A 115343-nucleotide genomic window follows, 5' to 3' on the forward strand; every position below is an offset into this window, starting at 1 on the left:
CTTGGCTGAACTAGTCGGACTTTTATATTTGAGAAACTGGTAGGATTGTTATGGAGCTTTAATAAACCGTAGGAAGTTATTAGAGAGATTATTATCAATGAATTTGCTAATAATATTTTTAATAGATTATATTGTTTAGTAAAGATATGATAAAAACTAGTTGATATATATATTACAATAAAACTTAACCCATATATTCCTATGATACTAGAAGACTGAATTAGAATATCAGAAAATGAAAAAGCATATCCAAGCAAATTCCATGGTAACCCGGTAAATATCCATGATCTTACCCATTCAAAAAATACCCAATAAAGGCAAAAGATAAACTGATAAAAATTATGACTCTTGGCTAGGAATCCGAAGCCACAGGTTGTAGCAATGAAACAAGCCAAAATAATTGGTAGGCCAAATAATGCCAGTGGCACTGCCCACCAAAATTCATCAATATAAACAGTAACCCCTATACTAATCCAGTACATGCTGACTAAAAAATGCCCATAGCCAAATATAAAACCTAATATAGAGGCTTCTTTCCAGCTATTAGCAATTTGTACTTGATAACATAGCAGTGCCAAGGCAAATAATCCAGGTATAAAGAAAATTGGAGCAAAAACTAAAGCACTAATCACACCTGAAATCAGGGTGAATATTTTGGATGAGAACATTAATGTTACTTTGATAAAAATTGTTTACAAAAATATACATCATGCTATTGTTTGGGCAAGGTTTTAATAAAAATAAGGAATATATATGCAAGTTAAAGTCACTGCTTTGCTTGATGGTAAGAAAGGATTAATTACAGGTGTCGCTAATAATTTATCAATATCTTGGGCTATTGCTCAAATTGCCAAAGAACATGGTGCAAACTTAGCCCTTACCTATCAAGGAGAAGTGCTTGAGAAACGCGTTATACCACTTGCTGAAGAAATTAAGTGTGATTTCGTTGTTCCATGTGATGTAACAGATGAAGAATCACTTGATAATTTGTTTAAAATTATTGAGCAGAAGTGGGGCAAACTCGATTTTTTGGTTCATTCTATAGGTTTCTCTGACAGGAATGAATTAAAAGGCAGATATATAGATACCTCATTGTCTAACTTTCTTAATACCATGAATATATCATGTTATTCTCTAATTGCCTTGGCAAAACGTGCAGAACCTTTGATGAAAGACGGTGGTAGTATCCTTACCCTAACTTATTATGGCTCACAAAAAGTAGTTCCTAATTATAATGTCATGGGACCTGCTAAAGCTGCGTTAGAATCTAGTGTAAAATATCTTGCAACTGATATGGGATCAAATAACATCCGAGTAAATGCCATATCAGCTGGTCCTATAAAAACTCTAGCATCTAGTGGTATTAGTGATTTCAAAACTATGTTAGCTCTCCATGAAGCTGCATCGCCGTTACGCAGAAACACTTCTCAGCGTGATGTTGCAGGGGCTACATTATATTTGCTGAGTAACTTAGCAGAAGGAGTTACTGGTGAAATACATTATGTAGATTGTGGCTATAACACTACAGTAGGGATGGGTAAAGGTTCTAGTAATTGCCATTAACTATACTGAATTTGATATTTAGACCATAGTACTCTACATTTTTATTTCACTACTGTTAAGGAATCTTCCGAGCGTCATTGCGAGAAGCCGCTGAAAGCGGCGACGCGGCAATCCAAGATACGGGAAGCGTTACTCTAAAAAAACAGCTTCGCTGTTTACCTAGATCGCCACGGCATCTAACGAGCCTTGCTATGACGGTTTTTTAACTTTTAACAGTTATGACCTTACGCTCTCCTCGCTAATAGACGTGTAGAGATGGTGTATTCGGTTTCCTAAATCACTTTGATAAAGTTATCATCAGGAATCAATGGCTCTCCTCTGAAATTTACTGCATTGTTGAACTTATTGCAACAAGTTGTAAATTTTTTATCACAACCTACAGTAAGTAAAACAGTTTTATTATGCTTCATACTATCGGGAATTGTTTTATCCAATGTAATTAAATTCTCAGAATGACTAAGGATTTTACTATAAAATTGAACATCAGCTTGACTATTAGCTAAAATAGCATCCCCGTAATTGAAATAACCATTTTCTTTATCAAGGTTTGAGATAACCATAGTTCTACCAAACATTTCCTTAATATTATATATCTGACTATAAACTGTTTTATCTATTTTGCATTTCAAATCACCAAAATTAGCACGACAATTCTTACTAAAAGATTGCAGTAACGACTGATTATATACATCTATATTTGGCTCTAAACGTAAAGTAAAATCCAAATCTCTTTTAGTATAAGTGATGCAGCGATAAGTAACAAAATGCCTACAAGAGTTAGCAAAACAAACATATATCTTGACCATAGCCTGGGCTAAATCATAATGTTGCTTTACTCCCTCATTCTCAAAAACTCCTTCTAAGATAATGTAATTCTGAGCAGAATCATTAAATCCTCCTTCCTTTAAAGTCACTCCAGAATTCGGAACAAATATTACATCATCAATTGATAAAGATCTATCAGACTCGGTAAGATACAGATCAAGACTATCTTGTAGTTTTATATGGAAACAATAAGTAAACCCCTGTAATTCAGCTATGGGATTATCAATATTTTCTGCTAAAGCTACTGTCATATAACCTCTAATAATTCTATGGGAGATAATTCTATTGACCCATCAGAAGAATAAAAATACTCAAAACTATCACTAGCAAATCGCACAGCTACATCAAAAATAAAATTACCTGTCAAAATTTGATCTTTATCTAATGGTTTTGGCAAGGTTACTACTCCAGTATTATAATCAACTTGCACCTCTGTATTGATATCATTAACATAGAATGCTCCACTACCAAATACCGGTTTGCTAATTGTCCTAGCATAGGGCAAGATTGGGTCTTCATATAGTTTAACCAGTTGGAATTGGGTTAATTCCCCATCACCTTTGCCAATAATTTGCCTTGATACTTGATAATCGACATTATCTCTAAAGCGGAAGGCAAAATTCCCTCCCCTTCTTGCTCTAAAGAAAGAACTAAACTGTTCAAATTCGAGACTACTCAAACGACAATTTTTTATCAAATATTTTTGTTTAGCATATTCTCTATCTAAATTTCTTACTTCTCTGCCCGATAATGTCATAGCACAAGAAGTAGCAAATTCTGGTCTGCCAACAGCAAAAGTTTCAATAAATTTTGGCATACGTATATCATGAAAATTCATAATTTCTCCTATAAATACGCGAATTCGGGATAAGAATTGACAAATTCTTATCCCAAATTCGGTAAAATTATAGATTGCTTCGTCGACCTACGGTCTCCTCGCTAATAGACGTTTTATAGACGTATATGTCTATTAGCGAGCGAACGTACGTGAGCGTGGCAATCCATGAAGCTTGTCATATCGAAACAATCAAATTTGAGACGGCTCTGCATCTGATTGTTAAATTAATATTTTGCTAAAAACATGATTTTAATCTTTTAAAATCATGTTTTTAGCTTTAGAAAGGTTTAAGTATACAAAGCTTATTTCTTTAGCTGTTCTATTTCTTCTATTGATAGTTCTGTATATTTAACTATTTTTTCTATCGACTCATTATTAGCTAGCATTTTTTTTGCCATTGCTATTTTTTCTTCAGCTTTACCTTTATTAAAATTTTCTTCTAGAGCAATTTCTTCTGCATCTTCCTGCAATTTAGTCCTAATATATAAGTCGTATTCTGCTGGGGTAAGCTTATACCGTTCAATCATATGGTAAGCATCTAATACCTTACTGCTCTTAATATCTTTAGGTGGTTCTGTCTCTTGTGTTGCACATTTGAATAGATGTAACCACTCATCAGCAACACTGGTTAATTGTGTTTTTTTAAATTTTCCAAGCTCTATAAATATATAAGAGAGGTCAAATAAATATTGTTTATTAGTAGTAGTCTCAACATTTTTATGAATACTTATATAAGGCACTTCTTTGTCAAATATTCTAGTTTTTACCAATGAAATCACTATTACTGGCAATAAATCCAAGTGAGTTAAACCTTCTATAAGTTGCTGGGCATATGAATGGGCAGAATAATATTGTACTCTTTTTAAATAATTGGTTTCATTTCTTTTTTGCATTTCGATAATGTACCAGTTTCCTGATTCATCTTTAACTTTTAAATCAAATACACTTCTCCTACCCTTATGAATCCCCGCTAATTCTTCTACTGGAATAAATTCAATTTCCTTAATTCTGTACATTTCAGATAAATCAAGAACACTATTAAGAAATTCTTTTAAATTCTCCTTATCACGGAAGATTTTCTTAAACAGACTATCATTTGTTGGGTCTAAATATTTTTCCATATCAATTACTCCCTTTTCCTTCAATATTATCAACTCTATCATCTTCTAATCTTTGAGTATATGGAATAGTTGATTTTCATTAACTATTCCCCTTCAATAAAGCTTTATAATCTATCGTAAGCTTAGTAGTTATAAGGTCAGAACTACGCTGAAAATTTATATTACATGCTTTCATACTAGCAACCATATAATCTTGAAGAATACATGCATTAGCTGTTAATTTATTAGTAATTTTTTCAGCAAGTAAAGTCAACAGACCTTGGTTTTTATCCCTAGCAAAAGCACTTATCTCAAATTCCACTTGGTAAATATTTTGATTTAATCTTGATATATTTTCAACTTTCAAAATATTTATTAGTAAGAACGGATATTTTGCATCTTGGACTACCGATATATAAATTCGGTCAACACTAAGTCTAATATCTTGGTCATTAGATAATAATTTATATATTGTCATGTGAAAATCATGAATAAAATTAACAGACATATATCTCTAGCCCTACGATATTCAAAAATTTACTTTGTTCTGCCACGTTAATAATCCGCTTAATCTCAAATTGCCTATCTCTAAATGATATACGCATCTTGGTGGTAACGCCTTTGATAAATCTTATTTTAAACAGATAAAACCCTTCCGTCATAATATGACCAAAATTCACAGGTTCTATCGATATAAATCGATTATCACAAATAGGTTTTATTTCAGCATAAACAGATAATTTCTCTTGCCATTTTTCTTGCTCTATTTCACTTGTAGAAAAATTTTCTAAAATTTTTACCTGATGCTACAAACTACGTGCTACTGATTTTTTCATTTTTAACTATATTTTTAATTGTCTATATGCTAAATATAAATTTTTAACTTCCGTTGACAAAGAAGTAGCATTTTGCCTTTCTCTGTCATACATTTTTGCTATATGCATTAATATGCCATGTCTGATTGATGCTGGAATACTAATTCTATCATAACCAGCAAAATATTCAACCATTAGCTGACAATTTTCTAATTTTTTATTTAAATATAATAATGATCTAGCCATATCTAGGTGATATTGCCTAGGTTGCAACTCAATCGCTGATCCATCACTATTTGTTAGAATAATTTTTATTAGCTCCTTTATCGGTTGATATTTTAACTGAAAATTTTGCTGATTTTTAATATTGCAAACAAATTCTATCCTCCTTGTTATTATCGTAAGTTTAGTAAAATTCTCAGCGGCCATAATTGCCGCATTTATTAGACTATTAATTAAATCATCATCATAATTACCTTCTATCCTCATATAGTTTTTAACTTCTACTAAAGTCCAAATAGTCTGAGGAATTAATTCAATAACTTTAAATATATTTTCTTTATGCATATAATACCTAGTAAAAACTGTTGAAAGTTAGTAAATACACCTTCTCTACACGTCATTGCGCATAGGTGTCAACTTAAGAGCGTAGCTTCATGGATTGCCATGCTCACATACGTTCGCTCGCTAATAGACGGTTTAAGCCTTACAGCAGCACTTCGCTAATAGACCTTTTATTTCTGATTCAGCCAAACATCACCAATTTAATAGCACTCTGATTTACTACATCGCCCCCTACTCTTTTGACTGCATAAAATTTTACAAATGGCTTATCGGTATAAGGGTCTCTCATGATATTAATACCACCACGATCTATAATTTTATATGCTGATTTAAAATCACCTATGGCAATTGCAATATTATCTTTCTTTATCGAGGGCATTTCAGAACAACAAACCACAGGCACTCCAAAAATTGTTTGCTTTAAAGAGTCCGAGAGCGACTGCTGCCAAATAAAACGACCATTATTATCTTGCAGTTTTTGAATGAATGACAAGGTAGTACGGTTCATTAAAAAACTAGCATTTGCCAAATATTCTTCATCAAGCAAATTGATAAAATCCAGTAATTTTTCTGCGGTAACTTGCTCACCCATATCAAAATGTTCTATTTTATCATGATATCCAGATAAAATACCTTTCGGTCTCGTCTTACCATCTCCATTAATAAACGCATCATTTTCGGCTTTTACAAAACTATCTCTTAAACGTTCTATCAGCCAGTTCTCTATCCTAATAGCTGAATCATCTATCAAAGTTTGGCTGGCTTTTGGCTGAGCGTAAAGCTCATGTACAAAAATTCTCTGTTGCTTTAATTTAGGAGCAGTTGTTTCATCTCTTGCCTCTAGATCGCCAACCCAACCACTAGCAAAATTGCCATCTTCAATTACTATATCAAGGGCATTACTAGAAATTATTTCAATTGATGCTAATTGCCTCATAGGTGATCTAGCGTTAATCTCAGTGATTATACTATTATATAAAGCTGGTACTAATAATACCCCACCTTCCTGCTCCCCACTATTTAAAGATTTTTGGATTAATTCACTTTGGCTACCTTTACGAATATAATTATTAAAAGCTGTTTTATACTCAATATCTTGCATCCCCCCTATTTCTGGACGAGACAAAAAATTTTCTAGATTATATATTTTCTCCTGTAACTCATTGATTTTCATCTCATTATTGTTTTGTTTGGTCATTAATTCTGTATCCATGTTATTCTCCATTAAAATTGTATCATTTGAATATATTTGTTTTGTGATATGCGAAATCTTAGCACAATAATTGGCTGGAAAAGTTACTATACTAACTTCAATTAACTCAGCTTCAGTGATAACTCTTTGGTTTAAACTGTTGTAGTTTGCTATTTTTATATTAAAACCAACAGAAAGACTATCAACTGCCCCTTGACGGACAAGTTCTATAGCCTCTTTGCCTTTTTCAATTTTATTATTAATTACAGCTTCAACTTTTAAGCCGTAATCATCCTCTATCAAAGACTTAATTACACCTATTGGTTTTTGCCAATCATGTTGCCAAAGAAACTTGATATGCGAATGATTAGCTGAGGCAAAAGCTCCTTTAACAATTAGGTCATTATGCTGGTCAGAAATATTATAAACACTAGCATAACCTGAAATAACTACGCCATTGTCTGTACTAGATTTTATGATTAAATTTTGAATCACTTGATTCTGCTGTAAGTTTTGAGTATACATATTACCTTATAATTGCAACGACTAATGGTAATATATATTATAAATCTCTAGCACTAAGTGTTTTATGAAAAAATTTATAAAAAAATAAAATGAGACAAACTACCATGTTGGCGGTACGGAGTATATATTAATTCATTACTTTTGGTTATAAACAAAACCACCTTGATTTTTACGACAAAATAGTAATAATTGGTGCAAGTTAATATTAATGGCATAAAATTAAAGAAACGTTGATTAATTACACGCTATAAAACTTGGGATGGGAAGATAAGTGAAAGTATGAGTAAGAATAATCTTAGGTTTATCGATCTGTTTGCTGGCATTGGTGGTACTAGAATTGGCTTTGAACAAGCCTGCAGCCAACAAGGATTCTCTGCTTTATGTGTATTCAGTAGTGAAATTAAAGCACATGCAATACAAGCGTATAAAACAAATTTTCATGATAAAGAAATAGCAGGCGATATTCAAAAAATTGCAGAATATAAGATACCAAATTTTGATTACCTACTAGCTGGTTTTCCTTGTCAACCATTTAGCAGTGCAGGTAAAAGAAAAGGGTTTTTAGATGATAGAGGTAGTTTATTCTTTGATATAATTAGAATCTTAAAGGCAAAAAAACCAATTGGTTTTTTATTAGAAAATGTTGATGGTCTAGTTAATCATGACAATGGCAAAACATTTGACGAAATTATAAATACACTTAAAAATCTAGGTTACAATATTAGTTGGAGTATTTTAAATGCTGCTGATTTTGGTGTGCCTCAAAACAGGAAAAGAGTATATATTGTTGGACATTTAAAGAAAAAAATACAACTCACAAATTTTGATAAAAAATCACGTTGTATACAAGACATATTAGAAGAAAATATACCTTTATATGATACTAAATTTAGCAAACTGCTCTTAGAAAATTATACAATAGAGCAGCTTACTGGTAAAGCAATTAAGGATAAAAGAGGCGGAAATGATAATATTCACAGCTGGGATATAAACCTTAAGGGGCAAATAAGTAAAGAACAAAAAGATATAATGAACATTCTTTTAAAGAAGCGTAGAATGAAGAAATGGGCAACATTAAAAGGCATTGTGTGGATGGATGGAATGCCTTTAACGATCTCAGAAATTGAAACTTTTTATCAACATCCAAAATTACAAGGATTACTTGATGACCTAACAAAAAAAGGTTATTTAAAATTAGAACATCCTAAAAATATTTTTATTAAAAATGGAGGAATCAGAGTTCGTGAATACGATACCACTAAAGAAAAAGGCTATAATATTGTAGCTGGCAAACTTTCATTTCCAATCTCAAAGATTATTGATCCAAAAGGTTATGTCCCAACTATTGTTGCAACTGAAATTGGTAAGTTAGCAATTCCGGTAGGAAAGGGAATTAGAGGTTTTACTGTTCGTGAAGGCTTAAGACTTTCAGGATATCCTGAAACTTACAGTTTAGACGAATTAGATTATTATAAAGCATTTGATTTAATAGGAAATACTGTAATGCCACCAGTAATAAAAGAAATCGTTGTAAGAATATTATCATGAGTGCAAAATTACTATTTGATACCTTACAAAATACTGGAATCTGTGGAGCAAAAGGTAATGTATATTTTGAATTACATAATATTAAAACTATTGTTAGAGATAATAATATTGTTGGCAATGTAATACAAGAATGGTTAAAATCCTTTATGAATGAACATAATATCACTTATCGTCTACCTAATAATAGCCAAGAGTTCCCTGATTTTTATATGGACGAGCATAGAAATGATATAAATCTATTGGAAGTTAAATGTTTTACAAAATCGCCAAATTTTGATGTCGCAAACTTTGCTGCATATTGTAGATCAATTGCATTCTACCCATATAGACTTAATGCTGATTATTTGATTTTTGAATATGCAGTATTAAAGTCAGGTATTATGATAAAGAATATTTGGTTAAAGAAAGTATGGGAAATTTGTTGCCCATCAGCAAGATCAGCTTTAAGAATCCAATGGAAACAAAATCAAACATTTAATATCAGACCAGCAACTTGGTATGCAAAAAATCCATCATATAAACATTTTAATAGTTGTCTTGAATTTGTAACTGCACTAAAAAAAGTTCTTGATACTCACCCGGTAGGAGGTGAGTGGCGTAATAAATGGTTTCAGAATATTTGTAATTTATACAAAAAGCAAACAGGGGATGACTTATAAATGTAACCAACTAAAACCCTCGTATCCTTACTGTTGCTTTGTTAGATTGTTTCTTTATAAAATTCAAAAATTGACTAACTGAATCAACTATGTCATCATTTTTGCAATGTGGAAAACTTAACAATTCGTTAAGTAGCGTAGTATTAAAAGCCGATTGTTTTGGTAAAGCTACGGCTGAAGATTGGAATAAAGTTAACACTGAGGAAAATCTAGTGATTTTATCAAGTTTTGGTTTTATGGCAACTATGTTAACAACCCCATCTAATCTTAGATCTTGTATAACTTGCTGACCACTTGCTTTATCTTCAATTAATATATATCTAGGACAATATTTCTTGGCTAATTTCTCTACTTGACTCTTTAACTCTGGATAAGTAAGTTTTTGCCTGAACATTGATACAAGATAATATCTCTTATCTAAAATGCCCCAAGAGGTACAAACACTATAATCAGCATTGTCTGAAATTTTAATGGCAGTATCCCAGCTTTGCACGAAATAATCAAATTTTTCCGGCAAGCTCTCATAAAAGCTAATATCCTCCATATTCAATAATATGCAATTATTAGCTATTGGTTCTTGCAAATATTGGGCAGCATAATTATGTATACCAATTTCCTGTTCTAATTTTATAAGATATTCAGGATTATCTCGAAATCCATGTAAGATATCGCCTTTAACATATTGATATTTATAATTATTAATAGAATATACTTGATCTCGTTTAGCCATAGCTGGAATTTTTAAGTGATGCCAAGAATTGGAATTAAGAAGCAAATGCCCACTTAAATCTTCTTCGTGTAATCTCTGCATAACTAATACTATTGCTCCTGTATTCTTATTGTTAAGTCTAGTGACAAAAGTTTGTTCAAACCATTCAACTACTCGCTTTCGCATTTTTGGTGAGTTGATTTGACTCGGGTTATGAGGATCATCTATAATAAGTATATCACCCCCCTCACCTGTTGCTGAACCTCCAACTGACGTAGCAAATCTAAAACCATTATCCTTTGTCATAAACTTACTTTTTTGATTATGTTTTTTACTTAAAACCGTCTTCGGAAAAACTTGGCTGTACCAGTCGGAAGTAAGTACAAAACGACAATCTAAAGAGTGTTTTACACTTAACACTTGAGAATAGCTGGCAGACATGATCCTTTTTGTTGGATCATGTCCTAATATCCAAGCTGGCCATGCCACTCCAATACACACAGATTTTAGAGACCTAGGCGGCATATTGATTATTAACCTTTTAATATCGCCCTTTTGTACTGCTTGTAAATATTCAGCAATAAGCTCAATATGCCAATTGGCTTGATATTCTATCCCAGGATTAATTGTATTAAACACTTTATTTATGAAACTATTAAAGTCTTGTCTCAATATTGCATGTAATAACTTCTTTGGATAAGTCATTGATATTTACTCAAAAACTCGGATATGATTGCTTCATCCTCTTCTTTCACTATAGTGTTTTCATTTAAATTCTCATCTTTGCTGAGCTTATTTAGCTGAATAATTAAATTGACTAATTTATTCAGCGTTTCTGTAATATTTTTCTTAATTATTATCTCGCCCTTGGATTTTTTTGATCCTAGCTCGTCTAGTTCATCTTCAAGGAGGGAAACAATTCTAGCAATAAAACTATATAACGTAGTAATTGTGTCTTTTGTCATAATCTATCCCCACCATCTATTGGTTTAAGACCGACAAGAGACCTTTTCTCGTTCAAAGTCATAAAACTAGCATTCGAGATTTTAGCCCATAAATTTTCGCGTTTTTCTGTTAATGCTGAAATACTATCACGATCAAAATCGATAATAATTTCCTCTTGATACCAGTGTGACAACCAGTTACTTAAGGCATCTGATAATTTATCAAGTAAAGGAATTAACGTCTCTTCCCAAAGAGCTAATCTAGCTTCTTGCATATTACTATAGGTATTATCGCCATTAATACCTAGCAATTGAGGAGGAATACCAAAAGCTAAAGCTATTTCCCTAGCTGCCGAATTTTTTGCTTCAATAAAATCCATATCTTTTGGATTAATGCTCATTTCTTGCCAATCAAGCCCCCCTTCCAAAAGAAGAGGCTTACCAGAATTATTACTACTGGTAAATTTCTCCGTAAGCTGCTCGTGTAGCCTATCAAACTGTTCGTCACTAAGATAACCATTACTCTCTTTGACTATCAACGCTCCGCTTGGACGGGCTCCATTCCTTAGTAAAGAGCTATTCCAACTAGTAGCTTGTGAATGCAAATCAATTGGTAAAGAAGCAGCATCAAGGCAAGATAATCCATAACACGAATTAGTAGGATGATAATTTTTTAAATGTAACACCTTACTCATTCGATTAATTGCTGAGATAGGATAAATTTTCTCTCCACTACTACTCATATATCTATACGCTACTGGATAGTTCTTATCTAATACTAACTCAGTTGCATTGCTAGGCAGTAAGTAAATCTCCCGGGGGCGATTATTCATTAATGTAGCTAAAATATAGGCATTACCATATAACAGCTTACTTGCTATCACTTCACCGAAAAAATCTGCCCCTGCTTTCTCTGGATTAGGTCTTTTCAATAAATTATAAACAGGATGATTTGCTATTCTTGTAAAAGATCCTCGATTATTTTTACTAACTATCCAAGGCACATGGCTTGCTGACTGTGCTATTAAATTCACACATCGATAAACTATAACATTTTTACGATATGCCTCTATACCAACTTTTACATCCCTAAATTCCGAATTCCCTAAAGCAGTAAAATCAATAAATGTATGTGATTTACAGGACTTAGCTTTAAAGATTTTTTTAAAATATTTTGTTATCATATTCACCTAAAATAAATAATAAATATCACTTATAACATATTTTGTATTTGCACTAAGTGTTTTGGTGCATAAATAACTTCCAAATCTTTAAATTTTACAATAGAATACTATTACCATGAAATGTCATCCTGAATTTATTTCAGAATCTGTTGAAACTGGTGTAATTAGGATCACAACTGTTGAAAGTTAAAAAATCGTCATCGCGAGGCGTCGACAGACGCCGTGGCGATCCAGATAAACAGCGAAGCTGTTTTTTTAGAGTAACGCTTCGCGTATCTTGGATTGCCGCGTCGCCGCTTTTTCGCGGCTTCCTCGCAATGACGCCACAACTGTTGAATAGTATAAAGAATTCAAACTAATAGAGTTATATTAATGTCTGCTCAAATAATAGAGTTGTTAATTTTTGCTGGAGTCGCTTTTTTTATTATAAATAGGCTAATTGCTACTCTTGGCTCTACATCAGAGGATGATCCAGCTAAACGCAAATCTTCCTTTTTCGGGGAAACAGGAATCAAAGACGTTACTTATACAGCAAACACTGCTGCTGGCAATATTTTAAAGAATAATTTGCCTCATAGCATGGTAAAAACCCCTCCTATTAACCCTATGGAGCTTGATGGCTTAATAGTTGAAGAGAATTCCACTGCTATAATAGCTGGTCTTGAAGCTATATCGGCTAAACTTCCATCATTTAAAGCAAGAAAATTTTTACATAGTGCAAAAGCAGCCTTGGAACTGATCATTGAAGCCTCTAATGATGATGATATTGAAGATTTACTTACATTGGTGGATAAAAGATATATACAAGAATTTCATATTTTTTCTGAAACCTATGGAGAATTTGTCAATGGCAGCGTACTAGATGCTAAAATTTCTGAAGCTTATACATTCGCTAATAATATTTTCATAAAAGTATTATTCACAGGTGAAAAAATAACTAGTAGTATAAAATATATGCAAGAAGAATGGACATTTTCTAGAAGCCTTATCTCTAAAAATACAGATTGGTTCTTAACTAAGGTTGATCGCCTAGAAGAAGAGAAACAGCCAGTTTCCTAGCTTCTATTGATTCACCCCCAAATTTGAAGATCCAATGAAGTTTCAACAAGAGTCTATTATTTTAAACAATGAACAAGACTCTATATCGTTTGCACAAACTATTGCTAAAAATTTAGAATCTAGTAAAATTATAACTTTTTCCGGTGATTTAGGCTGCGGAAAAACATTTATATGTCGAGAGATTATAAAGTATTTTTGTGGCCCTGCTACTCATATCATCAGCCCTACTTTTAATTTGCTGCAAATTTATACGACATCAAAATTCACGATTTATCATTTTGATCTTTATCGTTTAAACTACTTAGAAGAAATTTATGAACTAGGTATAGAAGAAGCCTTTCAGGGTAATCTTTGTTTAATTGAATGGCCAGAACTAATTGAAAAAATATTACCTAGACCTATAACCAAAATTCACTTACAAATACTCGAAGGTAACAAACGATCTTGTAGTATTTCTTATTTCTGACATCCCTTGACAAAGTGATGTAAAAGTGTTACATTGCACTTATGCTAAACATTAATAAAGCTATACATCATGGCAACAAAAAACCCAAGAATCAATGTAACTTTTGAAGAAACAACTGCTGGCTTACTTTCACATTTAGCCCATCAGGAGCATAAGTCTGTTGCGAGTTTAGTGCGTGAATTAGCTCTTGAAGCTTTAGAAATGTGAGAGGACTTCTATTTATCTAAAGTAGCGGAGAAACTTGATAAGGACGATGTTAAAACTTATAGCCATGATGATGCATGGAAGTAAAATATCAAGTATACTCTTCTGCTTTGAAGAATTGTTTTTTGAAAATATCAGGAACTCGCGTACTCATGTACTAAATGTACACTCCGTTCGCTCGCCCTTCATTTTCAAATCCAATTCTCCAAATCATTCGAGTATATGTTATTTAGAAGAAGTAATAAACAAACACATTCCTTCTCTCTCTACAAAAGCTAAGGCACTTATTAAAAAAGTTATTGAAGAGCGTTTGATGATCGACCCTATTGGTTTTGGAAAACCTTTACGTTACAGCCTGAAAGGTCATAGACGCCTCCGGGTTAGCGATTATCGTATTGTCTATAGAATTGAGCCGAAAATTAAAACAATTTTCATAGTCGCTATAAAACATAGAAAAGATATATATAAAGATGATTGCAGTTAGCGTAGTTTAAGTAATACAAAAAAGTTTTTTTATATTATACTCTGCCACTTTCAATAAAAATAATTAGAATGACCCTTGATAATATTATTGTATTGGTATACTTGCTATCAATACTTGTTGTTGGTACATACTACAGATCTAGACTTATAAGTTTTACAGATTATGCTACCGTTCAAGGCAAGACTAGCAATAGTAAACTATTGTTGGTTGCAACTATTTTTGCTTCATCTGTTGGTGGAGGTGCTACTTTTGGTATTGCTGAAAAAGCCTTTTCCGGTGATTTATCGTATAGCTACGGACTAATACTCACTCTACCAATCGATATACTCATAGCTATTTATCTTGTACCCCAAATAACTAAACATTATGGAGCAGAAAGTGTCGGCGATATAATGGTAAAATATTATAGTATATCAGGTCGTTTTATTGCTGGCACTGCGTCTGTTATGGTATCTATAGGCTTTGTTGCTGCCCAAATTAGTGTTAGTGGTTATATTTTTCAATATATTTTAAAGATTAATTATTTAGAAGGAGTAATATTAAGTTATGGAATTGTTATCATCTACACAACTATTGGAGGATTACAATCGATTATGTTTACTAATTTATTACAATTTTTTGCAATGATAATGGCTATTCCAGTTATTGCCATATGTGGTCTCAATAAAGTTGGCATCAGTGAATTTATCCAACAACTACCTAGTGAAAAAGTGTATTTTATCTATAATAATAATTTTGCCAGTGAGATATTTATTAATACGATAACTGTCATGCTAAGTTTTTGTGTAATGAACTTATATCCTAATTTTATTCAGAGGGCTCTAATTAATAATAATGCAAAAAAGACTAGTACCGCTATATATATAAAATCAGTTATATATGCTATATTCTTAATATTTATCACCTTAAATGGTCTGATTGCCTATAATCTTTATCCCAACTATTCTTCTAATCTTGCATTACCACACCTAATTGATCAAATAGTATCCTCAGGGTTACAAGGCTTTGTGATAGTTGGTTTACTTGCAGCAGTTATGTCTACCGCTGATTCTGATTTAAATCTTACCTCAATAGCCTTAGTGAAGGACTTATTAAATCCTATTTTTAAAATACAAAATCAAAAGAAATTATTGTTAATTGCTAGAATTACTAATGTCATAATCGGCAGTTTTGCAATAATTGTTGCCTTAAAATTTAATAATGTAATTGATTTAGTAATGTTTATTACTGGATTTTGGGGACCACTAATATTAGTCCCTTTAGTATTTGCTCTTTTCAACATTACTATAACACAAAGCATGATGGTTTTATGTGGATTAAGCGGGATCACATCTTTTCTCATTTGGTCATATTTTTTCACTCATAATTCTCGTCTAAAGGGAGTATTTGTTGGTACTATGTGCAGTTTGTTAGTCTTCTGCATAGGATTAATTACCAAAAAGCTGGGTAATTTGAAAGTTGAGCTATAAGCCTTGATAAATAAGGAGTACAGTCGTACGTACAGTTAATGTTATGTCGAACTCTGTTGTTTGGTAAATTATGTTACAAAAATCTAAACTTATAGGTAGTGAATTAATAAAATCTCATCTAGAGAATGCTCCTAATCTTCCTGGGGTTTATAAAATGCTTGGTGCTGATCAGCAAGTTATCTATGTGGGGAAAGCTAAGAATCTAAAAAAACGCCTTACTAACTATATTAAAACTGATCTTGACAATAAAACAATACGCATGGTATCTCTAACACATCATTTAGAATATAATGTTACTAACTCCGAAATTGAAGCTTTATTACTTGAAGCACAATTAATCAAAAAGTTTCAGCCAAAATTTAACATATTACTTAAAGATGACAAATCTTTTCCCTATGTCAAATTACGTTTGGATACTGATTACCCACAATTAATTAAATATAGAGGAAAAAATTTATCTAGTGGTGAATTCTTTGGTCCATTTGTTTCTTCAGAGCAAGTAGATACTACCCTAAAAGAATTACAAAAAATTTTTAAACTACGTTCTTGTAGTGATAATTATTTTAAAAACCGCAAGCGTCCTTGTTTACAATACCAAATTGGTAGATGCTCTGCCCCATGCGTTGGCAAAATTAGTAAAGCAGATTATAGTGAACTGGTTAGCCAAGTAAGAGATTTCTTAACTGGCAAAACTAAGGAACTACAAAAAACTCTGTCTGACAAAATGGAACAATTAAGTCTACAATTACGTTTTGAAGCTGCTGCCGAAATACGAGACCGGATAAAGGCACTGAGTTATATCCAACTAAAATCAACCTTATCTAGTAGTTCTATAAAAAATGCTGACATTATAGCCATTGTTGAAAAGAATAATTGTTATTGTATTCAACTGTTTGTATACAGGTTTGGTCAATCTTATGGAAATATAGCATATTTTCCGTTTCAAACGGATGAAAGCAATAAAGCTGAAATTCTAACACAATTTATCAATCAGTTTTATCAAACTAATCCAGTTCCAGATGAGATAATTATAAATCATCCAATCATTGATCTAGAATTAGTAACTAAAGCTATTAAACAACTTAGTGGTAATAATAAATTGTCTATAATACACCCTATCCGTGGTAATAAAGTAAAATTATTAGAAAATGCTGAATTGAATGGCCAGCTAGCACTTGATCAGCATTTAAAACAATTTGCTAAAAATCAAATGATCTTCCAACAAATACAACAATTATTCAACCTACCACTACTACCAGATAGAATCGAAGTTTACGATAATAGTCACATTATGGGAACATTTGCTGTAGGTAGTATGATCGTTGCGACTAAATCCGGATTCGATAAAAAAGAATATAGGATATTTAATATACCTGTTGCCAAGGGAGATGCCAAAGGAGGTGATGATTACGAAATGCTAAGAACAGTCCTAACAAGAAGATTTACAAGATTAAAAAAAGAACATCCAAAAAGTATATACTCAAATGATTTGGAGAATGGGGACAATAAACAAGGGGTGAGCGAACTAGGCGTACATGAAGTACGTGAGTACGCGAATACCCCGCAAGTATTTGCAAAAACCAATTCTTCAAAGCAGAAGAGTATAGTTAGTTTAATGATTATTGATGGAGGTAAAGGACATCTATCAGTAGTACAAAAAATAATGGCAGAATTCGGTCTTGCAATTCCATTTGTTTGTATGTCAAAAGGACCTGACAGGAATGCTGGATGCGAACAATTTCATATGCTTGGTAAAGAAGCTTTTACCATCAACAAAAACCTGCCAGTCATGAAATATTTACAGATTCTGCGTGATGAAGCACATAATTTTGCTATAAAAAATCATAGGCTACGTCGTTCTAAAGCTATTAAAGTCTCTAGTTTAGATGACATAAATTCAGTTGGTCTTATCCGGAAAAAAGCCTTGTTACATTATTTTGGCTCATATAAAACAATATGCGATGCTACTATTGAGGAATTATCTAAGGTAAAAGGTATAAGCAAAACTCTTGCAAAGCATATTTTTACATCATTACATAACAAATAACCTAATTTGATTATAACTCTTCTATGTAGTTTTTATAAAATTCATTAACAAAAATCATCTTTGGATCATATTTATTCTTTATTGTTTTAAATCGATGAAATTTTGGGTAAGATTGCATAAACTGCAACCTTGTTTGATAAGGTCTATAAGGAAGATAATAACTGCCGTTTAACTGTAAAGCTTTATTAGTTATCTTAATTGCCACTCTGCCTATATCTTGATCAAATTTCTCAGTTTTAGGACCGCGTAATAACATCACAAAGCATAACATATCTTCTTTTGCATAATTTAGCAAAGTTTCAGAATCTCCCTCAATATGTCTCAAGGTAAGATTCATAAGATAAGGGCTAATATCCTTTTGAAGAGTCTGCAAGAAACTGACGAATTCATTAAAACGGTTTATAGGAATAAAATATTCTTGTAACAGATCTATTTTTTTTGGATCTTTAGTAGTATAGACTTTTGTAGACTGGTATAATAATTGATTACGTGATGCTGTTTTAAAAACTTTGTTAACCGCTTTACTTGTCTCAATATACCAACGAATCTTCTTAAAAAATTGGTTATTATAAGTGGAGGCAAATAATAAGCTAACAAATTCATCACTTCCGTTTAAAACGGAGAGAGAAGAATTAGCAATTGGTAAATCATAATCTTCATATATCTTTACAATAAGCCTCTTTAAAAAGTATCTTTTACTAATAGAAAACCTACCGAAGAACATATTGGCTTTTGAATTATCTTTAACCTCTCTCTGAAAATAGCTAGGAAATTCACCTATATTAAAAACTTCTTGTTTCAACCGATATAATCTATTTGGAACTATTTTAAGATCAACATCTATGATAACTCCAAACATTCCATAACCACCTATTGCAGCTTTAAATAAATCATAATTCTCGTTTCGATTACAGTAAATTACCTTCCCTTCAGAAGTTAAAATATGAAAACCATGAATGGTAGAAACCATTGGCGGTTTATTAGCTTGCCAACCATGAACATTAGTTGAGACTGTACCCCCTACGCTAAAATCATAATCTGATTGCATAACAGCAATAGATAAACCTAGAGGATTTAGGAATTCAATCACTTGTTGCCATGTTGCTCCAGCTTGTATCCTCACTAAGTTCTTTCCTAAAAGTTCTATATTATTAAGATTAGATAAGTCTAGAACTATACCACCCCGGCTATAGCTGTGTCCTCCTTGGCTATGCTGCGTTCCTTTCACAGTAATATGAATCTTTTTATCCTGTGCTTTGTTAATTATTTTTTTTATATACTCAATACTATCCTCTCTAGGAATAACTTCGTACCCAAAGATTTCAGTATCATGTAAGCTACCTGTATCACGAGTAACAGGTAAAGCTTGTACTTTATAGTCAATTGATGAGAAGTTGGTGACGTCGTCTTCGATCGCTCGCCTATTATATATAGGCGTCGCTCCATCGCTCCTGCTACCCAATCCTCCTGAATTGACTATAACTACAAAAAAACATGTTAAAACTAAGATGATTGGTAAGATGATTCGAATAATCATTATTGTCTCATAGCATATTTTTAGCCAGTTTTTCTTTTAACTACGTTAGACGTGAATTCGGGATAAGAATTGACAAATTCTTATCCCAAATTCGGAGAAGTTAGGTAAAATAATATAAACTTTAATCTATTTTTTACCTTTTTTTGCATTACTTAGATCTAACTTTAATTTTATAATAATATTAGCCTGACATTTCTTAGTCTGACATCTCTCTTGCATTATATCCTTTTAATTTTATGATTATTATAATCTCAATTTGGTATAAGATATTTAACTCACCTCCTTACGCATAACCCCCACAACTGTTGAAAGTTTACAAATACCTATACCATAGCGTCTATTAGCGAGCGTAAGCGAAGCAATCTAGGAAACAATCTATAGATAATATTACTGGATTGCTTAGTCGGCTTTACAGCCTCCGTAGCTCATGACGTATAAAGAAGCTGTATTTACTAACTTTTAACAGTTGTGGGATGACATTGTTTTGACGCTAGTACTACAACTATAGTAGTATAAAAGATAAATTTTATAAATTGATATCAATTTGCAACTTAATTTTGTTTTTATAATCTTTCTCAAAACATTTTGCCATAAAATATGCTAATATTGCAAATAACATAAGATATATGATTGGCAATAATTGAAAATTTAGGTATCTCATTAATATTAAACAAACAGAACTAGCACTGCCAGACATCAACATTGACCCAATATTATGACCAAGACTTACTGCACGATAACGATCATTGACAGCAAAAGCTTTTGTCATGATACCATGAGAAAGAGCATTGAAAGGAGCAACAAAACATGCTAACATTAAACAAGAACCCAAAGCTAAATTAACCATCTGATAGTTAACGGATATAATAAATAATAGACTAGATACAATAGTACCAAATAAGCTAAACTTAAATACTAACATTTGACTAAGCCGATCTGCTAACAAGCCAGCAATAGGCATAGGAATGGCAAAACATATGGTTATTAAAACTGAAAATGTACTAATAATGAAACTAGTTTGCGGTAGGATCATAGGCAAATATTGTTTCATAAACATAACGGATATTTGATAAGTCGCACCAAATCCACCAGCAAGAAAGACTGCCATCAAAATAACTCGCCACTGCTTCTTAATTAAACTAGCCAAGCTTTGCGTCTTCGCTTTACTGTCTTGATTCTTTTTAAATTCAGGTGTTTCATCAAATGTTCGGCGAAAATATAAAACGATTAAAGCTAAAGGTAAACTAAAGAAAAAAGGAATACGCCAACTCCAATCTGGAAAAATATGGGCATTAAAAAAATTGGTCGCTCCATTCCCTAGTAATAAACCTACAACCCCAGTACAACGAGTTATTGCTGAAGCTGTATATCGGTATTTCTCCCCTAAATGTTCGATAACATAAATAGCCGCTCCATCATATTCTCCACCTATAAAAAAACCTTGCATAAAGCGACACAAAGCCAAAATTATTGCACCCCACACACCAATAGATGAGTATTCTGGTAGGAAGCCTATAACCATCGTAGGTATTCCAATACCTATGATGGTTATACTTAATGCAGTTTTACGCCCATACAAGTCTCCGATACGACCAAAAATTACTGACCCCATAGGTTTTGATAAATATGCTATCGCATAAATAGCAAAAACATTTATTAGATTAGTTAGATAATCAGTGTTTGGAAAGAATTTTGCTGCCATAATACCAGCAGAAAAACCATACAAACCATAATCATAATATTCAACTATTGTACCTAGAAATGCTCCGATAATTTTATTTCTTGTTTTTTTTTTCACTATATACTGCTCATAATTTAGTACTCTATTTAGGCTCTATAAAGGTTTCTATCTAATGAGTAGATTTATAGGCATTTTCGTTCTCGAATCCTCACGTACAGTTAGTACGCTGCGGTTCTGCGAGCGAAAATGCCTATAAATCTACTCATTAGATAGAAACCTTTATAGAGCCTAAGAACCTTCAGTTAACAATTTATTTCTGACTGAAGGTGCTAAGTTAATATTAAGCTCTTTTAAAGCTTTTTCATCAATATAATCAGGAGCATTCATCAATAAATCTTCCGCTTGCTGATTTAGTGGGAAAGCTATTACCTCTCTAACATTAGTTGAATCAGTTAATAACATAACCATCCTATCTATTCCAGGGGCTATCCCGCCATGTGGAGGGGCTCCAAATTTAAAAGCCCTGATCATACCACCAAATTTTTTATCGACAACTTCTGGGGAGTATCCAGCAATCTCAAAAGCTTTATACATTATTTCCGGTTTATGATTTCTAATTGCACCACTAGATAACTCGATACCATTACAAACAATATCATATTGATAAGCTTTAATGGCTAGTAGATCATCTACTGTTTTGGCTGATTCTAAGCTTGCCATACCACCTTGTGGCATAGAAAATGGGTTATGGCTAAAATCTATTTTTTTGGTTTGTTCATTTAATTCATAAAATGGGAAATCTGTTATCCAACAAAACTCAAAACAATCTTTTTTAAGTATATCTAATTCTTCCCCTAATTTAGTTCGTAGCTTGCCGGCAAGTTTAGATGCTTTATCAACTTTATCACTAGAGAAGAAGACAGCATCACCATTTTGTAGATTCGCTAAAGACTTTAAATTCAATAATTGCTCATCTGTTAGAAATTTAACAATAGGTCCTTTAGCTTGCCCATCTTCTAGGAACTGGATGTAACCAAGCCCACTTGCCCCCTCGTAAGTCGCAAACTCTGCCATTTTGTCAAAGAAGCTTCTAGGTAAAGCAGAAGCTTTAGGAGCTGGCACGGCTCTAACAACAGAACCATTTTTTATATTTTCTTTAAAAATAGCAAAGTTAGAATCTCTAAATAATTCTGTAACATCTGCAATGATCAGTGGATTCCTAAGATCCGGCTTATCAGAACCATATTTTAACATTGCTTGTTCATATGGAATTTGTATAAAAGGTGTATTTGATACTTCTTTATCAGAAAATTTGCTGAATATCTCATACATTACCGGCTCAATGGTATTAAATACCTCTTCCTGCGTAACAAAAGACATCTCCACATCCAACTGATAAAACTCACCTGGTGACCTATCAGCCCTAGCATCTTCATCTCTAAAACAAGGGGCTATTTGAAAATAACGATCAAATCCTGACACCATAAGCAATTGTTTAAATTGCTGCGGGGCTTGTGGTAGTGCATAAAATTTACCAGGATGCAATCTACTTGGCACCAAAAAGTCCCTAGCTCCTTCTGGTGAACTAGCCGTTAGAATCGGTGTTTGAAACTCCGTAAACCCTTTTTGCGTCATAAGATGCCGCACGTGAGCAATAACTTGCGATCTTAACATAATGTTATTATGTAATTTCTCGCGTCTAAGATCTAAGAACCGATATTTCAGTCTAGTGTCTTCAGGGGCAGGTTGATCAGAATTGATTAACAATGGTAAACTTTCAGCATTAGACTCAATTATAAACTCACTTACCAATATTTCAATTTTACCAGTCATTAACGAGTCGTTTATTGTTTCATCACTCCTTGCTACCACTCTACCGACAACAGTTATAACTGATTCATACCTTAACCGACTAGCATCATCCATTAAACTTGGATTTTGATCAGTAAACACCAACTGGCTTATACCAAAATGATCTCTAAGATCAATAAAGACTAAATTACCGTGATCCCTTCTTCTATGTACCCAGCCGGATAATTTTACCCTTTGCCCAGCATCCTTTAATCGCAATTCATTACAATTATGCGTCCTATATTTATGCATTCTATATCTCTTAAAATGAAAAGATTATATAAAAATATCTCTATTAAGCAAGCAATTATCTTTTACCTAAAGGACAGCATATCATAAAAATTAACTACACTAATACCATTTATGAAATAATTTTATAAAGATTAAAAAGAAACTTTGTGTTTTGTACCTAAATAATTAAGTTGTTTAGTTGAAGAAGTTCTAACACAAACATTATCTGGTATTTCTCCAAGAAACCTAGAAGGAGAGGATCTTATTATTTCATAAAACATAAAACGACTTTCTGCATAAGTAATATATAGGTCTTTCTTAGCTCTAGTAATACCCACATAGGCGATTCTCCTCTCTTCTTCTAGACCTTTCTCACCCTCTTTTAGTGATCGCTGATGTGGAAACACCCCCTCTTCCCAACCTGGTAGAAAAACTAGATCAAATTCAAGACCTTTAGCAGCATGGAGCGTCATAATGCTAACAGAACCACCAAAATTTGATTCTAATTCCTCATTTTCCATTACCAAACTAGAATGTTCTATAAAATCTTGAATATTATCAAATTCTGCGATTGCTCTAAGCATTTCGTTAATATTTTCAATTCTGCCAGTTGCTTCATCTGTTTTTTCTTCTTGTAGCATCTCAAGATAACCTGATTCTTCTAGTAAAGATTTAGTGACATTAACAGCCGGGTCATTTTTATATCGAAAACTCCAATTATCGATATTACTAATAAATTTGTTTAGACTATCTTTGACTTTATTTTTAAAAGTTTCTGCTTGTAACATCTGACGAATGGCAGCAATAATAGGTATATTATGTTCAACCGCATAATCTTTTATTTGTTTTAATGTGGTATTACCAATAGCTCTCCTTGGAACATTTATTATGCGTTCAAGAGCAAGATTGTCACTATGATTTAAAGTGATACGTATATAGGCAAGTAAGTCACGTATCTCCATTCGTTCATAAAACTTAAGACCACCAATAATTTTGTATGGTAATGCATTACTAATAAACACTTCTTCAAATGCTCTAGTTTGGAAACCTGCTCTAACTAATATCGCAACTAATCCTGCATTATACTTTCCCTCTGTAACTAACTTGCTAATTTCAGATACAACGAATCTTGCTTCTTCTTTATCATTCCAACAAGATATAATTTTAATTTTTTCTCCATCATTTTTATCAGTCCATAATGTTTTACCGTGACGATTCTTATTATGGTCAATTACACTTGATGCAGCTAATAAGATTTTTGAGCTAGATCTATAATTTTGTTCTAATTTTATTATTGTAGCATTTGGAAAATCCTTTTCAAAACGTAATATATTACCAACTTCTGCACCCCGCCAACTATATATAGATTGATCATCATCACCAACACAGCAGATATTTTTTGAGCTACTTGCCAACATCCTCGCCCAAAGATACTGAACAGCGTTAGTATCTTGATACTCATCAATCAGAATATATTTATATTGTTCCTGATAATACTTTAATATTATAGGGTTTTTTATAAACAATTCATTATTGTAAAGTAGTAAATCCCCAAAATCTACTACATTAGATGCTAGTAAATTTTGCTGATATTCGTCATAGACAAATTGAGCCACTTTATGAATTGGTAGCTTAATATCAGATTCAGAAAGTTTATACGGCAATAACCCCTGATCTTTCCAACACGAAATAATAATATGTAAAAGTTTGGGAACATATTTTTTGGTATCTATATTTTTCTGCTTAACTATATCTTTAACCAATTTAAGCTGATCATCAGGGCTAATAATAGTAAACCTACTATTCAAGCTAAAATTCAAATGTTCTGCTTGCTGACGCAAAATTCTTGCTGCTATAGAATGAAATGTACCTATATTTAGCCCATAACAATCAATCATTTTGTTGATTCGATCTTGCATTTCTCTAGCAGCTTTATTAGTAAAAGTAACTGCTAGAATATTTTGAGGTAGAGTTAACCCTTGCTGGATTATGTTGGCTATTCTAGTCGTTAACACTTTAGTTTTACCAGTCCCTGCTCCAGCAAGCACAAGAATAGGACCATGTACATGGGACGCTGCTAGCAGTTGTTGAGGATTTAATGAGTTTAGGAAACTTTGTTGTGTCATGATCTAGTACTACAATTGTAGATTAGTGGAGTTATAGTCAGATAGTTTGATATTTTATTTATAATGATGCCGGAAACATCAAAAACTTATCATGCCAATTCTCAATTTTTTAAAATTTCCATAAGCTAAACTTGAGGTTCATTAGCTACAAGAGTTAATTTTTGGATTTCCTCTATACTCAAACCAGTAGACTCAGCAATGACGTCAATTGATAATCCAGCTTGAAGTAAGTTTTTAGCTATAACAATTTTTTCTCTAGCTGCACCTCTAGCTTCTCCTCTAGCTGCACCTCTAGCTTCAGCAGCTTGCAATTCATCTCTATCGTTATAAAGTTTTTTTTGGTAATAGGAGTAGTTTGCCCTCTCTTCTTTGGTCATTTTGAGAATGTTAAGCTTATCCGCTACTTGGCTCATATAAGGCGAATGATAGTTTGGTGGTACTTTATCATATTTCATGACATGTAGCCAGTCATCAATCTCTTTCTCTAAACGATCATTAAACAAAGGCACTGATATATAAAAATACTCTGGTAGGATGTCAGTAGCATCAAAAACCTCAAAAGTCTCCATATTCTTAATATGCACATTTAATCTTTCATTAGTTTCTATCTCATGAATAATAGTTTTACCATGGTAAATAACTCCATTACCATTTCCTATAGGAAAATAGAGTAGGGATATATGAAATATCTTTATTATTTGGGTATAATCTTCTCTTTGAGCAAGGTTATCAACGATGAGTCTTGAGGTGTTAAAGCAGGCCTTATGAATAAAAGAATCTTTAACATTACGCTCGATTTCAATAATGTATTTATGATGATCTTCGTCTTCTACAATTACATCAGCTAGACTTCTTTTGCTTTTATTATCTTCTTTGTTACTCTCGGCCTCAAGTAAGGCTACTATTTTAACGTCCTTATAACCCTTGGTCTTAAGAAGAGCTGAGATAAAACCTTCTACTATAGCATAATCGCCTTTATCTTTCAGAAGGTACTTAATAGCATAGTCAAAGGAAATTAACGGTTTATCGTTACTCATAATAATTATTTATGTTATTAGTAGTACTCAGTTATACTAAAATGATCCTACGAATTGGATTTGAAAATGAATAGTGAAAAGGCGTAGCGTACATATAGTATAGTTGCGAATCCATGATATTTTCAAAAAACTTCGTAGGAGCAGAAGAGTATATTAATATTAAAGATAATATAGCATAAAATCAATAGTACTACTAGCTTCATTATTAAATTAACCAGTGTGATTGAAGTTAAGTATAGTAAATTCAGGAAAATTTGATGCTAGGAACGATGGAGCGAAGCCTATAGATAATAGGCGAGCGATCGAAGACGACATCACCAAATTCTCATCAATTGACTATAGTAAGATCTATAAATCTACACTGTAGTATTGTGATTATCTTTTATAACTGTCAGCAAAGAGTTTTTTAAAACAAGAGCTTTTTCATTATATTTTTTAATGAAGTCAGGTAGCTTAGAACAAATTATATCAATATTTTGTTGAACCTTTTCTACGGCATTAAATATAGTTAACGGACAGTCAACACGGTTAACCGTTAACATATCACGTAAAAATTCATCATCATAAACATCCGCTGTAGGACCAACTAAGCAAGGCACTCCTAAACCTAGGCTTTCTAAAACTATCATAGGGGAACATTCCGAATTAGTAATGTATAAAGTTAAATTAGTATTTGCTATCAATTTTATTAATTCTTTATGTGGTAAATTCTCAGGAAAAACTTTAAGTTCTACATCTTCCATCATCCAAGAAGCATATTTATTGTTATCAAAAGAGAAATTAGTATAACAACAAACTCGATCTTTAAACATACTTATCGCCGCAAATTGAGGGTAGAGATTCTTGATCCATATGTTTGATGTACTCCATATACCAATTTTAAATTTACCAGGTAAATTTAAAGTTTCTCGGGAAATTATCTTTTTGTCTAGCAGCAATGGTATGAAGTTTTGTAATAGATAAGATTGTACACCATTGGCTATAAGAAATTGTTCTAGACCACTTTTCAGAGTGATAATGGCTTTAATTTTATGCTGCTTATATAAATTCAACCATCTATAAAAAATTTGGCAATGACCAATATTTACCCATTGGGCAGGAGAACCATGCCATAAATAGTAGATATTTAAACAATTATCCCCTTTCATTTCATGTAGCTTCTCTACTAATTGAATATGAACATCAAGCCCTCCAGATATAATTAAGTTTTTAATACCTGTCTTTATAAGTAATTTTGCTATTTGAGTAATAACTTTGTCAGGTAAATATGAGTTAATATAACTTATCAAAACGTTGAGTTTCCCCATAGGAAAAGGAATTGTTTTATCAAATAATCCTTTAGTGGAATTAGCAACTCCAAGAAAAATGCTAGGATAAATTACATAAATATCATCAATATCTTTTTGTCCTAGAGGCAGCGGATCTAGATTTCCACCGTTGCTGGAATGACATCGATCTTGATTTTGTCCTTGATATTTGATTATAAAATTTTTAAAATTATCATAGTCATTTTTTGAAAAAAAAGAATAGAACATAGTAATTATTCGTCTAACAGACAACTTAACCCAAGAATATTTTAGAAGAAATCGTGCTATTTCTTTAAGAAAGGGGGGAAAAAGGATTTTTGAGAGCAGTCTATACGTTACAAAGGAAGAATCTTTATTATTAACAAGCTCTATATTTCTTAAAATTTGTTGTTTTGTTTGTAATATCTGTTTTTTGGTATGATTGTTTACTGAGTCTTCTATAAATGAATACCATAAGTTTTGCATTTGAGTTTTATTTGCAAAGATTTCCTGATAAGATAAACAGTTTTGTTGTTTAATCTTTGCTAATAGTTCCCTTTCAACATTTAATTTTTTTATTGCATTTATAAATCCTGTATGATTCCTGTTAATTATAAATTCATGCTGCACCTCAGGTAACACCTCCCTAGCAATACCTACATCCGTAGTGATAATTGCACAACCAAATGCCATAGCTTCAATGATGGTTAGCGGCGTTCCTTCTTGCACAGATGCTATTAGCAAAATGTCTGTTTTTTTTAAAATCTCCCAAATTTCTTGTTTAGAACGTATTCGCTCATTTTTATCCACTATACATCTTTTGATATGAATTCCATCTTTATCAAGCTGTTCTAGTGCCGGTATAATTACTGTTTTTAGACCTTTATAATCAGGAGTACTACTATGCCAACTTCCCCAAGAACTATTACCAATCCATGTTACAACTAAACTTGCATGATCTTCATCATGACTTGATTCCGCATTATGAATTAGTACATTATCATAAATTACTTGCCAAGGCTTTGGATAATCTATGATATTTGCATAAATATCATATAATCTTTTAGAAGTAGTGTAGTAGTTATCAATAAATTGGAAAGTTGGTAAATTTTTTAATATTTCACTTTCACTTTCAATAAATAGATGATCAGGTATGCTAGTGGTAATGGTAGTATTTAATAATATTTCTCCTGTAGCCTTACTATTACTAGAATTATCTGCTATACTTGTTAGTAATTCTGTCAGATAGCCACGATAGAAAAAATGTATTAATTTAATAGAAGTATATTGGTTTAATTTGATTAAAAAATCCTTATATGTTTTGTAATCACAGCTGTAAATAATATGACAATCATATTGGTCACTTAGTAAAGATTGAACATATTGAGCGACGTTATCAAAAGCCCATCCCCTAACATCAGATACTAAAATCAGGGTTTCTTTTGAATTCATAAATTTACACTAAATAACTCTAATAATCCAGCTTCTAACCCATATACTGGCATATAATTTAAAAGTTGCTGAGCCAATTCTGTGCTGCCAACAGAAATATTTATATTCCCAGCCTGACTTGGTAGATATTTTATCCCTTTGACAATAGCAATCTTATTAATTAGTTGAATAAGTTCGTTTATAGAGTAGGTACGTCCCGTGCAAACATTTAGTACAGGGGCTGAGGTACTCGCAATAGACAAGGCTCTAACACACATATTGGTAACATCTGAAACATGTATAAAATCACGACTTTGATTACCATCACCAAAAACAACCAGCTCCTTACCCTCTTCTACTTTCTGTTTAAATATTGATATTACACCAGAGTAATCAGAACCTCTAAGTTGCCCTTTACCATAAACATTAAAAAGGCGTAAGCCACAGGTTTTAAGAGATTTAAGCTCACCAAAAACCTTAGCTTGCAGCTCACAGGCTAATTTATCCACTGCATAAGGAGAAAGCGGGTTTACCTTACCATTCTCTTGTAAAGGAAAGTCACTTACTGTACCATAAACAGCAGCAGATGATGCATATATAACTGGTATATTCTGTTTACTTGCCTGAAGGAATATATTAATAGTTCCCGTTAAATTCACTTGATGATTGTGATACCAATTATCAATTGATTCCTGTACATTTGCTATCGCTGCAAGATGGAAGCAACCATCAATATTTCTAAATAGTTTTTCTAAAATATCTTGATCTAAGATATTCCCTTGAACAAATTCAACATTTTTATTAAACGAATAATTGAAATTACCTGTTGAAAGATCATCTAATATTACAACCTGATTGCCTTCTTTTACTAGTAAGTTAACAAGATGTGAACCGATAAAACCAGCACCTCCAGTGACTAAATAATTTGACATATGGTATTAGTGCAGTTAATTTTTATGATATAATTAAGTGGGTATTTGCTCTATGGTATTATTTATAGAATTATTATTAAGAAAAGCAAATGAAAAAAATTATCATTTTCACAAATACAGATTGGCACTTTTATGCCCATCTTCTGCCAATTGCTTTAACCGCTAAAATGCAAGGCTATGAAGTTAAAGTGTTAACAGATATTAGTGAATTTAAAGATAAGATAGAACAGCATGGTTTACGAGTAATTCCAATTTCAATAAAGCGTGGAAGTATCAACCCTTTTACTGATTTAGTATTATTAAGCAAGTTAATTAGCATATTAAATAAAGAGAAACCGGATATATTGCATAATTTTACTATAAAACCAATTTTTTATGGGAGTATAACTGCCTTCTTGTGTAGCATATGCTCAAAACAGAAGAGTTTACCGCAAGTTATTAACACTTTTGTTGGTATGGGTTTAATTTTTATAAGTAGTAATTTTTTGCTAAGATTAGTTAGAAGCATTATAGTTAGAATAATATCCATAATAGGATATTATAGAAGCATGCTATTTGTCGTACAAAACGATGATGATTTAGCTTTACTGGTAAAATTAGCTATAGCACCCAAAAATTTAATTGTTAAACAATGCAGCGTTGGTATAGAAACTGAAAAGTTTCCTTTTCTTCTAGAACCACTAGGTAGTAAAATAGTGGTGGCATTGGTAGCTAGAATGATTGTTGATAAAGGTATATATGAATTTATATATGCTGCAAAAATATTAAAACAAAAAGGTATAGATGCTGAGTTTTGGTTAGTTGGCGAACCTGACAAAGATAATAAGCAATCAATAGCACAATCAATATTAGAAGACTATCAAAATCTAGGATATATCAAATATCTTGGTTATCAGAAAAATATAGAAAAAATATGGAAAAAAGCACATATTGCAGCATTACCTTCCTACCGTGAAGGGCTAAGCCGTAGTCTTTTAGAGGCTGGGGCATATGGTAGAGCCATTATTACTACTGATGTCCCAGGTGGTAGAGAATTAATACAAGACCAAATAAACGGATTATTAGTTAAACCGCAAAATACAGAAGATTTAGCAAGAGCTATGGAGCTATTAATCACTATGCCTCTACTTAGAAAACACCTAGGTAAAAAAATTCGACAAGATATTTTAGAAAAATATGATTGCCAATTAATATCCGAGAAGATGACTAATTTTTATATAAACTAATTTTTAGATTTGGTATACTCGGTGAACTCCAAGAATTGGCGTTCCCGCGACCAAAGATCTGCGCTGCTCCGTTACTCATGTACGCTACGCCGCTCGACTTTGCTACTGCCTAGCTCTTCTTGAAGTTATACTATCGTCTACCAACTCTTCATTTACGAGCAGTATATCACAATTTAACAATAAACCAAGTAGTAGCATAAATGGCAGTTTTAATGGATGGCAAGAAACTAAGGCAGGTTTTTAAAAACTTATGGGTAAAACCCCAATTCGGGATAAGAATTAGTTAATTCTTATCCCGAATTGGCTTTAATACAAGGAAAAATGCATTCTTAAAGCGGTTTTGCGAATGCATTTTAAACCTTTCTAAAGCTAAAAACATGATTTTAATCTTTTAAAATCATGTTTTTAGCAAAATATTAATTTAACAATCAGATGCAGAGCCGTCTCAAATCTGATTGTTTCAATAATTTTACCGAATTTGGGATAAGAATTGACAAATTCTTATCCCGAATTCGCGTGTAAAGATATGATGTGTACAATGATGACTATATTATAAAAAATCTTCAGACACTGTATCAATTTCACCTGCAATAGGAAGCGATTCAGCTTGCTGTGGGTCACAATTGTTATAAACTGTATCTGAATTTTCATCTGAAGTAATGGATTTTGATTCAGTGTCCTTTGTTACATTTTTTGAAAAAATTGAATATCCTGCTACACTATTACGCTCAACAAGATACTTGGTCTCACTGCGAATATTCTTAAATTTTTTTTCTAGGACTTCTAATAAAGGGTTACACTCAGGCAGGCTATCATAGCTGCTTGCAGAGAGATACAACCATGCTCCAGTATTAATATTTGGATCATCTATAGCTTTCCCTAAAGTTTGAAGAAATCCTACACTATTGAATCCCGCAGTTTTAATTAACTCACTGAAAATATAGCTAAACACATATACGTCACAATCTCTAACATGATGAGTGCTAAGAACATAAAGAGAACTAATATCATAATGACTCTTAAAAAGCGTTTCACACTTCTCAACATTACCTGTCTTTATTGCATCTAACAAATCTTTCTTAGAGCTAAAACTTGAAAATAAATTACTTGTATCAGTGGGTTCTTCAATTCTAAAATTTTCTAAGTCCGCTATTTTTAACATTGTATTAGCAGCAATATCTGAATTTTCATCTGAAGTAATGGATTTTGATTCAGTGTCCTTTGTTGCATTTTTTGAAAAAATTGAATATCCTGCTACACTATTACGCTCAACAAGATACTTGGTCTCACTGCGAATATTCTTAAATTTTTTTTCTAGGACTTCTAGGACATTTAATAAAGGGTTACACTCAGGCAGGCTATCATAGCTGCTTACAGAGAGATACAACCATGCTCCAGTATTAATATTTGGATCATCTATAGCTTTCCCTAAAGTTTGAAGAAATCCTACACTATTGAATCCCGCAGTTTTAATTAACTCACTGAGAATATAGCTAAACACATATACGTCACAATCTCTAACATGATGAGTGCTAAGAACATAAAGAGAACTAATATCATAATGACTCTTAAAAAGCGTTTCACACTTCTCAACATTACCTGTCTTTATTGCATCTAACAAATCTTTCTTAGAGCTAAAACTTGAAAATAAATTACTTGTATCAGTGGGTTCTTCAATTCTAAAATTTTCTAAGTCCGCTTTAAACTCGTTTATATTTACTACTTCCAACATAATATACCTTTATTAATTTCATTTAAATGCTCATCTCCCAAATCTACATATTCTAGTTCTTTCTCTATCCACTTTAGCATCTTCTTTTATCAACCTATTATTTGTTTACTTGGTTGATATTTATACACTATTCTTCTACTACTTACAACTTATGGGTAAAGATATGACTATATGTACACCTAGCATGCTCACCATTCATTTTCAAGTCCAATTCGTAGGATCATTTGAGTATATCATCCCCCCTTAGTCTGCCCTACTCCCTTTCCTCCACTACTAACTCGAAATGCCTCACTTTTATTTTTACCTAGAAAATCTTTAAAATCTTCTTTTGTAAACTTAAATTCAGTAATATTCTTTGCTGGACTTTTACTTGTATCAAATCTCTGATCTTGTTTTTTATCAATAGCTAATAATTCTACAAAATCATTTTTAATTTTACTCGGTGTTGTTGGATTATTTAAGGTCTTAATCAGTGATTCTATAGACTTGGTATCATTTCTAAGTTCATTATTGCGTGCAGTTGCTGCAACTATTACATACTCTTTTAATACAGCCTTGTTATCTTTTCCCTTCCAGCGTTCTTCCGTACAAAAAGATAACAATGTGTCAGCTTTGTCTTGATGATTTCGCATAACATCACGATCTTGCCAAGAGTTCTTTTTTTTAGTTTCTTCCGCTGGAGCTATATGATCTAATAGCTTATTAAAAAAAGTTTTATTCAAATTTTCATTATCATAAACTTCATAAACATTTAGGAAAAATTTTTGTTGTTCAAATGCTTTATCTACCCCTTTACCAAGTTCAAAATTATCTAAATACTCCAAAGTCTGAAAACGACCTTTAATATGTAAATAACCTGCATATTTTTCAGCATCATCAAAGCTGAGAGTAGATATACCTTGAGTATCTAATGTAACCGTATTTAATGCATTTTCACGTAAATCATCAAAAGTCTTTTCATTAGTTTTTGTGTATATAAAATTTCCACCAACTTTAGCTAGCATTTTATATACTACATCAAGTAAAAATTTCACTAGGACATTTGGACCTTCAAAATTCTTGGCACTATATATAGCAATATTTGCTGAATCATCCATACCACTACCGAAGGCAAGAGCTAAAACCCTACCTTGCTTTTTTGCTAGGGTAACATTCTCAAAACCATCCAACTCTTCCGCAACATCGACTTTACTGTCATTTTCAGGGAAATAGCCTATAGGAGTATTGTCTCTATACCCCCCATCGACATACTCGACACCATCAATTTTTACAGGTTGAAAAACTAAAGGAAGAGAAGCGGAAGCATGGCAAGCTCTAGCAATTGGAACATCAGGAGTATTTTCAGCACTAAAAATTTGTAAAGTACTATCATCTCGCCTTACTGCAGTAATTAATAAGTCTTTAAATTGCACTGGATCAAGAAGTCTTAAAAGAGCTAAATCCTTAAAAAGGAGTTCACCACCCTTTTGACATTTGTTTATTAATTCAATGAATTCTTTACCATTAGATTCTATTATAGCTTGAATTTTCTTGGATTGTTTTTTAAAATCTTGTTCCTGAAAATCTAAACCTCGAATATTTTCATTTATATCAGCAATCTGCTGACTATTATTATCATCTTGTTGTTTTAATGTTTCAATCTTATTTAAAAGATCTTGCCTTTTTTTGTCTAACTCTCTCAGTTCTTCTGAAATCCTTTCATGTCTCACTGTAGCAAGTTCCACAAAATTCTTGCCCTTTAAAAAGTTATAAGCACCTTTTCTTATAGTCTTATCTACAAGCTCGTATAATGGAGTACCATCTTTACTAAGCGGCACCGGACCAATTGAAAATCCTTGAGTCCCAAGTAAATCTTTGAAGTTTGTATTTTTTGAAATAGCTTCATATTCTTTAGGTGGTATACCAAATGCAGTCACTGCAGCAGCTATTGCCCCTGCCGATGATCCTGCAACTGCTTCTACTCCTTCAATTACTTTAGATTCATTCAAGCCCTCATAAACACCAGAATATCCAGCCCCCTTAGCTCCACCACCACTAAAAACCACATATTTAAAAGGACTTTGCTGCCTTTCTTGCATTTCTTTTTGTAATTTACTCATAATCTTTACTCAATTATTATAAAATTCTTATATAATTTCACCTTCTAGTATAGTCTTTCCGCTTAGTAAATTTAGCAGAAGACAAGAATACTCCAGTTCCTATGCCTAACAATACTGAAACAGTGAAAATACTGGCAATCATAAAATGCCCCAACACAGCCAAAACTACAGTAGTAATACAGACCATTATCATGAATATAATACTACTTATTCTACCTTTTTTTGTTACGCTTTCATAAACCTCAATACTTTTAATATCCATCTGATGTCTATGTACTTGCTCTTTTTCTGCCATGGCAATTAGCTTTATCAATGTTCCTGGATAAATATTTTCATATTCTGCCATTAAATCTACAGGTGGCAAAACATGTGCAAACTTCTTACTATAGAAGCTATTATCAGACTCCTTAGGATTACTAACTTTTAAATATCCTTTGTTCAACCTATTGTTATTAGCAAAAAAACTTTTACTATCTTTCATATTCTTTTCTTATTTCTTGAAATGTTGAATTAATATCTTTTTCTACCCTAATAAAGTATTCAAGTAAATCTATCTCTGGCTTTTTTCTTACTGTCGTTTGAGATATTTTAAATACACTAAAAAAGCCTATTAGGAAATGTCTTACAAATTCTTTATTCATTTATTCTCATATTAAATTTATTAACTTATTACTATCAAATTCAGGTTAACTAGGTGATTATAACAAAGCTTTAAGAAAAAAGGGAGAAATAATCTTTAGTTTTGATAAAAATTATTTTTTAACCTCAAGTATCGATGTAATAAATTATATAGTAGGCTCAATTAATCATCGCCATTAGGGGGGATGTCACCGCCATTATGTCATCCCAGCGAAAGCTGGGATGACATCAACCCACAACTACTTGAAAGTTAAAAAATCGTCTATTAGCGAGGAGACCGTAGGTTGACGAAGTAATCTATATGACAAGCTTCATGGATTGCCACGCTCACGTACATTCGCTCGCTAATAGACGTATAGGGAAACTGTATTTACTAACTTTTGACAGTTATGACCAAAGTGACTCCTCGCTAATAGCTCTAGGCTATTCTCCCTATAACTTTTAAATGTTATACGTAAGGTGAATTACTCATTAAATTGCTCTTTAATAATTCGATTTTCAAGGCTATTTTTTTTATCAAATAATAACTTTATTTTCTTGTTTTTTACAGATTTAATTAATACTGACTTAATATTATCAAACTCTTGAAAATCTGCAGCTGCATTTACTGGTCTTTTATTACTTTCTAAGATTTCAAACTTTATAGTAGTAGAAAATGGTAGTAACGCACCATGCCAGCGTCTTGGACGGAAAGGACAAATTGGTGTGAGGCATAATACGTTTGACTCAAGTGGCAAAATAGGACCTCCAGCAGATAAGTTGTACGCACTACTGCCAGCTGGGGTTGCAACCATTGCCCCATCGGCTACTAATTCACTCATACGCTCAACTTGATCAATTTCGATCTTGAATTTAGCAGCTTGGTTGGTTTTACGAAATATTGATACTTCATTAATAGCTAGGGCAGTATAGGTTTTATTGTCTATGCTTTCTGCTTGCATTTTTAAAGGGTATAAATGAGAAATTATAGATTCTTGTAAATTATCCATTAACTTTTCAACAATAACTGGATTCATTAAAAACCCAATGTTACCAGAATTAATTCCATAAAAAGAAACATCAAGATGCATATAACGATGTATCGCATGTAGTAATTCCCCGTCCCCTCCAACTACAACAATTATTTCTGCTTCTTCTACCTTACAAAACTTATAAACTAGTTCAAGCTGTCTAACTAGTCCTAATGATTTTGTAGAACTATTATAAACAATCGCAATTTTATTTAAATTAATTTTAGTTTTTGCCAACATAAATACAATAAATGATTAATTGTTAATATAACAACACAAGAAGCCAGTACATCACTTAAAAAATGCCCTCCCATTAATATACGACTTAGTCCAACTAATGTACCAAAAATCAATGTAATACTGTAAATTCTTGAGAAAAATATCAAAGGAGCAACATAAGCAAGATTAGTTAAGCTATACGCCATAGCTGCATGGCCTGATGAAAATGAGCAATTATGTAAACATTCATTAGAGATTGAGAAGGCTCTAGTAAAATTTTTTGTACCATTAAACTCTTTAATCTGCAGCGGACGAGCCCTACCAAAATTTTCTTTAAATATATAATTTACTAGTAGCCCAGGACCTATTGCTGTAGATAAAATTATATAAATGCTTCCTGAAATAATAAGCCTATTAAAAGTTTTGTACTTAACAATTAAGTAAAGTAGGTATAATAATATTACTATAGTCAGTAGTTTAGTTAATATGGGAATAACTTCAAATAATAATTGTATAATATTATTGTTACGATAGATAAATCCATTATTGCTGTCGTAGAATAATTTTGAGAAATCTATATCCAAATTAGGAAATAGTATAGTTAATAATGAAACTATACCAAAGGTGAATATACTAGTATAAACTAAATTAGTATTAATCATAGACTACAAGCCAAAAATAAGTTATAAAAGTATACTCAAACCCTACATAATATAGAAGTTAATATGTCATTCAACATTAAAAACCATAAAAATGATTTACTATTTTTACCACTTGGTGGTGCAAATGAAATAGGCATAAATGTCAATCTATATCATTATCAAGGAAAATGGTTGATGGTTGATTGCGGTAGCGGTTTTGCCGATGATTATTTACCAGGTGTTGACATGATAATTGCTGATATTAGCTTTATTGAACGCTATAAAAAAGATCTAGTAGGTTTAGTTCTAACTCACGCACATGAAGACCATTTGGGAGCAATCCAATATTTGTGGAGTAGCCTAGAATGTCCAATATATGCCACTACCTTTACAGCAAATTTTCTAAAACTTAGATTAGCAGAATATGATTTTGCTAAAACTATAAAAATTCATGAAGTAAAGCCTTCGGCAAAAATAAATCTTGATCCATTCCAACTAGAGATGATACCGCTAACCCACTCAGCTCCAGAAATGCAGGCGATTATGATACGTACACAAGCTGGCAATATTCTCCATACAGGAGACTGGAAATTTGATAATGATCCGGTACTTGGTAAGAAAGCTGATGAAGCTCTACTAAAATCTTATGGTGATGAAGGGGTTCTAGCTTTAGTCTGTGACTCAACTAATGTATTTAATGAAGGAACTTCTGGCTCGGAAGGAGACGTACGTAAAAGTTTAGTAGATATTATCGCAGGTTGTCCTCAGATGGTTGTGGTAACAACTTTTGCCTCAAATTTGGCTCGTCTTGAGACCCTAATTCACGCAGGTCAGATGGCAAAAAGAAAAGTTGTCCTATCGGGAAGAAGTTTGCATAGAATTTTGCTTGCAGCACAGGAAAGTGGTTATATGAAAGATATTGCCCCTTTGATCGATGAACGAGATATAGCAAGATTTAAAAGGCAAGAACTTTTAGTTATTGCTACTGGTTGCCAAGGTGAGCCTCTAGCAGCTACTGCAAAAATGGCAAATAATAGTCACCATAGTATAAAGTTAGCTCCTAAAGATACAATTATATTTTCTTCAAAAATTATTCCCGGCAATGAAAAGAAAATTTTCCGTATGTTTAATATTTTTGTAAGGTCAGGAGTTGAAGTGATAACTGAACGAGATCACTTTGTCCATGTTTCTGGGCATCCAGCAATTGACGAACTCAAACACATGTACTCTCTAATTAGACCTCAGATTTGTGTACCAGTGCATGGTGAGCCGGTACATATACATGAGCAAGCAAAATTAGCTCGTAAAAATGGTATAAAACACGCTATTGAGGTAGAAAATGGTAGCTTATTATTACTTGATCCTCATAATCCTCGTATTTTATCCAAGGTAACAACAGGTTATTTAGCCGTTGACGGCAATTATCTTTTACCAGCAGAATCATCAATTTTTAGAACTCGTAGACGTATGCGTGATTCTGGTATAGTAGTGGCAAGTTTGGTAATAAATAAAAATGGTAACCTTAATTGCAGACCTATTTTATCTATGCCGGGGCTTCTTGACTCTGACGATGATGCACAGCTAATTAATATGATTAAAGATGATATTACTGAAACGATAGAAATTCAGAGAAAATCAAAAGGTAGCATTCTCAATGAACAGATTGAGAATGCTGTAAGGTCAGCTATTCGTAAAACATTGAAACATGAGATAAATAAATCACCTATTATCATAGTCAATGTGGAAAAAGCTTATTGAAAACTAGTTTATTAATCTAGTTTATTGCATGCAAGTTAACTAAGGAGATATTATATTATGAAATCACATAGTTTTACATCTGATGATGCTGCACAAAATATAGATAAAGACTTACAATATATAGCAGAGTCCTTTGATCCTAAACATGACAAAGATTATCAAAAAAATCCTAGGTCTAGTGAAAAACAGGTTAACAAGGATATAGAACGTGGTGTCTTTTATCTTGAAACCCAAGATGGACAGCTAGTAGACTTACTAGCTAAGTGTAAGTCAGCCAAAGGTCAGGACCATAAGGTAACTTATCAAGATATGCATGATATATTAACAAAGGATTATCATTTATCAAAAACACAAACAGAATATATTTTAGCTGCAAATCACCAAGGTAGTATAGCTGGTGCTATAGTTGGATTCTCTAAGTTGCAACTAAAAGCATTTGATAACTATGGATATGATCCTGGAAGTGAATGGCTAAGAAATGGCAGTATGTCCAAGATCACTATAGATAAAGATCATAACGTATCATATATCGGTGGACAAAATATCATGTTTGATTGTAGTATGGATGCTTTCTTGCCAGATAGTGACCTTAGGAAGATGATGGGTACGGAATTTAATAGCCAAGATTATATGGCTGTAAATATTACCGCTACGTTAGGAAAAGCAGGAGATTATGAATTAACACCGCAAGTAGTAATTGATGTAGCCGGCACTGGTAAGATTGCTGATCGATTTATTAGTGATATACAAGCAATCCAAACAAATTGTAAGAAAAAAGACTCTCAAGCAATTATTGATAGTAATAAGGGTTTATCGAGAGAGTTATTAACTGTTCCTCTTAATGAGCAACAATATAAAACAGATATGAAAGAAAGAGTTGCAAAAATCATATCAGATGAAGAAGTAAAGCCGCAAACAATAAGCACATTTAAAAAAGCAAATGGTGCTACAGAGGCTTTATCTGACATATTGATAGAGCGAATTGATCAAGCAATCAAAACTCAAAAAGATACAAAGACAGGGAAATTAAGTTCACAGTCCATTAATGACATTGCTAAAAAAGCTGCGGAACAGTTAAATAAGTTTATCGATAATCCAAATAAATATACAGTAAAGAAATTTACTAAGCAATTAGTAAACGATCGAGCTGAATCATCGAATACGATAATACCAAGGAAAAATTTTATTAAAAGAATTTGTGAATATTTAAAAGACAAATGGCATGGATATTCTGATGACAAGAGCAAACTACCATTGGCTGAACAATTGAAGAATGAAGCAAAATTTGTTGGGCAAAAAGCAAAATCACATATGTCATCTAAAGCACCAACGTCACCACCTCCACATAATGAAAAGACGGAAGGTAAAGGAAGAGGTTAAGAAATTTTTAATAGACTTCTTGCAACCTCAATTTCGGATTAATTTCATTAATCCGAAATTGGAATGAGAAAGTAAACAATCAGGCTTAAAGCGGTTTGACGCCTGATTGTTAAATATTTCATTTGCTAATAATCTTATTTTTATTGATATAAAAATAAGATTATTAGCGATAATAGATTAAAATGCATTCGTACCAGCCGCTTCAAGAATGCATTTTTCTGATGTTATAGCCAGTTTTGGATTAAAATTAAAAATTTTAATCCAAAACTGAGGTTTGTAGTAGTAGAATTATGTAAGAACTCTAATCTTTGCATCAGCTGGTCTAATATATAACGGCTCTATGGAGTTAGAGAAATTGTGCTTCCTTATTTTATCGGCTATATATTTACATATATGCAGTGCCTTAACTCTAGTAAAACGAGGTAAAATTGTTAAATTTTTTATATCCCTAATCTTGTCGTATATCATCTCTACCCCGCTACCTGCACAGACATTAATAGTAGCATCTTCTGTATTTAATAACTCCACAGCTTGGTCATAATTTATCAGTGATGGAATAGAAGCTTGTTCATTTTGGTCAAAAACTTGGCTATATAATTGCCCTCTATATGCATTGAGAAAAATAAAAATTTTATTATAATTTTTTACTTGCCTGCTAGCCATCCACCAAGAAAACTCAAAATTAGATATAGTAGTGCCTATTATATCTGTACTTAGCAAAATGCCTTTTGCCACTGATAGCCCTATTCTAATGCCTGTAAAACTGCCAGGGCCGTTTGTAACGGTCAAATAATTTAAGTCATGATAAGAAAGCTTTGCTATTTTCAATGCTTCTTCAATCATTGGCACTATAGTTTCAGCTTGCATAGAAGACCTTAATTCCTCAATATAGGCTAGAATAACCTGATCTTCAGAGATTGCAACAGATGCACTATTATTTGCCGTATCAAATGCTAAAATTTTCATTTATAATATAATCAATATTTCAAGTTTTGTAAGTATACTCAATTATAATAACAATGGAAATAAATAGAACAATTTTTAGACTGTACGACATTCGTGGCAGCAGTCTAATAGATATTAATCCAACTATTGCTTATAAAATTGGCTTTTGTTTTACCAAAATGCATATATCCAAGCAAGGGAACGAAATATTTATAGGACGTGATGGTAGATTAAGCTCCCCTGCCCTTTACCATGCTTTGGTTAATGGCATTATTTCAGCTAAGGGGAAGGTTAGCTCAATAGGTATTGTCCCCTCCCCTGTTTTATATTTTGCTGATAAAATATTTAAGCCACAAGCTAGCATAATGATAACAGGATCCCATAACCACAAAGATGATAATGGCTTTAAGTTGTTATCACAAGGCAAGCCTTTTTTCGACCAACAAATACAAGATTTACTGAATAATATTCTAAGCCAAGATTGGTCCACCAATCTTATTATACCAAAAAAATTTCTAGCACTAAGTAATATACGCAATTTAAATGTTACCGATAAATATCTAGATAGGATTTTGCAAGGAATAACTATAGCTCCTCAAATAAAAGTCGCATGGGATTCTGCCAATGGTGCGGCTGGAAATATTATTGACTTATTAGCATTAAGATTACCTAACAAAAATATCGTTATAAATTCACAAATTGATGGTAATTTTCCTAATCACCACCCAGATCCAACTATTCCCAAGAATCTAGAACAACTAATAGAGATAGTTAAGACTCAGGATTGCGATATTGGTATTGCATTCGATGGGGATGGAGATCGTATAGGCATTGTAAGTAAGAAAGGACGAATAATTTTAGGCGACCAAATCCTTGGTATATTAGCAAAGGATGTAATTGATCAAAATCCAAATGCAACTATTATAATGGATATCAAATCAAGCAGTAGCATATTTAATCAGATTAAGTCATATGGCGGAAACGTGATAATGTGGAAAACAGGTCATTCATTTATCAAAGATAAGATGCAAACAACTAAGGCGTTACTTGGCGGTGAAACTAGTGGTCATATATTTTTTGCTGATAAATATTACGGATATGATGATGCAATTTATGCCGCCCTACGGTTTGTTGATTTATTATCAAGGTCAAAAAAAACTTTGGACGATATGATAGATGAGTTACCTAAATGTTATAGTACCCCTGAAATTAAGATTTCTGTACCAGATAACCTTAAATTTGATATTATTCAGCAAATAAAAGAGGATTTAAACAGCAGAAATATTAGTTTCAACGATATTGATGGTATAAGGGTTGACTCACATAATATGCCCAATGAATTTCAAGCCAGTAAATTTCAAAGGTATGCATGGTGGTTACTAAGAGCTTCGAATACTGAAGCTAAAATTATTGCTAGATATGAATCAGATAGTTTGGAAGAACTAAATAGTATAAAATTAGAGCTTTCATCTTTACTAGCCAAATATGGTTTGAAGCTATAGCTAACCCAAAAAAATTTGGGCATATACCCCCATTCGGGATAAGAATTAGTTAATTCTTATCCCGAATTCGCGTTAAGCACATATTTTAGTTACTCAATAACACTATGCACTTCATACTTTACGCAAGTTGTCTTGATAAATACGATAAAGATTTATAATTGTTTGCTCATAATCAATAAGTTCTTGTATAGTCCAATTAAAATGGGTAAAGATGTCGTACGCTTTATTTAGCTCAGTATTAATATCAGCTACATTCAATATACCAGTAGGCAGTAACTCTCTTATCTTTGCTGCCTGCGTCTTTTTATATTCATCGTGATTTGCTGTACCAAATTCTGCCATATCATGCATCTCATTGGTTCGTACCTGCATTTCCACATCACGTTTAGGGTTGCCGACACTCGTAACAATATGCAAGGAACGATAACCATTATCTTTAGGATAATCAATATAGTTCTTTTTCTCTGTTGTTTTAACAGAATAGATGCCACAGATAATGTCCAACACTTTATAACAATATTCTAGCTTATCAACTATAAATCTAAAAGCCACTAGATCCGTTAATTCGTTAGTCTTTAGTATCATCTTATTTAAGGCAGAACAAGGGTCTTTTAATCTATAATATGTTGTTGCTGCTATATCATTTTCACTTAGCTTAGTACTAATAATATCAGCTATTTTACGTAAATCGTTAGTATCTTGAGATTGCATATTTGATATTCTAGTTGTAGTGAATTTGTTTTTAAAATAATATTATGGTAGTCTTTGATGCTAACAAATAAAAATAAGCTTGTCAATTGCTAGAAAATCATTTATTGAACAAGTATATAGGCAATTATACCTACTAAGAGTAAACATATACAACCTAATGTGTTTGGTACTCAAGCCTAGCAAACAAAAAAACTCATAATAAATTATTACAATGGCTACAAAGAAGCCGAAGCATGATGAAGTTGTTAAAGCAGCCACAGAATCTCGACCTGCAGCGGACGATGATGTACGTGAGGAGCAGAGTACCGGAAGCATGAATAAATTACCAGCAGAAGTATAGTTTTGCAAGATATCTAATAGACTTCTTTCGAAACTCGCTTATGCTGAGGGATTTGAAGGAGACGCGGAACGCAGAACCGCAGCGTACTCTAATGTACGTGAGGATTCGAGTACCGCATCGACGTACAAATCACCAGCAGAAGTAGAGTTTCGAAAGAAGTCTAATGAACTAACCTTAATTACGGGACTTATACCATTTCCGAAAACTAATCATCACGTCGTCGTACTTTATGATCTCCACTCCTCACGTACTAATGTACGCTGTGCTCCTCGGCTTGAACACTCCTAGCACTTGTTGATTTTGATTCTATCGTCTACCAACTCTTCATTTACAAGCAGTATAATACAACAAGCTTTACCATATATAAATAATTTTATAAGTTGAATTTTAGGTAAACTTATTTATTTTAAATTATAGTTTTTACTCAAAATATTCTTAATTTATGATTCCAAAAACATGACCATAGATGAAAAAATTTATATTACTATATGCGTATTATTTGCAATTCTCATTGTAATAGGTAATTTAATATATCAAAAGTTTGTTTTCTTACCAATATTACCTTTTTATACTTTTGAACTTTCTGTAGGCGCGATAACATACCCATTAACATTTTTACTTACTGATTTAATTGTTGAATTTTATGGGAAAACCAAAGCTAATTTCTGTGTTAAACTTGCACTAGCTATGAATATAATTGTTGTATTAATTATAGCAATAATGGATAGGTTAAATGCCACAGAATGGTCTAAAATCGATAATATAACTTTTCATAAGGTTTTTGGGTTATATAGTATTGCTTTCATAGGCTCAATTATTGCCTGTTACACTGCTCAACTTATTGATATTACAATTTATTTATGGATACGTAAAGTCACTCATGGTAGATGGCTATGGCTTAGGAACAATGGCAGTACAGCAATTTCGCTATTTATAGATACTTGTATTGTTATTAGCTTCATGAGTATATTTGGAGTGCTACCAATAGATCGTATGTGGTCACTTATAGTGAACAGCTATTCATTTAAACTTTTCTTCACAATATGTAGCACTCCTTTATTTTACATAGGAGTTAGCATAATAAAATATGTTACTAAATATAAAAGTTAATTTTTTTATTCCCCTATAAATTGTTCTCGTATCTCACACAAGTCATTTTTTACTTACATCTATCAATAACATTCTAAAATGACCAATATTTATAACATAACCTTGTATGGATCTCCCGTAAAATGCAAGAAAAAACGCATATTCCTAGTTAGAATTTCTTGCATATTCTTTGTTTACCTAAAGAAATAACATACAGAGATCGAAAGCAAGCTAGATTCATTAATTGATTTAAGACTTGGTGGTGAAGTTAGTAAAGAAGAACCTCAAACTAAACGGTCAGAAGCTAGACTATACCTTGCGTCCACCGTTTGATATGTTCACAAAATGCACTGAAATCAGAGAATGGCTGGGGCGGATGGATTCGAACCACCGAATGACGATACCAAAAACCGTTGCCTTACCACTTGGCTACGCCCCATCATTAAATACTAGTGTATAAGTGTACACTTAGTATACACAGAGCTTATAACAACAAACATTTCTTGAGTCAAATACTCTTTTTAATTTGACTATTCTTAATACGATTTTTATTGGTATTGTAGACACAAAATTAGCTTTTTGCACAGGCTAAAAGAATAATTTTTATAAAAAATTATAACATCTTTTCTAATATGTGTTAGAATCCGATATAGGTAAGCAATTATTTTAAAGCTAATGGATAAGGTGTTAAGTTCTGTTCAAGAATATATTAAGTCTGGTGAATATTTTGTTGATGCTAAAAGATGGTATAATTTTAAATATATATATCCACTTGTACACAGAACATTTTTGTTGATATTTAGTGTAGTTCTTTTTGTATTATTTCTAAGTGTGGTGATTAATTTTGAGACTTTATTACCAGTAAAGCGTCAGGTGAGATACGCAATTAGTGCTAAATCCCTTAAAAGTGCAACAATAACTAACGCTAATCATATTAAGCATAATGCAATTAATTCTATTGCAGATATTATGATTAGAAATTACGTTATACATAGAGAATCATATGACTATGATTTACTTCGTCCTCAGTATATATTTATGCAGAATAACTCTACGCGTATAATATTTAGACAATTTGCCAATTTTATGAATATTGACAATCCATTGTCTCCAGTTATGCGTTACCAAAAGTCCTTAAAGCGTTCTGTTAATATATCATCAGTGGTTTATCATAAAAATAATAAGGCTGAAGTTACATTTACATCTTTGGCAAAAAACGCTTCTAATGATATTTTAGAAAATATGGTGTGGCAAGCTACAATAAATTTTGAAATAGATGCAATTAATATACATCTACCGCCTAACTCAAGATTTAATTTTGCTGTCACTGGTTACAAACTTAAGTTAATAGAAGATAAAAGTAAAAAAATAAGATGAAGCAACTAATAATATTTTTTGTAGTAGTATTTTTTGTAAATACTGCGTTAGCCGTTAGGGAATCTAGACCAATGCCGATTGATAGTAGAATTAGGGTAATGGTTTATAGTCCTGATGATGTATTTAAGTTTACTGGATATTATGGTTATCAGGCTAGTATAGAGCTAGCAAAAGATGAAGAAATAGTTAGTATTTCCATGGGAGACACCACTTCTTGGCAAATAGTACCAGCGGGTCATAGGATCTTCATTAAACCGATGGAACAAGATGCTACAACTAATATGACGCTTATTACTAATAAGCGAACTTACTTTTTTGAACTATATGCTACAGAAGCCTTAGATATGAGGGATCCAGATATGGTTTTTAATTTAAGGTTTATTTATCCTGATGATGAGAATTCTGGAGATCACTTACAAAATTACGTTACATCTTCAGCTAACCTTGATTTATCGCATCCTGAAAAATATAATTTTAATTATTCCATAAGTGGTAATGAATCGATTGCACCAATTAAAATTTTTGATGATGGAGTGTATACTTACCTACAATTCAGAGATAAAAATGCTGAGTTACCAGCTATTTTTGCAGTTGATGAAGCTCTTAGAGAGTCGATGGTAAATTATAGACTCTCACAAGATAACGCTAATATGGTGATTATTGAACAAGTATTTCACAAGCTGTCAATACGTCATGGTAAAAAAATAGTATGTGTGTTTAATGAAGCATTTAAGCCGTATTAAACTTATAGCTAAATAGTTAACCTGATTAACATTTAGCCATAGTGAACCGGTGTCATTGCGAAGAAACGTGAGTCGACGAAGCAATCCATTTTTGGTTACTTTTATGGATTGCTTCGTCGCTACTAAACTAGCTTCTCGCAATGACGTTTGTGAATTTGGTGTAATGTTATTCGGGTTAACTATATGCAGGAAGTCTATTAATTAAGTTAAGCAATAATGTTTTTAGAAACTATATATATCTCAAAAATTTTATATTTTTTTACACTGTTAGTGTTAGTTAGTGGTTTATTTATAATGTTAACTAGTGATAATTATGTTCGTAAAATTATTGGGCTTAGTGTAATGCAAAGTTCGGTGCTAATTTTTTACCTTATGCTTGGTAAGGTAAATGGAGGTATTGTACCAATTGAACGTACAATACTACATAGCTATTCAAGTCCACTCCCTCAGGTGTTAATGCTCACGGCTATTGTTGTTGGGTTTGCTACTTTATCATTAGGTCTTAGCTTGATTTACCGTATTTCTAAGCAATTTAATACTATATCAGAAGGTGAGATTAATTTTAGCGAAACGACTAATGATCGAAGTGAATGACATTAATTAAACATTTTCCCGCTCTGCAAGTATTGCTACCATTTTTTGGAGCGTTATTCTCAATACTCACTTTTCGCTATAGGCTAGCTACTCGAATTATAGCAGTTATATCGATTGCACTAAGTTTATTTTTAAGTATTTACGGTTTATCTGTAATTAATAAAGAGGGCGTATCATATAATTTTGGTGATTGGCATGCCCCTATAGGTATTGAATATCGGCTAGACTATCTGAACCAACCTATAATTATCTATATTAATTGCGTATTATTATTTTTTCTAATCTTTTGTAACAAATTGGTTACAAATACCATACTTAGATTTCTTGATAGAAAAAGACAATCGTTATTTTATGCAGTTTTATTATTTGCCCATAGCGGCTATCTTGGTATTGTAAGTACTAATGACCTCTTTAATCTTTATGTATTCATTGAAATATCTTCATTAAGTAGCTATGTATTAATGGCACAGGGCAATAATCCTAGGGCTGTTATCGGTGCTTTCGATTATCTTATGCTTGGTACTGTCGGGGCTACTTTGATATTAATAGGCATTGGATTTTTATTAAGCAGCACAGGCAGCCTTAATATGTTAGATGTTTCAGATATCTTGCAAAATTCTACTTCTGCTGGTAATTTGGATGTCGCTCCGGTTCTGCGTTCCGTGGCTCCTTTAAATTCCTCAGCAGAAGCGAATTTTGCAAGATATCTAACGCTTCTTAAGACGCATTATGACTCCAAAATAGTGATGCTAGGCATTAGTTTTTTTCTCATTGGCTCTATACTAAAAACAGCTTTTTTTCCTATGCATTTTTGGATGATCAGGACCTATAGTTCAGCTGCTCCTGTTATTCTGACATATCTTGCTAGTATATCCAGTATAATTGGTATTTATATAATCTTGAGGTTCATTCATTTTACTATTGATTACAATGTGATCATTAAGTATCTATCAAATTTTATCAGCTTAATAGCTTTGGCAACTATTATTTTATGTACATATTTTGCTTGCAGAAGCCAAAGAGTCAGAAATATTGTTATATATTCTTCTGCGGTGCAAATTGGTTATATGTTTTTGCTTTTAGTTATTCCTAGAGGTGAATCACTGTTATTTCCCTTTTTGTTTGCTGATAGCCTTAACAAGATTGCTTTATTTCTGCTCATTGCTTATTCTGATATTTCGAAACCATTTAGTATGTTATGGCGTATTTTGGTAGTTTTTAGTCTAATTTACAGCTGTGGTTTACCAATAAGTAGTATGTTTTTCATTAAGATTAGTATTTTCGAGTTGTTGATTGTTGAAAATATGTGGTTAGAGTTTGTTATTGTTGTCATAAGTTCTGCTATGTCGTTACTTTATCATTATAAAATTGCCAAAAAACTATGTTGGGATCACTACGATTATACACAATTAAAATCGAACACTAAGTATTGTGGACTAATTTTTATTAGTATAATGCAATTTTTTCTACCAATATTCTTACCTTTTTTAGGAGTCATGAAAACGATATGAGATATAGTGCTTCCATCGCTTGCAGACACAACATCGGGAAAAGTTCAAATACCCCTGAGTTACAGCCACTCGGAGAGCAGTAATGTATTCTGCTATTACCCCTAGTTTTTTGATTTCATCGACTTTACTGCTAGCTATCCTAAATTTAGTAGCTCCCCTTATCAGTAATAGTAATAATAACACCCGTAACTCTTTATTAATTACCATTAGCAGCTTCTTTTTTGTCAATATTTTAATTATTGACTGGTTGTTTCTGAAAGGCGTAAAAGCAAATCTGTCAATAAACATATATGGTAATTTTTCTATAGGGCTGCATTTAGAAGCACTCAGTCTCATTTTTTTAACTTTGCTGAGCTTTTTATGGATTTGTGCTTTAATTTATACAACCAAATATTTGGCAATCAATAATATCGATAATTCAAGTCGTTTTCTATTCTTCCTTAATCTAAGTGTGTTATTTGGCGGGATGGCAGCATTATCTTCGAATCTTTTTACTATGTTTATTTTTTATGAACTATTAACATTATCAACTGCTTCACTAATTGGTCACAGTGGTGGAGATAAAGTTATGGCAGGGGTTTATAAATATTTAAAAATATTAATGATTTCAGGGACATTACTATTCTTGCCAGCACTAATAATTATTTATGCTAAAGCAGGTCATGGAGATTTTACATCGCAAGGTTTTATCAAATATTATTTCTCCAAGAATCAAACAATAATTTTGTTATTAATGTTTATTTTTGGTATATCAAAAGCAGCTTTATTTCCTGTACATCAATGGTTACCAGCCGCGATGGTAGCACATTACCCAGTAAGTGCCTTACTACATGCTGTGGTAGTTGTTAAAACTGGACTTTTTTGCATTTATAAAATTCTGATGTATATTTTTGGTCTTAAATATTTACAATCTCTTTTTGTAGAACTTAACTGGGTTATTTTCTTACCAATTATAACTATAATTTATAGTTCTTTCAAAGCATTAAAGAGCGATAATATTAAGAAGATCTTAGCCTATTCTACCATTAACCAATTATCTATAGCTTTACTTAGTAGCTTCATGTTTACATCAAAATCTATGGGAGCTGCTATCCTACATTTATGTTCACATTCATTTACTAAAATCTGTTTATTTTATGGGATGGGAAGTATTTATAGCTTAAAGAATACCAATCAAGTCTCTGATCTTATAGGTACTGCTAAAGAAATGCCCAAAACTAGCTTTATGGTACTCATTGCCAGTTTATCCTTAATAGGCATTCCTCCTTTTGGTGGTTTTATTAGTAAATTTTATATTATGTTAGCTGCTGCAGAACAAAATCAAATATTAGTTATGGTAGTACTAGCTTTAAGTACGCTATTCTCTGCACTGTATTTAGCAAAGCTGATAATATTTATTTATAAGCCTATTGATAATAATTCTAAAATATTTTCTATAGAAAATAAATTGCCTAATTCTATGCTATTGAGTTTAGTTATATGCTCGTGCATGGTGGTATTATTTTATTTTATACAAATTTTTATTAAGAAGTTTTTTGTATTTATAACTTGAATTCGATGGAGCAAAGCCTATAGATAAAATGAAACCACAAACCAAGCTTAAATGCCATAGTACCCTAAATTTTTCTATAATCGTCATAGCAAGGCTCTTTAGATGCCGTGGCGATCTAGGTAAACAGCGAAACTGTTTTTTTAGAGTAACGCTTCGCGTATCCTAGATTGCCGCGTCGCCGCTTTGCGGCTCCTCGCAATGACATTACTAAATTACAGAAATAAATAGTTGTCATCGCGAGCCACAAAGTGGCGTGGCGATCCAAATAAATAGCTTGCTGTTTTATTTTTTGCCACTGCAACTTTATTGCGAAGCACAGTTAGGCACTGTGGCAATCTTCATTAAGCAAGGCCTCCTTCACAAGATTGCCACGTCGCCGCTTTTTCGCGACTCTCGCAATGACGGTTAATTCTTAAACTGACGTCTATGCACTTTCACAGGGATGGCATCAAAAGTGAAAAATGACTTTTAAATTCCCTCTTCCCCTAATAAATTTATTGTATAATCATCGTGATCGTAATAATAACCTGCATTATGACCTACATCTTCGTTTAAATAGCCTGCATTACCGTTGTGATCATATCTTTCTTTATATGAAATAGTAGCAGTAAATATTTTATTTACAAGATTGAACTCATCATCCGAGTAATTTAATACTAATGCTGTTGATAATTCTGCGTTAAAAGTTCCTTTATCACTGTTTGGATTGCTAAGAAACTCACTTATCTTTTTTATAACTCTATTGATCTGTGAGTAACCTAGATTTAACTCTTGCAGTTTATTGAATACTGGTTTTGTATTAGGGTAATTTTCCAACAATTGTTGAATTTTTACTTTTTCGGCAACTTGAACTGCCTGTAGTTTGTTTGTTTCTACCCTTGCCGCTATATTTGTTGTTGTTTCATTTGCATGTTGCCATGCTTTATAATCCATAGTGTACTCTCTTGCTTTTCCTGTATTTTTTAGTGCTTGGTATTTACTGAGTTCTTGCTCTATAAATATCTGTACCAGTGGCTCTTCGTTTATGCTAGACCAATTTAATGACTTTCCTACACTTATGAATTGCATAATAGCATTTTCTGTACTACTAGAAACTTTTAGCCCATTTTTGTCAAGTTCTGAAAGAAATTTCTCACGTACACTCGATTCACCTGTGATAAGACTAATCAATTTCTGTCTGTCTTGTCCAAAAAGTGACTGTTGAACACAGATATTTCCCAAATAATCTTTTTGTGAAGGATCTTGATAATATTTCTTTAAAAGTATTGTACTGTAACTACTCAATGTTGGTAGTTTGTTGTCTTCAAGCCATTTGTTTATTTTTTTTACCTCTTCATCTGAATTACGTGGTTGAGTTATTGCAGATTCTTGAGGCTTACTTTGTGCTAGGCTTGTTCTAGCTTTTGGTACGGGCGATTGTTGCAATTGTATACCAGCCATACCTGAAATCAATGGGGTTTCCTCTACAACAGGCTTTTGCTCCGGATGATGAAAAGATTGATCATTAAAATAAGATTTTCTTAAGGAAATAATCTGTTGTGTAATCTTTACTCTTTCTTCTAGCATGCATTCACTGTCTATTATACTCTGAATACTACTAATATTACCATATGTATAATATTCTAAAAACTTAGATTCACAATGTTTTTTGAACCGATGTAAGTGAGCAGGTATTGGTCTAAATAAAAGTTTCACTCGTGTTAGAAAATCATTCGCTTGGGTGTGATCTAAACTATTAAAAGCATTGCCCTGTTCAACATTGAAATTGTCAAACTGATGATTTCCTGCACGAGCATCATTAAAATCACCACCAAATCCACCTTGCTCAACCCCACGCTTATAGATTGCCATAGTTCCAAACTCATCCTGTTCATTGAAATCATTATGTATTGGTCTTTGGAGTCGAGCATTGGATAAACTATATAAGGCGTCTTCATCTTCATCATCTCTATCTACATAATTATACGCTGGTGCTTGGGCTTGAGCATTAGGTAAACTATTAAATGGTGGTAACACTAAATCATCTGCTTCATAACCTAAACCTTCTAAGACTTCATTTAACGCATTCTCACTATATATTTTTGGAGCATGACTCTTGTCTTGCTCAAATTTCTGCCATAAACTATTTATCAGTTCTTTTTTAATTTCTATAGCTTGTACGCTCCGTTCAACTTCTGTTTTTATTTGTTTTGCTGCATCTTTTGTTAGTGTAACTGATTTGCCAAATACATTTTGAAATGTTACTGTTATTTCATTATTATTTTCCATCAATTCTAAAGCACGTTCAGTATCATAGTATCGTTGTGCATTCTTATACAATTCTTCGCTCTTCTGCCCAAACATTTGATTTCGTATTTCTCCTATCAACTTACTTAATACGTTAAAATCATTATCATTGTACTCCTGCCCTCTTAGACCATTAGTAAGTTTTAGGTATTGTTCAATATTGAAGTTTTTATTTTTTGCCATAATTTATAATATTTTAAAGTTATTTTTTTTATTTTGATAAACTAATATTACCGGTACAAACGGTTTTTATTAAAAATCCAGCACATTATATGAAGTATTTTAGAAATTGCAAGTATTTTTATTGAAATGTTGAACCAAGGCAGTTTAAAAGTTATAACTAATGATAGAAAATACTAAATTACAGAAACAAATAATTGTCATCGCAAGCCACAAAGTGGTACAACTGTTGAAAGTTTACAAATACCTATACCACAGAGTCTATTAGCGAGCGTAAGCGAAGCAATTGTAAGTTAAAAGTATGATATAATAGATATTGAAGTCAATAGACTTCTTTCGAAACTCGCTTATGCTGAGGGATTTGAAGGAGACGCTTCACCTCGAACCGCAGCGTACTCTAATGTACGTGAGGATTCGAGTACCGCATCGACGTACAAATCACCAGCAGAAGTAGAGTTTCGAAAGAAGTCTACTGTATACCATGCAAACAATTTGAGCTAAATCACCAAAAAAAGCTAAAAAGGTAGTGTACTAGAGATGTCTGTCCTTTTGCATTCATCCTTGAAGCAATCTTTTTAGCAATTATAGAATTCATGCTATTTCTGCATTATATTACTTAGTGCTTTATAGTTTATGTGCTATACTTTATCGTATAACATGATTGATATAATTTTGATTATCTAGTATGGCTATTTCCCATTTTCTCAATCCAAAAAGATTGAACAAGCTGCAGAAACTAGCGGAGAGGAAAAGAAAAAATTGCTATAGCTAAAAATTTACTTAAAAAAATATGACATCTGAGCATATAGCTCTGATTACTAGTTGAAATATTAAAGAAATCAACAAACTACTAAAATATCAAGTAATATGATTAACAAACTTTCTGATATCAAGACAAATCTCAAGAACATTAATATTATTGAGAGTAGCAAGCCCCCTAGAATGAGGGTAGGTACTGATGACTTTAAAACATTATTGTTAAATAGCGATGTATTTATTGACAAAAGTCTAATGATCAAAGAATTCCTAGAAGATAGTGGAGATGTTATATTAATCACTCGACCAAGACGTTGGGGTAAAAGCCTTAATATGGACATGCTCAAGAAGTTTTTTGAAATAGAAGTGGATCAGGACGGCAAGCCTTTAGCACAAGAAAAGAGAGTAAATCATAAACTCTTTACTGGAGGCATAGTAGATTTAGGTATTAAAGGTAAAAGGACTCTAAAACCTTTAAAGATTAATAGTAATGAATACGCTATGGTTCAACAAGGTAATTATCCGGTTATTTCTATAAGTTTTAAGGATGTTAAGGGCAGCAGTTACCAAGAAATTGAAAACGGTATACGGAATCAGGTTATAAGATTGTTCTCTAACCATCGCTATTTAAAACACTATATAGCAGACAATAAGAATTTACTAGATGATGTACAAAAGGAAAAATTAAACCAATATTTTACAGGAAATCTTGATAAAGAAGACCTTAAGGATAGTTTAAGGTTTTTAAGTGAAATACTTTACAAACATTTTAACCAAAAAGCTTATATATTAATCGATGAATATGATACACCAATTAATAGTTCATACATTGAATTTGGCAATAAATCAAAAGAGTTTGATGATGTACTAAAGATATTCCGTGGGATGTTTGGCAGCAGCCTAAAAGGTAATACTTGTGTAGAAAGAGGAGTAATAACTGGCATATTAAGAATTGCTAAAGCTAATTTATTTTCTGATTTAAATAATGTTAGTGAATATACCTTACTTGATGATGATTTTTCTAAGTCTTATGGCTTTACCCAAATAGAAGTTGATGATTTATTGACTAAAGTACCTACCAAAACCAGTCATGAAGAGATTAAAGACTGGTATAATGGTTATACATTTGGTGGAGAGGTAATTTATAATCCATGGTCAATCATGCAATGTTTAGCACACAAAGGTAAGCTCGATCATTATTGGCTTGATAGTGGGGGAACAGCTTTAATAGATAAAATACTGCTATCCGATGAAATGCAAGAAGATTTACAGAGCTTAGCTGCCGGGAGAAGTATTATCTCACCTATTACCAAACAAATAAGTTTTGCTGATATCAATGAACCAATAGGATTACTCAGTTTATTACTGTTCAGCGGTTATTTAAACCCTACTGCCAAAATACCGGAAAAGAATGTTTATGAGCTATCTATCCCTAATTATGAAGTAAAATATATTTATGAAACAAGAGTTCTACAATGGGTAACTGATCAGCTAAAAATTGATAGTTCTAGATATTACTCTTTTATCAGTTTATTGCCAGCAGGTAAAGTAGAGGAATTTAAAGAGCGTTTACAAGAGTTGTTGGTAAATTCTACCAGTTTTTACCAAACAGGGGAGAAAAAGGCAGAATTATTTTATAGTGGCTTTATGCTAGGGCTTGTTAACATGTTAGCCCCTAGTTACATAATAGCAAGCGAACAAGAGTCAGGTCGTGGTAGAGCTGATATTATCATGATCCCCAAAGCTGGTAGAGAAGATAAAGCAATTATTATTGAGTATAAGATTGCTAAAAATGCAGAAGATTTGCTTTCAGTAGCCAAAATGGGCTTAAAGCAAATTATAGATAAACAATATGACACTAAGATAAGAGAACACAAACATGTCAAAAAGATCATTAAAATCTCTATGACCTTTTGTGGCAAAAAAGTAGTACTAGAATACCAAATTGATTAAGAAAAATATTACATACATAAATTCCTTACCCCTATTATTAAAATTTACTCTTTAGTTAGGTTATTTGGGGCTAACTATAAAAGCCCTGTTAAAGGCAGAGTTTTGTTATAATTAGCCTTTAAAGGGATTTGCAAAAATTCTAACCTAAACTGGTAAAAAGTTCGCAACGTACACCATGTGGCATCCTGCTGTAAAATTGCCCCCATGAGAATTGAAAATTAAAACTCTAAAAGCTTATATCTTAACTAGGTTTTAGTATGACTAGGTTAGGGCTTTAGTCACATTACAATTTTTTTTCAAAAGGGATCAAATCTACACTTTAAAATTATTCAGGCAAGATACTCCCAAAGATTAATTAAATTGATACATCTATACAAATGTACGATAAGGATGCTGGTTTATCACATTTCTTACTTCGGTTTGGGTTCTAAAATCATCCACTACGCCCCACCATTCTTCGATTTTAGTGCATTTTACGAATGCATTAAAACTGGCTATAATATCAGAAAAATGCATTCTTGAAGCGCTTCTACGAATGCATTTTAATCTATTATCGCTAATAATCTTAGCTAATGAAAATGGCAGCTCATCGCAGCTACATTAACACTGGTCTAGATAATGCTTTAAATATTGTCCAGTATAACTCTCACTACAAGCAGCGATATCCTTTGGAGTGCCGGTAGCTACTATTCTACCGCCTTTATCTCCACCTTCAGGTCCAACATCTATAATATAATCCGCTGTTTTGATAACATCTAGGTTATGCTCAATAACTATAACAGTATTACCCATATCAACTAACTTATGCAGCACTTTAAGCAATTTATTAATATCATCTATGTGCAACCCTGTTGTTGGTTCATCAAGTATATATAAAGTTTTACCGGTTGAGCGTTTTGATAACTCTTTAGCTAACTTTATTCTTTGTGCTTCGCCTCCAGACAAAGTGGTAGCAGATTGTCCAATTTTTATATAACCAAGTCCTACCTCATTTAAAGTAACAAGTTTTTCGTAAATTAGTGGTACTTTAGCAAAGAAACTCATTGCATCCTCAACTGTCATCCTAAGAACGTCAGCTATAGATTTATCCTTATATTTAACTTCAAGGGTTTCTCTATTATATCTGTCTCCATTACAAACATCACATTTTACATAAATATCAGGTAAAAAATGCATTTCTATTTTAATCAGACCATCACCTTGACATAATTCACATCTTCCACCTTTAACATTGAATGAAAACCTACCAACTTTATAACCCCGTGCTTTTGCAGTTGGTAGTTCAGCAAACCAGTCTCTAATATGGGTAAACGCACCAGTATAAGTTGCTGGATTTGATCTTGGTGTGCGACCTATTGGTGATTGGTTTATATCAATAACCTTATCAATATATTCAAGACCTTTAATTGACTTATATTCTCCTGGAAAATTTTTTGAAGAGGGTTCTAAAAATTTTAAAGCGGCTTTATATAAAGTATGAATTATTAAACTTGATTTACCGCTACCTGATACCCCCGTTATTGCTGTAAAACTGCTCAGAGGAATTGTAATATTAACATCCTGTAAATTATTAGAAATAGCCCCAGTTAATGCTATTACCTTACCCGCAGGTGATACTCTAGTATTTGTTGGCACTTCAATAGATTGTTTACCGCTTAAATAGCTACCCGTTATACTATTGGGACATTGTTTAATTTCCTCAATTGTTCCTTGTGCTATTATATGTCCACCGTGAATACCAGCACCTGGTCCGACATCTATAATGTGATCCGATTCGTACATTGTTTCTTCATCATGCTCAACAACAAGCACTGTATTACCAAGGTCTCGAAGACTCTTGAGAGTTTCTATTAATCTAGCATTATCACGTTGATGTAAACCAATTGAGGGTTCATCAAGTACATACAACACACCACTAAGCCCTGAACCAATTTGTGATGCCAAGCGAATACGCTGACTTTCTCCACCAGACAGAGTTCCTGATTCTCTAGACAAAGCAAGATAATCAAGACCAACATTCATAAGAAATTGTAATCTTTCCTTGATTTCCTTTAATATGCGTTCGGCAATAGTCATTTGTCTTTTATTGAGCTGTTTGTCTAATTGATTAAACCATTTCTGTAGTTGCAAAATACTCATGGTAGATACTTGTCCAATATGCATATCAGCGATTTTAATACAAAGAGACTCCATTTTTAGTCTATAACCTTCACAAGATGTGCATTTGTACTCTGCTTTGTATTTTAATAATTCTTCTTTTACTAAAGAAGAATCAGCCTTACGCTCCTTTTCTTGTAAGCTAGGTATTATTCCAGCAAAAGGTTGCTGTACCACCTGAGATTTAGAACCATCATGATACTGAAATTTTATAACATCGTCACCTGATCCATGGAATAATACTTGCTGTACAGTATTTGGTAGTTCTATAAAAGGAGTGTCTAATGAAAACTCGTAATGACTTGCTAAAGCTTTTAATGTTTCTAAAAAAAACTTTGAGGATATTTTCCCCCAAGGTGCTATAGCTCCATCTTTAATACTAATTCTGCTATTTGGAACAATTAATTCTTTATCAAGACACAATTCTGTGCCGATACCCTCACATTTAGGACAAGCACCAAATGGGCTATTAAAGGAAAAAATTCTTGGTTCTATTTCAGTAATTTGAAAACCAGAAACTGGACAAGAATATTTTTCTGAGAAAATGATTTTCGAGCCTTTAGTAAGGTTGGTTTCTAATCCGTTTGGTAGGTCAACAATTTCAACATATACTATACCATCTGCTAACTTAAGAGAGATTTCTAAACTATCTGCAAGCCTGTTACCTAAATCATCTTCTAGAGAAATCCTATCAACAATTACTTCAATATTATGTTTTTTATTCTTATCAAATTTTGGAAGATTATCGATCTCATAAATTTCATTGTTAATGAATAATCGCCCAAAACCCTGTTTTTTAAGATCAAGCATTTCACGTCTGAATTCACCTTTTTGTCCTCTGATAATTGGAGCTAATATGTATAATTTAGTACCCTTAGGAAAATTATGAATGGCATCTATCATCTCTGATATGGTCTGATTCTTGATTGGTAGACCTGTTGCTGGAGAGTAAGGTACTCCTACCCTTGCATATAATAATCTTAAATAATCATAAATTTCAGTTATAGTACCCACTGTAGAACGAGGATTTTTAGATGTGGTTTTTTGATCAATAGCTATTGCAGGTGACAAACCAGAGACCGATTCAACATTAGGCTTATCCTGAAGGTGTAAGAATTGCCTAGCATATGAAGATAAACTTTCAACATATCTACGTTGTCCTTCTGCATAAATAGTATCAAAAGCTAGTGAAGATTTTCCAGAACCACTAAGCCCTGTAATTACTACAAAATTATTTCTTGGAATATCAACATTTACATTTTTTAAATTATGCTCCTTAGCACCACGAACTTTAATATATTCTTGTATCATAATTTGTTATAAATTTTTAAGGAACTTATCAAAAAACTTGTAGCATTATAGGTTGTTTTGAATTACTATTGCAATAGTAATTTTTAAATAGGTAATGATCTGTGGCTGGTAGTTTAAATAAGGCAGTATTAATAGGTAATTTAGGGCGTGATCCAGAAATTAGGCACACGTCTGATGGTAAAGAGATAGCAAATTTCAGTATCGCTACTTCTGAAACTTGGAAAGACCGTGTTACTGGAGAGAAGAAAGAAAAAACTGAATGGCATAGAATAGTAGTATTTAACGAAGGTTTGGTGTCTGTTGTAAAGAATTATGCCAAGAAAGGCACTAAAGTTTATTTAGAAGGTAATTTACAAACTAGAAAATGGGTGGATAACCTTGGTCAAGAAAAATATACAACAGAAATAGTACTACAAAATTTTAACTCACAATTTATATTATTAGATTCTAAAGGTAGTGGGACTAACTCCCTAGATTCTATTGTACCAAAAAGCACAGTTGGTAATAGTAACTTTGACCATAGTGATCTAGATGATGAGATACCTTTTTAAAATTGTTCTACTTTCTATATCCCTGTTATTTTCTGCGTGTGTTTCATCTATAGATACTAGGATTAAGGAGGCAGATAAGGTAGCCTCAATAAACAACTTTGAGAAAAAACTAGTTAAGGCTGGCGATTTTGTTATTACAACTTACCAACGTGTTTCAGATAAAGATAGCCCTTACGTATTTTATATTGAAGGTGATGGTAGCATTAGTATAGGGCGTTACGCAGTTTCTAGCAATCCAACCCCTTCCAAGGTTATGTTGCTTAAGCTTGCAGCTCTTGATACTAGACCTAATATAGTTTATATAGCTCGTCCGTGCCAATATACGCCAGTAGAACTTAACCCCAATTGCAGTCAAATCTATTGGACAGACAAAAGACTTGCCAAGGAGGTTATAGAATCAACAAATATAGTAATAAATAGTATAAGTAATGGTAAACCAGTTAGTTTGGTTGGTTTTTCCGGAGGTGGTGGAGTTACTGTCTTGGTTGCAGCAAGAAATAAGCATATTAAAGATATAATAACTATAGCTGGTAATCTTGATATTGAGAATTTCAGTAAACATCATGGGATATATGCGTTAAAGGAGTCATTAAATCCCATAGATTATGCCATAAAAATTAGCAATATTCCACAATTACATCTTTCGGGAGCTAAGGATGCAATAGTACCAAGTAAAATTATGCAGGGCTATATAAAAGCTAGTTCTTCAGATTGTATACAGCAAAAGATTTTCCCTAATATTACTCATACCAAAGGTTGGGATAAGATGTGGCAGGATGTGCTAAAAATTAATCTTACCTGTGGTATAACAAACCCCAATTCGGGATAATAATTAACTAATTCTTATCCCGAATTAGCTTTAATATAAGGAAAAATGCATTCTTAAATCGGTTTTGCGAATGCATTTTAAACCTTTCTAAAGCTAAAAACATGATTTTAATCTTTTAAAATCATGTTTTTAGCAAAATGGATTGCCACGCTCACGTACGTTCGCTCGCTAATAGACATATACGCCTATAAAACGTCATTGCGAGGAGACCATAGGTCGACGAAGCAATCTATAATTTCACCGAATTTGGGATAAGAATTGACTAATTCTTATATCGAATTAATGGTTAATCATGGGAGATTTTTATGCAGAAGGCAGTAGCTTTAGTTAGTGGCGGTGCAGATTCAGCCACAGTACTAGCAATGATAGAAAAAATGAATTACGAAATTCATGCCATAAGTTTTAACTATTCTCAACATAATAATATTGAACTTGAGAAAGTTAAAGAGTTAGTTAAGAACTATAATATCAAACAACATAAAATTGTAAATATTGATTTACGTAGCTTTGGCGGATCAGCTCTTACTGATGATGCTATAGAAGTACCAAAATATAAAGATCATAGTGATTTAGGGGATAATATACCAATCACTTATGTACCAGCACGTAATACTATATTTTTAAGCTATGCTTTGGGATTTAGTGAAATAATAGGAGCCTTTGATATTTTTATGGGGGTACACGCAACTGATTATGCTAATTACCCAGATTGCCGTCCAGAGTACCTAGACGCTTTTGAAAAGCTTGCTAATCTTGCAACTGCGGTAGGAGTATTGGGTACACGAATTACCATTCATGCTCCCTTAATAAATATGACAAAAGGGCAAATTATCAAAACCGGTCTAGAATTAGGAGTAGATTACTCCAAAACAATTTCTTGTTATGACCCATTTAATGGGTTATCTTGTGGGACATGTCATGCCTGCTTACTTAGACTTAGGGCCTTTGAAGAAAATAATACAATTGACCCAATTAATTATAAAATCGCTTCTACACATGCTTAATCATTCTATATATCACCAATTTCCTATGTTAGACCTAGACAACATAGTGCTGAGAGAATTAACTAGTGATGATTCAGAAGACTATTTTGGTTATATGAGTAAATTAGAGATGCGTCCTTTCTTGACAGATAACAACATTCCATCAACTATCCCACAAGCTGCTGATGAACTAAAATATTGGTCTAGCTTATTTCATCACCAAAGAGGATTTTACTGGGGTATTTCCCTTAAAGATAATAATAAACTTATAGGTACGGCTGGGTTTAATACTGTTTCTACAATGCACCTCAAAGCAGAAATAAGCTACGATCTTGATCCTGCATTTTGGGGTAAAGGAATTATGCTAAAATCTATCAAAGCTATTTTAAGATTTATAGAATATGCTGGTATTGTTCGAACCCAAGCTACTGTAATAAATGACAATATACGTTCAATTAATGTTTTAGAACGATGTAATTTTGTCAAAGAGGGTTTGCTTAAGAAATATGAAATTGTTCAAGGAGTACATAGGGATTATTATATTTACGCTAGAGTGCTTTAGGTTTCTGTAAAAATTTTCAACCTAAAACAAATCAGTTTGATGTAAGACATCGGTTTAATAGCCTATGGTGTCGTCCTTGCAGGCGTTATGTCATTCCTGTGTAGGGAGGAATCTAGAAAAATGACCAAGATAGCTTGTGTTGAGTTATTTTAGACCCCTGCCTACGTAGGGGTAACATCACCCCTAATGGCGATAATTACTTGAGTCTACTATTAATTTATTATATCAATATTTGAGGTTATAAATCAATATCAAAACGAAGTAAAGATAGGGAAATATCGACTATAAGCATAGAAATGAGGATTTTGGAAGTTCTTCTTTTGATAAACTAATTCATTTCCATCTATATCTACAATATTTCCACCACTAGCTTTAATTAACGCATGTCCCGCTGCAATATCCCATTCCATAGTTGGACCAAACTTGGGATAAATATCCGCCTTCCCTTCTGCTACTAAACATAATTTAATTGAACTTGGTATAGTAACTATTTCAGTAATTAGATGTTTCTTTAGGAATTTCTTGATATCTGAATTTGACGAATGTGAGCTAACAACAGCCCTATAATGAGTTTTAGGTAGGGCATCAAAGCTTGTTTCTACGCCATTTTGTTCAATTCTTAAAGCATTATTAGCATCTGTATAATGTAATTTTTGCACGGATGGTTGATAGATAAAACCAATAATAGGCATACCATTTTTTATCAATGCAATATTTACTGTATACGTATCCTCACCTTTGATATAACTTTTTGTACCATCAATCGGATCAATCAACCAAAATTGATTGCTATTCAAAGCAATTATATCTCTTTCTTCACAAACTACAGGAATATTAGGTGCTAGGTCCTTTAAACCATCATATATAAAGCTACTAATTTCCTTATCAGCATTTGTCACGGGAGAATTATCATCTTTATAAGAAACTATTAACCCTAAATCTCTTCTAATTAGAGCAATCCCACCAGCTTCAGTAATTAAACTTTTTAAAGACTTAATTAAATTAAGCATCATTTATTATTCATTATTTGCTATTTGTTATAAATTGTTTAGCCTCATCATCTTCTAACCACTTTCCTGTTTTTAATAATATTTCCTGTTGAAATTTCACTATATCCTCCTGTGGAGTACCTTGTAATTCTGTAACGGCTAAATATTCTACCCCATAACAATCTAGATCAATTGTTCTTAAAAAATTATCTATGTTATCTAATTCACTTTTTTTATTCTCAAAGAGAATAATGTTATTAGGTAAAATATTTGTGATACTCATAAACTCACGTAATGCCTGAGCTTTATTTAGATAGTCGGTAAATATTATACCCTTATGAAAAATTGGTGACCTTTTATCAGTTTCATCAAATTTTAATATTTCTTTATTATTAACTTTATCAGTAAATTTAATACCGAGTCTACTTAGCTGCTCATATTGCCATTCCTCATAATTTTTAATCAGTTTACATGCTGGGTTAATTTTAGTAAACCCAAAAACCAAAGCCCCTGAACTTTTCAGTTTATCGATAAATTTTGGCCAACTAGCTTCTACTAACATAACTTGTCTTTGCAATAGCAACTTAGCAATTATCTCATCCATATTAGGATGATATTTTGCCAAACTTGCCAGCTCTTCAACAAACCCTCTATAAGGATTAGCATAACGAAACATCTTAGACTTAGGCGTAACTATTGTATCATCAATATTGATTAGCACTAAGCTAGATGCATCAATTTTTTCAAGTAAATTTTTTACCGTAACAGAATCTATAGAATAAGTGGGAATAATTATTGCATAACTTGTATATGGTAACATGATAAAAATTAACAATAATTTTAATAAAAAGTTATTTTTTATTATCATATGGATTTACACTCTCTTGATTCTTAACTTTGATTTTGTCATTGCTTCTCTTTACTGCATTTACCTTATTAACCAATTCATTAAGTGATTTTTTTAAATCACGAGAATTGAATATTGATTCTTTTTGGTCAGATAATTTATAATTATAGCCAATAAACATCACATTATCGTCATAATTTCTTAGTTGACTTTCCATTGCAGTCAACTCACTGGAATTCCCATCGACCATTATTAAAACTTTTGGCATAAACTTCACTTCTATTAAAAAATTTAATATCAACTGAAATGAGGCATTATTATTACTACTCAATATACCCTGATAAAATGTTGGATAAGTATTATCAAAAGGCTTCATATTATTAAAAATAAGATAATTATGTTGTGGGAAACTATTGGACAAATCAATATTAAATTTCTTTAAATACTCAGCTTCCCATATTTCTAGTTTCTTTATATTGTTAAAGTTACCAGTTAAACCATGATCACTCACAATTACTGGACTACCTTTATCCATTATATTTTTTATAAAATTAGGCAAATTGACATCTAATAACTCATTTTTGTATTCTGTAAGCAGTATTGTATCAAAATAAGTATCCTTTGAGGGTTTAACTGATTTGAATATTTCCTGTAGCTTAGATAATTCATTTTTATTCAATTGGATAATTGGGGGGAAAAATGATTTGAATATAACTTTTTCTCTACCCAAAACCATTAAGATATCTTTAGGGGAATAATTATTGCATAATTCTTCATAGTCCTTATTTATTTGGTCTAAACTACTAGTATCAACAATCTTACTATTTGCCATTAAAGGTAATAGTAATATTATGTAAGAGATGAGTTTATATGTTTTAAATGTAATTCTTCTAATTAGCATAGAAATTGCTCTTATTTTTTGTTTATAACAAAAGTAGTTGTCCTACATCTTTTATATCATACGCAGGTCATCTAACTCAATGTCATTCCCGCGTAGGTAGAGGAATCCATATTATCTAACGACCTTTGCAGGTTATTTTTTGGATTGTATCTTGAATATTAGCTCTTTATGGAGTTAATATGGTCAGGAAGGAGTGACACCGTTTAAATTAGATAGGTCTTTAAAGACCGAAGGGATATTGATGCCCTCCTCCCTTGAATCACAAAGTATGATATACTCTTCTACTTTGAAGAATTGGTTTCGCAAATACTTGCGGGGTATTCGCGTACTCACGTACTTCATGTACGCCTAGTCCGCTCACCCCTTGTTTGTTGTCCCCATTCTCCAAATCATTTGAGTATACGAACGGTAGCAGAATCCTTTAGAGATCGAATTTATAATCATGTATCAAAACTTTGCAAAACAACCACTAATTATAGGTAAAGCAAATGACTGAAAAAAGCAAGATATTTATGGGAATAGATGTTTCAAAAAATACGCTTGATATATCTATGAATAATAGATATCTTTGGCAAACTTGCTTATGCTGAGGAATTTAAAGAAACCACAAAACCTCGACCCGCAGCGGACTATGATGTACGTGAGAAGCAGAGTACCGGTAGCACGAATAAATTACCAGCAGAAGTAGAATTTCGAAAGATATCTATTGAATATATTTGTAATATTGTGGTTAATTGCATTATAATGAGGTTTATGTATAATAACTTTACTTTTATTGACTTATTCGCTGGAATTGGTGGTGTAAGAAGATCATTTGAGTCTGTTGGTGGTAACTGCGTTTACACTAGCGAGATTGATACATCGGCATTAAAAACATATAGAGCTAATTTTAGCTGTGATCATAAAATTGATGGTGATATAACACAAGTACACGAACAAAATGTACCCCCTCACGATATTTTATGTGCAGGATTCCCGTGTCAACCATTTAGTATAGCTGGGGTTTCAAAGCGTTGCTCTTTAGGAATTCCACACGGGTTTTTATGCAATACTCAGGGAACTCTCTTCTTTGATGTTACAAGAATTATCAGCTACCATAAACCAAAAATCGTCTTTTTAGAGAATGTAAAAAATTTATTATCACACGATAAAGGTAAGACATTTGCAATTATTAAAAAAACACTCAGAGATTTAGGTTATACTGTTTCTGAAAGGGTTATTGATGCACGATATTACGTACCACAGCACAGGGAAAGGCTTTTTATAGTAGCAAATAGGATAGATGCAAAAATAAATTTACATAAAATAGATTTGCCCAATACAAAACATATAATTAAAACAATATTTCATTGCCAAAATAATTCAAATAAAGATGACATTACTAATGGCTATGTCGAAAAAAATGGTAAAATTAATAAGAAATATACCCTTACGGACAAACTGTGGCAATATCTACAAGATTACGCAAAGAAACACCGTGCAAAGGGCAATGGTTTTGGTTTTAGTCTTTGCATGGATGATGACATTAGCAGAACTCTGTCAGCAAGATATTATAAAGATGGGGCTGAAATATTAATACATCAAGAAAACTCAAATCCTAGAAGATTAACTCCTAGGGAATGTGCAAGATTGATGGGGTTTCCGGATGATTTTAAAATTGTTGTTAGTGACACGCAAGCATACAAACAGTTTGGTAATTCTGTGGTAATTCCAGTTGTTAGGGAAGTTGCAGAATATATAACAAAATTTCTATAATTCATGAGAACTAACGTGCTATATTCTGGATTATTATCAGACTATTTTGAAATAGTAGCATTTAAAACATTAAGTAAAGTTGATACGATACTCGGTTCTAATCAACATGAATTTAATGGTGACCGTGCATTAAAAGAACTGTTTCGTTTGTGCAATAATAATACACTCGAAAAGAAGCAAATATACTCTACTTTTATTTACTTAAACGAAGATGAATCACAAAATATCTTGCAAGATGCTTTCCTGACTTGGTACGATGCTAGAGCAAAGAGTCATGATAAAACTGGGAGGAGTGAGTATCGACTATATTACCAAACAAATGATGCTACAAAACGAATGAAGAAAGGTGATTTCTTGGCTATTGCAAGAAAAAATGATGTGTTTCATGTAATTATAGCACAGCATAACAGCACTGCAGAAAAACAAATTATGTGGCTCTTTGGAGTTGAAAAAATAGAAGATAATAATAAATTTCAGATTAAGAAAATTCAAAATACAAATAATAAAGTTACCTTTGCATCACGATTTATTTTGGATATTTTAGGCATAAAAGTCCAAGAATTGAATGAAAATTACTTAGAGATAATGCAGAAAAGATTTGACAATAAAATACCAAGTACGAGTGAACTTTCGCAATTCACACTAGAGTTAATGCAAAAAGAAATTGACCCAATTGAAGAGCCGGATGTTGCAATTGTGAGATTATTTGAAAAGGAAGAGGTTCTATACAAAACTCTTGAGAGGATCAAGATAGTTCATAAATTACAAAATGGCTTTATTGAAAATAACAATGTTGATGTTGACAGCTTCTTACAATTTTCATTATCTATACAAAATGCAAGAAAATCTCGTGCTGGTAAAGCTCTTGAGAATCATTTATCTTTTATTTTTAATGCAAACAAGGTGATGTATACACACAGCGGAATAACAGAAAATAAGTCAAAACCAGATTTTATTTTTCCAAATATTGCCAAATATCATGATATACATTTTGCAGATACTGGTTTATCAATGCTGGCAAGTAAAACAACTTGTAAAGATAGATGGAGGCAAATCTTGTCTGAAGCAAAACGAATCAAGAAGAAGCATTTATTTACTTTAGAGCCAAGTATTTCAGAAAATCAAACTCAAGAAATGAAGTCAAATGATTTAACGTTAGTTTTACCGAATGAAATAAAGGCAACTTATACGATAAATCAACAACAAGATATTATAAATTTAAAAGATTTCCTACTGCTTGTTAAAACAAGACAAAATAAATATATTAACCTCAAGTATCGATGTAATAAATTAATAGTAGGCTCAAGTAATCATTGCCATTAAGGGTGATGTCAACCCCTTAACTGTTGAAAGTTAAAAAATCGCCTATTAGCAAAATGCCGTTAGGTGCTGTGGCAATCTTCATGATAGTCAAGACCTCCTTCACAAAATTACCATAACTCTTCTATTAATGCTATGGTATTAGCCCTTAGATCTAGGTCATAATCTATGGTGTTATTTATTATTCGCTTGATATTTGCAAATTTTGTTATCAAATAATCAGGGGAATTAGAACGCAATTGATTAAATATTTTATTCTCTAATTCATTGAATTCAATATTGATATTGAGAGATTTTTTAGTAATTCTATTAACTAGATATAGCATGCTACAAGCAAAATCTCCCCATAATTCCTTGTTTTTACTGGTAAACTCTTCGATAAGATCTAACCTCACTTTAGGATTTGCATAGTTAGCAATATACGTCGTAATTTTAACATATATATCACTTCCCACTAAGCGATTTTGTGATTTTATGTTAATTTTAGCACATCTAGATCTTATAGTACTTATTATTCCGGCAGCCCTTGAGGTAATCAAGAAAATAAAACTATCCTTTGGCGTATCTTCTAAAAGTTTAAGACAGGAATTTGCTGCATTAAGATTCATTAGATCTGCTTGATAAATAACAGCTACTCTATATTTAGAGATTGATGATGTTCTATAAAAAAATTGCTGTAAATCTCTAATTTGGTCAATATATATGTCTTTGACACTGCTCGTCACAGAATTATCCCTAGCTACTAAACGATAATCTGGATGATTTGTTAATTGAATTTTATCTACAATCAAACTGCTTTCTATAAATATAAGCAAATCTTCTAAAGCTTTTGCGGTATCATCAACATCAATCAGCCAACTATTATAAAGCCTAGCCTGTTTGAATCTACATTCAAGATATTCTTTGATCATTCTACTAATGGCATAATAAAAAATAGGTTTCTAGGCTTTGCCAACATACGCGAACTCGGGATAAGAATTAACTAACTCTTATCCCTAACATGGGTCAGAAATGCCAACGTAAGTAATGATACTTGTATGGCAAAAGCAATGTCAACCCCTACGTAGGCAGGGATGACACTAGTTTTGTTGTATTGAACTCAGGTTACTTATTATTACAGGCTTCCTTCATTTTCTTACCGGCTCTAAAGACTGGTTGTTTATAGGCAGCAATATGCATTTTCTCACCAGTTTTTGGATTACGACCTTCACGTGCAGCTCTACTTTGTATATGGAAAGAACCAAACCCCACTAGGTTAACGTCCTCACCACGACTAAGTGCTTTAAGTACACTATCTACAACCCAAGTAAGGGCTTTTTCTGCATCACTTTTTGAATGACCTGCTTCAGCCATTAATGCTACTAATTCTCCTTTATTCATATGATCAACTCTCCAAATAAATTGTTAACATTTCAGACATTAATGTATTTAGTATACTCAAATGATTTAGAGAATGGGATTTAAAAATGAAGAACAAGCGGGGCGTACATAAGGTACGTTGTTACGTTTGTCCTTGATATTTTAAAAAACAATTCTTCAAAGCATTCGAGTATATACTAACATACCAGCAAGATTTGTTATATCTCGTTGGCTAGATTATAGCAAACACTAAATTGACTGCAACTGAGACTTCTTTAGAACTTTTGAATATATTATTTTATAATCTAATTTCAATAAAATTGTATCTATTTTACATCAAGTTAGTTTCTTATCCTGTAGTTAGGAGGATAGTATATTATTTTTGCTTAAATGAAATAATTAGTTGAAAATCATGATAATTTATATATTATAATTTTCTTATTTAATATATAAAAAGGTAACTTTTATGATCACTAGACTATTCTACATATTATTTATTTCAATTTTTAGTTTAAATACTAGTGCTAATCCAGCTCCATTGGGTTTTGAATTAAATAAAGCAAGTATAGCGGATGTAGAGCAAGTATATCAGATTACCAAAAAAGAGAGGAATCATTGGGATGGATATAATTATTATGTTAATGTTAGAGATGTCAAATTAGAAGGGCTGACTGAGTTATTAGTAATATGTAATGATGATAATATTATCCAAGCAATCATCTTAACGATAAATAACGATAAATTTACAGAGTTTTATGAGTTACTTTCAGAAAAATACAAACTCACCCATAGCCAAAACCCTAATTTAGGTAATAAGGAGATTAGATTTGCCGATGGTAGTTGTACTATTATATTAGATGCTCCATTCCTTAGCTTTAGTATGAGTCTTATATACATAACAGATGAGTTTCTAACAAAATTTAAAGGTAAGCAAAAAGAAGAAGAAAAAGTGAAAAAAGCAAAAGGTAAAGAATTGCTATAATTCAATTATGGGAGTTTTTGAAGTATAAGCCCAACAAACATAAGCCACTGCAAGGGCATCTGCTTCATCAAAGTTACTGATTGCAATTGCTCCTGGTAGTAAAAGTTTAATCATTTGCAGAACCTGATTTTTTTCAGCATGACCATAACCCACTACAGATTTTTTGATAACATTAGGTTTAAATTCTTGAAAAGCAATATCATATCCTCCTATAAGTGACATGACTGCTCCTCTAGCATATCCCAATTTTAAAGATGAAACATTATTTATATTAACAAATGTCTCCTCCATAGCAACAATAGCAGGTTTATATTGTACTATTATCTTTTGCAAGGACGAGCTAATGAAAGCTAACCTTTTATGCATTGCTTCGCTTGATTTAGTCTTTATGACCCCACTATCTAAATATTTCAGAGGCTTGGTATCAATTACCCCCCATCCCATACCAGCTAAAGATGGGTCAATTCCTAGTATAATCAAAATTATTCCCCCACTAATAGATTTTTGTAAAAAATTATCTAATTCTTCAATTCATTTATTTGAATATATTCCCTTTTAAAACTTTGATATAAAACTGGAATAACGAATATAGTGAAAAGAGTTCCTATACTCATTCCACCAACTATTACTAAACCAATAGAATTTTGTGCGGCTGCTCCTGCTCCAGAACTAATCACTAATGACATTGCCCCAAAAATAGTTGCTAGAGTAGTCATTAGAATAGGTCTAAGTCTTAAGCTAGAGGCCCTAGTTACAGCTTCTCTAACAGTTAGTCCTTGGTCTCTTAAGTTATTAGCAAATTCTACTATCATAATAGAATTTTTTGTTATCAAACCAATTAAAGTGATCAAACCAATATTACTATACATATTAAGCGTATTACCACATATTAAGAGCATTAATACCCCTCCAGTAATTGAGAATGGTACAGCAATAAGTATTAATATAGGATCAGTAAAACTTTCAAATTGAGCCGAAAGCACTAAATAAATAAACAACAAAGCAAATAAGAAAGTAACAATAAGATTACTTTGTGATTCTGTCATTCTTTTAATCTCTCCAATATATTCTAATGTAGTTGTGCTACTATCCAATAATTCATCAGCTATAGTATTTATCGAATTTATGGCATCGGTAATTTTTTGCTTTGGAGCTAAACCTGACGAAATCGTTACAGATCTAGAATTATTATAGTGGTTATAAGACTCAATAGACACTTTCTCAACCATATTAGCAACTACACTTAATGGCAGCAAATTATTAGTTGGTTTATTGGTTGGTATCAGTATCTTACTAAAATGATCGGTACTATTACGGTATTTTAGGTTATATTGCATAGTTATATCATAGAGATTATTGCCCATTCTGAAATCACCAATTTTTCTTGCTGCCAGCAAATATTGCAATGTTATTCCTATATTTTCTAAACTCACACCAAGCAGATAAGCTTTATCTCGGTTAACAATTACGTCAATTGTCGGCATAGAAGAATTTAAATCACTACCCACATTGATAAAAACTGGATCTTTCTTCATTTTATTAACGAATTTCTGTGATATTTGATCTAACTCGTCATATTCAAGTGAGGTCTGTAAAGTAAATTCGACAGCATTTCTAGCATTACCACTAACCAACGAAGGTGGATTTTGAGCAAAAATCGACATTCCCGCTATTTGTTGAAATTGCTTATTAAGCATATTTTTTATATCTTCTTGTGACATTAACCTTTCCTTCCAATCTTTAAGAGGTACGAAAGCAAAAGCACTGTTACTACCTCCAGAGCCAATTATTGTCAAATAACCTGCTATATCTTTATGAGGACTAAGTATTTTCTCAGCTTCTGCTACTATTTTTTCTGATTGTTTAATACTAGAACCTTGAGGACCAGTGAAGAAAATTTGTAAGAAACCATCATCTTCCTGAGGAATAAAAACTTTTTTGACAAAAATAAAACTAACAACTAGTACAACTAAAGATAGTGCAATAATAAGTGAGAATTTCTTTTTATGATCAAGAGCAAGATCTAAATAGTACAAATACTTGCCTTGTACTAATTTAATGAACTGATCAAATTTAACTAAAAACCCTAAAGGAGGTTGAACATTTTTGTTAATCATTCGACTTGCCATCATTGGCGTTAAAGTAATCGCCACAAAACCGGAAAATAAAACGCAGAATGCTAAGGTCCAAGCAAATTCAATGAATAACTTACCAATAAATCCATCTATAAAACCTATTGGTAAAAATACTGAAACAAGTGTTATAGTCATCGCTACAATGGCAAAACCAATTTCCTTAGATGCAAGAAAGGCAGCTTCTATAGGAGAATGCCCCATTTCATTGTACCTAAAAATGTTTTCTAACATTACTATTGCATCATCTACTACCAAACCAATAGCTAATATCATTGCTAAAAGGGTAAATATATTGATAGAAAATCCTAAATAATACATAACAATAAACGTACCAATTAATGATATCGGAACAGTTACAAATGGTATGAGGGTGATTTTTACTGATGCCAAGAACAGGTATATTACTACCATAACCAAAACTAGTGCTTCCATGATAGTGAAGAATACTGATCTGATTGAAGCCCTAACTGGAATTGATGAATCATGGGCTATATCAATTGTTATACCCTTAGGTAGATTTTTTTTTATTTTATCTAGTGAATATCTAACCTCTTTGGATAAATCAAGTATGTTTGCCTTCGATTGTTTTATAAGACCAAGTGCTATCGAGTTTTTTCCGTTATATCTAAAAATTACCTCAGTATCTGGAGGGGCTAAATATATTTTAGCAATATCCCGTAACTTTAATATATTAGCATCTTTCACTTTTAGTATAATTTTTTCAAACTCTTCCAGTTTACTTAAAGAGCCATCTAATCTTACAGTAAAATCACGTGCAGTTGTTTTAATAGTTCCTGCTGGATAATAAATATTTTGTTTTTTTATAGCACTCTCAATTTCTAACACTGACATTTTATGCTGATATAATTTTACCGGGTCTGGTTCTATACGCATAGAGTAATCTTTAGCACCATATATCTCAACCTGACCTATTGTTTCAAGTTTTTCTAAAATGGTTTTTACGCTATCTTGAACAATTTGGGTTAATTGTAAATCATCATATACATCACTACTGATACTTAAATACAAACTAGGGAAATTATCTGCATCCATCTTAGCAACATAAGGCATGCTCATACCTTGGGGGAATATGTAACTTATATCAGATATTTTAGACCGAACATCGTTTAAGGCTGTTTCTATATCAACCGATGATAGAAATCTTAAAACTATATGACTGCTACTTGTAGTACTTTGTGAAGTGATAGTATCAAGGTTCTTGACAGTTTTTAGTGCTTTTTCAATACGAGTTGTTATCTCTTTCTCCATATAAAGAGCATCTGCCCCAGGGTAATTTGCATATACTGTTATTACAGGAAAAGAAATATCGGGAATACCCCTAATTTGTAGTTTAGTAAAAAATACCGCCCCTAAAATAACAACCACTAGACTCAACACTGTTGCAAATACCGGACGTTTTATACATATTTCACTTAAGTACATATTATCAATAAATCCTACTCAGCTCCAATTACTAGTCTTTTCTCAATAATTTTAGCTAATTTACTGATAATTATTACCATAACATAGTAACAAAGTCCTGCTATTAACATAGGGGTAAAATAAGTATAACTTTCAAGCGATACTAATTGAGCTCTACGCATTAAATCCATTTCACCGATCATTGATATAATCGATGATTCTTTGATTAAATTAATAAGCTCATTAACCAGTGAAGGTAAGATATTTCTTATGGCTTGAGGCAAGATAATATCTTTCATCATTAATCTCTCGGGTATAGCTAATGCTTTAGCTGCCTCAATCTGTCCTTTATCAACACTATTAATTCCAGCTCTAATTATTTCCGAAACATATGCCCCGGAGTTTAATGAGAAAGCTATGCTACCAGCAACGAAGACACCAAGCTTAATGCCAATTACACTAGGTAAACCAAAATAAATTATGCTAAGTTGTATAAGTAACGGAGTACCACGAAAAATAGATGTATAGAAATTAGCAAACAGTCTTAACGCACAACTTTTACTTACCTTACAAATTGCTAGTAAGATACCAATAATCAACCCTAATAACACTGAAACTATACTGTATTTCAGTGTTACTACCATCCCTTGCATAATAAAATATATAGAAGAAAAATCAAGTAATTGCTCAAACATCTAACACTCTTAAATAACCTCAATTTTGGAATTGTGCCAAACTTACTACCTATTCAAATTTCCGTATATTACGAGCAACCTCAATGGAAGAATTCATCATATTAGTACAATATATTTCAAACATTTTCCGCTGTAACAAAGCTAAATCTAGTAACCCATTACATTTCAACAAATCTTTAGTAAGTACAACATTATCCTGCATTCCTTTACTCATCGATGATAAGAGTTGACTAAATATATCTTCGGTTATTCTAATACGATTATTAACAACTGCTAAGTTTTTAGAAATTGCAGAATTTACTATATCAGTATACTCTTTTGATAATCTCGATAATTGACTAACCAAATTGTCTATTGTTTCAGATTTCATTTCAGAACTATCTGAATTGTCCTTTAATTGAACACCCGGAGGTAGTTTTTTATTCGAGTTTAACTTATTTTTGCCCATATTTTCTCCAATATTTTCTCCACTTTAACTCGATAATCAAGCTTTTCCTTAACCGTCATTGCAAGCGAACGTATGTGAGCGTGGCAATCCATGAAGCTTGTCATATGGATTGCTTCGTCGACCTACGGTCTCCTCGCTAATAGACGTATTTTTTAATAATTCTAAAAAACTTGATTATCGAGTTTAATATAAATATACTCTAAATTGATACTACCACTAAGCATTATTATTGACGAATATGTCTTATATTACTAAGTTTTGTAACCTCTAGGTTGCAATTGGAGCGTATAGGGTTAATATCTATGCCACCACGTCTTGTATATCTCGCATAAACAGTTAATTGATCGGGAATACAAAACTTATTAATATCACAAAAAATACGCTCAACGCATTGTTCATGAAACTCATTATGATTACGAAATGATACAAAATATTTTAATAAAGAACTATGGTCAATTTTTTTGCCTCTGTAACTAATTTGTACCGATGCCCAATCTGGTTGGTTAGTAACTAAACAATTCGATTTTAGCAAGTTAGAATATAGTACTTCATTTACTACTTGCGTATCGTCTTCAGATAATTTTGGCAAATTTTGGCTAGTCTCAAAACTAGTAATTGTCACCTCCAGCCTATCCAAATTTATGCCTGAAAAGGACTGCAGCTTTGTTCCCTCATATGATTCTAAATCTTTTATAGAAACAGTTACAGGTGCTTGAAATACCAAACTTAAGTCCTTTGCAATTAATTCCTTTACTTGCTCTCTATTATCAAACTTAGTATTATTAAAAGAATTTAAATAAAGCTTTAGTGATTTTGATTCTATAATATTAGGCGACTCACAACTTACCATGAACTCCAATATTTTTACTTCAGGTTTACCACTTGGGCTTAGCCAAGAAACTTCATAACAATTCCAAATGTCAAATCCATTAAACGGCAAAGAACCTAATATCTGTAAGCTATCTCTAGCAAATTTACGACTGATTGGGTATAGTAAACTATTGTCATACAAATCTGCATATTTAGTTTGCTTTCCAAGTACGGTTTCAATAAACATTATTTTATCCAGTAAGTCATATAGTTTGGATGTCCTGTATCATTCAACAAATATTTGAGGCCTATAGCGATTCTTAATATAAACCAAACAAACAAGCATGCGTATAACACCGGACCAATTAGTATTATAGTGGTTATCATAGATATTATAATACCAATAAATCCTATGCAAAAAGTACGTAATATAAAAGTGTAATGGCTAGCTAAAAGTCCATCTTTAATATCCTTATTAATATATGCAAAAACTGCTCCAATAATAGGTAATAATGGTGCAACTACTCCGCACAGAAATAATATATATATTACTATAAGGTTTGTTTTCCCTGCATTTATGTATTTCTTAATCTCCTTATCCATGTTCATCTCTTAAATTTTTAACTACTAGATGCATTATACTACCATGTTTTATATAGTCTATCTCATTATCTGTAAAAACTTGTAATATTACTTTGATAGTCTCAACTATACCACTTTTTCTCTTTATGATACAATTAAGTTGCTCATAAGGCGTTATTTCATTACTCAAGCCAGTAATGGTGACATACTCAGAACCATCAAGTTTTAAGTCATTTACAGTAGAAGAAGAAAGAGCAAGCGGTAAAACACCCATACCCACTAAGTTTGACCTATGAATTCTTTCAAAACTTTCAGCAATTACTGCTTTTACTCCAAGTAAACTAGTACCTTTTGCTGCCCAGTCTCTTGATGAACCAGAGCCATATTCTTTGCCTGCAAAAATTACTAAAGGCACAGAATGAGCTTTATAATCCATTGCAGCATCATAGATACTCTCTTGATTACCTAGTTGGTTTATAGTTACCCCTCCTTCAATTCCGGGACACATGGCGTTTTTTATCCTATTATTGGCAAAAGTGCCTCGCATCATTACTTCATGATTGCCACGCCGTGATCCATAAGAGTTAAAATCGAGAGGTAGAATGCCATGCTCAGTTAAATACTTAGCGGCAGGACTTGTTTTACTAATATTGCCGGCTGGAGATATATGATCAGTCGTAATGGAATTGCCAAAAATAGCTAATATTCTAGCAGATTCTATATCGTGCAAGCTACTAGATATATGTTCAATACCTTCAAAATAAGGAGGATTGTTAATATAAGTACTATCTTTACTCCAATTATAAGTATCGGTTTTAGTTACCTTAATATCTTGCCACTCTTTATCACCTAAAAATACTTCACTATATTTGTCTTTGAACATTTTAGAGTTAATAGATTGATCTATTAACTCTTTTATCTCTTGGTGGGTTGGCCAAATATCATTAAGATATATATCCTTACCATTATGACCTTTACCTATCACGTCAGTTTCAAGATCAATGTTCATAGTACCTGCTAGAGCATAAGCAACAACTAAAGGAGGAGAAGCCAAATAACTAGCTATTGTTAAAGGATGTACCCTTCCTTCAAAATTCCTGTTACCAGATAACACCGAAGCAACAACAAGATTGTTCCCGGCAATAGTCTCTTCTATTTCCTGCATAAGCGAACCAGAATTGCCTATACAAGTAGTACAACCATAGCCGACAAGATTAAAACCTAAATTATTTAGATACTGGTCAAGTCCAGTTTTTTTTAAATATTCCGTTACTACTTTTGAACCAGGGGCCAATGAAGTCTTAACCCATGGTTTTTTCATCAACCCAAGTTCTACTGCTTTCTTAGCAAGCAAGCCTGCCCCGATCATCACAGTAGGATTCGAAGTATTTGTACAGCTTGTGATTGCAGCTATTACGACATCACCATGTCCTATACTATATTGCTCATCAACAGAGTACTTTTTATCAATATCAACATCACCTCTAGTTAGAGAAGGTAGTTCAGTTTTAAAATTACTAGCAGCATTTTTTAGGTTAACCCTATCTTGTGGACGTCTTGGACCAGCTAGGGAAGATTCTAAAGCGGATAAATCCAATTCTAATATATCAGTATATTCTGGAGTAATTATTGGATCAAACCATAATGATTGTAGCTTGGCATATTGCTCTACTAGCTTTATTCTATTTTGATCTCTAGCTGTAAAATTAAGGTATTTTATAGTCTCATTATCAATTGGGAAGAACCCACAAGTAGCACCATACTCAGGAGCCATATTTGATATAGTCGCCCTATCTGCCAAGCTCAGTGATTCTAACCCATCTCCATAAAATTCAACAAATTTGCCGACTACATTTTTCTTTCTTAGCATTTGAGTAACTGTTAGCACCAAATCTGTAGCAGTAATCATTCCCTTTAAAGCGCCAGTTAACTTAAAGCCAATTACCTCTGGTAAAATCATTGATAAAGATTGACCAAGCATGGCTGCCTCAGCTTCAATTCCCCCAACTCCCCAACCAAGAACTGCTAAACCATTAATCATCGTAGTATGACTATCTGTGCCAACTAATGTATCCGGATAAGCGAAAGTTACACCATTTTGTTGTTTGCTCCACACAACATTGGCTAAATATTCCAAATTAACTTGATGACAGATTCCTGTTCCTGGTGGTACTACTCTAAAATTATCAAATGCTTCTTGCCCCCATTTCAAAAACTCATAACGCTCTAGATTGCGTGCTACTTCCATTTTGACATTCTTAGCAAACGCATCACTTGTTCCATAATAATCAACTTGTACAGAATGATCTATGACAAGGTCAACCGGGATCAGAGGATTAATCTTTAATGGATTACCCCCTAGTTTTTTTATAGCATCACGCATAGCAGCTAAATCAACAATGGCAGGAACTCCGGTAAAATCCTGCATTAGTACCCTAGCCGGCATAAACGGTATCTCAGCGTCGGATTTTCTAGCCTTAAGCCATTCTTTAAATAGTAACAAGTTTTTTTTACTACCAGTTAGACGAAGGACATTTTCAAATAATATCCTTAAACTATAAGGTAGACGCTTTAACTCAAGATTAATATCACTTGCCGCTTTATTTATATCAAAAATTTTATAAAGATTATCTCCTACAGATATTTCTTTAAGATAATCAGGATTCATTCCCGTTCCTCCAATTTTTTAAAATTCAAGTATACACTAAAAATACCTACCACTAAGGCCTTCATTTAACTTAACTTGAAAAAATAAATATTTGAAGTAAATTATATAAAAACTTTCTTAGAATCGTATAAATGCTGTCATTTGAACAACTAACTCTTATTATAGACGAAAAAACTATCTTCACTAATATTAGTATGACTTTTTTACCATCATCTATAGTTTATTTACAGGGAGCAAATGGTTGCGGGAAGACTTCACTACTTAGAATTGTAGCTAATATACAAAATCCAACAAGTGGCAATGTTTTGTATAGATCATTGAACTGTAAATATTTAAAGAAACCTTATTGTAATTATATTGGACATAATCTTGGATTAAAATCCCAAATAACTGTATTAGAGCATCTAAAATTTTGGTCTACAATTTATGATTCCCTTGAAGCTTTAGAATCTTCGATATACTATTTCAAGTTACATAATATTTTGCATGAGAAATGTTACAAGCTATCTGCTGGTAACCAAAAGAAAGTTGCCTTAGCAAAACTCATTGCTTGCCAGTCAAATTTATGGCTATTAGATGAAGTAGAAGCAAACCTAGATCAAGAAAACAAAGAATTACTATATAACTTGATTATTTTGAAAGCAAATAATGCTGGAGTTATTGTGGCTACCTCCCACTCTAATATAGATATTAAGACAGCACAAATAATCAACCTTAAGGATTATAATTGTTAGACCTTAGTAACCTTAATTCGATATAAGAATTAATAATTCTTATATCGAATTGGCTTCTTATAATGAAAAATGCATTCTTGAAGCGGCTGGCACGAATGCATTTTAATCTATTACCGCTAATAATTTTATTTTTATACTTATAAAAATAAAATTATTAGCAAATTAATATTTAACAATCAGGTGAAGAACCGCTTCAAACCTGATTGTTTCTATATATATCACTGAATTCGATGTAACTTGTTACATCGAATTCAGGTTTAGTAAGTTTTTGTAATATCGATTTAAGACTTTTACACCCAAAATCCAAGCTACACAAACAACAAGAAAAACAACCATCAAAAAACCAGCTAGATCGTTATGTACAGCATTTGGGAAAATACTGAAAGAGACAAATTGAATAATTGCTCCAGAAGATTTTCCTACTTTGTATCCAAGTACATCTACTGCTGCCTTTCCCTTAGTTTTCATTTCATTATCAAGAGGTATATATACCATTTCTTTAGTAGAATCAAACAATGAATATTTTACGCTTTTCCCTAAAACATGCCACAAACCGCCTACAAAAACAATGATCATTAATGGAGAAAGATAACTAAGACCAGTCATAATTGCCAATAAAGGTTTTTCTAGTACAACAAAGGTAAAAAACATCATACCTGATAACAGTGTTACGATAGGGGTGATCACTGCTCCCCAAAACCAACCACAAATCCTGACTAAACTACTACCTAGAAAAGCACAAATTAAAGTAAGTACTCCCGTCCAAAAAAACACCTCACCGTGATAAGATATAAAGGCTTGGGTACTAGGGTATAATTGCTTGGTTTTAGACATCCATAATCCTTCAATTAGGTTGATTGTCATGGAATATGAAATCATTAATACACAAATAATTCCTAAATATTTAGATGTAAAAATTATTTTGCTGCTGTCAACTAACCCTAGTTTTAGTATATCGGTTCTTTTATTTTTGAATCTAATATTTTTAGTAGTTTCTATAATTTTCGATTCAACAAATCTATGCAAGATTAAACAAATTAGACCGGAAATTATAATGATTAGCATAAACGATTTAAGGAGAATTTCTGTTTTGTCGTTAAGATGGGAAAATAGAGGTAACAAAAAATGTTCACCTTTGGCAAAATATATAATTATACTGCCAGATATTAGTAAGTTAGTTTGACCAAATAAGGAAAAAAACGTATAAAATCTTGGAGCTTCTTCAATACTGGTAATCTTATTAGCAAGTTGCCAGTATAATAGTGTAAATACAATTACTGGCCACAACTCCCCCATTATATAAAATAACACAATACTCCATTTTCCCCAAATGATAATAAACCATTTTAAATGTGGAAGTACGGTAACATAATATTCTATTACTTCAGGATCTGGATGAAAATATTCCCGGTATGGAAACAACACAAAAGCAAATAATATGAAGAATCCCAAGAAAAAAGATACTACTATCCTAAACACTTGCTCAGTTGTCATAATATTACAAAGTTTGGAGTAAAGAATGACAAATAAGACACCCATAGGCATCTCACCCCAAAGTTTTATAAAGCTTAAAACTTCTGTGCTAATTAATGTCACTACCAAGCTATCTTTGATACTACGTACTAGATTTTGGTTAAGGAGAATACAAAACATTAGTAAAGCCATAGGTATAAACTTTACTAACTCATTAGATCTAATAGGCCAAACAACGTGTCTAAATTTACTATTTCTAGCCCTATTCCACATATTGAAAGAAGAATTTACTGCATCCATTTAATACCCATGTTCATTTCTAAGCAACCTAAACTATAAGAAAAACCATGTCAAGTGGTTTTATAATTTAATACTCGATAATCAAGTTTTTTTAGATACCTGCCTTCGCAGGGATGACACCCACAACTGTTGAAAGTTTACAAATATCTAACCACAGCGTCTATTAGCGAGCGTAAGCGAAGCAATCTAGGAAATAATCTATAGATAAATGATGTTACTGGATTGCTTCGTCGGTCTTACAACCTCCTCGCAATGACGATTTAGGGCTTACAAAGCTCATCGCGAGACGATTTTTAACTTTCAACAGTTGTGGAATGACACCCTAGGCTATTAAACCGATGTCTTACATCGATACTTGAGATTATATTACGCTTCCAGTAATTGTTGTTTGTTTAGACTTGGGAGATGGCAAATGTTTTATATCGCTGTTAGATGTCCCATTTGGCACAACATGTTTAGATACACTATTCTTTATATCATTAATGGCCATTTTACCATTCTTGCTTTTAGTACTCTTTGCCACATAACTGGTTGCTTCTTTACCTATTTTTCTAGCCTCACTTTGAACATCTTTTTTATGTTCAGGTAATTTCGTTTTCTCGTCAAAACTAACCTGATCAAACGTAGCTTTACTAACTGCCTTGCTCTTAGACTTAGAGTCTTCTGAAGTAAATTGTGCCTCAGTCAAATCTGTGCCTTTCATAGAAATATCTTTAAATGTTAGCCCACTTATATCGCCAACAATTTTAACATTATCTAAAGTTATTTTATTATTTGCATGATTTTTATTATATTTATTAATTGCAGGCAAAAGAGTTTTTAAAGATTTTGCATCAATAGTTGCCCCTTCAAAACTAATTTTATCTTTAAAAATAGCTCCTTTAAAAGAGCAATTGCTAATTTCACTATTTTGAAAAGAACGTTCTTTAAATATCGCCTTATCAAAATTAAACCCATTAATTATAACATTTTCAGTAGGTATCGGATTTTCTTTGTCAAAAACCAAACCTCTGAAATCTTTACTTATTAGAGAATATTCTACAGTTTTTGAGATTGTACCAATATTGGTGGCATCAGCTTGTTGTTGAAGTAACTCACTTAAATCAAGTTTCCCTTCATCTATTTGCTGAGAACTTTGCTGAACACTCTGCTGAGAATCTTTATCAGAAAAACTAAAACGAACTTTGCCTAAAGATTCACTCCATTTTTGTCTACGTGTTCTCAGTGAGGTAAAACTTCTTTGTATTAGGAATCTAGCCCCTTCAACTAATGTTTCTGATACTATTCCTAGTAATTTCTTGTCAGATAATAATTTGAATATCCCGAACATAACCATGTTATAATTACCAGTCTTAAATTGTTCGGCTATCTTTGTTAAATCTGGTATCTTTTTGCTAGCTAACTCAATAATTTCCTGACCTTTTACTTTTAAATTCCTACCCACAACTGTTGTATTGAGAAATTCATCAACTACAGCACCAAATCGCTCAGCATTCTCACCAAGAAACTTTGGAATATCTTTATCAATTATTTTCCTCACATCTGCATTTTCTGGTTTATTTATAAAATCTAAAATAGAATCTGCTACTGTAACAGCTTGAGCAATTTTCTCTTGTTCAGGACTATTTACTAGGTCTTGAATTTTAGTAATAATAGTTGTTACCCCCTCTTTATCTTTTAAAGTAGCATTAACCAAATCAGTTGCTATTGGTAATATTTGTGGGACAATATCAATAGCTAACTCAGCCATCTTTAACACTAGATCAGGTTTAACTTCAGCGGTATCTAGGCTAGCTTTAACCTCTTTTTGCTCAGTTATATTTTTTGTAACTGCTAAAATAGTATCTTTATTTTGTTGTAAATAAGCAGGGATACTCTTAGTTAATAGAGGAGTAATATTTTGAGCAATCTTACCTGCATCATCAATTATATTAGACAAAATTTCTAGCGTAGCTTCATTACTAGTTTCATTACTAGGCTCATTTTGGTACTTAGCTAAATTACTATTAATTCTAACTAGCTCTGGCACTGTACTAAGACCATCTGACACTATATCGACTTAATGGCACTGTAGCATCTATCAATTCTTGTGGTACACCATATCTTGCAATTTGGGGATTATTATTGCTAATATTATTAACTATAGCCTTGATAGTTTCTGTATTTGCTCTAAGTAAATTTGGCAAATCCTCCTTTATATTTTTCTGGACATCTACATTTTCAAGTAATCCTATAAATTGTTTAATTAATCTTTCTGTAGCTTGATCTTTCAACTCAATATCACCAGTTTCCTGAGTTATTGTTTGTATATCTTGATAGAGTGCCTTTATTTGCTCTAGACTTAGTGCTTTCATGGTATTTTGTAGCACATCAATAGCTGTAGGAATTACCTTCCCATAAAATTCAGGGTTCACATTAGCTAGCATTGGAACAATAGGTGATACTACTACTTTATAAATATCCTCCTTCTCTAAATTTTGAGTATTGCTTTGAGCTAAAGATTCAGCATTACTCTTTAGTGTTTCAAGCAATTTTGGCAAAACTTGAACAGCAACATTGGCAATCTCTGTTTTATTTTTTGCTAAAACATCCGGCAATCTCTCTTTTAGTGTTGTTAAGGTTGCATCTTGTAACAAAATATTAGGTAACTGTTTAACAATAGCAAGTTTTTTAGCTCCACCTTGTTTATCTAGGTGACTTACTTCCGAAATAGTTTTAGCCTCTCGTATTTTATCATCAGTATCATCCAATATAACTGGCTTTAAAGCTTCATATATATTATTAACCCCTTCATGGTTTGCTAAAACGTTACCAATAAGTTCTGAAAGTACAGGTACTACTTCCGGTAATAATTCTTTTTCCATTCCCAAGCTACTAAGCGTTCCCTGCAGTTCTGTATTTGATCCAATGATTATTTGCAATGCTTTGGCTATATTGTCTCCATCATTAATTAAGAATTTAGATAGTATATCATTTTTTATGAGTACACTAAGATCTATTTTATCTAATATTGTAGCAAGTAAATCTTTTTTTACTTGAGGGTCGTCAGATAAAGCTCTATCGGCAGTTAGCTGCACAATTTCTATAATATTTTCAGGATTTTTAAGTATCTCAACAACGGTATTTTTGACAATAGGTAATAATTGACTATTTATATATTGTTCATCAAAACCAGCTTTCTTTAATTCTTGTAATAAAATAGCCCTATCATACTTAGCTTGTAGCGATTTTAAAGAATCAATTTTTTCTTCTAATTCTTTAATTTTAGATTCTTTTCTTATTGTAGATGATTTTAGCTCTTGTAATTCTTTGTCTAGTTCCGGTAATTTCTGTATATCATCCTTTTTAGAGTTAAAATCTTTTTGTATCTCATCTATTTTCCCCAACTCTTTTAATGCAATCTTGGTAAGAATTGGAGCAAGATTTTCCACTAATCCATTAATTATTTCGACATTTTGAGTAAGAAATGTTTTTGTATCAGGATCTTGTAATAATTTTATAAAGAAAGGAGGGTTAGATGGATCATATTTTTCTTCACCATTTAATATTTTCTGCAATTTCTCTATTTCCTTAGCATAAAACCCCCCTGAAGTTATAACACCAACAGTTGTTTTAGCATGACTTACTGCAAATTGTATACCCTCTATGGCAGCTTTAAATGCCTGACCTTTACCAATACCTTTTTCTTTTGTTCTTGCCTCTGCTAAAGGAGATAATATTTTCTCTAAATGAGTTTGATCTTTTAAAATATCGCTACATATTTTAAAAAATTTCTCTTTTTCTTCTTGATAGGAAAGTTCTCGCTTTTGCTGTTGCTTTATCTCCTTTTTTTCTTGCTTTTGTTGTTGTTCTTGTTGCTTTTGCTGTTGCTTTATCTCTTTTTCTGCTTGCTTTTGCTGTTGTTCTTGTTGCTTTTGTTCCTGTTTTATCTCCTTTCCTGCTTGCTGTTTATCATGTGAGTTAACTAACTTGTTATAATCCTCTATCTCTTTGTTGCATGCATTAAGTTTTTCTTCCCATGACTTCAGTTGTTCTTTTGTCTTTTTTTCTTGAGGTTTTTGCTGAGGTTCTTGCCTTGCTAATGCAATTAACTCTTTATACTTAGTAATTTCTGCTAATAAATCCGCTTGCCTTTGCTCAACTAATTTTTTATATTCCTCTATTTTTTTTATCTTTTTTTCTATTTTTGCTGATTGTTTGGCAATTTTCTCTTTATCTTTGAGGTTTTTTATATCTAATACTTCTTTTTCTTTTTTATAAATATTTTCTTGTAGATTTTTCAAAGTATGATTAGCCGATTTAAAAACTTGCTTGACGGCAGTAAAAATTGATACCTTATCATTTGTTTTACTCATATCTAATTCTCCTTTATTTATAGTTAACCTAAGAAGGTTTTAGCCATATGTTAATCTTAGCTATACGTCTATTAGCGAGGAGGCTGTAAGGTCGACGAAGCAATCCAGTAACATCATTTATTTATAGATTGTTTCCTAGATTGCTTCACTTACGCTCGCTAATAGACGCTGGTGGTATAGGTGTTTGTAAACTTTCAACAGTTGTGGTATTGCCCCCGCGGGAATGATTGCATGGACTTCGTCCATATATGACATCAATTCTATCACCATTAGCTAAAAGAATCAATTCGCAATACTCCCATTATCCGAACGAAAAGTTAAGTTTGGAATATTATAGTAGTGAACTAAAAACCTACTGACAAAAGCACCTGCAATTACCGTAATAATAGAGTATTTTATTGTATTATAATTAGGATTATAAGCATAAGCATCTAATAATATACTAAAGATTACACCCCATAATATAAATATTTCAAAATTAACTTCTCTAGGTATATACTCCATATTCTTGTCATGCTTACAAATTAAATTCCGCAATATTATACCAGCACTAGAAGTCAAACACGCAAAACATGGTCCCCAAAACTCTAAAGGTTCAATTCTTTGTACAATTACGGTTACAACGCCAATTATCATAAAGGATGCTTGCCCTAAAGAATCACAAATAACAAGAGTATTACTCCATATTTTTTGGATAAAACTATCCTCATATAACTGCTTATTATAATAAGCTAGGAGTTTAACGGTAGAGAAGCCAACAAGTACCGTTATAAAAACACGGAAAGTATAATATGGAGTCAAAACAAGTTTTATATTATCACCATGGTGTACTATTATAATATCGAGTAAAATACATCCTAATAGAGACGGTAACATTGCTAATACAAAAGTACCAAACAACGTGGCATTTGTTTTAGAGGATATAGTGATAGCAGAAATCGCGAATGCTATACTCCCGATAACTCCAATAATATAACACCATTCTGAATCAATAGATTTTGGCAATAAAATATGATATATATAGCTTTTAACGATTTTTTTATATTCATCGCTATCGACAAATTCTTTTATTGAATCGTTAAACCGTGCGACTATGTTAGAAGATACAGTTTTCTTACTGAACATTAAATGTACAGGGGTTTTAATACCAGTAGGGATTTCTTCTATTTGATCTTTTTTAATATAGTTTAATGCAAGAGCTACCCCTGAAATTCTGTCAGCAAGAAACCCATCAATTTCATTACGTAGCAGCCCATTAAATAACTCTAGATTACTTCCATATTTAATGATAATATCATTATTATTCACCTGATTTAGGTAATCAGTCGTTCTTGCATCACCATAAACAGCTTTTTTAATTATACCAAGACGGAAATTTAGTAAACGTATCTGAGCTAAAAATTCATTTATATTACTAAAACTCAATTGTTTTTTTGCTGAACGTAAAGTAAATAAGGAAATTTCTTCAAATCGATATGGAAGAGAAAAATTAGCAAAGACTGCTCTCTCAGCAGTATAAGTAGCTCCCGCCACCATATCACTGTCACCATGCCCTATATTTGATATTGCTCGCTCCCACACAGAATCAGCATATTGTACGCCAATGCTAATTTTGCTACTAATATTATTGATTAATTCAATATCTAAGCCAGTAACACAATAGTGACCATTTTTAGCTATATGACTAAATTGGTAGGGTTCTAGTGGATACCAATCAACAAGCAGATTATCTTTATCAGACATTTCTTCAGTACATTGAGTAAAATATTTGTCCTGAATACTAGATAGTTGATTACTACTATCCTCAGGATTAGCAAAGGTAAAAAAGTTTTGCACAATAATAATAATCGGGATGATACTTTTAAGTACTTGCATTTTGCATTAGTTCTCCTAAATTAAGGTCTATTCCAAGTTTTTGCAGCATACATTAATATCACCGTCAAAGAACTTAATATTAAATTCTTGTTTTTTGCTTGCAACAACTTTTGATGTTATGAATTCTCCATCTTCTGATTTAATTACCGCAAAGCCACGTTTTAGTACAGTTTTATAATCTAGACTTGTAAGTAGCAAATTATTTAAATTTAATTGATGCTCATAATTTTTTAACTTAGTGCTAATAGATTTTAGCATATAATTAGATTGATGCACTAATTCTAACGATTGATAATTAACTATTCTTAGAGGATTTAATATTTCTATATTAAGTGAGTCAAGTTTTGCCACTTTAAATCTGAGTAGGTTAGGCAAAGAATCTGTTAATCTAAAACTGAGTTCATCAAGAAGTTGTTGATTATAATCTATATAAGTAGTTATACTCCTAAAAATATCAGTATTAGAGTTAACTGCTTGCTGTTCATATTTAACTAGCTGATTAATACGACTGCATAGTACATCATAATACGAACTGATTGTATAATGTAAATTAGAAAGCACAGGTACAGCAAATTCAGCTGCAGCAGTTGGTGTGGGGGCTCGCCTGTCAGCTACTAAATCAATTAAAGTATTATCCACTTCATGTCCAACTGCAGAAATAATAGGAATAGCTGAATTAAATACGCTCCGTACTACTACCTCTTCATTGAAAGCCCACAGATCTTCTATAGACCCCCCTCCCCTTGCAACAATTATAACATCAGGTTTTATATCTTTATCTAATTCATTAAATCCTGAAATAGCACTAGCAATTTCACTTGCAGCATTTTCGCCTTGAACAGCAACTGGCCATATTAGTATATGAGATGGACAGCGGTCATTAATACGGTGTATAATGTCCTTAATTACCGCCCCAGTCATTGATGTAACCACCCCAATCTTATTAGGCAGAAAAGGTAGTGGCTTTTTTTGTTTATTAAATATACCTTCTTTTTCTAATCTCTCTTGCCGCTCCTTGAGAATTTGCATGATAGCACCAAGACCTGCGGGTTCAAGGACTTCTACCGATAGCTGATATCGTGAATTTCCTGCATACCCAGAAAGCTTACCTCTAGCTACCACTTCTATACCATCAATTGGTACAAACTTAATTTTTGCAAGTACAGGACGCCAACAAGTACAGGCTAGAATAGCTGTATTTTCTTTAAGATTAAAGTAACCATGACCAGAAGTTGCTATCTTAAGACCAGAAATTTCCCCCTTTACTCTAATATAACCAAAATTATTCTCTAGCAACTCCTTGATCTTACTAGAAATTTCAGTAACTGAAAATTCCTGATCTACTAGATTAGTAATAAAACTATCTTCTTCTAACATAATGACACTGCTTTAGATAGTGGATTTTGAAAATGATTTTATATAAGCATTTTAAACTAATAAATTCAAGAACAAATAGACAATTAGTGTATTATAACCTCAAATATTGATGTAAGACATCGGTTTAATAGCCTAGGGTGTTATGCCACAACTGTTGAAAGTTTACAAATACCTATACCACAGCGTCTATTAGCGAGCGTAAGCGAAGCAATCTAGGAAACAATCTATAGATAAATGATGTTACTGGATTGCTTCGTCGGCCTTACAGCCTCCTCGCAATGACGCCGAGCTATTTTCTTCATAAATCTCTCCTTGCCAAATGTGCATAGTCGTCATACTTTAGTAAATCAATATCATATGGAAAGTTTTTATTCGTTACATAATATTCTAGTACTCGCATCATCCCCTGTTTATGACGCTCTAAGTCTTCTTTCGTTAAGTCTATTTCCAAAGTTTGGATTATTGGTTTCGAGCTAGAAATTTTTACATAAGTAACCTGTTTAACGCTATGAACTTTTATATAGTCAATTGATGAGAAGTTGGTGACGTCGTCACTCGTCGCTCGCCTATTACATATAGGCGTCGCTCCATCGCTCCTAGCACCAAATCCTCCTGAATTGACTATAGCAAAACCACCTTCCTGTAACATTAAACCTCCAATGATTAGCTGCGGAGATAATCCGGCTTCTACATCTTTTTTACTCGGTAAGCTACCAGTCTTATAATCGATAATGACAGCTGCCCCAAGCTCATCTACCTCAATTCTATCAGCAACTCCAATTATTGTTAATTCTTGCCCTCCAATATTTAACGAAATTTCTCCTCTACATTCTGAGTAAATATATTGGAAATCACTTCTGCGTTTTTCATCAAACTCAATAAAAGACTCAGCAATAGGAATAAATTTTATTTGCCAAATCTTTTGTGTATAGGTTGGTAGAATAGTATTCTGTAAAACATTATTACTAATCTCCAATATTAATCCAATTTTGTTATTTTCTAACTTATCATAATTTTTAGAATATTGTTCTAAGACCTTATGAACAAAACTACCAAATTCAGATATTTTAGGCTCCTGCCCTATCATATCCTTGCTTCTCAAATTCAAAATCTTCTTAGCATAGAAACTATAAGGATTCCGTACTAATATTTCTATATCAGTAACTGATATCACTTCAGGAAAAATTGGACTATATACATAACCACTATGATTATGGCTAACCCAATTAGTATTTTTGACGTCATTGCTAAGCACTGTTGTAAGGCTTAAATCGTCATTGCGAGCGAACGTACGTGAGCGTGGCAATCCATGAAGTTTGTCATATGGATTGCTTCGTCGACCTACGGTCTCCTCGCTAATAGACGATTTTTTAACTTTCAACAGTTGTGGAGCGAAGCCCGAACGAAGCAATCCATTTCTATTCACTTCCCTAGATTGCTTCGTCGCTACTAAAGTAGCTCCTCGCAATGACGAACTAATGTTAGTCGGATTAGCTATAATTGACTCAACCATATTAACATTAGATATCTTTTGAAACTCTACTTCTGCTGGTAATTTGTACGTCGTTCCGGTACTCAAATCCTCACGTACGCTTGCCGTACTGCTTGCGGTTTTGCGTTCCGTGACTCCTTCAAATTCCTCAGCACAAGCGAGTTTCGAAAGATATCTATTATTTGGTACATCCACTAAGTTATTTTCTGATAAATATGTTAAATAATTTTCTGAAATCAAACTTTTCTGTAAAATAAATTGCAATTTTAGTAATAAATTTGATGGTAATAAACCTGATTTACCATCTTGTCTTTTTGCTCTAGTAATTATCACTTGAGCATTATGCAGAAATAAATAGAAATAATATTGATGTATGGTAGATCCAGTAGCAATATGTAATTTTTTAAGCGTCTGCTCATTAATCCACTGATTTATAGCTGATGACGAAGCTAAGCTCCCTTGATTAAAGTCGGATAAAATTACTAGGTCAAATTTAAGTAACATTAAATCTTCAGCTTTACCAATAATTATATTTTTAGAATAATTATTATGTGCAAAATACTTACAACTAAACATTAAAGATTTAAGTAACTCTGGAAAGCATTTTTTATTACTTAATGTTAGATTACAATTATCTTTGATTAAGCTAGATAAAAAAGTTGATAGTTCAGTAGCAGGCTGTTCATACCAAATATTTGGATAAAGTTTTTCAGCAATCTTAATCGAGGATTTTAATATTTTAACAAAACTACTACCACTATTTGTATAAAGTAAGTCTATTAGTTTCTTACACCACTTTATTAATGCATCATCATTGGTTTTTTCTACTAAAGACAGCATCTGACTAGGCTGCCGTATGAAACGGTTCTTGCCGCTCATTAATAGTTCTAATTTTGGTACTAATTTACAATTAATAAAAGGATTCTTTAATAGTAAGAATAACTTTTTTATATCAAAATCATTACATAATATTTCACTAACAGAAATTATTAGAGAACTAACTAGCGTTTTTGTTAAATTATCACCTAGTAAATCTTGAAATTCTAAAGAATATTTGGTCAAAAAATTACAGTAAAAACTCTTGCTTGTTTGATTATTAATAATAATAGCTATCTTCTTATCACTATACTGTTTGCAGATCAGGCTTATTTGTTCTGCTTCTTGAAAAATATCCTCAAGCTCAAAATATTTTATGCAATCTATAGACTCGCTAGTTTTTAAATCTTTATAGTCAATTGATGAGAATTTTGTAACGTCGTCTTCGATCACTCGCCTATTATCTATAGGCTTCGCTCCATCGTACCTGCTATCTAATTCTCCTGAATTAACTATATCCTCAAAAATTATCTGATCTAGAATAGAATGATGTTGTTGCTCATTACCTAAAGGCTGAAAATCTGATAAATCTTTATTTAGAGTTGTCAGTAATTTTTTTAGGCTATATAAACAATCTTCTTCATGCTTATCATATTCTAATAGAGGTCTATTACTAATAGGCGGTAAAATTATAAAACCACACGGCGAATTAGCAATATTCTTTAAGAAATTCCATGATATAAGATTGTGACCTATGATGCCCGCTACTATTAAATTGGTATCAGCTCTTTTCAACCTTGCTATCTCTGCTTCCATCATAGTTATTTGATAATTTACACGATCTAGCAATCCGAACAATTCTATCTGTTTTTTCCATTGATGATGGGTATATTTAAGAAATTCATAAATAACATTCCAATGTTTTGATGGATTCATTTTTTCTATTTCATTTACAGAATCTATCGATAAATTATTACAAGCTAGCTGATAAAATAACTCAGCTATTGTTGAACAAAACTGTAGAGATTGTGTTATACTAAATTGTAGCTTAGGGTAATTATGGATGATTTCTGCTAATATAATTCTCTCTTGCAAAAACGTTATAGGCTCTAGCGTTATAGGTTCTAGATTTTCTGATGTAATACCAAATATTTCCTCACCTTCAGCCATAATATTGGAAAAAGGGATAATATTCGGTAAAATCGCAATATTTTGCTTCTTAATCAAAATATTTTGTAAATTTAAACAAGCAAAGCCACTCGGCAATATAATTTTAAGATTGCTAATAGATTCTTTAGCAAAATTATCTAGAATAAAATCAGCTACTATATCCAAAAACGATGAAGACGGGTTGACTCTATAAAGGTTCATTAAATTCCCTAATTATATCATACAAATATAATAACATAACTTGACAGCACCACTAATAGCTAAAACTCTTAAAAATCTTGTTTTAGTAAAACCGGCAATTAAAGGAATAAACTTGCCCCATAACGGTATTATCGTAAACCAAAGTATAAATATGTTATATTTTAAAAAAAATTGGGAAAATGATTGGTGGTTAGTATGAACCTGTTCATTTTTAGAATAATAAAAAATTTTCAATAATATCAAACCAAAGAAATAATTTATACTAGTAGCAAATAATGAAGCAATGGTGGCGACAGTAACTATTATTAAATTATTATAAACACCAAATATCCTCATAGAATGAACGATTAATTCACTATCTAAACTTATAACTAAATTACCTACTAAACTATCAATAAATAATAACGAATATGCCTCAAACTGATCCATCACTCAAACTGGTTACAAACCACACCTTCAAATATAGCAGGTACTTCTCCTAATAATTGAGACACCTCATCTTCTATTATAGGATGAGTAGCTATGAAATTGTTTAAACTCTCTATTCCTTTCTTAATTTTTTCATAATTGTCTTTATGTTCTTGATTTGGTGAATTATGAAATTTTTCAACTAACTTATCTATTTCTACAACCTCTTTAAAAGACTTAATGAGAGAAAAACCATTATTTTTTTCCTCATTGCAAAAATAATTTATATACTCTTCTACTTTCTCAGGTAACCTTAATATGAAGTCTGAAAATTTTTGTAACTGCAGGTTAGTAATTGCTGTAACAACTCTTCCAATAACATGAGGTGTTATTTCTTTTTCAAACAACTCACTTTGACTTGTTTTTAATACTTTAATAACGTCATTAGATGTGATAACTATTTTATAATCTTTATCAGTTTCATCTAATTGAGATTGTACAACTGACTTATCTTTATTCAAATCTTCATCCTTAAAAAATTCTTTATATCGAGCAAACCAAGACCCAAAAGCTGTTTTCTTTAATGTATCAAAATATATTCTTAATTGCATAAAACCCCTTAATTAAAGCATATCACCTTATAATATTATCTTAATCTCGATATAACAGCAATTATAAATTCAAAAATAATAAATTTGACAAAATATTATCGATACTATAATTTGCTACCTTAAAATACAATATATTATAATTTAAATTTTCCTGTGGACAAAGCTTTATCCTTAAAAAAACCACTTTTGCTATGGTCTCTTGCCACCCTGTTTTTTGCTTTTCAATTTATATTAAGACTCTCAACTGGAATTCTTAGAGAAGAAATTATACAAAAATTTGCCATTGATACCATAGCATTTGGTACGTTTGCTGGATATTATTATCTAGGTTATGCAGGAATGCAATTACCAATCGGCATAATGCTAGATAAATTTAATTTTAGGATTGTCACATTCTTATCTATCTTAGTTACCTCTCTTGGTACTCTAACTTTTGTTGCTAGCACTGATTTTAATTACTTACTCATTGGTAGATTTATGATCGGAGCTGGTTCTGCTGTAGGTTTTTTATCAGTAGCTAAGATTACTAGAAGCTCCTTCCCGGCTAAATATCATTCCTTAATGCTTGGATTCTCCTTTACCTTTGGCTTACTTGGAGCAGTATTTGGCATTACTCCAATGAAGCTATTATTTACACATTTTGGTTATGACGTAACTTTTAATAGTCTAGCTCTAGTTGGATTTATCATTGGACTAATGATTTTATTAGTAAAAACCGATGATATAAGAAGTAATTCTAATACTAGCGACTCCAAATCTTCAATATTGAAGCTCTTATTAAATCCTACTATTTTATTTATTGGAGTTTGTGGTGGTCTAATGGTAGGAGCATTAGAAGGTTTTGCTGATGTATGGGCTATTCCATTCTTCAAACAAGTTTATCAAATGAATGATATGGAAAGTAACTTGGTTACCTCATTCGTTTATATAGGTATGTGTTTTGGTGGTCCAATACTTGCACTTATTGCTAATTTATCAAAATCATCTAATTTTATAATAATAATGACTGGATTGCTAACGGTAGCAATTTTTACTATTCTATTATATTGTCCTTCATTAAATTTCTTTATTAGTAGTTCTCTAATGTTTTTATTAGGAGTTTTTTGTTGTTATCAAGTTCTAATTTTTACTGTTGTAGGTAACCTTGTTACAGATAAATCTGCTGGACTTGCTATTGCGATAGTCAATTGCATTAATATGTCATTCGGACATTTTTTCCATAAAATTATGAGTAATTTAATATCTTACAACTGGGATGGTCTACTAAGTGAATCAGCTGTACCTATTTATAGTCGCTTTGATTTTATTATGGCAATTTCTATAGTTCCAATTTGTTGCCTTATTGGAATCACCGGCTTTTACTACTTGTCCAAAAAGTCAAAAACTCAAATATCAATCAATAGGCTTGTGGAAAAGACTGTTTCAGCTTAAATAGTAATATTTTATAAAATATTACTAATAAAGCTTAGTGCAAATTATAATTGTTGTATACTACATAAACATAACCATTTGTCCTAATAACAAAATGACCAACGAAACAATTAACAAAAATACTTTATTAATAATTGATGGTTATGGATTTGTCTTCAGAGCATACCATGTTCAGTCACCATTAACTTCTCCGAGTGGCTTAGCTGTTGGAGCATTGTATGGTTTTACCTCCATGTTGTTAAAACTATTGAACGATTTTAAGCCAAAGCATGCTGTCATTATTTTTGATTCTGGTGGTAAGAATTTTCGTCACCAAATTTATGAGCAATATAAAGCAAATAGACCGCCTACACCAAAGGATTTGAATGATCAATTACCACTTATTCGTCTAGCAGCAAGTAGCCTAAATTTTCCAATAATTGAGAAAGCTGGTTGTGAAGCAGATGATATAATTGCCACTCTAGCCAATAAAGCAACTGCATTACAAGAAAATACTATTATTATCTCTTCTGATAAAGATTTAATGCAATTAATTAATTCGCATACTAAAATGTATGACCCTATAAAAGCAAAATACATATCTGAAGATGACGTGATAGAGAAATTTGGTGTAGGACCAAGTAAGCTCAGGGAAGTAATGGCTTTGATCGGTGATAAGTCAGATAATATACCAGGTGTTCCAAGCATTGGTCCTAAAACTGCTGCAACACTTATAAAACAGTTTGGTTCGTTAGCAGAACTTTTAAAGTCTCTCGATCAAATCAGTAACGATCGTCAAAGGGAAATCATTAACTCCTCAAAGGATCTAGCATTAATTTCCTGGCAACTAGTTGGTTTAGATTATAATGTTAATATAGACTTGGATTTTAGTTTATTGCAATATAGACCACCTGATAATAGGCAAATCTCTGACTTTCTAGCAGAATATGGTTTTAAATCTCTAAACAAACGAGTGGAAAATTTATTCCAAATACAAATTACCAATGAATCTTTGCCTATTAAGCAAGTCATAGTTCAGGAGATATCTTCTAAACAACAGCTTGACTCTGTGACGATTAAAGCTGAAGAGCATGGGGTTGTTAGTATTTATCTATCAGATCATCTAGGACAAAATCCTTCTATAATTTTATCGATTGATGATAAATGCTATAACATTAAATTTGTAGATAGAACCCCTAGCGATATGTCTGATTTACTTTCTGATGATTTTCGCCAAAACTATCTGCATCAATGGTTTATGCCTGATATTCTCAAATTGCTAAAAAATAAGTCTATTAAGAAAATCACTTATAAACTAAAATCATTATTAAAATTCTTTGTCGATAGTGAAATATACTCATGCGAAGATCTAGAACTAATGCAATATCTGATATCTGCCGGTAAACCTCAAAAAGACCCGTTTGATTCGGTGAAAAAGGATAATTTAGAAGCCATGGCAGAAATAATTACTGGCTTTAGTACTGATTATCAAAAACTATTGTTAGAGTTAAAGGATAATCATGCCTTAGCACTATATAGAGAAATTGATTTACCTTTATGTTATATAATAGATAAAATGGAGAAAGCTGGGATTAAAATCGATTCACAGTATCTTAAACAGCTATCAAGTGAATTTGGTAATGAAATTACTAAATTAGAGCAGGAAATTTTTACCATTACTGGTACAAAGTTTAACATTGCCTCGCCAAAGCAACTGGGAGAAATTTTGTTTGAGAAAATGCAACTACCCTTTGGTAAATTGTCATCAAAAGCTAAGTCTTATTCTACTAGTGCAGAAATACTTGAAAAAATTAGCGAGAGTGGTTTTGCTATTGCCGATTTATTATTAAAATGGCGTCATTTAACTAAATTAAAAAATACTTATACGGATAGCTTACCCCTGCAAGTAAATCCAATAACTAATAGGGTACATACCACATTTTTGCAAACTTCAACTAGCACTGGTAGGCTTAGTTCTCAAGATCCAAACTTACAGAATGTACCAATTCGCTCGAAAGAAGGCAACAGAATCAGAGCAGCTTTTATTGCAGAATATGGGCATAAATTAATTTCAGCTGACTATTCACAAATTGAACTCCGAATCTTAAGTAGCATGGCAGATATACCCTCCTTAAAGCAAGCTTTTGTTAATGGTGAGGATATACATAGTAAAACGGCTTGTAATATATTTAAAATTACCGAAAAAGATTTAACACTAGAACATAGGCGTAAAGCAAAAGCCATAAATTTTGGTATTATTTATGGTATCAGTAGCTTTGGACTAGCAAAACAGTTAAATATTAGCTCTGCACAAGCAGCAGAATACATAAAAAAATATTTTGAAGAATACCCGGAAATTCAAAAATATATGGAATATATAAAAAACTATGCCAAGGAACATGGTTATGTCCTAAACCTATTCGGGCGGAAATGTTTTATTCCCTTAATCCATGATAAAAAACACTCCCTACAGCAATTTGCCGAAAGGGCAGCAATCAACGCTCCAATTCAAGGAACTAGTGCAGACATTATAAAAGTGGCAATGATTGATCTTGACCGTAAGATACGGAAATTAAAATTAAGAACCAAACTAATTCTACAAATCCATGACGAGTTACTTTTTGAGTCTCCTATTGATGAAATAGAAATAGCCACTCACCTAATCAAAACCACTATGGAAAACTCACCTAAATTAGCCATTCCACTTATTGTTGAAACCAAGGTAGGAGATGATTGGCTAAATACACATATTTATATTAAAACTAAAAATCCATATGTCAAATAGTCATTATTCCCATTCCAAAATTACTTTTGTATCACCAGCTAAAGGTGCGTCTAGTACAGTATCATAGTGTAATTCAAATTCATACCTATCACCTTCATGCTTATATGATTCACCAACTAGTTTAAAAGCTAAATTTTCTAGTATTTTTTTAGAGGCGGTATTAGTTTTTAGCGTTGTAGCCTGAACTGTAGTAAAAATTTCACCTCCAACAAATTTTACTGATTTTTCGTCATAAGTTTTATTTACATAATCTTGTTTTTTTGCTAATTCTTTACCATATCCCAAAATTAATGCACCAACATTCTCATATCCTACATGTTGTTTTGCAGCAGCAGCACCTCTATGATATTCTTTATTGAACAAATAAGCAATTTCCCCTACGTGTTCTTTAGAACCATTACCTATCACTTCATATCCAACAACTACATCGTTAGATTTGTCTGTAACTAAAAAGGCAGCAAATGGATAACCATTGTTCCATCGAAAACTTTGTTCGTTAATTCTTTTTGCAAATTCTTCTTGAGTACTGACTTTTCCTGTTGCATATTGTGACATTACAGCAGGATCTGCAAATGTAACGTTAAATAATTGTTTAATTTGATCCGAGAAATTTACAAAATCCTTTTCTGTAGTGTATAATGATTCAGCACGAAATCTATCTGTATATATATAACTTTTTAATATACCATCTTCATTCTCTTCACCAATGGCTACATTGAATTTACCACAAATTCTTTCATAATATGTAAGTGCATCTTGTAAAGTATTAATCATAGTACCCTATATTTTTCTATAATCGTCATCGCGAGGCATCTTTAGATGCCGTGGCGATCCAGTAAACAGCGAAACTGTTTTTTTAGAGTAACGCTTCGCGTATCCTAGATTGCCGCGTCGCCGCTTTCAGCGACTCCTCGCAATGACGCTCGGAAGGTCTCTTAACAGCAGCGGCATAAAAAATGTAGGGTACTATGAGTATTAATTTGCTTAAACATTGTTACCAAATAAATATTGCTCTTGCGAAACTCTGCTTCTGCAAGGCAGTTTAAAAGTCACACCCTAAAATTGCAAAAGACTCAAATAATTCTTGGGTGAGTATAAATTCAACATCACAAACGTCATTGCGAGCACAGCGAAGCAATCCAAAAAAATAATCTATAAACAAACCATGTTATGGATTGCTTCGTCGGCTTTAGGAAGCCTCCTCGCAATGACGTTTGCAGCTGTGCTTACATAATTTTCAACCTTAAACTGCCCTGATTCCTTGGTTATACACTAACAAGAGACATTTAGCAAAGAAAAAATATTATCAGTTGGAATATGGTTTAGATAGTTGATACTACTGTAGAAAAAATATCACAACCCTTCCCCTTTTTCAACTGGCTCTATTCCATATAGTGATACCATTCGCTCAAGGACTCTTCCAACAGTAGGAGCTGCAGTCCAGCCAGCAGTAGCAAAGCCAAAGGATTCTTTTGTTCCTTTTGGTTCATCAAACATTATAAAAATAATATATTGGGGATCAATGGCTGGTAATAAACCTAAAAATGATGACATTCTGCTATTCTTAAGATATTTTTTCTTGCCATGCCCATCTGAAGTTAATTTTTCAGCAGTACCAGTTTTACCACCGACAAGATATCCTTTAACATCGGCTCTACGTCCTGTCCCTTCTTTTACCACCAAACGAAATAACTCACTCATTTGTTTAGAGGTTTTCTCACTAAAAACACGCGTGCCAACAAGACGCTCATCGTGCCTTTTGATTAGAGTCAGATCATATAATATCCCTCCATTTACTATTGGCAATACTGCTTGCATAAAGTGTAAAGGACTAATTGAAATGCCATAACCATAGGCCATGACAGCAGTAGTAAGATCACTCCACCTCTTGTCAGATGGAAACAAAGGAGTACCTCTCTCTGGTAACTCAATTTTAAGCTGATCTAGTAAACCTAATTTCTTTAAATAGTTTTTAAAATCATTCTTCCCAACTTCAAGCATAATCTGGCTAACACCAATATTTGATGAATGCAAGAAAATTTCTGGAACACTGTGCCACCCCTGCCTTGGATGATAATCTTTTATATTAAATCCCCCTACCTTCATATAACTAATATCATAAGCATCGTTCATTGCTATAGAATCAGTATCAAAAGCTACGGCCATAGTCAAAGTTTTAAATACAGACCCCATCTCATAAATACCAAGACTTGCCATATTAAATAGTTCTTCTGGCTTTGCTCTACTAGGATAATGTGGATTAAAATCCGGCTTACTAACAATAGCTAAAATCTCACCATTATTAGGGTTGACAATTATTCCCACCGCTCCTATTGCACTAAACTCCTTTAATGTCCTATCTATTTCTTCACTTAGGATATTTTGTAATCTTACGTCTATAGATAGTTCAAGAGGTTTTTTAAGTTGATCCGGCTGTATAAAGTCAGAATTAGTTAGAAACTTATCATAGGTTCTTTCTAATCCAGCAAGACCAACCAAATCCCTACCCACATATCCTATAATATGTGACAATAAATTGGAAAAAGTATAGATTCTTTTTTGTTCTTGTTCAAAACTAAAACCTGGCATTCCCAAATTTGATATCGCTTCTTGCTCTTTTGGCAATAAATCCCTTTTGATCCATACGAAACTTTTGTTACTTTGTAGCTCTGCAAGTAACTTCATTTTATCAATCTCAGGCAATATCTTGGATAATCTTTCTAAACATTGCGAAGGATTAATTACTTTCTGTGGATTGACAAACAATGAGGAGGAAGGTAAATTTACTGCTAATAAGTTACCATTACGATCTACTATCTCTTTCCTAAAGTCACTATTTTTTACTTGATATTCTGGCTTAACATAGCCATTGGTCGCAACAATTATTAAGCGATATGATAGACCACAAAAAAACATAGCAAAACAACAGCTGACTATTAATAATCTGATTTTGGTATTGTTAGCACCTACATCCCATAAAATAATACTACCAAAATTTTTCTTCATCTTAGTTAGAGTATTTTTTAGAAATACCAATAAAAATATATCGTTACCCATCTACATACTACTGCTAATGGCTTATTAGTATGTTATTCTGCGAAAGTAGCGTATCTATAATAGACCTCTTGTGCAATTCTACTTCTGCTGGTAATTTGGATGTCGATCCGATACTCGAATCCTCACGTACATTTGAGTACGCTGCGGTTCTGCGTTCCGTGTCTCCTACAAATTCCCTAGCACAAGCGAATTTCACAAGAGGTCTAATACTGAATAGTCTTTCAAGGTATTTTTTTAGATCCCACACCGAATCAGGATATACTGCTCGTAAATGAAGAGTTGGTAGACGAAGATCAAAATCATGAAGTGCTAGGAGTCGAAGGGTCGAGGAGCGGAGCGTACATTTAGTACGTGAGCACCGAAGATCCCTAAAGACGACAACGCAATTCTTGATTTTCATCGAGTATAACATCTTTTTTTCCATGTAAGTACCATACTAATGTTGATTTTCATCGAATATATTCTGTTTTTTTAGTTGAAACAGTTTGTATGTATTTATTATTAGCAATTGTTTTATAACGCCATTTAGTGTTGGTTTTACTAGAATACGAGCCACTTACTTCATTAGCCTTTGCATATTTTTTACTCTCATTAAGTGCTAAAGGGTCACTAATCATTTGCTTAACCTTAATAGTATCTAATTGTAAATAAAGTGATGATAATTTTCTTAGTCTAGCTGGAGAAATAAGGTATGATTGTTCGACTTTTAACACGTGAATCATGTTTTTCTCATCAGTTAGTTGTTTTGAAACTTCCCCAAGCTGATAATGCAAACTAATGACCTTATCTTTGACTCTAAATAAGCCATAAATAGAAAGAATTATAGTACCTACCACTATATAGCTAAATACTCTAACTACCATATATATTACCTATTTTCTGTCCAGCCCTCAACTTTGCAGACCTTGCTCTTGGATTAAGTGCAACTTCTTTAGGCGATGGACATAATGGTTTTTTTGTAAGAATTTTAAGCCATTCTTTAGAACTTTCTTCAGACGAAATCTTTACACTGTATTTAGACCTAGCAACTACCTTAGCAGAATTTGCTTTTAAAAAATTCTTAACAATTCGATCTTCTAATGAATGAAATGAAACAATTACTAGTCGACCATTTGGTGCTAAAATATTCTTGCAATTATCTAGAAATCTTGCTAATTGACCCAGTTCATCATTGATATGAATACGAATTGCTTGAAAAGTCTTAGTAGCAGAATCAATTTTACCTTTTCTAAAACCTATACTACTACGAACAATATGGGCAAATTTTGCTGTATTGGTAATAGGCTCTAATAACCTGTGTTCTATAATCTTTTTAGCGATTCTTCGAGAATAAGATTCATCACCATATTTATAAATTACATCTGCTATTTCTTGTTCATCAGCCTCATTTATAAAATCTGCAGCACTATATCCCGTATTGCTCATCCTCATATCAAGTGGACCATCATGGGTAAATGAAAAACCCCTATCTCTAGAATCAAGTTGCATAGAAGAAACCCCTAAATCCATAACTATCCCATCAAATTTCAACGAACCTAATTTTGAAAAACTTTCAGCGAAACCTGTCTGAATAAAGTTCACTCTGCTAGCATAATCGTTTACCAATTGATTAGCATAAGTTCTAACATATGGATCACAATCAATTGCTACTAACTGACAATTACAAGAATCTAATATCATCCTGCTATAACCACCAAAACCAAAAGTGCAATCTAAATAACTTCCTCCATCTTTAGGACATAAGACTTCTTTAACTTCATTCAACATAACCGGCGTATGAGATGATGCGAACTCTTGTATCATACTACTATATCCTTAATGTTTTTCAGTGTTAAACGGTTACTTTGAGCAATTTGCCGAGCTGAAGAAAGATACGTTTCAAAATTTTGTGGCTGCCAAATTTCAAAGACCAATCCCTTCCCTACAAAGCAAGCTTGATCTGATATACCAGCGTGATCTATTAAAGATTTAGGTAGAATCACCCTCCCCTCACTATCAAAGCTAAGCTGGATAGCTTCACCAAGAATGATTGTTTCGAAAGCATCTCGCTCCTCAGAATAGGGATCTAAGGTTTGGATTATTTGACTTAGCTCCTCAAGCCTCTTCAAACTACAACCTTCAATGCACTTATTTCTAAAAGAAGGATAGGCAATAATCCCATTAAACGACTGACTAGACAAAGCTAATCTATAGCTGGCAGGTATCGAAACCCGACCTTTCTTATCAATATTGTTTATATATTTTGATAAAAAAATATTCATTTACCCTTTACCTTTCAATAATTACCACATGGGGTATCAGATCCCAGCCTACGCTGGGATGACAGCAAAATTGCTTAAATATTATCCCATAATTAAGTTATAACTAATTTTTGGTTATAATTGGGATAATTTGGGATTATATGGAATTTTTAGGATATTGTACTATAATTATAGAGTCAAGAAGGTTTTAAACAGTTGATAAACAAATTATAAATTTTTATCTATTGTGACTTATTTGACGTATATATGTGATTCAAAGAATTAATAAAAAAATATTAAAAAAAAGTGGATGACGAGTATTAGTGCAGAGAAAAACTTTACTATAATTATATTATACTAAAACTTAATGAGCATTTTATGATTACACTACTTGCTTCAATAACGGGCTTTATTAGCTCAATTATTCCGGAGATTTTAAAAATTCTAAAGGATCAAAATGATAAAAAACATGCACTTAATCTTTTAGATCGACAAATTGAAATCAATAAACTAGGACATACAAAGCTACTAACAGAACTTGATGCTTCAAAAGACATTGCTGAAAATAATACTTTATATTCAACATATAAATCAGGCGTTAATTGGGTTGACGCGTTGAATGGGTCAGTTCGCCCTGTCCTTGCCTATAGTTTTTTTATTATGTATGCCTACATCAAATATGTACAATATAGAACCATACAGAGTACGGCGATCCTCGTAGAATATCTTGATGTTTTATGGAATATAGACGATCAGGCTATTTTTGCCGGTATTATTAGTTTCTATTTCGGACAACGGATGTTTAACAAATTATGGAAACGTAAAATGTAATATTGCAATATGTTGCAATATGTTATATTGTAGCTATGGAGTTAAGAACATTTAATTTATTTAAAGATTAGATATATGCTAAAAAGAATTTCGTGGCTTGCTTTTTTTGTGCTTATCATATACCCAATTTTACTTGCATTTTTGGTTATAAAATATCACATTAGCCACAAGATAGGTATATTCGAAATAGGTTTGCTGATAGCCGGTTATTATGGTTCTAATATTACTGTTGGTGTTGGTTTGCATAGGCTTTGGTCACATCATGCCTTTAAAACAAATACAGCGGTGGAGTTTATTCTTGTTATAATGTCAGCTGCTACTTTACAAGGACCAGCCTTGTCTTGGGCCTCAAATCATTATAAGCACCATAGTTATACTGATAAAGATCAAGATCCGCATAGCCCATCAAAGTTTGACAATAAAATCTTGGGATTTTTATGGTCACATATTGGATGGATGATCATTGATGGAAGTTATAAGTCAATTGACCGGATTACTATGGTTAAACTTGGTAAAAATAAATTGCTAAGATGGCAATTAAAATATTATTGGCAAATTGCTGCGTTTATGAATATTGTATTTCCAGCATTAATAGGTTACTTAATAGGTGGTACTATCAATTCTGCATATGCTGGTTTCCTGTTTATTGGTATGGGGAGAGCATTGCAACAACAGGCAACTTTTTGTGTCAATTCTCTATGCCATTTCGTTGGTAGTAAACAATATTATAAAGGTACTGCAGGAGATATTTGGTGGATGGCTTTGTTCTTATTAGGTGAAAACTGGCATAATTTCCACCATGCCTTCCCATCAGATTATCGCAATGGTGCTAAGTGGTATCATTTTGATGTCCATAAATGGATAATATACGTAATGAGCAAACTTGGACTAGCTTGGAATTTAGAAGTTACTTCCAAAATCAGAATACAAGCCAAGATAAATGAGACTAGTAAATACCTAATAGAGGGACGCAAACAACAATTAAATTTACTGCAAGATAAAATTAATCAACTGGTAGAACATGTGTATGTAAAGCTTAATGAGCTTGAGAATTCTTCTATATCTATTAAAGCTCAATTAAAAAAATCTTTTATGGAAATTCAGGAATCACTAAAGAAGCTTGCTGAACAACTACATTCATCAATTCAGTTAACTGAAAAGTCATCAGAAAGATTACTAAAAATTGCTAGTAAAAAAATTAAAGATCGAGAAATGGCAATTTATAGATTATATAACGAGCTAGATAGAAAGTATATTAGGAACTAATATATATACTCAAATGATTCGGAGAATGGGGACAACAAACAAGAGGTGAGCAGGAGTACCGCTAGAATCTTGGATAATGACGACGCAATTCTTGATTTTCTATTCTAGAGTATATAAAAAATTATAGCAATTTTGGGTATCCAGCCCACAACTGTTGAAAGTTAAAATCGTCTATTAGCGAAGTGCTGTTGTAAGGCTTAAACCGTCTATTAGCGAGCGAACGTATGTGAGCGTGGCAATCCATGAAGCTTGTCATATAGATTGCTTCGTCGACCTACGGTCTCCTCGCTAATAGACGATTTTTTAACTTTCAACAGTTGTGGCATCCAGCCTTCAACATATGGATTAAAATTTACAGACGAAGCAGCCATTCATTTTGGAAATACGATAAAAATACTTAAGGGTACTTATGCTGCACAGTTAGGCAAGGCTGAGGACATACTTCACAGCATAAGTAAATTTGAAGGAGAAATTATTATGCTAGACTTAAAATCTATTGAAAATATGAGCTTTGAAGCTGCCTTAGCTGAACTAAAAGAAATTGTAAAAAAAATTGATACGGGAGAGGAAAGTTTAGATTCATCAATTAATAGTTTTGAAAGAGGAGTCTTACTAAAAGATCACTGTGAAAAGAAACTACAAGCCGCTCGCTTAAAGATTGAAAAAATCACTAAGCTGCCAGATTCAACCATCGCTATAGAAAAGGTAGAGTCCTAATTTAAAAACAAATTAATAATTTTATGTCTTTTGCATTACTAAATTTCGATGAATTGGAATCAGCTCTAGTATCTAATTCTCCTTATACTTATATGGTTGCTAAAAATGTAATTAATATAGATAAAAAAGATATCATTTCTATCGATTATCCCCAAATAAAAAGTGCTGGTTTTTTTCCTCTTGAAAGTATAAAGTATGAGGGAGTTTTTAAAAATTTAATCCAAGAATTGCAAGCTCCTAAACTTGCTGATATCTTGACTAAAAAACTAAAGATTGAGCTTAAAGATAAGCCTTTTATGATAACTATAAGGAGGTGGTCAACAAAATCTGATGGCAGAATCCATAATGACAGTAAATCTAAAATTGTTACGGCTTTATTATATTTAAATGACAATTGGTTACAAGGTAAGGATGGAGGGAGTTTTCGGGTATTAAAGGATAAAAAAACTTTTGAAAGTGCAGCAGCTATTATTCCTCCGGAATTTGGTTCTTTTGTAGTATTTGTTCGCTCTGAGAATTCGTGGCATGGTCATATGCCGTTTGAAGGGGAGAGGCGAGTCATTCAAATAACTTGGCTTAATAGTATAGAAGATATTGAGCGTAAGAATAAAAGAGGAAAATTAACATTGTTTTTAAAAAATATATTTAGTCGTTCTGTAAATGTTGGTATCACTAACTGATAAGGTTTATTGGACATTAAATGCTACAGGGCAATTTAAAAATTACAGCCATTAGTTGTTATAGATGCAAGTTTAACCACCACCGATGTCATCCTTGCGAAGGCAGGAACATTACCACAACTGTTGAAAGTTAAAAAATCGTCTATTAGCGAAGCGCTGTTGTAAGACTTAAACCATCTATTAGCGAGCGAACGTACGTGAGCGTGGCAATCCATGAAGCTTGTCATATAGATATCTATTATATCATACTTTTAACTTACAATTGCTTCGTCGACCTACGGTCTCCTCGCTAATAGACGGTTTTTTTTAACTTTCAACAGTTGTGCTACGATCCCTGAAGACGACAACGCAATTCTTGATTTTCATCGAGTATATTAAAGCCAGTTCGATATAAGAATTATTAATTCTTATCCTGAATTGGGGTAGTTATCAATAAAGGTACAGTCTCTAATATCTTTACCTTATCTTCTAGTTCCACTAATCCACCTATTACTTCACCCAATTTTGCATCAAACTCATCTATTTCATCTTGTAAAAATTTAATGTGTTTTTCTATACTATCTTTATCTATACCATCAATGCTATGATGCAATCTCTCTTTTTCATTGTTAAGTATTAGTACTAAATCTTCTAGCCTTTGTTGATATCTCTTCAAAGTCTCTGATTCAGTTTGATATAGATAATTTGCTGTAATCTGCATCTTAATATAATTGCCTTCATCTTATTTGTGCAAGACTGTTTTTACTGTTTCTTCCAGTATCTTCTGTAATGCATTATTCTCTTTGAGTGTGCTAATTCTCCTAAACTCATCAAGTAACATTTTTACGCCCATTTCTACTTCATCTAAATGAATGGTCACGTGCAAAATATGCTGTTCTTTCTTGGTAGTTAGAGTGGTTATCTCTTTTAATTCTTTATGTAACAAAATTACTTCTTCTTTGGCTGTAATGAAACTATTCGAGAAATCCTGACTCACAAGCCAAATATTGGTACATGCCAGCCTAATACTATATAACCACTTAATACAAATTACTATCAATAGCATTTCAATAATGATTAAAATACTTGAAGAAATTGCTAATAGTTGAATCATTTCATTCCTCCTTTTATTGCCTTCCACGAGATAAGCTATACATTCGAATGCTCGATTGGTATACTCAAATGCTTTGGAGAATGGAGACACAAACAAGGGATGAGCAAACGCAAGCAGTACGTGAGTACGCGAATTACCTGATAGTATTTGCAAGAACCAACTCTTCAAAGCAGAAGAGCATATTCAAGTATACTTTTTTGATTGTTTATTACTTAGTAATGCCACTTTTACCTCTAATGTCTTTATACTTTCTCTTTGCTGTAATAAAATTTTTATCTTTTTTATTATTGTTATTTTATCCTACTATTCTTGGATATAACATTTTCTTGGTCTAATTTTATGGGTACATAGGAATTCTCTTTAATTTTAGAGCTGTATATTTTTATATGATACAATAGATATTATGATGTGTAAAGTGCTTTTAATAAAAAAATTTGTGAGAATATTAAGTTTATTGAGAATTTTGCTAGTTCGCTACCATAGTACCCTTGTATCTTAAATATTGTCTTTAGTGAATAACTATAAGATACAAGGGTACTATGCACCTTCTAGCAGAGATAATTTTTGGAATTCATTGGAAGATATAGTATTGTATAGTAAACTTTGTTCTAAAAACCAAAAATCTTTTTACTCGATAATCAAGTTTTTCTTTAACCGTCATTGCGAGGAGGCCCGGCAACGGGCCGACGTGGCAATCTCGTAAAGTAATACTTCAAAAGATTGCCACGTCGTCGCTTTCGCGACTCCTCGCTAATAGACGTATTTTTTAATAATTCTAAAAAACTTGATTATCGAGTTTTAGGGTTTTTAGCAAGTTCTAAAAATATCTCTCGTTCAAATTGCAATAATTTTTGCTCATCAATTTGTTGCATGGAAATGATATCTTGAAACTTTGACAATAACCATCCTTGAAGATTATCATACTCAGCTATACTCTTCTGCTTTAAAAAATTGGTTTCTGCAAATTCTTCAGCTAAAGTAACTTTAGATAAAATAACTTGCTTGCTTACTTTCTTTATTTTTTCTGGCAAATCCAAGGCAAAAGCCTCTTGCAGTATTAAATGTTTATTCATATTTACTTGCACGTTAGTAATATCATAATCAGCTATAAAATAATCAGCAGAACTTGATTTATTTGGTAATAGGATATTTCTTAAATTTTTTACTAGCTTACTTTTATCGCTACTTGCACGATAAAACATTTCCTTAATGCCTCCCCAACTTGGAACTAAGCCAACCGATACCTCAACAAGGCCAGCATTTAACTCCTGATTAGCTACAATAAAATCAGAATGTAACAATATTTCACAGCCCCCACCTAACGCAGCACCTAAAGCACAGCTAACAATATTAATATGCGAGTATTTTAACCTTATCATGGTTTTTTGACCAAGTTTTAAGAAATCTTCTAATTTAGCAAAATCTTGATTTTTTATACAGGAAGCAATGAATTTTAAGTCAGCACCAGCTGAAAAATTGTTGGTTAATGGCATAATATATAGTGTTTGCTTCTCATTTTCTGCAATATCAACAGATTCTAACAAAAGTTTAAAAACATTTTCATTGAGGCAATTCATTTTAGTATTAATAGTAAAAACTAACCTATTTTTATACAGAACTAGTTGAGCCGAATCATTCTTCAATAAAATCTTACTTTCTTCTAATCTAACTCTAGTCAAATGAAACTGACTTAGTTCAATAGTTTCATAGGAATTATTAGTGATATATTCCGGTAATATTAAATTCATTAGCATTGCTTGTTTTTTAAGCCACTCAAATCCTCCTCCTATGTGATTAATTAACAACTCAAAAGGACCAATCTTCCAACTATAACCAAGCCTCATAGCTGTATCTATATCGTAAATATTATCAGTAACCGATGGAATTAAAGATGTTATATATAAGTAAAACTTCACTAGTATCTCATGAAAAAATTTACCATAGCTAGAGTTGCTATTTAACAACTGATCAATAGAACTATATTCAATCTTGGTATCTTCAAATGCTGCATAAGTTAAAGTTGTAAAATCTATGACTTCTTTAGTTTTTATGCCATTTATCTTTGATATACGGTAAAAACCTCCTAAAGCTTTACGACCAATCAAGTTATTCTCTATCATCTTATCAAGGATAGAAGATGCTGAGTAAACTTGGTGATAATCATCATTATTCGGTAGGGAATTAACTAGTGATGTAGAAATTAATCTTATTACGTCGTGACCTATCAAATCATATAAGCCAAAGATTCCTGTACTTGGTAATTTAAATAAATCAGTAAAAATTTTATCGATAATTACTGGACTTAAATTTTCATCTATGCTACTACGAACAACCAGCTCAAGTAGATAACAACCAACTCGATTTGCTATAAAACCTGGAGTATCGTGACATTTAATAATAGTTTTCCCTAAATCTCGTATTAGAAAATCTGATATCCTCTCTATAACCCCTGAGCTAACCTCTGAATCTACAATAAGTTCAAGCAATTCCATATATCTTGGAGGATTAAAAAAATGACTAATGACAAATCTAGACCTGATGGTAGATTTTATAGAATCAGGCATTTGCTCCTTTAATTTCCTTAAAGGTAAGGTTGAAGTATTAGAAGCTAGAATAGCATCTTCTTTTAGGTAGGGTAGAATCTTCTCATACAGCTGATGTTTTATTGCAATTTTTTCAATAATAACTTCAATGATCAAATCACATTCTGTAATCAGCTTTAGATCATCTTCTAAATTACCAATGGTGATAAACGCTAATTTACTTGGATGTGATAAAGGAGCTGGTTGTTGTTTCTCTATATTTTCTAGAGCCTTGGTAAGTATGGCATTCCTATCATTAGGGTCGTTGCTTACTACATCTAGTAAAACAACTTGGTGAGAGGAGTTAGCTATCAAGGAAGCTATTGCTAGCCCCATTACTCCAGAACCAATAACACATATTTTTTCTATTTTCTTCTCTATTTTATTTTCCATCTTATTCACCAAACCTTTGTAACGAGCATCGCAACTATTATATCATGAATTTCTTGCACACTAAGAGTTGAAGCATTTATTTTTACTATTCTATTTGGAAATTTGGCTGATATATATTGAAATCCGTCATAGACTTTTTGATGAAATTCAATATTTTTGCTTTCAAATTTGTTATTATTCCCTCGCACTAATGCCCTTGGTAAGGCAATATTTGGATCTATATCAATAAAAAATGTAATATCAGGCATCACATCAGATATTAAAGACTTATGAAGATCATAAACTAAATCAATCCCTATATCTTGCCCCTGATAACAAGCTGTAGAGTCTACAAACCTATCACAAATAACTGATATCCCAGAATTTAGTTTAGGAATAATCTTTTTATGAATATGTTCATAACGTGCCGCCATGATTTGCAGCAATTCTGACATAGGTAGTAAATCTTGATTAACTAAAATGTCACGCATCTTCTCTGCAGAAATAGTTCCCCCTACTTCACGCGTTAAATCTACGGGAATATTTTGTGATAGTAAATACTGGTATAACATATTACTTTGGGTGGATTTACCGCACCCTTCCCCACCCTCAAACGTAATAAATTTACCCTTTTTAATTGACATAGCTATCACTATTCATCTCATATAACCTTGAAATAGTTCTGTTAAATTCACCTTTGCGAAAACCATTCTGATATATTTTTATAGGTTCATCTTGCAATGTCATGAATAATACAACCTTATAAAAATAAGCATTATCAACAAAATTAATAAACCTAACAGCTAAGTCTGTGTTATCAGAATCTATTATACGAATATTTTCTACTATTATGATAGAAAATTTTTGGCAAATATTTACATAATCAACATAACCTAATTCTCTTACAAATAGCTCTTCAAAATCTGTTACTAATACTTTTTCACTAGCCATTTTAAAAGATATTTTACGTCCAAAAACTAGGATATCCTTAGAAACTAATCGGTTATTACTATTTAACTTGCTAATAATATTCTGTATCTCAAGCTTATTATCTTCATTAATGGGGTATATTATACGTCTATTAGTCGTGTGTATAATTTTATCTAATCGATAATCATGATCACTATCTAAATGCATAACTTCAAACTTTTGATAAATCTCTTTCATTATTGGCAAAAAGGAATTCCTTTGTAAACCATCTTTATACAAATCTTTTGGCTCGATATTACTAGTAATGAAGATAAACACCTTATGTCTTATGAGTTCAAGGAGCAGTGGTCCTATTATCATAGCATCAGTTATGTCTTTAATTTCAAACTCATCTATGCATATTACTTCCGCCTGCTTTGCATAATTTGCAGCAATTCTTTTGATAATATTATTTTTAGATTGTGATTTATCTTGCAACTGATAAATATCTTTATGTACCGATTGCATAAAGTTTTGGTAATGTACCATTAATTTCTTAATTTGCAATATTTGGAAAAAATGTTGCATTAATACAGTTTTGCCATTACCTACATTACCATATAAATATATAGCTTTTTTTGCTAATAAACTGCTATTAAAGAATCTAAAAAACGACTTATCTTCAATTTGTTTAGCAAACTCTTTAATTCTGCTGAGTAAAAGCAACTGCTTTTCGTCAAATTTTAATTCAGGCAATATATTACATTCTCATTTTAGATTTAGTATAACCTAGTTTGATATAAGAATAATTATTCCCCATGCAAAAGTGATGTCATTCCTAACTAAAAGCAGGAATCCATGATACTTAATAGCCTTTCAGGCTATTTTTAGTCCCAGCCGTAGCAACACCGAGGCTATTAAACTGATCTCCTATATCGAACTCATACAATAAAAAAGCCATAATAAATATAACGTGATCAGTTATATATAGCGGTAGGATGGGTAAACTGTATCTCGAATTGAAGCTTTGAATTTTAAAGACTTCGTACCTGAGCAAAGACCCATCCTGTTTAGATAAAGACTACGAACGAATGTCATAAGGTTTAAACCTTGCGTATGAGTATGTAGCGTATCCTATTATTAATATAAATCATGAGGCTCTATATGACAACAACTTATATTGGTGTGGACGTTAGTAAAAAAACTTTAAGTATCTATATGCCAGCTACCAACAAGGCTTTTGAAGTTACCAATGATCAACATGGCTTTACTACTATACTTAGCACTATTAATAAATACTATCCTGTCTTATCTGAGTTAATTGTTGTCTTTGAACCTACTGGTGGATATGAACATAATTTAAGAGAATTTTTAAAAATAAATAAATTGCCTTTTGCTACAGTACACCCTAATAAAGTGCGTAGTTATGCTAAAGCTAAAGGATGGCTTGCTAAAACTGATAATATCGATAGTAAATTGTTGCATGATTATGCAACGTGCTTTGCTTTACCAATGAAGGTTACTTATGATAGTAATAGTCATACTAATTATCTTTCAATAAAAAATTAATAGGATTAATAATCCAGTTCCAACTAGTGATAGACTTAATAATTTGAGGAGTTGCTTCATATTTTAATATAGCATCTGACATTCTATTTAATACATACTCCATTGAATGGAATAGTTTGTTGAAAAAGAACTTTTCTTTTATTTCTTTCCATATATTCTCAGCAGGATTTAGTTGAGGAGACAAAGGTGGAAGATGATGAATCATTATGTTTTGTGGTATTGTTATAGAAGTTTGACGATGATTTGATGCCCCATCACATATCAACAAAATAAACTTATCAGGATGTCTTATGGATAATTCTTGTAAAAAAATATTCATACATTCTAATGTCATAGAAGGTAAGATTAGCATATCCGATACTCCAGTAATTGGACAAAATGCTCCATAAATATAACTATACTCCCGGATAACTTGTTTGGCGACACCAGGTCTGTTGCCTTTGTAACTCCAACATCTTTTTATATCATTTATCCTTCCAAAACGAGACTCATCTTGAAACATCACTTGTAATTCAAGTCCCTGTGATTTAGATTGTGTATTTGCGGCGGTAACCACTGAGCTGAAGTTTTTTTAAAAGTTTCCATCTCATCTTTATTTTGCTTTGGATGATGGGGACGAGGGAAAACTTTACGCCAACAATGACGATGTAACATTTTGTAGATTGCTGATTTAGTTACTTTCTTTTGCAAAACTTCTTCATATTTTTTCTGTATTTCTCTGACTACTACAATTTCCCCTTGTGATGCTCTATCATTAAAAGATTCCAGTATTTTACTTTCATTAGCCTCGTCCATATAGCAATGATTCCTACCACCTCTTTTAGTTTTTTTTAATACTGATTCTCCTAGTTTGTAATAAGCTGTATGAATTTGCCTAACTCGACTAATACTTAAACCGGTAATTTCAGAAATCTGTTTAGGTAAATATAAAAACTTGGCACGTAAATAAATACATTGAATCTTACGAAATGCTATCATATCTGAGGCTGATTTTAATAAAAATTCCATCCGACAAACTGTTTCTGATAGATAAACATATTGATAACCTGACATTAGCTTTTTTATTTTTATTCTATAGTAAAATACATTGAATTAGGTGGCAAAGAACATAGAAATAGCTTCGAATAATTTACTAGTTTCTGTTATCTTATTTTTAATCCATTT

At 32.3% G+C, this 115343-nt stretch carries 98 protein-coding genes and 1 tRNA gene (1 of these 99 cut by a window edge); 36 read left to right on the forward strand and 63 right to left on the reverse strand.

Annotation, left to right across the window (positions count from 1 at the left end; translation table 11 throughout):
• On the reverse strand, positions 1-668 hold the 5' portion of the coding sequence (gene lnt, locus AAGD53_RS03970) for an apolipoprotein N-acyltransferase (RefSeq protein WP_341762270.1). 841 nt of this gene lie to the left of the window's left edge; 668 of the gene's 1509 nt are visible here — the first part of the coding sequence; its start codon is at positions 666-668; its stop codon lies off the left edge, out of view.
• An 85-nt stretch (positions 669-753) separates the two neighbouring features.
• Between lnt and AAGD53_RS03975 the strand changes: the two genes are divergently transcribed.
• Entirely contained in the window at positions 754-1563 is an 810-nt protein-coding gene (locus AAGD53_RS03975) for an enoyl-ACP reductase (protein WP_341762271.1), read from the forward strand.
• Between the two features lie 272 nt (positions 1564-1835).
• On the opposite strand, the gene AAGD53_RS03980 is transcribed toward AAGD53_RS03975, so the two are convergent.
• The 7 genes from AAGD53_RS03980 to AAGD53_RS04010 all read right to left on the reverse strand — a co-directional run bounded on the left by AAGD53_RS03980 (position 1836) and on the right by AAGD53_RS04010 (position 7422).
• Entirely contained in the window at positions 1836-2639 is an 804-nt protein-coding gene (locus tag AAGD53_RS03980; RefSeq protein ID WP_341762272.1) for a DUF2163 domain-containing protein, read from the reverse strand.
• The gene (locus AAGD53_RS03985) at positions 2636-3226 is read right to left on the reverse strand and encodes a TIGR02217 family protein (protein WP_341762273.1); all 591 of its coding nucleotides are present in this window, start codon (positions 3224-3226) and stop codon (positions 2636-2638) included. Before AAGD53_RS03985 ends, AAGD53_RS03980 begins: the two co-directional genes overlap by 4 nt.
• 302 nt (positions 3227-3528) lie before the next feature.
• A complete protein-coding gene (locus AAGD53_RS03990; RefSeq protein ID WP_341762274.1) occupies positions 3529-4389 on the reverse strand; it encodes an Rpn family recombination-promoting nuclease/putative transposase in 861 nt (286 codons plus the stop codon).
• A 37-nt stretch (positions 4390-4426) separates the two neighbouring features.
• Positions 4427-4834, reverse strand: coding sequence for a hypothetical protein (locus AAGD53_RS03995; protein WP_341762275.1), 408 nt, complete (start codon positions 4832-4834; stop codon positions 4427-4429).
• A complete protein-coding gene (locus AAGD53_RS04000) occupies positions 4824-5120 on the reverse strand; it encodes a phage head closure protein (protein ID WP_341763413.1) in 297 nt (98 codons plus the stop codon). The genes AAGD53_RS03995 and AAGD53_RS04000 overlap by 11 nt, the downstream gene beginning before the upstream one ends.
• Before the next feature lie 48 nt (positions 5121-5168).
• Complete coding sequence (locus AAGD53_RS04005; protein ID WP_341762276.1) at positions 5169-5708, reverse strand: head-tail connector protein; 540 nt, start codon at positions 5706-5708, stop codon at positions 5169-5171.
• 178 nt (positions 5709-5886) lie between these two features.
• Positions 5887-7422: a phage major capsid protein gene (locus AAGD53_RS04010; RefSeq protein ID WP_341762277.1), complete on the reverse strand. Its 1536-nt coding sequence runs from the start codon at positions 7420-7422 to the stop codon at positions 5887-5889.
• A 279-nt stretch (positions 7423-7701) separates the two neighbouring features.
• Between AAGD53_RS04010 and dcm (AAGD53_RS04015) the strand changes: the two genes are divergently transcribed.
• A complete protein-coding gene (gene dcm / locus AAGD53_RS04015) occupies positions 7702-8970 on the forward strand; it encodes a DNA (cytosine-5-)-methyltransferase (protein WP_341762278.1) in 1269 nt (422 codons plus the stop codon).
• Positions 8967-9629 carry an NgoBV family restriction endonuclease gene (locus tag AAGD53_RS04020; protein WP_341762279.1) on the forward strand — a complete coding sequence of 221 codons (663 nt, stop codon included), beginning with the start codon at positions 8967-8969 and terminating at the stop codon, positions 9627-9629. The genes dcm (AAGD53_RS04015) and AAGD53_RS04020 overlap by 4 nt, the downstream gene beginning before the upstream one ends.
• A 10-nt stretch (positions 9630-9639) precedes the next feature.
• Here the strand turns inward: AAGD53_RS04020 and terL are convergent, their stop codons facing one another.
• Genes terL through AAGD53_RS04035 form a run of 3 tightly spaced genes read right to left on the reverse strand, consistent with a single transcriptional unit; the run spans position 9640 to position 12466 of the window.
• The gene (terL, locus tag AAGD53_RS04025; RefSeq protein ID WP_341762280.1) at positions 9640-11043 is read right to left on the reverse strand and encodes a phage terminase large subunit; all 1404 of its coding nucleotides are present in this window, start codon (positions 11041-11043) and stop codon (positions 9640-9642) included.
• Positions 11040-11303 carry a hypothetical protein gene (locus tag AAGD53_RS04030; RefSeq protein WP_341762281.1) on the reverse strand — a complete coding sequence of 88 codons (264 nt, stop codon included), beginning with the start codon at positions 11301-11303 and terminating at the stop codon, positions 11040-11042. The genes terL and AAGD53_RS04030 overlap by 4 nt, the downstream gene beginning before the upstream one ends.
• Positions 11300-12466 (reverse strand): phage portal protein, encoded by a 1167-nt coding sequence (locus AAGD53_RS04035; protein WP_341762282.1) that lies wholly within the window; start codon positions 12464-12466, stop codon positions 11300-11302. The genes AAGD53_RS04030 and AAGD53_RS04035 overlap by 4 nt, the downstream gene beginning before the upstream one ends.
• Before the next feature lie 372 nt (positions 12467-12838).
• On the opposite strand from AAGD53_RS04035, the gene AAGD53_RS04040 reads away from it, so the two are divergent.
• The 6 genes from AAGD53_RS04040 (at position 12839) to uvrC (ending at position 18195) form a co-directional block, all read left to right on the forward strand.
• Positions 12839-13525, forward strand: coding sequence for a hypothetical protein (locus AAGD53_RS04040; RefSeq protein ID WP_341762283.1), 687 nt, complete (start codon positions 12839-12841; stop codon positions 13523-13525).
• A gap of 34 nt (positions 13526-13559) precedes the next feature.
• Positions 13560-13991 (forward strand): tRNA (adenosine(37)-N6)-threonylcarbamoyltransferase complex ATPase subunit type 1 TsaE, encoded by a 432-nt coding sequence (tsaE, locus tag AAGD53_RS04045; RefSeq protein ID WP_341762284.1) that lies wholly within the window; start codon positions 13560-13562, stop codon positions 13989-13991.
• Between the two features lie 69 nt (positions 13992-14060).
• Positions 14061-14198, forward strand: coding sequence for a hypothetical protein (locus tag AAGD53_RS04050; RefSeq protein ID WP_341762285.1), 138 nt, complete (start codon positions 14061-14063; stop codon positions 14196-14198).
• A 46-nt stretch (positions 14199-14244) separates the two neighbouring features.
• Positions 14245-14679 carry a type II toxin-antitoxin system RelE family toxin gene (locus tag AAGD53_RS04055; RefSeq protein WP_341762286.1) on the forward strand — a complete coding sequence of 145 codons (435 nt, stop codon included), beginning with the start codon at positions 14245-14247 and terminating at the stop codon, positions 14677-14679.
• A gap of 59 nt (positions 14680-14738) precedes the next feature.
• Positions 14739-16148, forward strand: coding sequence for a sodium:solute symporter family protein (locus AAGD53_RS04060; RefSeq protein ID WP_341763414.1), 1410 nt, complete (start codon positions 14739-14741; stop codon positions 16146-16148).
• A gap of 70 nt (positions 16149-16218) precedes the next feature.
• Positions 16219-18195, forward strand: a complete 1977-nt coding sequence (gene uvrC / locus AAGD53_RS04065; protein WP_341762287.1) for an excinuclease ABC subunit UvrC — start codon at positions 16219-16221, stop codon at positions 18193-18195.
• 10 nt (positions 18196-18205) lie between these two features.
• On the opposite strand, the gene AAGD53_RS04070 is transcribed toward uvrC, so the two are convergent.
• The 7 genes from AAGD53_RS04070 to AAGD53_RS04100 all read right to left on the reverse strand — a co-directional run bounded on the left by AAGD53_RS04070 (position 18206) and on the right by AAGD53_RS04100 (position 30307).
• Positions 18206-19732 carry an FAD-binding protein gene (locus AAGD53_RS04070; protein ID WP_341762288.1) on the reverse strand — a complete coding sequence of 509 codons (1527 nt, stop codon included), beginning with the start codon at positions 19730-19732 and terminating at the stop codon, positions 18206-18208.
• Between the two features lie 526 nt (positions 19733-20258).
• Positions 20259-21533, reverse strand: coding sequence for an MFS transporter (locus AAGD53_RS04075; protein WP_341763415.1), 1275 nt, complete (start codon positions 21531-21533; stop codon positions 20259-20261).
• Positions 21534-21701: 168 nt separating this feature from the next.
• The gene (aspS, locus tag AAGD53_RS04080) at positions 21702-23516 is read right to left on the reverse strand and encodes an aspartate--tRNA ligase (RefSeq protein ID WP_341762289.1); all 1815 of its coding nucleotides are present in this window, start codon (positions 23514-23516) and stop codon (positions 21702-21704) included.
• Between the two features lie 131 nt (positions 23517-23647).
• Positions 23648-25621 (reverse strand): UvrD-helicase domain-containing protein, encoded by a 1974-nt coding sequence (locus AAGD53_RS04085; protein WP_341762290.1) that lies wholly within the window; start codon positions 25619-25621, stop codon positions 23648-23650.
• Between the two features lie 125 nt (positions 25622-25746).
• Complete coding sequence (locus AAGD53_RS04090) at positions 25747-26658, reverse strand: Rpn family recombination-promoting nuclease/putative transposase (protein ID WP_341762291.1); 912 nt, start codon at positions 26656-26658, stop codon at positions 25747-25749.
• Between the two features lie 356 nt (positions 26659-27014).
• Positions 27015-29396, reverse strand: a complete 2382-nt coding sequence (locus AAGD53_RS04095; RefSeq protein ID WP_341762292.1) for a glycosyltransferase — start codon at positions 29394-29396, stop codon at positions 27015-27017.
• The gene (locus tag AAGD53_RS04100) at positions 29393-30307 is read right to left on the reverse strand and encodes an NAD-dependent epimerase/dehydratase family protein (RefSeq protein WP_341761032.1); all 915 of its coding nucleotides are present in this window, start codon (positions 30305-30307) and stop codon (positions 29393-29395) included. Before AAGD53_RS04100 ends, AAGD53_RS04095 begins: the two co-directional genes overlap by 4 nt.
• An 89-nt stretch (positions 30308-30396) precedes the next feature.
• On the opposite strand from AAGD53_RS04100, the gene AAGD53_RS04105 reads away from it, so the two are divergent.
• Positions 30397-31533 carry a glycosyltransferase family 4 protein gene (locus tag AAGD53_RS04105; RefSeq protein WP_341762293.1) on the forward strand — a complete coding sequence of 379 codons (1137 nt, stop codon included), beginning with the start codon at positions 30397-30399 and terminating at the stop codon, positions 31531-31533.
• A 550-nt stretch (positions 31534-32083) separates the two neighbouring features.
• Here AAGD53_RS04105 and AAGD53_RS04110 read toward each other — a convergent pair.
• From AAGD53_RS04110 to AAGD53_RS04135, 6 genes are all read right to left on the reverse strand, one after another.
• A complete protein-coding gene (locus tag AAGD53_RS04110; protein ID WP_341762294.1) occupies positions 32084-33265 on the reverse strand; it encodes a hypothetical protein in 1182 nt (393 codons plus the stop codon).
• Between the two features lie 233 nt (positions 33266-33498).
• Positions 33499-35364, reverse strand: a complete 1866-nt coding sequence (locus AAGD53_RS04115; RefSeq protein WP_341762295.1) for a patatin-like phospholipase family protein — start codon at positions 35362-35364, stop codon at positions 33499-33501.
• 37 nt (positions 35365-35401) lie between these two features.
• Positions 35402-35845 carry a DUF2335 domain-containing protein gene (locus tag AAGD53_RS04120; RefSeq protein ID WP_410521091.1) on the reverse strand — a complete coding sequence of 148 codons (444 nt, stop codon included), beginning with the start codon at positions 35843-35845 and terminating at the stop codon, positions 35402-35404.
• Positions 35835-36005 (reverse strand): hypothetical protein, encoded by a 171-nt coding sequence (locus AAGD53_RS04125; RefSeq protein ID WP_341762296.1) that lies wholly within the window; start codon positions 36003-36005, stop codon positions 35835-35837. The genes AAGD53_RS04120 and AAGD53_RS04125 overlap by 11 nt, the downstream gene beginning before the upstream one ends.
• A gap of 462 nt (positions 36006-36467) precedes the next feature.
• Positions 36468-37235: an NAD kinase gene (locus AAGD53_RS04130; RefSeq protein ID WP_341748486.1), complete on the reverse strand. Its 768-nt coding sequence runs from the start codon at positions 37233-37235 to the stop codon at positions 36468-36470.
• On the reverse strand, positions 37226-37894 hold the full coding sequence (locus tag AAGD53_RS04135) for a phosphatase PAP2 family protein (RefSeq protein WP_341762297.1): 669 nt from the start codon (positions 37892-37894) through the stop codon (positions 37226-37228). Before AAGD53_RS04135 ends, AAGD53_RS04130 begins: the two co-directional genes overlap by 10 nt.
• Positions 37895-37957: 63 nt before the next feature.
• On the opposite strand from AAGD53_RS04135, the gene AAGD53_RS04140 reads away from it, so the two are divergent.
• Positions 37958-39631, forward strand: a complete 1674-nt coding sequence (locus AAGD53_RS04140; RefSeq protein WP_341762298.1) for a ribonuclease J — start codon at positions 37958-37960, stop codon at positions 39629-39631.
• A gap of 57 nt (positions 39632-39688) precedes the next feature.
• On the forward strand, positions 39689-41011 hold the full coding sequence (locus AAGD53_RS04145) for a hypothetical protein (protein ID WP_341762299.1): 1323 nt from the start codon (positions 39689-39691) through the stop codon (positions 41009-41011).
• A gap of 288 nt (positions 41012-41299) precedes the next feature.
• Here AAGD53_RS04145 and tsaB read toward each other — a convergent pair whose 3' ends face one another.
• Positions 41300-41977, reverse strand: a complete 678-nt coding sequence (gene tsaB / locus AAGD53_RS04150; protein ID WP_341762300.1) for a tRNA (adenosine(37)-N6)-threonylcarbamoyltransferase complex dimerization subunit type 1 TsaB — start codon at positions 41975-41977, stop codon at positions 41300-41302.
• Between the two features lie 53 nt (positions 41978-42030).
• On the opposite strand from tsaB, the gene AAGD53_RS04155 reads away from it, so the two are divergent.
• Positions 42031-43458 (forward strand): phosphomannomutase/phosphoglucomutase, encoded by a 1428-nt coding sequence (locus AAGD53_RS04155; RefSeq protein WP_341762301.1) that lies wholly within the window; start codon positions 42031-42033, stop codon positions 43456-43458.
• Positions 43459-43569: 111 nt separating this feature from the next.
• Here the strand turns inward: AAGD53_RS04155 and AAGD53_RS04160 are convergent, their stop codons facing one another.
• Positions 43570-44169 (reverse strand): bifunctional (p)ppGpp synthetase/guanosine-3',5'-bis(diphosphate) 3'-pyrophosphohydrolase, encoded by a 600-nt coding sequence (locus AAGD53_RS04160; RefSeq protein WP_341762302.1) that lies wholly within the window; start codon positions 44167-44169, stop codon positions 43570-43572.
• 211 nt (positions 44170-44380) lie between these two features.
• On the opposite strand from AAGD53_RS04160, the gene AAGD53_RS04165 reads away from it, so the two are divergent.
• Positions 44381-44509: a hypothetical protein gene (locus AAGD53_RS04165; RefSeq protein WP_341762303.1), complete on the forward strand. Its 129-nt coding sequence runs from the start codon at positions 44381-44383 to the stop codon at positions 44507-44509.
• Positions 44510-44965: 456 nt separating this feature from the next.
• On the forward strand, positions 44966-45619 hold the full coding sequence (locus tag AAGD53_RS04175; RefSeq protein ID WP_341761044.1) for a queuosine precursor transporter: 654 nt from the start codon (positions 44966-44968) through the stop codon (positions 45617-45619).
• A 343-nt stretch (positions 45620-45962) separates the two neighbouring features.
• On the opposite strand, the gene AAGD53_RS04180 is transcribed toward AAGD53_RS04175, so the two are convergent.
• A tRNA-Gln gene (locus AAGD53_RS04180) sits at positions 45963-46037 on the reverse strand.
• 236 nt (positions 46038-46273) lie between these two features.
• On the opposite strand from AAGD53_RS04180, the gene AAGD53_RS04185 reads away from it, so the two are divergent.
• The 5 genes from AAGD53_RS04185 (at position 46274) to AAGD53_RS04205 (ending at position 51375) form a co-directional block, all read left to right on the forward strand.
• Positions 46274-46975, forward strand: coding sequence for a VirB8/TrbF family protein (locus AAGD53_RS04185; protein WP_341762304.1), 702 nt, complete (start codon positions 46274-46276; stop codon positions 46973-46975).
• The gene (virB9, locus tag AAGD53_RS04190; protein WP_341762305.1) at positions 46972-47718 is read left to right on the forward strand and encodes a P-type conjugative transfer protein VirB9; all 747 of its coding nucleotides are present in this window, start codon (positions 46972-46974) and stop codon (positions 47716-47718) included. Before AAGD53_RS04185 ends, virB9 begins: the two co-directional genes overlap by 4 nt.
• A gap of 237 nt (positions 47719-47955) precedes the next feature.
• Positions 47956-48312 (forward strand): Na+/H+ antiporter subunit C, encoded by a 357-nt coding sequence (locus AAGD53_RS04195; RefSeq protein WP_341763417.1) that lies wholly within the window; start codon positions 47956-47958, stop codon positions 48310-48312.
• Positions 48309-49823 (forward strand): proton-conducting transporter membrane subunit, encoded by a 1515-nt coding sequence (locus tag AAGD53_RS04200; RefSeq protein ID WP_341762306.1) that lies wholly within the window; start codon positions 48309-48311, stop codon positions 49821-49823. The genes AAGD53_RS04195 and AAGD53_RS04200 overlap by 4 nt, the downstream gene beginning before the upstream one ends.
• Positions 49824-49905: 82 nt before the next feature.
• On the forward strand, positions 49906-51375 hold the full coding sequence (locus tag AAGD53_RS04205; protein WP_341762307.1) for a proton-conducting transporter membrane subunit: 1470 nt from the start codon (positions 49906-49908) through the stop codon (positions 51373-51375).
• 468 nt (positions 51376-51843) lie between these two features.
• On the opposite strand, the gene AAGD53_RS04210 is transcribed toward AAGD53_RS04205, so the two are convergent.
• Positions 51844-53844 (reverse strand): hypothetical protein, encoded by a 2001-nt coding sequence (locus tag AAGD53_RS04210; RefSeq protein WP_341762308.1) that lies wholly within the window; start codon positions 53842-53844, stop codon positions 51844-51846.
• An 864-nt stretch (positions 53845-54708) separates the two neighbouring features.
• Between AAGD53_RS04210 and AAGD53_RS04220 the strand changes: the two genes are divergently transcribed.
• Positions 54709-56550 carry an AAA family ATPase gene (locus AAGD53_RS04220; protein ID WP_341762309.1) on the forward strand — a complete coding sequence of 614 codons (1842 nt, stop codon included), beginning with the start codon at positions 54709-54711 and terminating at the stop codon, positions 56548-56550.
• Positions 56551-56919: 369 nt separating this feature from the next.
• Here AAGD53_RS04220 and AAGD53_RS04225 read toward each other — a convergent pair whose 3' ends face one another.
• Positions 56920-57066 (reverse strand): hypothetical protein, encoded by a 147-nt coding sequence (locus AAGD53_RS04225; RefSeq protein WP_341762310.1) that lies wholly within the window; start codon positions 57064-57066, stop codon positions 56920-56922.
• Positions 57067-57150: 84 nt separating this feature from the next.
• Entirely contained in the window at positions 57151-60018 is a 2868-nt protein-coding gene (uvrA, locus tag AAGD53_RS04230; RefSeq protein WP_341762311.1) for an excinuclease ABC subunit UvrA, read from the reverse strand.
• A gap of 101 nt (positions 60019-60119) precedes the next feature.
• On the opposite strand from uvrA, the gene ssb reads away from it, so the two are divergent.
• From ssb to AAGD53_RS04250, 4 genes are all read left to right on the forward strand, one after another.
• Entirely contained in the window at positions 60120-60569 is a 450-nt protein-coding gene (ssb, locus tag AAGD53_RS04235) for a single-stranded DNA-binding protein (protein ID WP_341762312.1), read from the forward strand.
• Complete coding sequence (locus AAGD53_RS04240) at positions 60550-61398, forward strand: alpha/beta hydrolase (protein WP_341762313.1); 849 nt, start codon at positions 60550-60552, stop codon at positions 61396-61398. The genes ssb and AAGD53_RS04240 overlap by 20 nt, the downstream gene beginning before the upstream one ends.
• Positions 61399-61703: 305 nt before the next feature.
• Positions 61704-62402, forward strand: coding sequence for a 7-cyano-7-deazaguanine synthase QueC (gene queC / locus AAGD53_RS04245; RefSeq protein ID WP_341762314.1), 699 nt, complete (start codon positions 61704-61706; stop codon positions 62400-62402).
• Entirely contained in the window at positions 62395-62943 is a 549-nt protein-coding gene (locus tag AAGD53_RS04250; RefSeq protein WP_341762315.1) for a GNAT family N-acetyltransferase, read from the forward strand. The genes queC and AAGD53_RS04250 overlap by 8 nt, the downstream gene beginning before the upstream one ends.
• Before the next feature lie 251 nt (positions 62944-63194).
• Here the strand turns inward: AAGD53_RS04250 and AAGD53_RS04255 are convergent, their stop codons facing one another.
• Genes AAGD53_RS04255 through AAGD53_RS04265 form a run of 3 tightly spaced genes read right to left on the reverse strand, consistent with a single transcriptional unit; the run spans position 63195 to position 65680 of the window.
• Complete coding sequence (locus tag AAGD53_RS04255; RefSeq protein ID WP_341762316.1) at positions 63195-63956, reverse strand: 3'(2'),5'-bisphosphate nucleotidase CysQ; 762 nt, start codon at positions 63954-63956, stop codon at positions 63195-63197.
• Positions 63957-63966: 10 nt separating this feature from the next.
• Entirely contained in the window at positions 63967-64800 is an 834-nt protein-coding gene (locus AAGD53_RS04260) for a DUF2608 domain-containing protein (protein ID WP_341762317.1), read from the reverse strand.
• A complete protein-coding gene (locus AAGD53_RS04265) occupies positions 64784-65680 on the reverse strand; it encodes a DUF2608 domain-containing protein (protein WP_341762318.1) in 897 nt (298 codons plus the stop codon). Before AAGD53_RS04265 ends, AAGD53_RS04260 begins: the two co-directional genes overlap by 17 nt.
• A gap of 753 nt (positions 65681-66433) precedes the next feature.
• Here AAGD53_RS04265 and dcm (AAGD53_RS04275) point away from each other — a divergent pair.
• Positions 66434-67435, forward strand: a complete 1002-nt coding sequence (gene dcm / locus AAGD53_RS04275) for a DNA (cytosine-5-)-methyltransferase (RefSeq protein WP_341762319.1) — start codon at positions 66434-66436, stop codon at positions 67433-67435.
• Positions 67436-67450: 15 nt separating this feature from the next.
• Positions 67451-68758: a type II restriction endonuclease gene (locus tag AAGD53_RS04280; RefSeq protein ID WP_341762320.1), complete on the forward strand. Its 1308-nt coding sequence runs from the start codon at positions 67451-67453 to the stop codon at positions 68756-68758.
• 107 nt (positions 68759-68865) lie between these two features.
• Here AAGD53_RS04280 and AAGD53_RS04285 read toward each other — a convergent pair whose 3' ends face one another.
• Both AAGD53_RS04285 and AAGD53_RS04290 read right to left on the reverse strand, forming a co-directional pair.
• Positions 68866-69666: a DNA polymerase III subunit delta' gene (locus AAGD53_RS04285; protein ID WP_341762321.1), complete on the reverse strand. Its 801-nt coding sequence runs from the start codon at positions 69664-69666 to the stop codon at positions 68866-68868.
• A 193-nt stretch (positions 69667-69859) separates the two neighbouring features.
• A complete protein-coding gene (locus tag AAGD53_RS04290) occupies positions 69860-70135 on the reverse strand; it encodes an HU family DNA-binding protein (protein WP_341761183.1) in 276 nt (91 codons plus the stop codon).
• A 445-nt stretch (positions 70136-70580) separates the two neighbouring features.
• Here AAGD53_RS04290 and AAGD53_RS04295 point away from each other — a divergent pair, with 445 nt between their 5' ends.
• Entirely contained in the window at positions 70581-71096 is a 516-nt protein-coding gene (locus AAGD53_RS04295; protein WP_341762322.1) for a hypothetical protein, read from the forward strand.
• Here AAGD53_RS04295 and ruvC read toward each other — a convergent pair.
• The 7 genes from ruvC to acnA all read right to left on the reverse strand — a co-directional run bounded on the left by ruvC (position 71091) and on the right by acnA (position 79856).
• Positions 71091-71576, reverse strand: coding sequence for a crossover junction endodeoxyribonuclease RuvC (gene ruvC, locus AAGD53_RS04300; RefSeq protein ID WP_341762323.1), 486 nt, complete (start codon positions 71574-71576; stop codon positions 71091-71093). The genes AAGD53_RS04295 and ruvC overlap by 6 nt on opposite strands.
• A 38-nt stretch (positions 71577-71614) precedes the next feature.
• A complete protein-coding gene (locus tag AAGD53_RS04305) occupies positions 71615-74674 on the reverse strand; it encodes an efflux RND transporter permease subunit (protein WP_341762324.1) in 3060 nt (1019 codons plus the stop codon).
• 14 nt (positions 74675-74688) lie between these two features.
• Entirely contained in the window at positions 74689-75348 is a 660-nt protein-coding gene (locus AAGD53_RS04310; RefSeq protein ID WP_341762325.1) for an amino acid ABC transporter permease, read from the reverse strand.
• Between the two features lie 49 nt (positions 75349-75397).
• The gene (locus tag AAGD53_RS04315; protein WP_341761188.1) at positions 75398-75796 is read right to left on the reverse strand and encodes a hypothetical protein; all 399 of its coding nucleotides are present in this window, start codon (positions 75794-75796) and stop codon (positions 75398-75400) included.
• 226 nt (positions 75797-76022) lie between these two features.
• Entirely contained in the window at positions 76023-76853 is an 831-nt protein-coding gene (gene queF / locus AAGD53_RS04320; protein WP_341762326.1) for an NADPH-dependent 7-cyano-7-deazaguanine reductase QueF, read from the reverse strand.
• Positions 76853-77209 carry a hypothetical protein gene (locus AAGD53_RS04325; protein WP_341748473.1) on the reverse strand — a complete coding sequence of 119 codons (357 nt, stop codon included), beginning with the start codon at positions 77207-77209 and terminating at the stop codon, positions 76853-76855. Before AAGD53_RS04325 ends, queF begins: the two co-directional genes overlap by 1 nt.
• Positions 77202-79856 (reverse strand): aconitate hydratase AcnA, encoded by a 2655-nt coding sequence (acnA, locus tag AAGD53_RS04330; protein WP_341762327.1) that lies wholly within the window; start codon positions 79854-79856, stop codon positions 77202-77204. Before acnA ends, AAGD53_RS04325 begins: the two co-directional genes overlap by 8 nt.
• Before the next feature lie 131 nt (positions 79857-79987).
• Between acnA and ccmA the strand changes: the two genes are divergently transcribed.
• Positions 79988-80590: a heme ABC exporter ATP-binding protein CcmA gene (ccmA, locus tag AAGD53_RS04335; RefSeq protein WP_341762328.1), complete on the forward strand. Its 603-nt coding sequence runs from the start codon at positions 79988-79990 to the stop codon at positions 80588-80590.
• A gap of 240 nt (positions 80591-80830) precedes the next feature.
• Here ccmA and AAGD53_RS04340 read toward each other — a convergent pair whose 3' ends face one another.
• The 8 genes from AAGD53_RS04340 to AAGD53_RS04375 all read right to left on the reverse strand — a co-directional run bounded on the left by AAGD53_RS04340 (position 80831) and on the right by AAGD53_RS04375 (position 94668).
• Positions 80831-82363 (reverse strand): NTP/NDP exchange transporter, encoded by a 1533-nt coding sequence (locus AAGD53_RS04340; protein WP_341762329.1) that lies wholly within the window; start codon positions 82361-82363, stop codon positions 80831-80833.
• A 361-nt stretch (positions 82364-82724) separates the two neighbouring features.
• Entirely contained in the window at positions 82725-84413 is a 1689-nt protein-coding gene (locus AAGD53_RS04345; RefSeq protein ID WP_341762330.1) for a hypothetical protein, read from the reverse strand.
• Positions 84397-86718 (reverse strand): hypothetical protein, encoded by a 2322-nt coding sequence (locus tag AAGD53_RS04350; RefSeq protein ID WP_341762331.1) that lies wholly within the window; start codon positions 86716-86718, stop codon positions 84397-84399. The genes AAGD53_RS04345 and AAGD53_RS04350 overlap by 17 nt, the downstream gene beginning before the upstream one ends.
• Before the next feature lie 282 nt (positions 86719-87000).
• Positions 87001-88593 (reverse strand): transporter substrate-binding domain-containing protein, encoded by a 1593-nt coding sequence (locus AAGD53_RS04355; RefSeq protein WP_341762332.1) that lies wholly within the window; start codon positions 88591-88593, stop codon positions 87001-87003.
• Between the two features lie 27 nt (positions 88594-88620).
• A complete protein-coding gene (gene xseA / locus AAGD53_RS04360) occupies positions 88621-89970 on the reverse strand; it encodes an exodeoxyribonuclease VII large subunit (protein ID WP_341762333.1) in 1350 nt (449 codons plus the stop codon).
• A gap of 298 nt (positions 89971-90268) precedes the next feature.
• Complete coding sequence (locus AAGD53_RS04365; RefSeq protein WP_341762334.1) at positions 90269-93649, reverse strand: PD-(D/E)XK nuclease family protein; 3381 nt, start codon at positions 93647-93649, stop codon at positions 90269-90271.
• A 12-nt stretch (positions 93650-93661) separates the two neighbouring features.
• A complete protein-coding gene (locus AAGD53_RS04370) occupies positions 93662-94078 on the reverse strand; it encodes a DedA family protein (protein ID WP_341762335.1) in 417 nt (138 codons plus the stop codon).
• Positions 94078-94668, reverse strand: coding sequence for a hypothetical protein (locus tag AAGD53_RS04375; RefSeq protein ID WP_341762336.1), 591 nt, complete (start codon positions 94666-94668; stop codon positions 94078-94080). The genes AAGD53_RS04370 and AAGD53_RS04375 overlap by 1 nt, the downstream gene beginning before the upstream one ends.
• Before the next feature lie 153 nt (positions 94669-94821).
• On the opposite strand from AAGD53_RS04375, the gene AAGD53_RS04380 reads away from it, so the two are divergent.
• Both AAGD53_RS04380 and polA read left to right on the forward strand, forming a co-directional pair.
• Positions 94822-96099 (forward strand): MFS transporter, encoded by a 1278-nt coding sequence (locus tag AAGD53_RS04380; RefSeq protein WP_341762337.1) that lies wholly within the window; start codon positions 94822-94824, stop codon positions 96097-96099.
• A gap of 94 nt (positions 96100-96193) precedes the next feature.
• Positions 96194-98863: a DNA polymerase I gene (polA, locus tag AAGD53_RS04385; protein WP_341762338.1), complete on the forward strand. Its 2670-nt coding sequence runs from the start codon at positions 96194-96196 to the stop codon at positions 98861-98863.
• A gap of 3 nt (positions 98864-98866) precedes the next feature.
• Here the strand turns inward: polA and AAGD53_RS04390 are convergent, their stop codons facing one another.
• The 6 genes from AAGD53_RS04390 to AAGD53_RS04415 all read right to left on the reverse strand — a co-directional run bounded on the left by AAGD53_RS04390 (position 98867) and on the right by AAGD53_RS04415 (position 104181).
• A complete protein-coding gene (locus AAGD53_RS04390; protein ID WP_341762339.1) occupies positions 98867-99637 on the reverse strand; it encodes a GNAT family N-acetyltransferase in 771 nt (256 codons plus the stop codon).
• A gap of 579 nt (positions 99638-100216) precedes the next feature.
• Complete coding sequence (locus AAGD53_RS04395; RefSeq protein ID WP_375332987.1) at positions 100217-101920, reverse strand: peptidoglycan D,D-transpeptidase FtsI family protein; 1704 nt, start codon at positions 101918-101920, stop codon at positions 100217-100219.
• 13 nt (positions 101921-101933) lie between these two features.
• Complete coding sequence (locus tag AAGD53_RS04400; protein WP_341762340.1) at positions 101934-102116, reverse strand: palindromic element RPE1 domain-containing protein; 183 nt, start codon at positions 102114-102116, stop codon at positions 101934-101936.
• Between the two features lie 253 nt (positions 102117-102369).
• Positions 102370-102783: a hypothetical protein gene (locus tag AAGD53_RS04405; protein ID WP_341761203.1), complete on the reverse strand. Its 414-nt coding sequence runs from the start codon at positions 102781-102783 to the stop codon at positions 102370-102372.
• Entirely contained in the window at positions 102773-103723 is a 951-nt protein-coding gene (gene rsmH / locus AAGD53_RS04410; protein WP_341762341.1) for a 16S rRNA (cytosine(1402)-N(4))-methyltransferase RsmH, read from the reverse strand. The genes AAGD53_RS04405 and rsmH overlap by 11 nt, the downstream gene beginning before the upstream one ends.
• The gene (locus AAGD53_RS04415; RefSeq protein WP_341761205.1) at positions 103720-104181 is read right to left on the reverse strand and encodes a division/cell wall cluster transcriptional repressor MraZ; all 462 of its coding nucleotides are present in this window, start codon (positions 104179-104181) and stop codon (positions 103720-103722) included. Before AAGD53_RS04415 ends, rsmH begins: the two co-directional genes overlap by 4 nt.
• A gap of 357 nt (positions 104182-104538) precedes the next feature.
• On the opposite strand from AAGD53_RS04415, the gene AAGD53_RS04420 reads away from it, so the two are divergent.
• The 4 genes from AAGD53_RS04420 to AAGD53_RS04435 all read left to right on the forward strand — a co-directional run bounded on the left by AAGD53_RS04420 (position 104539) and on the right by AAGD53_RS04435 (position 107654).
• Entirely contained in the window at positions 104539-104991 is a 453-nt protein-coding gene (locus AAGD53_RS04420) for a hypothetical protein (protein WP_341755037.1), read from the forward strand.
• 75 nt (positions 104992-105066) lie between these two features.
• The gene (locus AAGD53_RS04425) at positions 105067-106257 is read left to right on the forward strand and encodes a fatty acid desaturase (RefSeq protein ID WP_341762342.1); all 1191 of its coding nucleotides are present in this window, start codon (positions 105067-105069) and stop codon (positions 106255-106257) included.
• Between the two features lie 477 nt (positions 106258-106734).
• Positions 106735-106974 carry an exodeoxyribonuclease VII small subunit gene (locus AAGD53_RS04430; protein WP_341762343.1) on the forward strand — a complete coding sequence of 80 codons (240 nt, stop codon included), beginning with the start codon at positions 106735-106737 and terminating at the stop codon, positions 106972-106974.
• 23 nt (positions 106975-106997) lie between these two features.
• On the forward strand, positions 106998-107654 hold the full coding sequence (locus AAGD53_RS04435) for a 2OG-Fe(II) oxygenase (protein ID WP_341762344.1): 657 nt from the start codon (positions 106998-107000) through the stop codon (positions 107652-107654).
• Positions 107655-108054: 400 nt separating this feature from the next.
• Here AAGD53_RS04435 and AAGD53_RS04440 read toward each other — a convergent pair whose 3' ends face one another.
• The 5 genes from AAGD53_RS04440 to zapE form a co-directional block, all read right to left on the reverse strand.
• Complete coding sequence (locus AAGD53_RS04440) at positions 108055-108354, reverse strand: hypothetical protein (protein ID WP_341762345.1); 300 nt, start codon at positions 108352-108354, stop codon at positions 108055-108057.
• Between the two features lie 21 nt (positions 108355-108375).
• On the reverse strand, positions 108376-108747 hold the full coding sequence (locus tag AAGD53_RS04445) for a hypothetical protein (protein ID WP_341762346.1): 372 nt from the start codon (positions 108745-108747) through the stop codon (positions 108376-108378).
• A gap of 788 nt (positions 108748-109535) precedes the next feature.
• Positions 109536-111710, reverse strand: a complete 2175-nt coding sequence (locus tag AAGD53_RS04450) for a 3-hydroxyacyl-CoA dehydrogenase/enoyl-CoA hydratase family protein (protein WP_341763420.1) — start codon at positions 111708-111710, stop codon at positions 109536-109538.
• Positions 111711-111727: 17 nt separating this feature from the next.
• Entirely contained in the window at positions 111728-112345 is a 618-nt protein-coding gene (gene tmk / locus AAGD53_RS04455) for a dTMP kinase (protein ID WP_341762347.1), read from the reverse strand.
• Entirely contained in the window at positions 112335-113366 is a 1032-nt protein-coding gene (zapE, locus tag AAGD53_RS04460) for a cell division protein ZapE (RefSeq protein WP_341762348.1), read from the reverse strand. The genes tmk and zapE overlap by 11 nt, the downstream gene beginning before the upstream one ends.
• A gap of 408 nt (positions 113367-113774) precedes the next feature.
• Between zapE and AAGD53_RS04465 the strand changes: the two genes are divergently transcribed.
• On the forward strand, positions 113775-114179 hold the full coding sequence (locus AAGD53_RS04465) for an IS110 family transposase (RefSeq protein WP_341762349.1): 405 nt from the start codon (positions 113775-113777) through the stop codon (positions 114177-114179).
• Here AAGD53_RS04465 and AAGD53_RS04470 read toward each other — a convergent pair.
• Both AAGD53_RS04470 and AAGD53_RS04475 read right to left on the reverse strand, forming a co-directional pair.
• A complete protein-coding gene (locus AAGD53_RS04470; protein WP_341762350.1) occupies positions 114154-114681 on the reverse strand; it encodes an IS630 family transposase in 528 nt (175 codons plus the stop codon). The genes AAGD53_RS04465 and AAGD53_RS04470 overlap by 26 nt on opposite strands.
• Complete coding sequence (locus tag AAGD53_RS04475) at positions 114681-115232, reverse strand: winged helix-turn-helix domain-containing protein (RefSeq protein WP_341762351.1); 552 nt, start codon at positions 115230-115232, stop codon at positions 114681-114683. Before AAGD53_RS04475 ends, AAGD53_RS04470 begins: the two co-directional genes overlap by 1 nt.
• Positions 115233-115343 lie beyond the last annotated feature (111 nt).

It is taken from the genome of Candidatus Tisiphia endosymbiont of Melanophora roralis (assembly GCF_964026575.1).
In the GTDB taxonomy this organism is placed as follows: domain Bacteria; phylum Pseudomonadota; class Alphaproteobacteria; order Rickettsiales; family Rickettsiaceae; genus Tisiphia.

Excerpts from the sequence above, each read along its gene's own strand:
- AAGD53_RS04260 (WP_341762317.1), bottom strand. The coding sequence starts at position 64,800 with ATGATAATAAAAAATAACTTTTTATTAAAATTATTGTTAATTTTTATC.
- AAGD53_RS04365 (WP_341762334.1), bottom strand. The coding sequence starts at position 93,649 with ATGAACCTTTATAGAGTCAACCCGTCTTCATCGTTTTTGGATATAGTA.
- AAGD53_RS04420 (WP_341755037.1), top strand. The coding sequence starts at position 104,539 with ATGATTACACTACTTGCTTCAATAACGGGCTTTATTAGCTCAATTATT.
- AAGD53_RS04140 (WP_341762298.1), top strand. The coding sequence starts at position 37,958 with ATGTCATTCAACATTAAAAACCATAAAAATGATTTACTATTTTTACCA.
- AAGD53_RS04105 (WP_341762293.1), top strand. The coding sequence starts at position 30,397 with ATGAAAAAAATTATCATTTTCACAAATACAGATTGGCACTTTTATGCC.
- AAGD53_RS04240 (WP_341762313.1), top strand. The coding sequence starts at position 60,550 with ATGATGAGATACCTTTTTAAAATTGTTCTACTTTCTATATCCCTGTTA.
- AAGD53_RS04005 (WP_341762276.1), bottom strand. The coding sequence starts at position 5,708 with ATGCATAAAGAAAATATATTTAAAGTTATTGAATTAATTCCTCAGACT.
- AAGD53_RS04095 (WP_341762292.1), bottom strand. The coding sequence starts at position 29,396 with ATGAATTCAAAAGAAACCCTGATTTTAGTATCTGATGTTAGGGGATGG.
- AAGD53_RS04355 (WP_341762332.1), bottom strand. The coding sequence starts at position 88,593 with ATGCAAGTACTTAAAAGTATCATCCCGATTATTATTATTGTGCAAAAC.
- AAGD53_RS03975 (WP_341762271.1), top strand. The coding sequence starts at position 754 with ATGCAAGTTAAAGTCACTGCTTTGCTTGATGGTAAGAAAGGATTAATT.
- AAGD53_RS04210 (WP_341762308.1), bottom strand. The coding sequence starts at position 53,844 with ATGGCAAAAAATAAAAACTTCAATATTGAACAATACCTAAAACTTACT.
- AAGD53_RS03980 (WP_341762272.1), bottom strand. The coding sequence starts at position 2,639 with ATGACAGTAGCTTTAGCAGAAAATATTGATAATCCCATAGCTGAATTA.
- tsaE (WP_341762284.1), top strand. The coding sequence starts at position 13,560 with ATGAAGTTTCAACAAGAGTCTATTATTTTAAACAATGAACAAGACTCT.
- AAGD53_RS04415 (WP_341761205.1), bottom strand. The coding sequence starts at position 104,181 with ATGAATATTTTTTTATCAAAATATATAAACAATATTGATAAGAAAGGT.
- queF (WP_341762326.1), bottom strand. The coding sequence starts at position 76,853 with ATGTTTATTGAAACCGTACTTGGAAAGCAAACTAAATATGCAGATTTG.
- AAGD53_RS04110 (WP_341762294.1), bottom strand. The coding sequence starts at position 33,265 with ATGTTGGAAGTAGTAAATATAAACGAGTTTAAAGCGGACTTAGAAAAT.
- AAGD53_RS04405 (WP_341761203.1), bottom strand. The coding sequence starts at position 102,783 with ATGGTAGTTAGAGTATTTAGCTATATAGTGGTAGGTACTATAATTCTT.
- AAGD53_RS04200 (WP_341762306.1), top strand. The coding sequence starts at position 48,309 with ATGACATTAATTAAACATTTTCCCGCTCTGCAAGTATTGCTACCATTT.
- AAGD53_RS04445 (WP_341762346.1), bottom strand. The coding sequence starts at position 108,747 with ATGATTCAACTATTAGCAATTTCTTCAAGTATTTTAATCATTATTGAA.
- AAGD53_RS04440 (WP_341762345.1), bottom strand. The coding sequence starts at position 108,354 with ATGCAGATTACAGCAAATTATCTATATCAAACTGAATCAGAGACTTTG.
- AAGD53_RS04340 (WP_341762329.1), bottom strand. The coding sequence starts at position 82,363 with ATGGATGCAGTAAATTCTTCTTTCAATATGTGGAATAGGGCTAGAAAT.
- AAGD53_RS04125 (WP_341762296.1), bottom strand. The coding sequence starts at position 36,005 with ATGAATAAAGAATTTGTAAGACATTTCCTAATAGGCTTTTTTAGTGTA.
- AAGD53_RS04220 (WP_341762309.1), top strand. The coding sequence starts at position 54,709 with ATGATTAACAAACTTTCTGATATCAAGACAAATCTCAAGAACATTAAT.
- tmk (WP_341762347.1), bottom strand. The coding sequence starts at position 112,345 with ATGTCAATTAAAAAGGGTAAATTTATTACGTTTGAGGGTGGGGAAGGG.
- AAGD53_RS04185 (WP_341762304.1), top strand. The coding sequence starts at position 46,274 with ATGGATAAGGTGTTAAGTTCTGTTCAAGAATATATTAAGTCTGGTGAA.
- virB9 (WP_341762305.1), top strand. The coding sequence starts at position 46,972 with ATGAAGCAACTAATAATATTTTTTGTAGTAGTATTTTTTGTAAATACT.
- AAGD53_RS04325 (WP_341748473.1), bottom strand. The coding sequence starts at position 77,209 with ATGGATAAGGAGATTAAGAAATACATAAATGCAGGGAAAACAAACCTT.
- AAGD53_RS04465 (WP_341762349.1), top strand. The coding sequence starts at position 113,775 with ATGACAACAACTTATATTGGTGTGGACGTTAGTAAAAAAACTTTAAGT.
- AAGD53_RS04255 (WP_341762316.1), bottom strand. The coding sequence starts at position 63,956 with ATGATGCTTAATTTAATTAAGTCTTTAAAAAGTTTAATTACTGAAGCT.
- AAGD53_RS04285 (WP_341762321.1), bottom strand. The coding sequence starts at position 69,666 with ATGATCAAAGAATATCTTGAATGTAGATTCAAACAGGCTAGGCTTTAT.
- AAGD53_RS04225 (WP_341762310.1), bottom strand. The coding sequence starts at position 57,066 with ATGCATTTTTCTGATATTATAGCCAGTTTTAATGCATTCGTAAAATGC.
- aspS (WP_341762289.1), bottom strand. The coding sequence starts at position 23,516 with ATGCATAAATATAGGACGCATAATTGTAATGAATTGCGATTAAAGGAT.
- acnA (WP_341762327.1), bottom strand. The coding sequence starts at position 79,856 with ATGAATCCTGATTATCTTAAAGAAATATCTGTAGGAGATAATCTTTAT.
- AAGD53_RS04310 (WP_341762325.1), bottom strand. The coding sequence starts at position 75,348 with ATGTTTGAGCAATTACTTGATTTTTCTTCTATATATTTTATTATGCAA.
- AAGD53_RS04155 (WP_341762301.1), top strand. The coding sequence starts at position 42,031 with ATGGAAATAAATAGAACAATTTTTAGACTGTACGACATTCGTGGCAGC.
- AAGD53_RS04290 (WP_341761183.1), bottom strand. The coding sequence starts at position 70,135 with ATGAATAAAGGAGAATTAGTAGCATTAATGGCTGAAGCAGGTCATTCA.
- uvrC (WP_341762287.1), top strand. The coding sequence starts at position 16,219 with ATGTTACAAAAATCTAAACTTATAGGTAGTGAATTAATAAAATCTCAT.
- AAGD53_RS04430 (WP_341762343.1), top strand. The coding sequence starts at position 106,735 with ATGCTAGACTTAAAATCTATTGAAAATATGAGCTTTGAAGCTGCCTTA.
- tsaB (WP_341762300.1), bottom strand. The coding sequence starts at position 41,977 with ATGAAAATTTTAGCATTTGATACGGCAAATAATAGTGCATCTGTTGCA.
- AAGD53_RS04395 (WP_375332987.1), bottom strand. The coding sequence starts at position 101,920 with ATGGGTAACGATATATTTTTATTGGTATTTCTAAAAAATACTCTAACT.
- xseA (WP_341762333.1), bottom strand. The coding sequence starts at position 89,970 with ATGTTAGAAGAAGATAGTTTTATTACTAATCTAGTAGATCAGGAATTT.
- AAGD53_RS04295 (WP_341762322.1), top strand. The coding sequence starts at position 70,581 with ATGATCACTAGACTATTCTACATATTATTTATTTCAATTTTTAGTTTA.
- AAGD53_RS04250 (WP_341762315.1), top strand. The coding sequence starts at position 62,395 with ATGCTTAATCATTCTATATATCACCAATTTCCTATGTTAGACCTAGAC.
- AAGD53_RS04070 (WP_341762288.1), bottom strand. The coding sequence starts at position 19,732 with ATGATTATTCGAATCATCTTACCAATCATCTTAGTTTTAACATGTTTT.
- AAGD53_RS04050 (WP_341762285.1), top strand. The coding sequence starts at position 14,061 with ATGGCAACAAAAAACCCAAGAATCAATGTAACTTTTGAAGAAACAACT.
- queC (WP_341762314.1), top strand. The coding sequence starts at position 61,704 with ATGCAGAAGGCAGTAGCTTTAGTTAGTGGCGGTGCAGATTCAGCCACA.
- dcm (WP_341762278.1), top strand. The coding sequence starts at position 7,702 with ATGAGTAAGAATAATCTTAGGTTTATCGATCTGTTTGCTGGCATTGGT.
- AAGD53_RS04305 (WP_341762324.1), bottom strand. The coding sequence starts at position 74,674 with ATGTACTTAAGTGAAATATGTATAAAACGTCCGGTATTTGCAACAGTG.
- AAGD53_RS04205 (WP_341762307.1), top strand. The coding sequence starts at position 49,906 with ATGTATTCTGCTATTACCCCTAGTTTTTTGATTTCATCGACTTTACTG.
- AAGD53_RS04040 (WP_341762283.1), top strand. The coding sequence starts at position 12,839 with ATGTCTGCTCAAATAATAGAGTTGTTAATTTTTGCTGGAGTCGCTTTT.
- rsmH (WP_341762341.1), bottom strand. The coding sequence starts at position 103,723 with ATGATACAAGAGTTCGCATCATCTCATACGCCGGTTATGTTGAATGAA.
- AAGD53_RS04035 (WP_341762282.1), bottom strand. The coding sequence starts at position 12,466 with ATGATAACAAAATATTTTAAAAAAATCTTTAAAGCTAAGTCCTGTAAA.
- AAGD53_RS04425 (WP_341762342.1), top strand. The coding sequence starts at position 105,067 with ATGCTAAAAAGAATTTCGTGGCTTGCTTTTTTTGTGCTTATCATATAC.
- AAGD53_RS04020 (WP_341762279.1), top strand. The coding sequence starts at position 8,967 with ATGAGTGCAAAATTACTATTTGATACCTTACAAAATACTGGAATCTGT.
- AAGD53_RS04475 (WP_341762351.1), bottom strand. The coding sequence starts at position 115,232 with ATGTCAGGTTATCAATATGTTTATCTATCAGAAACAGTTTGTCGGATG.
- AAGD53_RS04120 (WP_410521091.1), bottom strand. The coding sequence starts at position 35,845 with ATGAAAGATAGTAAAAGTTTTTTTGCTAATAACAATAGGTTGAACAAA.
- AAGD53_RS03990 (WP_341762274.1), bottom strand. The coding sequence starts at position 4,389 with ATGATAGAGTTGATAATATTGAAGGAAAAGGGAGTAATTGATATGGAA.
- AAGD53_RS03995 (WP_341762275.1), bottom strand. The coding sequence starts at position 4,834 with ATGTCTGTTAATTTTATTCATGATTTTCACATGACAATATATAAATTA.
- uvrA (WP_341762311.1), bottom strand. The coding sequence starts at position 60,018 with ATGATACAAGAATATATTAAAGTTCGTGGTGCTAAGGAGCATAATTTA.
- AAGD53_RS04375 (WP_341762336.1), bottom strand. The coding sequence starts at position 94,668 with ATGCAATTAAGAATATATTTTGATACATTAAAGAAAACAGCTTTTGGG.
- AAGD53_RS04370 (WP_341762335.1), bottom strand. The coding sequence starts at position 94,078 with ATGGATCAGTTTGAGGCATATTCGTTATTATTTATTGATAGTTTAGTA.
- AAGD53_RS04470 (WP_341762350.1), bottom strand. The coding sequence starts at position 114,681 with ATGTTTCAAGATGAGTCTCGTTTTGGAAGGATAAATGATATAAAAAGA.
- AAGD53_RS03985 (WP_341762273.1), bottom strand. The coding sequence starts at position 3,226 with ATGAATTTTCATGATATACGTATGCCAAAATTTATTGAAACTTTTGCT.
- AAGD53_RS04350 (WP_341762331.1), bottom strand. The coding sequence starts at position 86,718 with ATGAGTAAAACAAATGATAAGGTATCAATTTTTACTGCCGTCAAGCAA.
- AAGD53_RS04100 (WP_341761032.1), bottom strand. The coding sequence starts at position 30,307 with ATGTCAAATTATTTAGTCACTGGAGGTGCTGGTTTTATCGGTTCACAT.
- AAGD53_RS04265 (WP_341762318.1), bottom strand. The coding sequence starts at position 65,680 with ATGCTAATTAGAAGAATTACATTTAAAACATATAAACTCATCTCTTAC.
- AAGD53_RS04160 (WP_341762302.1), bottom strand. The coding sequence starts at position 44,169 with ATGCAATCTCAAGATACTAACGATTTACGTAAAATAGCTGATATTATT.
- dcm (WP_341762319.1), top strand. The coding sequence starts at position 66,434 with ATGTATAATAACTTTACTTTTATTGACTTATTCGCTGGAATTGGTGGT.
- AAGD53_RS04030 (WP_341762281.1), bottom strand. The coding sequence starts at position 11,303 with ATGACAAAAGACACAATTACTACGTTATATAGTTTTATTGCTAGAATT.
- AAGD53_RS04165 (WP_341762303.1), top strand. The coding sequence starts at position 44,381 with ATGGCTACAAAGAAGCCGAAGCATGATGAAGTTGTTAAAGCAGCCACA.
- AAGD53_RS04145 (WP_341762299.1), top strand. The coding sequence starts at position 39,689 with ATGAAATCACATAGTTTTACATCTGATGATGCTGCACAAAATATAGAT.
- ccmA (WP_341762328.1), top strand. The coding sequence starts at position 79,988 with ATGCTGTCATTTGAACAACTAACTCTTATTATAGACGAAAAAACTATC.
- AAGD53_RS04175 (WP_341761044.1), top strand. The coding sequence starts at position 44,966 with ATGACCATAGATGAAAAAATTTATATTACTATATGCGTATTATTTGCA.
- AAGD53_RS04010 (WP_341762277.1), bottom strand. The coding sequence starts at position 7,422 with ATGTATACTCAAAACTTACAGCAGAATCAAGTGATTCAAAATTTAATC.
- AAGD53_RS04390 (WP_341762339.1), bottom strand. The coding sequence starts at position 99,637 with ATGATTAATACTTTACAAGATGCACTTACATATTATGAAAGAATTTGT.
- AAGD53_RS04135 (WP_341762297.1), bottom strand. The coding sequence starts at position 37,894 with ATGATTAATACTAATTTAGTTTATACTAGTATATTCACCTTTGGTATA.
- AAGD53_RS04315 (WP_341761188.1), bottom strand. The coding sequence starts at position 75,796 with ATGGGCAAAAATAAGTTAAACTCGAATAAAAAACTACCTCCGGGTGTT.
- polA (WP_341762338.1), top strand. The coding sequence starts at position 96,194 with ATGACCAACGAAACAATTAACAAAAATACTTTATTAATAATTGATGGT.
- AAGD53_RS04435 (WP_341762344.1), top strand. The coding sequence starts at position 106,998 with ATGTCTTTTGCATTACTAAATTTCGATGAATTGGAATCAGCTCTAGTA.
- AAGD53_RS04055 (WP_341762286.1), top strand. The coding sequence starts at position 14,245 with ATGTTAAAACTTATAGCCATGATGATGCATGGAAGTAAAATATCAAGT.
- AAGD53_RS04090 (WP_341762291.1), bottom strand. The coding sequence starts at position 26,658 with ATGAGTAACGATAAACCGTTAATTTCCTTTGACTATGCTATTAAGTAC.
- AAGD53_RS04085 (WP_341762290.1), bottom strand. The coding sequence starts at position 25,621 with ATGACACAACAAAGTTTCCTAAACTCATTAAATCCTCAACAACTGCTA.
- AAGD53_RS04115 (WP_341762295.1), bottom strand. The coding sequence starts at position 35,364 with ATGAGTAAATTACAAAAAGAAATGCAAGAAAGGCAGCAAAGTCCTTTT.
- terL (WP_341762280.1), bottom strand. The coding sequence starts at position 11,043 with ATGACTTATCCAAAGAAGTTATTACATGCAATATTGAGACAAGACTTT.